Annotated in this window: 90 protein-coding genes, 3 tRNA genes and 4 pseudogenes; 59 read left to right on the top strand and 38 right to left on the bottom strand. The window is 71.5% G+C overall.

Annotation, left to right across the window (positions count from 1 at the left end):
• Positions 1-444 precede the first annotated feature (444 nt).
• From ABZ342_RS29160 to ABZ342_RS29135, 6 genes and pseudogenes are all read left to right on the top strand, one after another.
• The gene (locus tag ABZ342_RS29160) at positions 445-870 is read left to right on the top strand and encodes an SsgA family sporulation/cell division regulator (protein WP_033293569.1); all 426 of its coding nucleotides are present in this window, start codon (positions 445-447) and stop codon (positions 868-870) included.
• A 112-nt stretch (positions 871-982) separates the two neighbouring features.
• A tRNA-Gly gene (locus tag ABZ342_RS29155) sits at positions 983-1,055 on the top strand.
• Between the two features lie 24 nt (positions 1,056-1,079).
• Positions 1,080-1,150 (top strand) — tRNA-Cys (locus ABZ342_RS29150).
• A gap of 1 nt (position 1,151) precedes the next feature.
• Positions 1,152-1,223 (top strand) — tRNA-Val (locus tag ABZ342_RS29145).
• A 443-nt stretch (positions 1,224-1,666) separates the two neighbouring features.
• A pseudogene (locus tag ABZ342_RS29140) lies at positions 1,667-1,753 on the top strand (substrate-binding domain-containing protein); the annotation flags it as partial.
• A complete protein-coding gene (locus ABZ342_RS29135) occupies positions 1,746-2,543 on the top strand; it encodes an aldo/keto reductase (protein WP_360479414.1) in 798 nt (265 codons plus the stop codon). The pseudogene ABZ342_RS29140 and the gene ABZ342_RS29135, both read left to right, overlap by 8 nt.
• On the opposite strand, the gene ABZ342_RS29130 is transcribed toward ABZ342_RS29135, so the two are convergent.
• Entirely contained in the window at positions 2,474-3,295 is an 822-nt protein-coding gene (locus tag ABZ342_RS29130) for an LLM class flavin-dependent oxidoreductase (RefSeq protein WP_360479411.1), read from the bottom strand. The genes ABZ342_RS29135 and ABZ342_RS29130 overlap by 70 nt on opposite strands.
• Before the next feature lie 132 nt (positions 3,296-3,427).
• On the opposite strand from ABZ342_RS29130, the pseudogene ABZ342_RS29125 reads away from it, so the two are divergent.
• Positions 3,428-3,610: pseudogene (locus tag ABZ342_RS29125) on the top strand (hypothetical protein); the annotation flags it as partial.
• A gap of 49 nt (positions 3,611-3,659) precedes the next feature.
• Here the strand turns inward: ABZ342_RS29125 and ABZ342_RS29120 are convergent.
• A complete protein-coding gene (locus ABZ342_RS29120) occupies positions 3,660-4,103 on the bottom strand; it encodes a hypothetical protein (protein ID WP_360479408.1) in 444 nt (147 codons plus the stop codon).
• 197 nt (positions 4,104-4,300) lie between these two features.
• Entirely contained in the window at positions 4,301-5,416 is a 1,116-nt protein-coding gene (locus ABZ342_RS29115) for an FAD-dependent monooxygenase (protein WP_360479427.1), read from the bottom strand.
• Between the two features lie 80 nt (positions 5,417-5,496).
• Between ABZ342_RS29115 and ABZ342_RS29110 the strand changes: the two genes are divergently transcribed.
• From ABZ342_RS29110 to ABZ342_RS29100, 3 genes are all read left to right on the top strand, one after another.
• Complete coding sequence (locus ABZ342_RS29110) at positions 5,497-6,096, top strand: TetR/AcrR family transcriptional regulator (protein WP_360479405.1); 600 nt, start codon at positions 5,497-5,499, stop codon at positions 6,094-6,096.
• A gap of 138 nt (positions 6,097-6,234) precedes the next feature.
• Entirely contained in the window at positions 6,235-7,269 is a 1,035-nt protein-coding gene (locus ABZ342_RS29105; protein ID WP_360479402.1) for a serine hydrolase domain-containing protein, read from the top strand.
• Positions 7,266-8,036 carry an ABC transporter permease gene (locus ABZ342_RS29100; RefSeq protein WP_360479400.1) on the top strand — a complete coding sequence of 257 codons (771 nt, stop codon included), beginning with the start codon at positions 7,266-7,268 and terminating at the stop codon, positions 8,034-8,036. Before ABZ342_RS29105 ends, ABZ342_RS29100 begins: the two co-directional genes overlap by 4 nt.
• 354 nt (positions 8,037-8,390) lie before the next feature.
• Here ABZ342_RS29100 and ABZ342_RS29095 read toward each other — a convergent pair whose 3' ends face one another.
• Positions 8,391-8,585, bottom strand: a complete 195-nt coding sequence (locus ABZ342_RS29095; protein WP_360479398.1) for a hypothetical protein — start codon at positions 8,583-8,585, stop codon at positions 8,391-8,393.
• 608 nt (positions 8,586-9,193) lie between these two features.
• On the opposite strand from ABZ342_RS29095, the gene ABZ342_RS29090 reads away from it, so the two are divergent.
• On the top strand, positions 9,194-9,805 hold the full coding sequence (locus ABZ342_RS29090) for a hypothetical protein (protein ID WP_360479395.1): 612 nt from the start codon (positions 9,194-9,196) through the stop codon (positions 9,803-9,805).
• A 605-nt stretch (positions 9,806-10,410) separates the two neighbouring features.
• Positions 10,411-11,136 carry a protein phosphatase 2C domain-containing protein gene (locus tag ABZ342_RS29085; protein WP_360479392.1) on the top strand — a complete coding sequence of 242 codons (726 nt, stop codon included), beginning with the start codon at positions 10,411-10,413 and terminating at the stop codon, positions 11,134-11,136.
• A 30-nt stretch (positions 11,137-11,166) separates the two neighbouring features.
• Here the strand turns inward: ABZ342_RS29085 and ABZ342_RS29080 are convergent, their stop codons facing one another.
• A complete protein-coding gene (locus ABZ342_RS29080; RefSeq protein WP_360479424.1) occupies positions 11,167-11,943 on the bottom strand; it encodes a hypothetical protein in 777 nt (258 codons plus the stop codon).
• 278 nt (positions 11,944-12,221) lie between these two features.
• Between ABZ342_RS29080 and ABZ342_RS29075 the strand changes: the two genes are divergently transcribed.
• Genes ABZ342_RS29075 through ABZ342_RS29065 form a run of 3 tightly spaced genes read left to right on the top strand, consistent with a single transcriptional unit; the run spans position 12,222 to position 14,439 of the window.
• Complete coding sequence (locus ABZ342_RS29075; protein ID WP_360479389.1) at positions 12,222-13,136, top strand: undecaprenyl-diphosphate phosphatase; 915 nt, start codon at positions 12,222-12,224, stop codon at positions 13,134-13,136.
• A gap of 26 nt (positions 13,137-13,162) precedes the next feature.
• Positions 13,163-13,528 (top strand): BlaI/MecI/CopY family transcriptional regulator, encoded by a 366-nt coding sequence (locus tag ABZ342_RS29070; RefSeq protein ID WP_360479386.1) that lies wholly within the window; start codon positions 13,163-13,165, stop codon positions 13,526-13,528.
• A complete protein-coding gene (locus ABZ342_RS29065) occupies positions 13,525-14,439 on the top strand; it encodes a M56 family metallopeptidase (protein WP_360479383.1) in 915 nt (304 codons plus the stop codon). The genes ABZ342_RS29070 and ABZ342_RS29065 overlap by 4 nt, the downstream gene beginning before the upstream one ends.
• A gap of 6 nt (positions 14,440-14,445) precedes the next feature.
• On the opposite strand, the gene ABZ342_RS29060 is transcribed toward ABZ342_RS29065, so the two are convergent.
• Entirely contained in the window at positions 14,446-16,068 is a 1,623-nt protein-coding gene (locus ABZ342_RS29060) for an alkaline phosphatase family protein (protein ID WP_360479380.1), read from the bottom strand.
• 237 nt (positions 16,069-16,305) lie between these two features.
• On the opposite strand from ABZ342_RS29060, the gene ABZ342_RS29055 reads away from it, so the two are divergent.
• The 7 genes and pseudogenes from ABZ342_RS29055 to ABZ342_RS29025 form a co-directional block, all read left to right on the top strand.
• Positions 16,306-17,346 carry a glycosyltransferase gene (locus ABZ342_RS29055; RefSeq protein WP_360479377.1) on the top strand — a complete coding sequence of 347 codons (1,041 nt, stop codon included), beginning with the start codon at positions 16,306-16,308 and terminating at the stop codon, positions 17,344-17,346.
• Complete coding sequence (locus tag ABZ342_RS29050) at positions 17,343-18,134, top strand: polysaccharide deacetylase family protein (RefSeq protein WP_360479374.1); 792 nt, start codon at positions 17,343-17,345, stop codon at positions 18,132-18,134. Before ABZ342_RS29055 ends, ABZ342_RS29050 begins: the two co-directional genes overlap by 4 nt.
• A 252-nt stretch (positions 18,135-18,386) precedes the next feature.
• Positions 18,387-19,325, top strand: a complete 939-nt coding sequence (locus tag ABZ342_RS29045) for an ATP-binding cassette domain-containing protein (RefSeq protein WP_360479371.1) — start codon at positions 18,387-18,389, stop codon at positions 19,323-19,325.
• Entirely contained in the window at positions 19,322-20,161 is an 840-nt protein-coding gene (locus tag ABZ342_RS29040) for an ABC transporter permease (RefSeq protein WP_360479368.1), read from the top strand. The genes ABZ342_RS29045 and ABZ342_RS29040 overlap by 4 nt, the downstream gene beginning before the upstream one ends.
• Positions 20,162-20,198: 37 nt before the next feature.
• The gene (locus tag ABZ342_RS29035; protein WP_360479365.1) at positions 20,199-21,506 is read left to right on the top strand and encodes a histidine kinase; all 1,308 of its coding nucleotides are present in this window, start codon (positions 20,199-20,201) and stop codon (positions 21,504-21,506) included.
• Positions 21,503-22,180, top strand: coding sequence for a response regulator transcription factor (locus tag ABZ342_RS29030; protein ID WP_360479362.1), 678 nt, complete (start codon positions 21,503-21,505; stop codon positions 22,178-22,180). The genes ABZ342_RS29035 and ABZ342_RS29030 overlap by 4 nt, the downstream gene beginning before the upstream one ends.
• 160 nt (positions 22,181-22,340) lie before the next feature.
• Positions 22,341-22,445: pseudogene (locus ABZ342_RS29025) on the top strand (DNA-binding response regulator); the annotation flags it as partial.
• A gap of 36 nt (positions 22,446-22,481) precedes the next feature.
• Here the strand turns inward: ABZ342_RS29025 and ABZ342_RS29020 are convergent.
• The 3 genes from ABZ342_RS29020 to ABZ342_RS29010 form a co-directional block, all read right to left on the bottom strand.
• Positions 22,482-23,042 (bottom strand): lytic transglycosylase domain-containing protein, encoded by a 561-nt coding sequence (locus tag ABZ342_RS29020; protein WP_360479359.1) that lies wholly within the window; start codon positions 23,040-23,042, stop codon positions 22,482-22,484.
• A gap of 112 nt (positions 23,043-23,154) precedes the next feature.
• Entirely contained in the window at positions 23,155-23,424 is a 270-nt protein-coding gene (locus ABZ342_RS29015) for a hypothetical protein (protein ID WP_360479356.1), read from the bottom strand.
• The gene (locus ABZ342_RS29010) at positions 23,414-23,968 is read right to left on the bottom strand and encodes a Clp protease N-terminal domain-containing protein (RefSeq protein ID WP_360479353.1); all 555 of its coding nucleotides are present in this window, start codon (positions 23,966-23,968) and stop codon (positions 23,414-23,416) included. Before ABZ342_RS29010 ends, ABZ342_RS29015 begins: the two co-directional genes overlap by 11 nt.
• Before the next feature lie 138 nt (positions 23,969-24,106).
• Here ABZ342_RS29010 and ABZ342_RS29005 point away from each other — a divergent pair, with 138 nt between their 5' ends.
• The 7 genes from ABZ342_RS29005 to ABZ342_RS28975 all read left to right on the top strand — a co-directional run bounded on the left by ABZ342_RS29005 (position 24,107) and on the right by ABZ342_RS28975 (position 31,088).
• Complete coding sequence (locus ABZ342_RS29005; RefSeq protein WP_360479350.1) at positions 24,107-24,787, top strand: phosphatase PAP2 family protein; 681 nt, start codon at positions 24,107-24,109, stop codon at positions 24,785-24,787.
• Between the two features lie 93 nt (positions 24,788-24,880).
• Positions 24,881-25,501, top strand: coding sequence for a hypothetical protein (locus ABZ342_RS29000; protein WP_360479347.1), 621 nt, complete (start codon positions 24,881-24,883; stop codon positions 25,499-25,501).
• Positions 25,501-26,190, top strand: a complete 690-nt coding sequence (locus tag ABZ342_RS28995) for an ABC transporter ATP-binding protein (protein ID WP_360479344.1) — start codon at positions 25,501-25,503, stop codon at positions 26,188-26,190. Before ABZ342_RS29000 ends, ABZ342_RS28995 begins: the two co-directional genes overlap by 1 nt.
• Positions 26,187-26,867, top strand: coding sequence for an ATP-binding cassette domain-containing protein (locus tag ABZ342_RS28990; protein ID WP_360479341.1), 681 nt, complete (start codon positions 26,187-26,189; stop codon positions 26,865-26,867). The genes ABZ342_RS28995 and ABZ342_RS28990 overlap by 4 nt, the downstream gene beginning before the upstream one ends.
• Positions 26,864-29,488, top strand: a complete 2,625-nt coding sequence (locus tag ABZ342_RS28985; RefSeq protein ID WP_360479338.1) for an FtsX-like permease family protein — start codon at positions 26,864-26,866, stop codon at positions 29,486-29,488. The genes ABZ342_RS28990 and ABZ342_RS28985 overlap by 4 nt, the downstream gene beginning before the upstream one ends.
• Positions 29,489-29,547: 59 nt before the next feature.
• Complete coding sequence (locus ABZ342_RS28980; protein ID WP_360479335.1) at positions 29,548-29,724, top strand: hypothetical protein; 177 nt, start codon at positions 29,548-29,550, stop codon at positions 29,722-29,724.
• Between the two features lie 128 nt (positions 29,725-29,852).
• The gene (locus tag ABZ342_RS28975) at positions 29,853-31,088 is read left to right on the top strand and encodes a hypothetical protein (RefSeq protein WP_360479332.1); all 1,236 of its coding nucleotides are present in this window, start codon (positions 29,853-29,855) and stop codon (positions 31,086-31,088) included.
• Between the two features lie 52 nt (positions 31,089-31,140).
• Here the strand turns inward: ABZ342_RS28975 and ABZ342_RS28970 are convergent, their stop codons facing one another.
• Entirely contained in the window at positions 31,141-31,596 is a 456-nt protein-coding gene (locus ABZ342_RS28970; protein WP_360479329.1) for a DUF1707 domain-containing protein, read from the bottom strand.
• A gap of 160 nt (positions 31,597-31,756) precedes the next feature.
• On the opposite strand from ABZ342_RS28970, the gene ABZ342_RS28965 reads away from it, so the two are divergent.
• The 4 genes from ABZ342_RS28965 to ABZ342_RS28950 are packed head-to-tail and all read left to right on the top strand — an operon-like array spanning position 31,757 to position 36,541.
• On the top strand, positions 31,757-32,452 hold the full coding sequence (locus ABZ342_RS28965) for a response regulator transcription factor (protein WP_360479326.1): 696 nt from the start codon (positions 31,757-31,759) through the stop codon (positions 32,450-32,452).
• On the top strand, positions 32,449-33,834 hold the full coding sequence (locus ABZ342_RS28960) for a HAMP domain-containing sensor histidine kinase (RefSeq protein ID WP_360479323.1): 1,386 nt from the start codon (positions 32,449-32,451) through the stop codon (positions 33,832-33,834). Before ABZ342_RS28965 ends, ABZ342_RS28960 begins: the two co-directional genes overlap by 4 nt.
• A gap of 56 nt (positions 33,835-33,890) precedes the next feature.
• Complete coding sequence (locus ABZ342_RS28955) at positions 33,891-34,556, top strand: DUF998 domain-containing protein (RefSeq protein WP_360479319.1); 666 nt, start codon at positions 33,891-33,893, stop codon at positions 34,554-34,556.
• Positions 34,553-36,541 (top strand): glycosyltransferase family 4 protein, encoded by a 1,989-nt coding sequence (locus ABZ342_RS28950; protein ID WP_360479316.1) that lies wholly within the window; start codon positions 34,553-34,555, stop codon positions 36,539-36,541. The genes ABZ342_RS28955 and ABZ342_RS28950 overlap by 4 nt, the downstream gene beginning before the upstream one ends.
• A 174-nt stretch (positions 36,542-36,715) precedes the next feature.
• On the opposite strand, the gene ABZ342_RS28945 is transcribed toward ABZ342_RS28950, so the two are convergent.
• The 3 genes from ABZ342_RS28945 to ABZ342_RS28935 all read right to left on the bottom strand — a co-directional run bounded on the left by ABZ342_RS28945 (position 36,716) and on the right by ABZ342_RS28935 (position 38,859).
• Positions 36,716-37,546, bottom strand: coding sequence for an undecaprenyl-diphosphate phosphatase (locus ABZ342_RS28945; RefSeq protein ID WP_360479421.1), 831 nt, complete (start codon positions 37,544-37,546; stop codon positions 36,716-36,718).
• A gap of 104 nt (positions 37,547-37,650) precedes the next feature.
• Entirely contained in the window at positions 37,651-38,094 is a 444-nt protein-coding gene (locus ABZ342_RS28940; RefSeq protein WP_360479313.1) for a DUF1707 domain-containing protein, read from the bottom strand.
• An 81-nt stretch (positions 38,095-38,175) separates the two neighbouring features.
• The gene (locus tag ABZ342_RS28935) at positions 38,176-38,859 is read right to left on the bottom strand and encodes a response regulator transcription factor (protein ID WP_360479310.1); all 684 of its coding nucleotides are present in this window, start codon (positions 38,857-38,859) and stop codon (positions 38,176-38,178) included.
• 138 nt (positions 38,860-38,997) lie between these two features.
• On the opposite strand from ABZ342_RS28935, the gene ABZ342_RS28930 reads away from it, so the two are divergent.
• The gene (locus ABZ342_RS28930; protein WP_360479307.1) at positions 38,998-40,293 is read left to right on the top strand and encodes a HAMP domain-containing sensor histidine kinase; all 1,296 of its coding nucleotides are present in this window, start codon (positions 38,998-39,000) and stop codon (positions 40,291-40,293) included.
• Here ABZ342_RS28930 and ABZ342_RS28925 read toward each other — a convergent pair.
• From ABZ342_RS28925 to ABZ342_RS28915, 3 genes are all read right to left on the bottom strand, one after another.
• The gene (locus tag ABZ342_RS28925; RefSeq protein ID WP_360479418.1) at positions 40,244-41,314 is read right to left on the bottom strand and encodes a phosphodiester glycosidase family protein; all 1,071 of its coding nucleotides are present in this window, start codon (positions 41,312-41,314) and stop codon (positions 40,244-40,246) included. The two genes, ABZ342_RS28930 and ABZ342_RS28925, sit on opposite strands and share 50 nt — an antisense overlap.
• A 161-nt stretch (positions 41,315-41,475) precedes the next feature.
• Entirely contained in the window at positions 41,476-42,105 is a 630-nt protein-coding gene (locus tag ABZ342_RS28920) for a DedA family protein (protein WP_360479304.1), read from the bottom strand.
• 70 nt (positions 42,106-42,175) lie between these two features.
• Positions 42,176-42,391, bottom strand: coding sequence for a hypothetical protein (locus ABZ342_RS28915; RefSeq protein ID WP_360479301.1), 216 nt, complete (start codon positions 42,389-42,391; stop codon positions 42,176-42,178).
• Positions 42,392-43,008: 617 nt separating this feature from the next.
• On the opposite strand from ABZ342_RS28915, the gene efeU reads away from it, so the two are divergent.
• The gene (gene efeU, locus ABZ342_RS28910; RefSeq protein ID WP_360479298.1) at positions 43,009-43,839 is read left to right on the top strand and encodes an iron uptake transporter permease EfeU; all 831 of its coding nucleotides are present in this window, start codon (positions 43,009-43,011) and stop codon (positions 43,837-43,839) included.
• Positions 43,836-44,954, top strand: a complete 1,119-nt coding sequence (gene efeO, locus ABZ342_RS28905; protein WP_360479295.1) for an iron uptake system protein EfeO — start codon at positions 43,836-43,838, stop codon at positions 44,952-44,954. The genes efeU and efeO overlap by 4 nt, the downstream gene beginning before the upstream one ends.
• 102 nt (positions 44,955-45,056) lie before the next feature.
• Here the strand turns inward: efeO and ABZ342_RS28900 are convergent, their stop codons facing one another.
• From ABZ342_RS28900 to ABZ342_RS28890, 3 genes are all read right to left on the bottom strand, one after another.
• Positions 45,057-45,359, bottom strand: coding sequence for a hypothetical protein (locus ABZ342_RS28900; protein ID WP_360479292.1), 303 nt, complete (start codon positions 45,357-45,359; stop codon positions 45,057-45,059).
• 99 nt (positions 45,360-45,458) lie between these two features.
• Complete coding sequence (locus tag ABZ342_RS28895) at positions 45,459-45,746, bottom strand: hypothetical protein (RefSeq protein WP_360479289.1); 288 nt, start codon at positions 45,744-45,746, stop codon at positions 45,459-45,461.
• Positions 45,743-46,108 carry a hypothetical protein gene (locus tag ABZ342_RS28890; RefSeq protein WP_360479286.1) on the bottom strand — a complete coding sequence of 122 codons (366 nt, stop codon included), beginning with the start codon at positions 46,106-46,108 and terminating at the stop codon, positions 45,743-45,745. The genes ABZ342_RS28895 and ABZ342_RS28890 overlap by 4 nt, the downstream gene beginning before the upstream one ends.
• 228 nt (positions 46,109-46,336) lie before the next feature.
• On the opposite strand from ABZ342_RS28890, the gene ABZ342_RS28885 reads away from it, so the two are divergent.
• From ABZ342_RS28885 to ABZ342_RS28865, 5 genes are read left to right on the top strand one after another with little or no spacing between them, the layout of a single operon-like run.
• Positions 46,337-48,268: a thiamine pyrophosphate-binding protein gene (locus ABZ342_RS28885; protein WP_360479283.1), complete on the top strand. Its 1,932-nt coding sequence runs from the start codon at positions 46,337-46,339 to the stop codon at positions 48,266-48,268.
• Positions 48,269-48,282: 14 nt separating this feature from the next.
• Complete coding sequence (locus tag ABZ342_RS28880; RefSeq protein WP_155549565.1) at positions 48,283-48,987, top strand: flavodoxin family protein; 705 nt, start codon at positions 48,283-48,285, stop codon at positions 48,985-48,987.
• Positions 48,988-48,994: 7 nt separating this feature from the next.
• Entirely contained in the window at positions 48,995-50,182 is a 1,188-nt protein-coding gene (locus ABZ342_RS28875) for a cation:proton antiporter (protein WP_360479279.1), read from the top strand.
• Positions 50,183-50,223: 41 nt separating this feature from the next.
• A complete protein-coding gene (locus ABZ342_RS28870; protein ID WP_360479276.1) occupies positions 50,224-50,865 on the top strand; it encodes a sigma-70 family RNA polymerase sigma factor in 642 nt (213 codons plus the stop codon).
• Positions 50,862-51,092, top strand: a complete 231-nt coding sequence (locus tag ABZ342_RS28865) for a zf-HC2 domain-containing protein (protein ID WP_360479273.1) — start codon at positions 50,862-50,864, stop codon at positions 51,090-51,092. Before ABZ342_RS28870 ends, ABZ342_RS28865 begins: the two co-directional genes overlap by 4 nt.
• Positions 51,093-51,503: 411 nt before the next feature.
• Here ABZ342_RS28865 and ABZ342_RS28860 read toward each other — a convergent pair whose 3' ends face one another.
• Positions 51,504-52,880, bottom strand: coding sequence for an MFS transporter (locus ABZ342_RS28860; protein WP_360479270.1), 1,377 nt, complete (start codon positions 52,878-52,880; stop codon positions 51,504-51,506).
• Entirely contained in the window at positions 52,877-53,722 is an 846-nt protein-coding gene (locus ABZ342_RS28855; protein ID WP_360479267.1) for an alpha/beta fold hydrolase, read from the bottom strand. Before ABZ342_RS28855 ends, ABZ342_RS28860 begins: the two co-directional genes overlap by 4 nt.
• Positions 53,723-53,798: 76 nt before the next feature.
• Between ABZ342_RS28855 and ABZ342_RS28850 the strand changes: the two genes are divergently transcribed.
• Entirely contained in the window at positions 53,799-54,749 is a 951-nt protein-coding gene (locus tag ABZ342_RS28850) for a LysR family transcriptional regulator (protein WP_360479264.1), read from the top strand.
• A gap of 42 nt (positions 54,750-54,791) precedes the next feature.
• Here ABZ342_RS28850 and ABZ342_RS28845 read toward each other — a convergent pair whose 3' ends face one another.
• From ABZ342_RS28845 to ABZ342_RS28830, 4 genes and pseudogenes are all read right to left on the bottom strand, one after another.
• On the bottom strand, positions 54,792-55,670 hold the full coding sequence (locus tag ABZ342_RS28845; RefSeq protein ID WP_360479261.1) for a hypothetical protein: 879 nt from the start codon (positions 55,668-55,670) through the stop codon (positions 54,792-54,794).
• 207 nt (positions 55,671-55,877) lie between these two features.
• Positions 55,878-55,970, bottom strand: a pseudogene (locus ABZ342_RS28840) (DNA-binding response regulator); the annotation flags it as partial.
• 10 nt (positions 55,971-55,980) lie between these two features.
• Positions 55,981-56,661 (bottom strand): hypothetical protein, encoded by a 681-nt coding sequence (locus ABZ342_RS28835; protein WP_360479258.1) that lies wholly within the window; start codon positions 56,659-56,661, stop codon positions 55,981-55,983.
• Between the two features lie 424 nt (positions 56,662-57,085).
• Positions 57,086-59,533 (bottom strand): glycoside hydrolase family 3 N-terminal domain-containing protein, encoded by a 2,448-nt coding sequence (locus ABZ342_RS28830; RefSeq protein ID WP_360479255.1) that lies wholly within the window; start codon positions 59,531-59,533, stop codon positions 57,086-57,088.
• A 282-nt stretch (positions 59,534-59,815) separates the two neighbouring features.
• Between ABZ342_RS28830 and ABZ342_RS28825 the strand changes: the two genes are divergently transcribed.
• Entirely contained in the window at positions 59,816-60,388 is a 573-nt protein-coding gene (locus ABZ342_RS28825; RefSeq protein WP_360479252.1) for a hypothetical protein, read from the top strand.
• A 122-nt stretch (positions 60,389-60,510) separates the two neighbouring features.
• Here the strand turns inward: ABZ342_RS28825 and ABZ342_RS28820 are convergent, their stop codons facing one another.
• Together ABZ342_RS28820 and ABZ342_RS28815 are read right to left on the bottom strand one after the other, a co-directional pair.
• On the bottom strand, positions 60,511-61,494 hold the full coding sequence (locus ABZ342_RS28820; protein WP_360479249.1) for an amidohydrolase family protein: 984 nt from the start codon (positions 61,492-61,494) through the stop codon (positions 60,511-60,513).
• On the bottom strand, positions 61,491-62,042 hold the full coding sequence (locus ABZ342_RS28815) for an NAD(P)H-dependent oxidoreductase (protein WP_360479246.1): 552 nt from the start codon (positions 62,040-62,042) through the stop codon (positions 61,491-61,493). Before ABZ342_RS28815 ends, ABZ342_RS28820 begins: the two co-directional genes overlap by 4 nt.
• Positions 62,043-62,120: 78 nt before the next feature.
• Here ABZ342_RS28815 and ABZ342_RS28810 point away from each other — a divergent pair, with 78 nt between their 5' ends.
• Complete coding sequence (locus ABZ342_RS28810; protein ID WP_360479243.1) at positions 62,121-62,591, top strand: MarR family transcriptional regulator; 471 nt, start codon at positions 62,121-62,123, stop codon at positions 62,589-62,591.
• Between the two features lie 59 nt (positions 62,592-62,650).
• On the opposite strand, the gene ABZ342_RS28805 is transcribed toward ABZ342_RS28810, so the two are convergent.
• Together ABZ342_RS28805 and ABZ342_RS28800 are read right to left on the bottom strand one after the other, a co-directional pair.
• The gene (locus tag ABZ342_RS28805; protein ID WP_360479240.1) at positions 62,651-63,856 is read right to left on the bottom strand and encodes a cytochrome P450; all 1,206 of its coding nucleotides are present in this window, start codon (positions 63,854-63,856) and stop codon (positions 62,651-62,653) included.
• Positions 63,853-64,848: a 2-dehydropantoate 2-reductase N-terminal domain-containing protein gene (locus ABZ342_RS28800; RefSeq protein WP_360479237.1), complete on the bottom strand. Its 996-nt coding sequence runs from the start codon at positions 64,846-64,848 to the stop codon at positions 63,853-63,855. Before ABZ342_RS28800 ends, ABZ342_RS28805 begins: the two co-directional genes overlap by 4 nt.
• Before the next feature lie 90 nt (positions 64,849-64,938).
• On the opposite strand from ABZ342_RS28800, the gene ABZ342_RS28795 reads away from it, so the two are divergent.
• Positions 64,939-65,511: a TetR/AcrR family transcriptional regulator gene (locus tag ABZ342_RS28795; RefSeq protein WP_360479234.1), complete on the top strand. Its 573-nt coding sequence runs from the start codon at positions 64,939-64,941 to the stop codon at positions 65,509-65,511.
• A 13-nt stretch (positions 65,512-65,524) separates the two neighbouring features.
• Here the strand turns inward: ABZ342_RS28795 and ABZ342_RS28790 are convergent, their stop codons facing one another.
• Positions 65,525-66,379, bottom strand: coding sequence for a helix-turn-helix transcriptional regulator (locus ABZ342_RS28790; RefSeq protein ID WP_360479231.1), 855 nt, complete (start codon positions 66,377-66,379; stop codon positions 65,525-65,527).
• A gap of 93 nt (positions 66,380-66,472) precedes the next feature.
• Here ABZ342_RS28790 and ABZ342_RS28785 point away from each other — a divergent pair, with 93 nt between their 5' ends.
• From ABZ342_RS28785 to ABZ342_RS28765, 5 genes are all read left to right on the top strand, one after another.
• On the top strand, positions 66,473-67,429 hold the full coding sequence (locus ABZ342_RS28785) for an SDR family NAD(P)-dependent oxidoreductase (RefSeq protein ID WP_360479227.1): 957 nt from the start codon (positions 66,473-66,475) through the stop codon (positions 67,427-67,429).
• Between the two features lie 404 nt (positions 67,430-67,833).
• The gene (locus ABZ342_RS28780) at positions 67,834-68,019 is read left to right on the top strand and encodes a hypothetical protein (RefSeq protein ID WP_360479224.1); all 186 of its coding nucleotides are present in this window, start codon (positions 67,834-67,836) and stop codon (positions 68,017-68,019) included.
• Positions 68,016-68,177 carry an RGCVC family protein gene (locus tag ABZ342_RS28775; protein WP_360479221.1) on the top strand — a complete coding sequence of 54 codons (162 nt, stop codon included), beginning with the start codon at positions 68,016-68,018 and terminating at the stop codon, positions 68,175-68,177. Before ABZ342_RS28780 ends, ABZ342_RS28775 begins: the two co-directional genes overlap by 4 nt.
• Positions 68,174-68,332, top strand: coding sequence for a DUF6307 family protein (locus ABZ342_RS28770; RefSeq protein WP_360479218.1), 159 nt, complete (start codon positions 68,174-68,176; stop codon positions 68,330-68,332). Before ABZ342_RS28775 ends, ABZ342_RS28770 begins: the two co-directional genes overlap by 4 nt.
• Before the next feature lie 124 nt (positions 68,333-68,456).
• Positions 68,457-69,290, top strand: coding sequence for a hypothetical protein (locus ABZ342_RS28765; protein WP_360479215.1), 834 nt, complete (start codon positions 68,457-68,459; stop codon positions 69,288-69,290).
• 19 nt (positions 69,291-69,309) lie between these two features.
• On the opposite strand, the gene ABZ342_RS28760 is transcribed toward ABZ342_RS28765, so the two are convergent.
• The 3 genes from ABZ342_RS28760 to ABZ342_RS28750 all read right to left on the bottom strand — a co-directional run bounded on the left by ABZ342_RS28760 (position 69,310) and on the right by ABZ342_RS28750 (position 71,839).
• Positions 69,310-69,666: a hypothetical protein gene (locus ABZ342_RS28760; RefSeq protein ID WP_360479212.1), complete on the bottom strand. Its 357-nt coding sequence runs from the start codon at positions 69,664-69,666 to the stop codon at positions 69,310-69,312.
• Between the two features lie 2 nt (positions 69,667-69,668).
• Positions 69,669-70,904 (bottom strand): FAD-dependent monooxygenase, encoded by a 1,236-nt coding sequence (locus ABZ342_RS28755; protein ID WP_360479209.1) that lies wholly within the window; start codon positions 70,902-70,904, stop codon positions 69,669-69,671.
• A 101-nt stretch (positions 70,905-71,005) separates the two neighbouring features.
• A complete protein-coding gene (locus ABZ342_RS28750) occupies positions 71,006-71,839 on the bottom strand; it encodes a MarR family transcriptional regulator (protein WP_360479206.1) in 834 nt (277 codons plus the stop codon).
• Positions 71,840-72,018: 179 nt separating this feature from the next.
• Here ABZ342_RS28750 and ABZ342_RS28745 point away from each other — a divergent pair, with 179 nt between their 5' ends.
• The 4 genes from ABZ342_RS28745 to ABZ342_RS28730 are packed head-to-tail and all read left to right on the top strand — an operon-like array spanning position 72,019 to position 75,640.
• On the top strand, positions 72,019-73,203 hold the full coding sequence (locus ABZ342_RS28745) for a hypothetical protein (RefSeq protein WP_360479203.1): 1,185 nt from the start codon (positions 72,019-72,021) through the stop codon (positions 73,201-73,203).
• 10 nt (positions 73,204-73,213) lie between these two features.
• Complete coding sequence (locus ABZ342_RS28740; protein ID WP_360479200.1) at positions 73,214-73,951, top strand: ArsR family transcriptional regulator; 738 nt, start codon at positions 73,214-73,216, stop codon at positions 73,949-73,951.
• Positions 73,948-74,343, top strand: a complete 396-nt coding sequence (locus tag ABZ342_RS28735; RefSeq protein WP_360479197.1) for a VOC family protein — start codon at positions 73,948-73,950, stop codon at positions 74,341-74,343. The genes ABZ342_RS28740 and ABZ342_RS28735 overlap by 4 nt, the downstream gene beginning before the upstream one ends.
• Before the next feature lie 19 nt (positions 74,344-74,362).
• On the top strand, positions 74,363-75,640 hold the full coding sequence (locus ABZ342_RS28730) for an APC family permease (RefSeq protein WP_360479194.1): 1,278 nt from the start codon (positions 74,363-74,365) through the stop codon (positions 75,638-75,640).
• Positions 75,641-75,646: 6 nt separating this feature from the next.
• Here ABZ342_RS28730 and ABZ342_RS28725 read toward each other — a convergent pair whose 3' ends face one another.
• Positions 75,647-77,197: a Na+/H+ antiporter gene (locus ABZ342_RS28725; protein ID WP_360479191.1), complete on the bottom strand. Its 1,551-nt coding sequence runs from the start codon at positions 77,195-77,197 to the stop codon at positions 75,647-75,649.
• A gap of 265 nt (positions 77,198-77,462) precedes the next feature.
• Between ABZ342_RS28725 and ABZ342_RS28720 the strand changes: the two genes are divergently transcribed.
• A complete protein-coding gene (locus ABZ342_RS28720; protein WP_360479188.1) occupies positions 77,463-79,466 on the top strand; it encodes an APC family permease in 2,004 nt (667 codons plus the stop codon).
• A 58-nt stretch (positions 79,467-79,524) separates the two neighbouring features.
• On the opposite strand, the gene ABZ342_RS28715 is transcribed toward ABZ342_RS28720, so the two are convergent.
• A complete protein-coding gene (locus tag ABZ342_RS28715) occupies positions 79,525-80,037 on the bottom strand; it encodes a lytic polysaccharide monooxygenase auxiliary activity family 9 protein (protein ID WP_360479185.1) in 513 nt (170 codons plus the stop codon).
• Between the two features lie 263 nt (positions 80,038-80,300).
• Between ABZ342_RS28715 and lexA the strand changes: the two genes are divergently transcribed.
• Positions 80,301-80,954, top strand: a complete 654-nt coding sequence (gene lexA / locus ABZ342_RS28710) for a transcriptional repressor LexA (RefSeq protein WP_155549526.1) — start codon at positions 80,301-80,303, stop codon at positions 80,952-80,954.
• Between the two features lie 6 nt (positions 80,955-80,960).
• On the opposite strand, the gene ABZ342_RS28705 is transcribed toward lexA, so the two are convergent.
• Complete coding sequence (locus tag ABZ342_RS28705; RefSeq protein WP_360479182.1) at positions 80,961-82,163, bottom strand: cytochrome P450; 1,203 nt, start codon at positions 82,161-82,163, stop codon at positions 80,961-80,963.
• A 99-nt stretch (positions 82,164-82,262) separates the two neighbouring features.
• On the opposite strand from ABZ342_RS28705, the gene ABZ342_RS28700 reads away from it, so the two are divergent.
• Together ABZ342_RS28700 and ABZ342_RS28695 are read left to right on the top strand one after the other, a co-directional pair.
• A complete protein-coding gene (locus tag ABZ342_RS28700) occupies positions 82,263-83,711 on the top strand; it encodes an MFS transporter (RefSeq protein ID WP_360479179.1) in 1,449 nt (482 codons plus the stop codon).
• Between the two features lie 113 nt (positions 83,712-83,824).
• Positions 83,825-84,571 carry an SDR family oxidoreductase gene (locus ABZ342_RS28695; protein ID WP_360479176.1) on the top strand — a complete coding sequence of 249 codons (747 nt, stop codon included), beginning with the start codon at positions 83,825-83,827 and terminating at the stop codon, positions 84,569-84,571.
• Positions 84,572-84,591: 20 nt separating this feature from the next.
• On the opposite strand, the gene ABZ342_RS28690 is transcribed toward ABZ342_RS28695, so the two are convergent.
• Both ABZ342_RS28690 and ABZ342_RS28685 read right to left on the bottom strand, forming a co-directional pair.
• Positions 84,592-84,843, bottom strand: a complete 252-nt coding sequence (locus tag ABZ342_RS28690) for a DUF4287 domain-containing protein (RefSeq protein ID WP_360479173.1) — start codon at positions 84,841-84,843, stop codon at positions 84,592-84,594.
• 77 nt (positions 84,844-84,920) lie between these two features.
• The gene (locus ABZ342_RS28685; RefSeq protein ID WP_360479170.1) at positions 84,921-85,703 is read right to left on the bottom strand and encodes a class I SAM-dependent methyltransferase; all 783 of its coding nucleotides are present in this window, start codon (positions 85,701-85,703) and stop codon (positions 84,921-84,923) included.
• A gap of 77 nt (positions 85,704-85,780) precedes the next feature.
• Here ABZ342_RS28685 and ABZ342_RS28680 point away from each other — a divergent pair, with 77 nt between their 5' ends.
• Entirely contained in the window at positions 85,781-86,386 is a 606-nt protein-coding gene (locus tag ABZ342_RS28680; protein ID WP_360479167.1) for a TetR family transcriptional regulator, read from the top strand.
• The last annotated feature ends 157 nt before the right edge of the window (positions 86,387-86,543 follow it).

Genomic DNA, 86,543 nt, shown 5'->3' with positions numbered 1-86,543 from the left:
AACCAGTGACCTCTTCGGTGTGAACGAAGCGCTCTCCCCCTGAGCTAATCGCCCGCTCGCGGTGGTGGGAGAACTGTACCGCACGACTTCCGGGCGCCTGCAAATGGGTGGTCTCCGGCGACCACACTCCGCTTACCGGCGAGTACGGAACGAACAACCCCGAGCTAGCCGGGGTTGTGGCAGGTGGGGGCCGCCCGACGCCACGTTCGACATCCGTGCGACGGTGCTATCGCCCGGCGGCTAAACCGCGCAGTATGGAGGAGTGGGCCCACACGGGGCGCGCCGGTCGATCGCGCGCCGTGGGGTGATCACGGGCGCGAGCGGGAGTCAAAGGGCCCGTACGGGTGATATGCGGCTCACCTGCGACGGAATCGGCCTCCCGATGCGTCCCAGTGGTGACGCCCTCGGCCGGCCGGGCCGGGAAGGGAGACGAAGGGTAGGACGATGCGCAACGATCACGTGACGCTCCGCTCGACGGCGGTCTTCGACCTGCTGGCGCCGCGGACGCCCGCGGTTCCGGTCAAGGTGGAGCTGCGCTACGACACACGCGACCCGTATGCGGTCGTCGCCGCGTTCCGCACCGGCCGTGCCGGCTGGGTCGAATGGGTGTACGCACGCGACCTCCTCGCGGACGGCCTGCTGGCCGACGCGGGTGACGGGGACGTCCGCATCCGCCCCTCGGTCGAGGACCCCGAGTCCGTGCTGATCGAGCTGAACTCGCCGTCCGGGCACGCCATGTTCGAGGCGTCCGCCCAGGAGCTGGCCGACTTCCTCGACCGCACCTACGACGTGGTGCTCCCGGGCAACGAGCACCTGTGGGTCGACGTCGACGACGCGCTCACCCACCTGATCCCCCACGATCTGGCCTGATGACGAGCCCGCAACGGCGAAGTGACACCCCGGTGTCGGCGCCGTTTTCGGGGTCCGATATGGTTTTTCCACACCACGGCGACGGGGGTTCGAGCCCCTGGAGCTGCGGAGTGCGGATGTAGCGCAGCTGGTAGCGCATCACCTTGCCAAGGTGAGGGTCGCGGGTTCGAATCCCGTCATCCGCTCGGTAGGCTCTCGCAGCCTGGCACGGTGGAGTGGCCGAGAGGCGAGGCAACGGCCTGCAAAGCCGTGTACACGGGTTCGAATCCCGTCTCCACCTCGCGCGATTAGCTCAGCGGGAGAGCGCTTCCCTGACACGGAAGAGGTCACTGGTTCAATCCCAGTATCGCGCACTCGATCGCGGGAGAGCCCTGCTTGCGGAACACGCAAGCGGGGCTCTCTTCGTCGTGTCCTGTGGGGGCCGAGCCCCCACACCCCAGCCGGGGGGCACGCCCCCGGACCCCTCGTGTGGTCACCTCTCGGAGCAACCCCACTAGTGACCGGTTCCTCCAGCGCATCCAGGATCTGATTCACCATCGCCGGGGATCCCGTCTTCGGTCAGCCAGGTGGCGTGTGTGTGGCGTCCTTCGTGGAAGGTGAACGCCGGCAGGACCGGCGGGCGCCGCTCCCCGGCCCCGGCGTCGTCGAGTTCGACACCGTCCGCCAGAACCGAATTCGGAAGTTTGACCACCGCCACGGATGCCCCTCCGGTGTACACAACACAAACGGCTGCCGGTGGCTATCCATCAGCTCTTCGTAGAGCACCGCGATCCGTGGAGGTAACGCCACGAACCGCGTCCCGCCCACCGCGGCGTTCTGCGCGAACGACCTGCTGGCCCTCGGCCTGCTCCAAGCGTGCGACGCGCTGGGCATGCTTGTCCCGGGCGGATGAACCCGACGTAGATGCCGCGATCGCGACCGTCCACGCGGCTCTCGACCACGGCGTCACCCTGATCGACACGGCTCGTGCGTACACAACCGTCGACCGTCCCTCCCACAACGAATGGTTGATCAGCAAGGCCCTGGCGGCACAGCCTTCGTCGCGACCAAAGGCGGCCACTTCCGCAGTGGCCCGGCCGAATTCCCCGTCGACGGGTCGCCGATGGCGTTGCGCCACGACTGCGAGCAGAGCCTGCGATTCCTTGAACGAGACACGCTCGACCTGTTTCCTGCTGCGCCGCGCGGATCATCCGTCCACAGTGGTCGAAGACAGCGTCGGAGAGCTGGCGGCGCTGCGCCAGCAGGGCAAGGTGCGGTACGTCGGGCTGTGCAACGTGACGGTCGGACAGCTCGATCGGGCGCGCGCGATCACCACGATCGACGCGGTCCAGAACCGCTACGCGCCCCTGGCGCGGGACGACGAAACGCTGGCCTACTGCGCGACCGAAGGCATCTCCTACCTGGCGTACTCACCCCTCGGCGGCAAGCCGAGCAGGAACCGGCTCGCCGCCGAGCTGCCGACATTCCGACGCCAGAATTGGCCCGGCTGCGAGCGCTGGCCAAGGGCCGTGCCGGATTGGCTGACCAGTTCGACGACATATGGTCGTTCTACCTGGCTCATTTCGCACGTGCCGGGATCGAGAGGCATCGCCGGGTGTGGCGTCTACTGTCCGGCCAGCTCGGCAACGACCGGTGCGAGGGTACCGGCGGCGTCGGCGCCGAACACGAAGTAGGAGAACCCGATCTCCTCGCGTCGCCGTTGGATCTCCTCGGCAGCGGCTGAGGGATCACTCGGCAGGAACGCCAGCGATTCCGCGGCACGGACGGCCGCGGTGTCGGTGTCGGGGCCGGCCATGAATGCAGCGACCGAGTCGCCGACCACAGGTACGTGCAATGCCAGCTCCGCACCGCGACGGTTGTCGAAGCGTTGTACCCGTTGCATCGTCGCGGCCCGCGTCTCGGTCTGTGGCATCACGAAGGTCACCGTGTCGGCGAGTTCAGCTGCGAGCGCTTCTGATTTCGGGCCGCCCGCGACCATCACCACTGGGGTGTGCAGGTCCGGGCCGTCGAGGTCGCGCAGGGCCGCGACGATGTCACGTACTTGGCTCGACCGCTGACTGACCGGGGTGACCGGCAGACCCAGCTCACGGAGTTGGTCGGCGATCCCGGGGCGGCCGGTGCCGATGCCCATCTCGAAACGCCCGTCGGTGAGCACGGACAGCGAGTGCGCCTCCCATGCGGTGGTCCACGCAGGTCGAACCGGGGATGCGTACACCCAGGTGCCCACCCGCAGGTCGGTGATCGTTGCCGCCACCGCGAGCGCCGGACCTGGTGCCGGCTGCCACTGCGGCACATCGGGCATCAAGATCGTCGAATAACCACTGTCGGCCAGACCACGCAGCTGATCACGCCACGTCGGCATGTCCGCGGTGATCGGCGCAACGACTCCGAACCGCAACGGCCTGAGTGTCGAGTTCACCGTCATGGTGGAACCCCCTTCCCCTGTGACCCGGCCTTGTGCCGAGCTTCATCACTTCTACGAACGAGCCACTTGCATCCGACACAACACGACAAGCAATCTTGCGCGACGTCCACCCAGGGGCCGAGTCCCACTCCCGCCGACGCCGTTGCCGTGGTCCGCGCTCGTCGGTCAGGTGAGGAGCTGGAGGGGTGGCGTTCCTGCGCTCGGGGATGGAGCAGCGGCGCGGTCGGCCGCGCGGCGGTGCTCGGGGTGGAGTTGGCGTTCGACCTGCAGCTCGTGGCGCCGGATTTGCCGCCGTTCGACGTGCCGGCCGGGCATTCGGCGACCGATCGCCCGCGATCTCGCACGTCAGTGCGGCAGGCTCGGATCACGCGCCGGTCGTCGCCACGTTACCGCCGGCCAGATAGGCGGCGATCCGGATCCGCAGACCCCGCAACTGGACGAGGTCGACGACGAACGCCGAAACGGGCCGGTAGCCCGCGGCCCGCTGATCGGTCCGGCACGGCCCGGCGATGTAGACGAACTCGTCGTCCGCCTCGAACCTCGGCACCGACCAGACCACGGCGTCCCCAGCGTCGAGCACATCCCGGCGCCGGGATCGCGCGAGCCAGTAGACAGGCAGCTTCATGACCTCGCCCAGCGCCTTCGCCAGACCAGGCAAGTCGTCCTCGTGCAAGGCCAGGCCGCGGTCATCCCACACACGCGGCGCGTAGTGACGCCGTCGGTCGCGCCGGGTCACCACGTGGGTGAATGTCGCTTCATCGCCGGACGCGCAGACCGTCCATTGTGGTAATTCGGTCAAAGTCGGCATGGGTCGCTCCGTGGCTCAGCGGCCCCCAGATCCGACCAACCCTAATCGATCTTCGGATGCGCGACGACGACGTCATCGCGCCAGAGCACCACCGCCGTCGCGCTACCGACGGTTGGGGTCAACCCGACCACCCGGACCTGCCCGCCGAGGCGGAGCGCTGCCGAACTCCATCTCGAAGCCGTACACGCCCCCCGCGTTCACGAGGAAGTCCGGCGCCCCAATGTTGTCTGGAGCCTTGCGTTGCGTGCCGCGATGTCTTCTCGAGTCGCGGGCACGACCAGGTCCGCTCCGTCGGCGACACCTGCTTGCGCAGCGCGCACATACGGGCGCTGCCGGGCTTCGTAGCGTTCGAAGCCGGCCTCGAGGTCGTCTTCGTCGAGTTCCTCGGTGAGGAAAGAAGTACCGAGCAGGGCGAGCGAGGTGCCCCGGCCGGACAAGCCCGAGGCGGCGTGCGCGGCGTCGCCGACGAGGACCACGCGGCCGCGGTGCCAGCTCGGCATGTGAATTTGGCTCGAGGAGTCGAAGTACAGCTCCGGATCGGCCATGGCGGCCGCGATGAGCTCGGGAATCCGCCACTCGTCGTGCCCGGCGAACGCGTCGGCGAGGACCTTCCTCTGGGCGTCCAGATCGTGGTAGTCGTACTCGATCGGGTCCGAGCGGAAGAGGAACACCGCCAGCGCCCGGTCGCGATACCGCATGATGCTCGCCATGTGACCGGGAAAGTTGTAAGTCGGGTTCGGGCCGCCCGAACCGGCCTCTGCAGGCAGGTCCGCGATTGCGGCGTACACCCCGAGGTGCTTGACGAAACCGGACTCGGGTCCGAAGCTCAGCCGCCGCACCGCACTGTGCAGCCCGTCGGCCCCGATCACGAGGTCGAAGCGTCCGGTGTCGCCGGACGCGAAGCGCACGTCGACGCCGGCACCGTCATCGGCGAGCGCCGCCACGGAGTCGCGGAACCGGACGGTCGCATCAGCAGGCAATGCCTCGGCGAGCACGGTCGCCAGGTCTTCGCGTGCGATTTCGATGTCGTCGTCGGAGTCGCTCGTTTCCGCGAGCGGCAGTGCGGCGAGAACGGTGCCACCGGCGTCGACGAAGACGCTGTTCTCGGTCATCCGCAGCTGCCGGTCGCGAATCTTCGCCAGCAGGCCCATGTTTTCCGCAACGGCGATCGCGTCACCGCGGACGTCGATCGGCGAGCCGTTGACCCGGAAATGCGACGAACGCTCGACGAGCGTCACGCGATGACCTCGCGCCCCGAGATCGACCGCGGCCGAGAGCCCGGCGACCCCGGCTCCGGAGATGAGGATGTCCATGATGATCCCTCCGCCTAAAGCAACGATCCGTCGCTTTAGTGATAGTGTAGCTGACCAGGAGCAGCGGGAAGGTGACACGCATGACCGACACCCGACGACCCGGAGGACGAACCGCACGCGTACGCGCACAGGTCCTCCAGGCGACCGTCGAGCTGATCGCACGTGACGGCGTCATGGGGTTCCGATACGAAGAGGTGGCCGATCGCGCCGGCGTGAACAAGGCGAGCGTGTACCGCAACTGGCCCCAGCGAAGCGAGTTGGCCATCGAAGCGCTGAGCCACCGCGCCGACCAGCAGGTCCCGTTCGCCGACACGGGCGACCTGCGCGCCGACCTCATACAGTTCCTGGTGACCTTGGCGGCCGAACTGGACACACCCCTCGGCCGGGCCCTGGCGGTCGCGGCCCAGAGCCGCGAGCACGAGGCGGTGACTCGGACTGTGCACGGCGTGTACGAACGCCGTCTGGACCTGGTGCGGGTCCGGCTCGAACGAGCTGCGGAACGCGGCGAGCTACCGCCGGTCGACCCGCTCTTCTTCGCCCAGCTGATTTCCGGCCCGATGCACCCCTTTCCAGGCCGGACCGACGTCCCGTTCGGTCACGCCGAGGCGGAGCGCCTCACCGACGTTGTTCTCGCCGGGATCAGGGCCACAGGAGCCGACCGGCTCCGGGAGGTCCGGTAGGGATCATCCCGGATGTCCCGGGCCGGGTCCCGCCAAGACACTGGTTGCCACACCGACCCGAGGACGAATCACTTGAGACAGCCAGGAATCAGGTTCAGCGCGCTGGCTCTCGCCGGCATCACAGGTCTGTCGCTCACCATGACCGGGACCGCAGCCGCGGGCGGCGGTCCCGACCGGCACCGGATCGTCCGGGCGCTGGATCTGATGACCACGACGGGAGCCGCCGGCGCCCAGGTCAGGATCGCCGCCGACGGCCGGGAGTTCACCGCACGCAGCGGCGTCGCCCAGCTGGGGTCCCCGCAAGGTGTGCCCGTGAACGGGCGGTTCCGGATCGCCAGCGTCACCAAGACCTTCACCGCCACCGTCGTCCTCCAGCTCGCCGGCGAGCGACGGCTCACCCTCGACGACCCCGTGTCCCGGCACCTGCCCGGCCTGCTGCCCGACGGCGACCGGATCACCGTCCGCATGCTGCTGCAGCACAGCAGCGGCCTCCGCAACTACTCCGACGACCTCACCGGCGACCCGGCCGAGCTCCAGCGGCACTGGGACCCCCGCGACCTGGTGGCCATGGCCACCGCCCATCCCCTGAACTTCCCGCCCGGCACCGCGTCGAAGTACTCCAACACCGACTACATCGTCGCCGGGCTGCTGGTCGAACACCTCACCGGCCGGCACTGGGCGACCGCCGTCCGGGACCGGGTCCTCCGCCCGCTCGGCCTCCACGACACCACCCTGCCCGGCGACCGCACCACCATCCCCGGCCCGCACGCCCACGGCTACGCACCCCGCGACGGCGCACTCGTCGACGTCACCGCGATGAACCCGTCCGTCGGCTGGGCCGCCGGCGAAATCATCTCCACCACCGCCGACCTGGACACCTTCACCGAAGCCCTGTTCGGCGGCCGGCTGCTCGCACCCGCACAGCTCACCGACATGACCACGGTGTCCCCCGTCGGCGCCTACGGCTTGGGCCTGAGCACCAACGTGCTCCCCTGCGGCGTGCGGGTGTGGGGCCACACCGGCGACGTGCCCGGCTACGACACCCTGCTGGCCGCCACCCCTGATGGCCGCACCCGCCTGCAGCTGTCCTTGACCACCGCGACCCGGCAGGTACCGCTGCAGGGCTACCGCGAACTCGTCGACGAAGTCTTCTGCGGACAAGGAAACCCATGACCCTGCTCGCCGTCGAGCGCATCAAGTTGCGCTCCACGCGTTCGCCCTGGTGGTGTGCACTGGCCGCCACGGTCGTGAGCGTCGGCTTCGCGGCCCTCATCGCCGGCACCCGGGAAGACGCCGAGTTCACCGCCACCGTGGCCTCGACCCAGTACGGCTACGACCTCGGCGTGGCCGTGATCATGGTGCTGGCCGCGTTGTCGGTGACGACCGAATACCGCTTCGGCACGATGCGCACGACCTTCCAGGCGGTACCGCGGCGCACCCCGGCACTGCTCGCCAAGACCGCGGTGGTGGCCCTGCTCGCCCTGGCCATCGGTGAGGTCAGCGCGTTCGGCTCGTGGTTCGCGGCCACTTTGCTGCAACCCCGGGCCGATCTCGCACTGGACAGCGGCGCGGACTGGATCACCGTGAGCGGTGTCGGCGTTCTGTACGCACTGGTCGCCGTCATCGCGGTCGCGGTGGGCACCTTGCTCCGCCACGGCGCCGGGACGATCGCGTTGCTGCTGGTTTACGCGTTCGCCGCCGAAAAACTGGTCCGGATCGTCCCCGGTGTGGGTGAGAACATCCACCAGTGGCTGCCGCTCAACGTGGCCCGGAAGTTCCTCACCGGCACCGGAGGGTCGAATGCGCGCGCCCATGGAGCGGGGCCGGTGTCGTTGTCCACCGCGCCGCTGGATCAGGGCTGGGCGCTGGCCTACTTCGCCGCGGTCGCTTTCGGCCTGCTCGCCGTCGCGATCACCGTGGCGAAGAACCGCGACGCCTGATTCGCGGCCGTCGAGCCCGGAGCCGGCTTCCGGTGCTGACCGCTGGTGGCGGGTTCAGCTGGAGCGCCAACCCGCCCGACAAGCCCGGCGCGGCGGCGTTCTCGGCTCGGGTCGGAGCGCCGCGGGCCCATGTCCGCACCAGGAAGCCGCCGGGCTGCACATCGAACCCGGCTCGGGTTGATCAGGCTTACCGGCGCCGCGGGTTCGGCAGCGTCCTTATCGCGGCGGCGCCGGCGCGAGGTGTGGGATATCGATGGTCGACGACAGCGCTCGACGAGTCGGTCATCGCGCTGGCGTTTTGCGCGGCCCAGCGTTGGCCGGGTGGCACACAGGTGGGCGCTCCGATCTACTGCTCTATGAGGCTCGTGAATGGCGATGACGGCTGAAACGATGAGTGCAAGGCGCGAGCTTGTCGTAGAGATCGAGGTCAAGCCAATGACCGCGCAGGCAGGCGGTGGGTTTGCCGGTCGACGGCCGGAGCGGGATCAGCTCGCCGAACTCCCGGCGCGCGCCCGATCGGACCGCGCCGACGGCCTGATCGCCGATCATCGACGCAGGGACGAATGCCCGTGATGTCCGCGCCGTCGATGGCACCGCACCTGGTCTCTGGACTGTGCCGAGCGCACGGGTGAGTGGCAGCCGTTCACCTGACATGACGGAACGTGCGGCTTTGCCCTCGGGAGGTCGAAGCGTGCTGGTTCGTGGCGGTGGACGCTGGTCTCGCATGGCCAAGCGAGTCGTGAAGAGTGCCGCGGTCAGGTCAGTACCACCGTGGACGGCCTGTGCCACAACGATGACGCGGCACCACAGCTGCTGTTCGTGCTTTCGGAGGACGACAGTCCGGTCTGGTCCGCGGCGCCGCCCGATGCGTCTGGCAGGCCCGTTCGCCGTGCTGGTTTTGGACCTGCCAGGTCGGTACGGCGCCGGTGCGATCCGATGCATTGTCGAGACAGGCTGGTGAGACCAGAAGGAGCGGACGGGACCCGCGGGGACGCCTGGCGGGGCCGGAACCGCTCCTCGTCCCCGGCTAGGCCCCCGGCGGCTGCTGCCGGCCGGTGAATTGTGGTGACGACTGGAATCCACTGAGTCGAGGAGGAAAATCCGGGGGCCGCCCGTACATCGTCCACAGCGGACGCCGTCCCGAACCTGGGAGACCCATGACCGACCACGAGCAGCTGCCGAAACCGGGTTTCGTTCTCAACACGAAGCTGGTCAAGAGGTTCGTCGCCGACGAGCTGGACGAGGACGGCCAGGCCGAGCTGGCCGGCCAGGTGGCCCTCATCGCCATGTTCCACGCGGAGCTGCCCACCGCGCTCGCCGCGCAGATGACCCGGATCGTGCAGCACCTTGGCGGCGACGCCGAGCTGGTGCGGTGGCTGGACCGCTTCCCCGGCCGGCCGAAGATCGTGGCCAGGCTGTTCGCGCTGATCGACCTGCTGGACACGTTCAGCGCCGAGCCCTCGGTGGTAACCGCGCTGTCCGAACTGCGCGCCGACACCCGGTACCCGCCGGGACTGTCCGGCTACCTGTCCCCGGACACCGACGACGAGACGCTCGCCGGGCTGGCCTGGCACATCGAACAGCTGGCCGCGGACGACCGGATGGCCGACGCGGTGCGGCTGGCACAGAACTCGGCGGCGCTGGTGGAGCGGCTCGCCGCCAGGGCCAGGGAGCTGAACCCGGATCTGCCCGACCTGGCCGACCTGGCCGCCAAAGCGGGCAAGGCAGTCGACGAAGCTGCCAATGATGCGGCGCGCCTGGCAGAGTGAAGGTTCTCCGTCCTGGCATCGACCGCGGTTGAGGCGTCAACGGTGAATGCTGCTTTCAACCCGGGAAAGGCGGCCGTCGAAGTGACGGGACGGGTGCTCGACGCGACGGCACACCCGGACGGGGACCTGGAGGGAATGTTTCAATGCCGATGCCGTTTCGACCCAACACGAGTCCATTGAAGCGCCATATTTCGCATCAATTCAACCACCGGAAATTTGATTGACGGGCCGAGCCGAGACGGGACGCAATCGAGCGGTGCCACACCAAGCGGCGGGATGCTAGGACTGGCCCAACAGTCCGACGGTCACCGGCACAGTTCGTGCCGACCGCCAGCGCGTCACTGCACCGGGCCGGACCGCCCCACTCCAGCAGCGCCCGGTCCAGCAACACGATCTCGTCCGGGGCGAGCAAGTCGCCCGCCGTCACCGGTGTCACTTCAATCCCTCCCCTGCTCGTCCAGGCCGGCCGGGTCGCGGTGGAAGACCGTCCTTGCCGAGGAACGCCGCCCAGTTCCTTCACGCGTGACGGATTCTGCACGACGTCTCGCGTCAGGTCCCGGGGAACTCGGGCGCGCCTTCCACGCGCTCCTGGCATCCTTGTCAGCATGACCGACTTCGCGTTCCGTGCCGCTGCCGGCAGTGTCGTCGGCCGACGGTATTCCGACAATTTCGACGTCGTCCACCTGGGACAGGATCCTTTGCTCGCGGTCGTGGCCGACGGCATGGGCGACGGGGAAGGCAGTCGCACTGCCGGCCGCACCACCGTCGACGTCGTCATCGACCGGATTCGCACAGCCGGCAACACCCTCGACGCCGCGACACTCCGGGCCGCTGTCGCCGAAGCCCAGGTACAGGTCGGCGCAGCCGGCCGACGGATCGGCCAGCTGACCGGCTGCACCCTGACCGCTCTGGCAGCGTCCCCGGCCGGACTCTGGCTGGTGCAGATCGGCGACTCCCGCGGCTACCGCCTTCGAAACGGATTGCTGGAGCAACTGACCGTCGACCACACCATGGCCTGGCTCGGCGCCATCAACGGCTGGTACCCGTTCGACTCACCCGAAGCCCACTCCGCCCGCTACCAGCTGACCCGGTACGTCGGACACAACGCACACCCCGAACCGGACGTGCTCAACATCGCCCCGCGCCCCGGTGACGTCCTCCTGCTGTGCAGCGACGGCCTCACCGACCAGGTCCCCTACTCCCGGATCAGCGAAGTCCTCCAGTGGACGGCCACCCCGGACCGGCAGGTACGCCAGCTGCTCGCCGACACCGAAAAGGCAGGCGGCGACGACAACGCCACCGCCGTGATCGTCCACGTGGCCCCGGCATAAGCAAGGAGCTGATCCTGGGCCCGTGCGGGACTATGCCGGGTTCTCCGCGACGGCGAGGTAGTCCGTGTAGATCTGCGGCGAGCCCGAGAACGAAGCCAGCTGCTTCCACTCCTCGTACATCTGCTTGGTGTCGCGGTGGGCGGACGCGAACTCCGCGGCCTCGCCGGTGGCGATGTCGGGCTCGGGGTAGAACACGTCCAGCGCCTCCAGGCTCGCGATCTCCATCATCATCACGTACTGGTCGAGGCGGTTGCCCCGCTCGCCCTTGAGCACGTGGAAACGCCAGTCCGGGTAGTCGTCGATCCGGTGGTGGTTCTCGGCGATGAAACGGTCGAACATCTCCTCGGTCACCCCGGCGCGCAACGCCAAGTTGTGGATCCCGACGACCCGGGCGACGGGCTCCTCCCCCGGGCGGTCGCGGTAGCGGGGGCCGGGCGTCACCGTGCTCCGCGGATTGTCGGCCAGCAGCCGGTAGTCGGTGAACAACGTCGGCAGCTCAGCGAACGTGCCCAGGCGCCGCCATCGCGCCAGTACCGCCTCCGCCTCCGGGTGCCGCGCCCAGAACTCCCGGGCCAGCTCGGTCTGCTCGCCCCGGGCCGTGACGTAGCGGTCGCGTTGCTCGGCGCTCTCGATCTCGTACAACATCAGGTACTGCCCGGTCCGCTCCCCGCGCAACCCGCGCAGCAGAGTCCAGCGCCACCCCGGGTACAAGGGCAGGTGAACGCCTTCGCCACGCACGAAGGTCTCGAACTCCTCCGGCGTGACACCAGCCTCCGTGTCGATGGCGATGTACTGGAAAGTGAACACCGACGAGCGTCCCAATTGCGTCCAATCCTCGGGCCGGGATGGGGATCGCGCGTCCGACGAGCACGACTCCCCTGCACCACATCCTGCCCGCTCCCGAGCAACGAGGCTCGCCAGCTCTCCGAACTCCGCCCACGCGTTGTCCCACAACCGCGCGATCGCCGGATACCGAGCGCCCCAAGTCTCGCCGAACCGCACCCGCGCGGCGGCCTCCGAACAGGCAACTTCTACGACCATGTAGTATTTGGGCGACCAAGACGCGCTCACCCCCGGAAGGCACCGTGCTGGACTACTTCGAAGCGATCGTCGTCGGTGCTTTCCAAGGCGTGACCGAGCTGTTCCCGGTCTCCAGCCTCGGCCACTCCGTGCTGATCCCCGCCGTGGTGGGCGGCCAGTGGGCGCGGGACCTCGACGTGTCCTCCCCCGAGTCGCCCTACCTGGCGTTCATCGTCGGCCTGCACGTCGCGACCGCGGCCGCCCTGCTGCTGTTCTTCTGGCGGGACTGGGTGCGGATCATCGGCGGCTTCTTCAGCTCGATCCGGCACCGCCGGATCCAGACCCCGGCCGAGCGGCTCGCCTGGCTGATCATCCTCGCTACGATCCCCGTCGGCATCAGCGGCCTGCTCCTGGAGCATCTGTTCCGCACGACACTGGGCAAACCGGTGCCGGCGGCGGTGTTCCTGATCGTCAACGGCGTGCTGCTGTACCTGGCCGAGCGCCTGCGCCGGCGGGCGGCCACGGCCGAACCCGCAGTCGCCCCGGCGGACTCACCCGGCGCCGCGGTGGACGCGGACGTCAAGGCCGACGAACGGCTGTCCCGGATGTCCCTCGGCCGCGGCACCCTCATCGGCACCGCGCAGGTGCTCGCCCTGCTGCCCGGGATCAGCCGCTCCGGGGTCACGATGGCGGCCGGGCTGCTGCGCGGGCTGTCGCACGAGGACGCCGCCCGGTTCTCGTTCCTGCTGGCGACGCCGGTGATCCTGGCCGCCGGCGTGCTCAAGATCCCCGACCTGTTCGGGCCGCTGGGCACCGGGATCCACGGCCAGGTGCTCGCCGGGAGCGTGGCCTCGTTCGCCAGCGCCTACCTCGCGGTCCGATTCCTCACCCGCTACTTCCACACCCGGACGCTCAGCCGGTTCGCGCTCTACTGCGTGCTGGCGGGCGCCGGTGCGCTGGCCGTGCTCACCCTTCGCTGATTCGACAGCAGTGTAGATTCGGGAGTATGCGGAAGGAACCGGCGCGGCGCGCACCCGGAACGCTCGAGGCCGAGGTGCTGGGCGTACTGGGAAACGCGGCCGAGCCCCTCACCCCCGCCGACGTCCAGGCGCGGCTGGCGGACGACCTCGCGTACACGACCGTCGTGACGATCCTCAGCCGGCTGCACGACAAGGGCGTCGCGACCCGGGAGAAGCACGGACGCTCGTACCGCTACCACGCCGTCGACGACGAAGCCGGCCTCGCGGCGCGGAAGATGACCAAGGTTCTCGACGGCGAGCCTGACCGCGACAGCGTCCTCGCCCGGTTCGTCACCCAGTTGTCGGACTCGGACGAGGCCCTGCTGCGCAACCTCCTGCGCGGCAAGAAATGACCACCGACCTGCTGATCCCGCTGCTGCTGCCGCTCCTGGCGTTGCCCGCGGCGAGGCTGGTCGAGCCCTACCTGCCGCCGCGGACGGCGAGCTGGCTGCTCACCGGCGCTTGCGTGGTCCTGGCGGCGGGCAGCACCGCGGCGCTGGCGCTGCTCGCGTTTTCGGGCTTGTCCCTGCTGCCGGCGGTCGCCGACCTCGGCCGGTGGTCACCGCAGACCCTGCGGACCGAGAACGGCGTGGACGTCCCGGTGTCGATCGCCGCGGGCGCGGTTCTTGGCGTGCTCCTGGTCGTGCTGACGCGGGCCGTGCTCCGGTACGTGCGGTGGGCGCGGCGCCTCTCGCGTGAGCTGGACGTGCACGGCACCGGCGAACTCGTGCTGCTGCCCGGTGCCGACGCGGTGGCCTTCGCCGTACCAGGCCGAGGCGGGCGCGTCGCGGTCTCCACCGGCATGCTCGCCGCGCTCGACCCGCGGGAACGCACCGCCCTGCTGGCCCACGAGCGGGCCCACCTCGCCTTCCGGCACCACTTGTTCCTGATCGCCTTGACGCTGTCGGTGACCCTGAACCCGCTGCTGCGGCCGCTGAGCTCGTCGGCCAGGTTCGCCCTGGAACGCTGGGCCGACGAAGCCGCGGCCCAGCGGATCGGCGACCGCACCCTGGTCGCGCACGCGGTGGCCAAGGCGGCCCTCGCCGGCCGCCCGCACCACGGGTTCGCGCTCGCCGCGACCGGCGGCCCGGTCCCCCGTCGAGTGTCGGCGCTGTTGACACCACCGCCGCGGGCCGGCGGCCGGCTTCCGGTGGTGTTGCTGAGCGCGCTGGTCATCGGGCTCGCGGGCCTGTCCGCCGAGACCGCCCTCGACAGCGCGGCCGACCTGCACGACGGGATCGAGATCGCGCAGATCGGCCGCTAGCTCCGGTCAGCCGAGTCCCGGTAGCACCCGGGTGCCCTCCGCGCGGACGGCCTGCAACGCGCGGGGTTCCAAACCGAGCTGCCGGAGGATCGTGGGCGCGATCTGGGTCGTCGTCACCGGGGCGGAGATCGTCCGCCGATCGGTGCCGGGGCCGCTCACCACGAGCGGCACCGCGCGGTCGTCCGGGGCGACGCCACCGTGCTCGGCGATCTTCTTCGTGCCGCCGGTGTAGACGACGCCGTACTGCACGACACCGAACAGGTCGGGAACCCGGTCATCACCCGGGCGGACCCCGAAGTAGCGCGCGGCGTCCGCGCCCGCGTACACCTGCCGCAGGCCTGAGCTGCTGAACGCCTTGGGCGCACCGTTGCGGTCCGTGCCGGTTCCGTTCTGCGCCAACAGGTAGCGCTTCGCGAACTCCATGGCGGCCGCCGAGCGGTCGGCGAGCCAGAGCAGCATCGCGTCGTCGTCGGTCGACTGGACGACGAGCTCACCGGCGCCCGGGTGAGCGGCCTTCCACGCGGTGTTCAGGCCGTCGAGCAGCTTGCCGTCGTCGACGCGGGTCAGTGCGCCCGGGTCGGTCGGTGACTGGCCGTGCTTCGCCGACAGGATGATCGTCGTCGTGCGGTCGAGGTGCCGGCGGCGCACCTCGGCCACGAACGCGCCGATCTTCGCGTCGACGAAGTCCAGTGCCGATGTCAGGACCGGTCCGGGCGCTGTGCCGCCGGGCAGGTACCCGCCGGGCCGGCCGCCCGACATGGGCAGTTTCTGTGCCGTGGACACGGATTGGAAGTTGAGCCCGAACACCGCCGGCGTGCCGACGCGGTGAGTGCCGGAGTGGTCGTAGCCGTCGATCTCGTTGAGCACGGCCTGCGCCTTGTAGGCGTCGTACTGCTGGGTGGCGGCGTTGTCGGTGGTCCAGTCGCCGGTGCCCGACGGAGGCGTGCTGTTGATCTCCGGGGTGAACAGGTCCTGGATCCCGCTGCCCGAGGGTCCGTCGAGGATCTCGTAGGCCGGGTGCTTGTCCGACCAGGCGGTCCGCAGGCCCGCGCGACGGGCGACTTCGAAGACGGTGTTGACCTTGAGGTATTCGTGCGGCTGCACCGGGCGGCAGGTGCGCGGGTCGACCGGGAGGCCGGCCTGGTTCAGCAGGGCCTGCGGGGTGCCGGTCATACCCAGCACCGAATTCGGCAACCCGGTCAGCCCTTGGCCGGCGTCGAGCTTGCTCTGGTCGCGGTCGAGGTCCTCGGTGAGGTCCACCTGCGCGCCGGGTCGCACGCCGGTGCACCGGGTGGTGCCCGCGGGCAGCAGGCTGTGGTTGTACGTGGCGTCGTAGTAGATCCCGGTGACCGCGGGATCACCGCCGGTCAGCTGGCCGATGAGACCGGGGAACGAGTCGGACGGCACCGGCGTGCTCGCGCTGCTGTAGGCCGTCCCGCGCGCCAGCAGACCGGCCATCGCCGAGTCCGGGTGCCCGGCCGCGTACGCGACGAGGTCGGCCTGGTGCAGGCCGTCGACGGAGATCAGCAGGACGTGGCGCGCTTCGGCGGCCGTGGCGGTCGGCGCGGTGATGGGGAGCAGCGTCAGGGCGGCGAGCGCGGCCGTGGCGCGAATCCGTTTCCGGGTCAAAGGTTCCTCCTCGTGCGGGCCCCGGGCAGGGCGTCCCCGGCATCCCACGCCTCCGATCCGGCCGCCGGAGGAGCGCAGTGCGAACACCGAGTGAACAAACGGCTCTTGTCCGTCCACAATGGATTTATCAAGGCATGGCAAAGAACCGCCTGCCGCACCTTCCACCAGCAAGCCGTAAACCGCACTTTAATCTACTGGCGTGTAGAACTTCTACTGGATAGTCGTAGAAGGAGGATCATGACGCGCATCGTGATCGTCTCGGCGCGCGTGGGCGCCGGGCACGACGGAGCGGCCTACGCCCTGGCGGACCGGTTGACCGGCCATGACGTCGAGGTGATCGACTTCCTGGATCTCCTGCCCGGCTCGTTCGGCCGCCGCCTCTGCGGCTTCTACCACCGGCAGCTGGAGGTGGTGCCGCGCAGCTGGGAGTGGACCCTGGCCGCGCTCGGCACCGCTTGGGGAGCCGGGCTGGCCCGCCGGGCCGCCACCCTCGGCCGCGGCCGGATGGCCCAGGCCCTCGACGGCGCCGACCTCGCCGTCTCGACCTACCCGCTCGCCACCCAAGCGCTCGCCGCACTGCGCGGCACCCGCACCCTGGCGGCTCCCCTCGCGGTGTACCTCACCGATCCCGCCGTGCACCGGCTGTGCGTGCACCCGTCGGCCGATCTGCACCTGGCCCAGAACCGCTACGCCGCAAGCGAGGCCCGGGCGTTCGGCGCACCGGACGTGGCCGTGGCGGCCCCCTTGGTCGGCAGGCGGTTCCGCCCGCCGATGGCGGCGGAACGAAGCGAGGCGCGGCGAGCCTTCGGCCTGCCCGAGCGAGGTCGCCTGGCCCTGGTCGTCGCCGGATCGTGGGGCGTGGGCGACGTCCGCGAGACGACCGCCGACGTCGCCGCGTCCGGCGCCGCGGTCCCGGTCGTCGTCTGCGGCCGCAACGCCGCGCTGCGCGAGCAGCTCATCGCCGCGGGTCACCGGCACGTTTTCGGGTGGGTCGAGGACATGCCCCGGCTGCTGCACGCCGTCGACGTGGTGGTGCAGAACGCCGGCGGGCTGACCACGTCCGAGGCGCTGGCCAGCGGCCTCCCGGTGCTGACCTACCGCTGCCTGCCCGGCCACGGACGAGCCAACGCCGCGACGCTCGACCAGCTCGGCCTGGTTCCGTGGCTGCACTCCCGGAACGACCTCGCCGCCGCCCTTCTCTCGGCCCACCCGGACCACCGCCCCCAGCCGGCCACCGACGCGGTCCCGCTGCTGGAAAAGCTCCTGGAGGTCGCGTGAAAGCCGTCCTGGCGGCCGGCGCCTTCGCGCTCGCCGCGCACGCCGCGCCCGCGGCCGCGTTCCTGCCGGGCCCGCGCCGCGCCCTGATGCCTCGCCTGGCCGGCGCCACGGAGTCCGGTCACGTCGCGTTGACCTTCGACGACGGCCCGGACCCCGCCTCGACCCCGCAGTTCCTGCGCGTCCTGGCCGAGCACGACGTGCGCGCCACCTTCTTCGTCCTGGGGGCCGAGGTCCGGAAGTCGCCGGACGTCGTCCACCAGATCGTCGCCGGCGGCCACGAACTGGGCGTCCACGGCTGGGACCACCGGTGCCTGCTGCGACGGACGCCCCGCGCCACCCATCGCGACCTCCAGGCCACCCGTGATCTGCTGCACCGCCTCACCGGCACGCCGCCGCGCTGGTTCCGGCCGCCCTACGGCGTTTTCAGCACCGCGTCCCTGGTCTCCGCGCGGCGTCTCGGGCTCACGCCCCTGCTCTGGAGCACGTGGGGCTTCGACTGGACCGAGAGCTGCACGCCGGAGTCGATCCACCGCCGCGTGGCCGCGCACCTCGGCCGCGGCGGCACGATCCTCCTGCACGACAGCGACGTCACGACCGGCAACGGCGCGTGGCGCGCCACCCTCGGCGCCCTTCCCGCGATCATCGCCGACTGTCGCGGCCGTGGCTTCACGTTCGGACCACCGGTGGCGGCTACCTCGGGCATGTCGCCGTCCGCGCGTGGCGGCACCGCAGTACACCGCGTTCAGGGAATCCTTGGCCGGTCGGGGATATCTCGATCTTCGCACTGACCGGCGAGATCGTGCACTACGCCTCCCGGTGGACATCCCGCCACTGCCCCGGTTCGCGGTCCGGGAAGAGGACGGGGACATTTAGGTCTACGCGCGTGAGCCGGCGGGCGAGGCCGTCTCCGTGTCGTACCGCGGTACTACGGGTTCGCGGGATTGCCACCCGCGGTACCACGGCCGCCCCGGTTTCCCTCCCTACCGTTGCGGGCAGGACGAGCCGGGACACCCGGCCCGCGTACACAGGGGATGACCACGATGATCGAGGCACACCAGCTGACCAAGCGCTACGGGGAGAAGACCGCCGTCGACCGGCTCGACTTCACCGTCCGGCCGGGCGCCGTCACCGGCTTCCTCGGGCCGAACGGCGCGGGCAAGTCCACCACCATGCGGCTGATCGTCGGGCTGGACGCCCCCACCGGCGGCTCGGTCCGGGTCAACGGCCGCCACTACGCCCAGCACACCGCCCCGCTGCAGGAAGTCGGTGTCCTGCTCGAGGCGAAGTCCGTCCACCCGGGACGGTCGGCCTACCACCACCTGCTCGCCCAGGCCCAGACGCACGGCATCCCGCGACGTCGGGTGGACGAAGTCATCGAGCTGACCGGGCTGCAGTCCGTGGCGAAGAAACGCGTGGGGGGCTTCTCGCTCGGCATGGGCCAGCGCCTGGGGATCGCCGCGGCCCTGCTCGGCGACCCGGCGACCGTCATGCTCGACGAGCCGGTCAACGGGCTCGACCCCGAAGGCGTCCTGTGGATCCGGAACCTGCTCACCCAGCTCGCCGCCGACGGGCGCACCGTCTTCGTGTCCTCGCACCTGATGAGCGAGATGGCGCTGGTCGCCGAACACCTCATCGTCGTCGGCCGCGGCCGGCTGCTCGCCGACACCACGGTCGACGACCTCGTCCGGGAGGCGGGCGGCGACACCGTCCAGGTGGCCACCGCCGACCCGGCGCGGCTGCGCGAGATCCTCGCCGGGCCCGGTGTCGAGATCAGCGGCCACGCCGGTTCCGAGGAGCTGCAGGTCACCGGTCTGTCCGCCCGGGCGATCGGGCTCAAGGCGGCCGAGCACGGCATCGCGCTGTTCGAACTGACCGCGCGCTCGGTCTCCCTCGAAGAGGCGTTCATGGACCTGACCCGCGACGCCGTCGAGTACCACGGCGTCACCACCGGCACCGACGCGCTCGGGAGGGCGGCATGAGCACCATCACCACGAGCCCGGCGACGACAGCGGCGCCCGCCCGGCCGGTCTACCGGGTGACCACGCGCAACGTCCTGCGCTCGGAGTGGACGAAGCTGTGGTCGCTGCGCTCCACCTGGATCACCTTGGGGCTCGGTCTGGTGTTCCTGCTGGCGTTCGGCTTGATCTCGGCCGCCCGCTACCGCTCGAACATCACTTCCGGCCAGCCGCTCGACCCGGACTTCGCGGGCGCCACCGCGGTCGGTCTTTCCCTGTTCGGGACCAACTTCACCCAGCTGGCGCTCGGGGTTCTCGGTGTGCTGGTCGCCGCCGGCGAGTACTCGACCGGGATGGTCCGCTCGACGCTCGCGGCGGTTCCGCGCCGGCTGCCGGTGCTGTGGTCCAAGTCGGCGGTGTTCGGTCTCGTCGCGCTCCTGCTGGGCGTGGTCGGCGCGTTCGCCGCGTTCCTCTTCGGGAGCTCCATCGTCTCCGGCACCCCGGCGGCCATGACGCTGTCGCACCCGGACGTCGTCCGCAGTCTCCTGGGCGCAGGCCTCTACCTCGGGCTCGTCGGCGTGCTCGGCGTGGCGCTGGGCGCGCTCCTGCGTTCGGTCGCCGGCGGCATCTCGGTCCTCGTCGCCGCGCTCATGCTGATCCCGGGCCTCATCTCGCTGCTCCCGAAGACCTGGCAGGCCGACATCGGGCCCTACCTGCCCAGCAACGCGGGCCAGTCGATGTTCGCCCTGACCCACGACAGCACCAGCCTCTCCCCCACCGCCGGGCTGCTCGTGTTCCTGGGCTGGACAGCGCTGGCGCTGGGTGGCGCGGCCGTCCGCCTGGTCCGGTCCGACGCCTGAGTTCCCGGTACCGGCGATCGTCGTCCACGATGAACACGTGAACCCCGTGAGCGGCAGCGACCCGGCCGGCGACGGAGTGTGGCCCGCCCACTCCGCCGTCGGCCGGCTGACGCGGGCCGGCCAGTGGCTCCGGCAGGCGGACCGGCGCCGGCCCTGGGTGCTGGACGTCGCCGTCATCGCCGTGATGTTCCTGATGTTCTGCCTGCCCGACCTGGTCCCGCACGAGGACGATCCCGGTCCGGAACGGCTGCTGCAGACGTTCACCCAGCTGCCGGCGGCCGCCACCGTGGCACTGCAGGCCGGGCTCTTGCTCCCGCTCCTGCTGCGGCGGCGGGCTCCCACGGTGGCGCTGGCCCTGGTGGCGGCGGCGTTCGTGGTTCAGTGGTCACTCGGGGTCTTCCTGCGCGCCGACATCGCCCTGCTCGTCGCGTTGTACAGCGTGGTGCTGCACGGGCGGCTCCGGCGCCTGCCGTGGGCCTGCGCGGCCGTGGTCACGCTGGTGTTCCCGGTGGCGGTCAGGGTTTCCCGGACGTTCAGCGTGGTGTCCCTGTGGGAAGCGCTGTTCTTCCTGCTCAGCGCCGTGACCGCGGCGGTCGCGCTCGGGCTGACGGTGCGGATCCGCCGGGCCCAGCTCGCCGGCCTCCGCGATCGGGCGACCCGGCTGGAGGTCGAACGCGACCAGCGCAGCAAACTGGCCGCCGCCACCGAACGCGCCCGTGTCGCCCGCGAAATGCACGACATCATCGGCCACAACCTCTCGGTCATCATCACTCTCGCCGACGGCGGCGCGTATGCGGCGGACGGCAGCCCGGAACGGAGCAAGCAGGCCCTCCGGCTGGTCGGCGACGCCGGCCGCCAGGCCCTCGGCGAACTGCGGCGCATGGTGGGCGTGCTGCGTGACCGCACGGACGCCCCCGACCTCAACCCCCAGCCGGGCATCGCCGACCTCGAGCAGCTCTGCACCCGGTTCCGCACCGCCGGGCCGGACGTCGTGTACCGCTCCGCCGGCGAACTCGACACCCTCGACCACGGAGTCCAGCTGATGGCCTATCGCATCGTCCAGGAGGCGCTGACCAATACGCTCAAGCACGCCGGTCCACGCACCCGGATCGACGTCTCGGTCGCCGCCGCGGACGCGGAGCTGCGGGTCCGCGTCCACGACACCGGCCGGCCCGACGGCTCCGGCCGGCTCGAGCCACCCGCCGAGGAGGGACACGGCCTCGCCGGCATGCGCGAACGCGCCGCTCTCTACGGCGGTACCGTCGACGCGGGCCCCGCGCCGAGCGGCGGCTGGGCCGTGCAGGCCGTCCTGGACATCACCCCGCTCCCCGGCGGTACGGCGTGACCACCGTCCTCATCGTCGACGACCAGCCGCTGCAGCGCTTCGGCTTCCGGATGCTGCTGGAGGCCACCCCCGACACCGAGGTCGCCGGGGAGGCCGCCCACGGGACCGAAGCCGTGCGGCAGACGGCGGCCCTGCGGCCGGACGTCGTGCTCATGGACGTCCGGATGCCCGGGATGGACGGCATCGAGGCGACCCGCCGGATCGTCGCCGCCGGTGGCCGCTCCCGCGTCCTCGCCCTCACCACGTTCGACCTGGACGAGTACGCCTACGCCGCGCTGCGTGCCGGGGCCAGCGGCTTCCTGCTCAAGGACGCGCACCCGGAGGAACTGCTGGCCGGGATCCGCGCCGTCGCCGGCGGCGACGCAGTGATCGCTCCCGCGCTGACCCGGCGGCTGCTCGACACGTACGCCCACCGCCTGCCCGCCGGCGCGGGCGGCCCGCAGGAACAAACGGACGCCCGCTGGCGATCCCTGACGGAGCGCGAACAAGAGATCCTGATCGCGATCGGCCGCGGGTGGACCAACGGCGAGATCGCCGAGCGCCTCGTCCTGTCGGAGTCGACGGTCAAGACCCACGTGGGCCGGGTGCTCTCGAAGGTCGGCGCCCGTGACCGCATCCAGGCAGTGATCCTGGCCTACGACCTCGGCCTGACCCGTCCCAACTCGTCCGGCTGACCGTCGTCGTCGGCACTGATCTCGTCGGCTGGGCAAGAACAGGCGCGCAGCCGCGCCATTTCCGAGGGTTCCCTCAAGTGCCCGCTTTGCGACTGGGCGGCCGCGCAGGCGACGGCCACTGCGTCTGGCGCGTCAGTGACTGGCCGGCACAACCCAGTAAGCGAGATCCGCCGAACTCGACCCCGACGTCGTCGTGATGGACGTCCGCATGCCCGGGATCGCCGCGACCCGCGAGATCGTACGGACGCACCCCCGCTCCCGCTTGTGTGCGCCGAAGACGTCGGCGCGCACACCACCGGCCTCAGCCGTTCTTGACCGCGGCGCCCGCCTTCGCCCAGTTGGCCCGCAGATTCTCCAGGTAAGCACGTGCTTGCGTGCCCGGTGCGGTTCCCCTCGCGAACGCCTTCATGGTGCCGGGCCCGGCGTTGTAACCCAGCGCCAGCAGTTCGTCGGTCGTGTACTGGCCGACGTGCTTCGCGGGCAGCTGGGCGGCCAGATCGTGCAAGTACCAAGCCTCGGCTTCGATGGCCAGATCCGGGTCGTCGGGCAGCTCCTGCCAGTCCCGGCCGGCGAACGGCCGCCCGCGGCGGGTGTCGTCGAACGTGGCGCGGTGCATGTTCGCCACTCCGAACGCCGCGTCCGGCTTGAGCTGCTGCCACGACCGCTCGAGCTGCGGATCGTGGGGCTTGTAGTCCTCGTTGTAGAGGACGGCCAGCACGAGCTGCGGGTCGACACCCGCCTCATGCGAGCGTGCCACGACCTGCGGCACGAACTTGGCCGGATCGGGATTCACCCCGGTCGAACCGGTCGACTGGCTGGTGGTCGGCGAGGCCGACGGGACCGACGACGCGGGAGCGGTCACACCGGAGGGCGCTGCACACCCGCTCACCGCCGCGACGACGCACCCGAGCACGAACCCGCGACACACCCGCACAGCTTCCGCCTCCCGTAGGTCCCCAGCCCAGGATAGGAGATCACTTTTGCCTCCGGCGGTGCAGCACGACGCTCGCGACCAGGACGACCAGAGGCGCGAGCACCGACGTCGTGCACACGCCGATCAGCGGCAGCCCCGGGCGCGGGCGGCCGGTGGCCCCCGGCGGGAGGTCGGGCGGGCGGAAGCGCAGGCTCGTGGTCATGTGGTGCCAGACGAAGATCTCGCGGTAGATCGTGTACCAGCTGAACGCCCACACGAGCACGGCGACTCGTCGCCCCCATCGCAGCGGCCGGTCGTGATCAGCCGGCATGGCGAGCCCGCCTCAAGATGGCGACGCGCAGCGTTTCCGCCGGAACACCGGTGGTGTGCACGATCCGGGGCACCAATCCGCCGTCCGCGACGGCGAGGGCGGTCGTGTCGACGAGCATGCCACCCGCGCGCGTCGCCTCGGACACCGCCGCGTCCAAGCAACGCCGCGCGCGGCCGGTGACCGGCAGGTGCCCGCGAGGCGGACGGGTGCGACGCAGCTGGTACCACCGGTGCCGCGGGCGGGGGCGGACCTGGCGCAGCGCCTGCGGTCCGAAGGTGGCCTCGACGGTGCGGCGCACGACGTGCAGGTCGATTCCGAGCGTGGCCAGCGCATCGCTGTCGAGGGTGTCGAACACGCTCGCGCCGCCGGTCAGCAGCCTCCGGGTCTCTTCCCGCAGCACCGCGCCGGCCGGGTCCGGCGACTCGGCGACGGCGACGGCGAACAGCAGGTGCTCGCAGCCGATTCCGCGATGGCCGAGTTCGCGGGCCTGGTGCTGGGCACGGACGATGATCCGGCGGGCGTCGTCGGCCAACGGTCGATCCATGCTCAGCTCCTGTTCCGGCGGCCGTACTTGCGGTGCACCGTCTGCTTCGTGACCCGAGGTGTGGTGTGGTCGCAGGTTAACGCGCTTTAACGCACCGAAAACCTGCCGCTGGCCATCGCCGCCATAGTTTCGGGTCTCGTGGCTTCGAAGTCGTCGCCGGCGCACACAGCCGGCCTGAGTGTCCGGACGCCCGTCTGGGCGGCAGCCGTCGCGCTCGTGGCTTTCCTCGCTCTCCTTGCTTCGGCGAGTGACTTCCTGCCCTGGGCCACCGGTTTCGACCTCGACGTGCACGCCTGGTTCGTGGCCCACCGCACGGCCGGCTGGACCACCGCGGCCGCCGTGATCACCTCGACGGCATCCTCGGCGTACACCGCTCCCCTGGTGTTCCTGGTCGCCGCCGCGCTCACGCGGGGCTCGGTCCGGGCGCGGCTGACCCGGGCCGTGCTCGTTCTGCTGCTGATGTTGTCCGCCGTCCTGGGCCGCTTCGCGATCTCCGAACTGATCGCGCGGCCGCGCCCTCCCACGGCGGACTGGGCCGTCTACGCCGGCGGCTTGTCCTTCCCCTCGGGCCACACCTCCGACGCCGCCTTGGCCGCCGGGCTGATCGCCTGGCTCGTCGTGCGCCGGTTCGACCGCGCTCCGCGGTGGCCGGTCTGGCTGGTCGCGGCCGGCTACGCCCTGCTGATCGCCTGGACGCGGGTCTACCTCGGCGTGCACTGGCCGACCGACGTGCTCGGCAGCCTCGCGTTCGTCACGGCCTGGCTGTCCGCGGCGCTGGTCTTCCGGCGGCTCGACGAGCGAGTCGCGACGTCGTCGTAGCTCGCGTGACTTTGCCTTGCTCGAACCTCGCGCAAGCAGTTCCCTTCCGCGCCGGGTTCTAGCGTGCGGGAAACGGCAGCGCAGGGAGAATCCATGTCCACAGCCACCCCGGCCCGCATCGCTTCCACGGCGGTCTTGTTCTCGGTGCTCGCCGCCTGCAGCAGCGGCACTTCGGCGCCGGGACCGAGCTCGTCGGCCCAGCCCTCGGGCGGCGCGCCGGCGAGCAGCCCCGCGGAGACGGAAACCAATCCCGCCGGCGACATCCCCGACAACCAGGCCTACGTGCCCTTCACCCCGGCCGGTGGCGGCTTCACCGTCAAGATCCCGGAGGGCTGGGCCTCCTCGGCCGCGGGCTCGACGACGACCTTCACCGACAAGCTCAACCAGGTCCAGGTGACGTCGTCGCACACCGGCGGAGCACCGACCGCGGAGTCGGTCACCACGACTGACGTGCCGGCGGTGCAAGGGAAAACGCCGAACTTCGCGATGGGACAGGTGTCGACGATCGCCCGCACCGCCGGCCCGGTGGTGCTGCTGACCTACCAGGGCGACTCCGCGCCGAACGCCGTGACCGGGAAGGTCGTGCGCGACGCGTTCGAGCGCTACAGCTTCTTCCGGGCCGGGCTCCGGGTCGACCTGACGCTCTCCGGGCCCACCAACGCCGACAACGTCGATCCTTGGCGGACCGTCACCGACTCCCTGCGCTTTTCGTGATGTCCACCGGTGTCCTCGACTGGTCGACTCCCGCGCTGCGGGCACGTGACCTCTACCGCTTCTTCCGCACCGGCGACGACGAGACCCTCGCCCTGCGCGGCGTGTCGCTGACGGTCGCCCGCGGCGAGATCGTCGCGGTCGTCGGCCCGTCCGGCTCGGGGAAGTCGACGCTGCTCGCGTGCCTGGCCGGGTTGGACGAGCCGGCGGGCGGCAGCGTCGAAGTCGTCGGCGAACGGATCAGCCACCGGCCGGAAGCAGTCCGCGCGAAGATCCGCGCGCACCGGATCGGGGTGCTCCTGCAGTCCCGCAACCTCGTCCCGCACCTCGACGTGCGCGGCAACATCGACCTGGCGCGCCGGGCACTGCGGTACGGCAGATTTCGGCCGTCGATCACGGAACTGCTCGACCAGGTCGGTCTCGCACACCGCGCCAAGGCGACTCCCCCGCAGTTGTCCGGAGGAGAGCTCGCCCGGGCGGGCCTCGCCGTCGCGCTGGCCAACGAACCGGCCGTCCTGCTCGCCGACGAGCCGACCGGTGAGCTCGACGGCCACACCGAACAGGAGATCCTCGAGTTGCTCCGCACCCACGCCGATCAGGGCACCGGGCTGCTGATCGTGACCCACAGCACCGAAGTCGTCGCGATCGCCGACCGGGTGCTGACCATCGAGGACGGGGTGGTGGCCGCATGAGCGCCGGACCACTGGTCGTCTGCGACGACGTGGCTCGCACGTTCGGCACCGGCCCGTCCGCCGTCGTCGCCGTCCACGGGACCAGCTGCGGTGTCCACAGTGGAGACCGGATCGCCATCGCCGGGCCGTCCGGCTCCGGCAAGTCGACCCTGCTGCACCTGCTGGCCGGGCTGGAGATCCCGACCCGCGGCAGCGTCCGCTGGCCCGGTCTCGGCGACGACGAGAAGCGCGCCCGGGACATCGGGGTCGTGTTCCAGAGCCCGAGCCTGATCCCGGCACTGGACGTCGGCGAAAACGCCGAGCTGCCACTGGTCATCGCCGGGGTCGAGGAGCCCGCGCGCAGCGAACGCGTGGCCGAGGCCCTGGCCGTCGTCGGCGTCGAGGACCTCGCCGCCAAGCTGCCGGAGGAGATCTCCGGCGGCCAGGCCCAGCGGGTCGCCGTGGCGCGGGTCCTGGCCCAGCGACCGCGCCTGCTGCTCGCCGACGAGCCGACCGGACAGCTCGACCACGGCGCGGGGCAACGGCTGATGGACGCGCTGCTGGCCGCGACCGGCCACCTCGACGCCGCGCTCGTGGTGACCACGCACGACAACGCCGTCATCGAGCGCCTGGCGACCCGGTGGACGATGCACGAAGGCCGGCTGCACACCACCGCGACCCCGGCGGTGCCGTCATGATCCTCCTTTGGCTGGGCGGGTTGCTGCGACGGCGGTCGGGACGGCTCTTCGCGACGGCCGGCGGGATCGCGCTCGCCGTCGCGCTGGTCGCCGCGCTCGGTTCGTTCCTCGCCGCGTCGCAGGCCACGATGACCGCCCGCGCGCTGCGGTCGGTGGCCGTGGCCTGGCAGGTCGAGGTCCAGCCCGGCGGCGATCCCGACATCGTGCAGAACGCCCTGCAGGGCCTCCCCGGGACGGGCGCGGTCCGCACGGTCCACGTCACCCGCACCAGCGCCCTGCTCGCCACCACCGGCGGCACCACCCAGACCACCGGACCCGGGGTCGTCCTCGGCCTGCCGCCCGGCTACGCGGCGGCGTTCCCGGAGCAGATCCGGCAGCTCAGCGGCTCCCCGGACGGGGTCCTCATCGCGCAGCAGACGGCGTCGAACCTCCACGTCCACCCGGGCGACCGGGTGGTCGTCGGCGGCTCCGCCAAGCCGGTCACCATCGCCGGGGTCGTCGACCTGCCGCAGGCCGACACGCTCTTCCAGAAGGTCGGCGCACCACCGCAAACGCAACCCTCCGCCCCGCCGGACAACGTGCTCCTGCTCCCCGAGTCCGTCTTCGCCGACGTGATCACGGGGAACGTCGTCACCCAGTTCCACGTCGCCCGCGACGCGCCCGCCTCGCAGGATCCCGCGACCGCCTACGAAACCGAGATCGCCGCCGCGCACAACTTCGAAGCCCAGGTCTCCGGGGCCGCCCTGGTCGGCAACAACGTCGGTGCCGCCCTCGACGCCGCCCGCGGCGACGCCGCCTACGCGCAGCTGCTGTTCCTGTTCCTCGGTCTCCCCGGGGTCGTTCTCGCCGCCCTCCTCACCAGCGCGCTCGTCGAAGCCGGCAGCGACCGGCGACGGGCCGAACAAGCGCTGCTGCGGACCCGCGGGCACACCTCGAGAGCCGTGGCCGGGATCGCGGTCACCGAAGCCGCGTTCGTCGCGGCGCTGGGCGGTGGGGCCGGGCTGGTCATCGCCGCGGTGACCGGACGCCTGGCGTTCGGGCCCGCGCCGGAAGGCCGGAGCGCGACCGCGTGGTGGTACGGGATCGCGGTCGCCTCCGGGCTGGTGATCACGACCGTCACCGTGCTGGTGCCGGCCATCACCGGACTGCGTGGGCGCACGGTGACCCAGACGCGGCAGGTGATCGGCACGCGACGCTCCCCGTGGTGGTCCAAGGCCGGGCTCGACGTCCTGCTCCTCGTCGCCGCTCTCGTCGTGTTCTGGGCGTCGAGCGGCAACGGCTACTCCCTCGTGCTGGCACCGGAAGGCGTGCCGGCGATCTCGGTGTCCTACTGGGCGTTCCTCGGCCCGGCCTTGCTGTGGCTCGGGGCCGCGGCGGTGCTGTGGCGGCTCACCACGCTCGGGCTCAAGCACGGCCGAGTGCCCCTGCGCAGCATGCTGCGTCCGCTGTCCGGCCGATTGGCCCGGCCCGGCGCGGCCGCGCTCGCCCGGCAAAGCCGTCCGGTGGCCCGCGCGATCGTGCTGCTCGCTCTCGCGTTGTCGTTCGCGGCCTCGACGGCGGTGTTCGACAGCACCTACGAGCAGCAAGCCGAAGCCGACGCCCAGCTCACCAACGGCGCCGACGTCACCGTCACCGAACCGCCCGCCGCCGAGGTCACGCCCGCGGCGGGAACACAGCTGCAGAACGTGGCCGGCGTCCGGCACGTCGAACCGGTCCAGCACCGGTTCGCCTACGTCGGCGCCGACCTCCAGGATCTCTACGGCATCCGGCCGGACAGCATCCGGCAGGTCACCGCCCTGCGGGACGCCTACTTCCAAGGCGGCACCGCGGCCGAACTGATGGCCACGCTCGCCCACCGGCCCGACGCCATTCTCGTCAGCGCCGAGACCGTCAAGGACTTCCAGCTCAGCCCGGGCGACTTGATCAACCTCCGCGTCCAGGACTCCCGGACCAAGGCGCTGCGGACCGTGCCCTTCCACTACAGCGGCATCGTCAAGGAGTTCCCGACGGCGCCCAAGGACAGCTTCTTCGTCGCCAACGCCGCCTACCTCGCGCAGGCCACCGGGTCCGGCGCGGTCGGCGCGTTCCTCGTCGACACCGGGGGCAGCAACCAGCCCGACGTGGCCGGCAAGCTGCGAGCTCAGCTGGGCACGGCCGCGACCGTCACGGACATCACCGAGACGCGCGCGCACGTCGGCTCCAGCCTGACGTCGGTCAACCTGCACGGGCTCACCCGCCTGGAACTGACGTTCGCCGTGCTGATCGCCGCCGGCGCCGGGGGCATCGTGCTGGCGGTCGGGCTGGCCGAACGCCGGCGCAGCCTGGCGATCATGGCCGTGCTCGGAGCCCGGCGACGGCAGCTGCGCGGTCTGGTGCTCGGTGAAGGCCTCGTCGTGATCGCCGGCGGCCTGATCGGCGGCGGCCTCATCGCGTGGGGGCTTTCGCGCATGCTCGTGAAGGTCCTGACCGGGGTCTTCGACCCGCCGCCGGACACGATCGCGGTGCCGTGGACCTACCTGGCCGTCACGGTCGCGGCGGTCGCGGTCGCGCTGGTGGTCGCGGCGCTGGCCGGCGCCCGCGCGTCCACTCGCCCCGCTGTGGAGGAACTCCGCGAGCTGTGACTGTCTACTGAGGACGCAGTGAGCCGGCGTCCACTGGGAACCAGTGCAGAATCGGCAGCATGAACAACGGAGCGATCACCTTCGGGCCCGCCCTCGTCGCGGTGCTGGTCCTGCTCGCCGCCGCCGGGGCCGCCGTCGTCCGGTGGGGTGAGCTCGGTCAGGGCCGGGCCGTGGTGATCGCCGCGGTCCGGGCGGTCGCGCAGCAACTGGTCGCGGCCGGAAAACACACGAGGTGATTCACCCGACCGAGTCCCCCGGTTTTGCCAGATGCTCACGTCGCATTGGCCGGGCGTGAACAGGGTTCTCGTTACGGTCCGCCGAGTCCGACCGTTCTGCTTCCCGTGAAGCGACAGATTGCGAGCTCATGACTTCGACTCAGGTCCAGGGATCCCGGCGTACCCTGCTCAACAAAGTTCCGGAAGTCACCCTGTACTTCTGGCTCATCAAGGTGTTGTGCACGACCGTCGGCGAGACCGCCGCGGACTTCCTCAACGTCGACCTCGGCCTGGGGTTGTCCGGGGTTTCGGTGATCACCGGCGTGCTCCTGGCCGTCGCGCTGGTCTTCCAGTTCCGCGCCACCCGCTACGTCGCCGGGCTCTATTGGCTGACCGTGGCGATCGTGAGCGTGTTCGGCACGCTGGTCACCGACAACCTCACCGACAACGCCGGGTTCCCGCTCGAAGCCAGCACCATCCTGTTCGGCGTTCTCCTCGCCGTCACGTTCGTGGTCTGGTACGCGTCGGAGAAGACGCTGTCCATCCACTCGATCGTGACCCGCCGCCGGGAGATGTTCTACTGGCTGGCGATCCTGTTCACCTTCGCCCTCGGCACCGCGACCGGCGACCTCATGGCCGAGGTGCTCGGCCTGGGCTACCTCGTCACCGGCGCCATCGTCGTCGCGCTGATCGCCGTGACCGCCGCCGCCTGGCGGGCCGGGCTGCACCCGGTACTCGCTTTCTGGTTCATCTACGTCCTGACCCGGCCGCTCGGCGCGTCGCTGGGCGACTACCTCTCCCAGCCGTCGGACCAGGGCGGGCTCGGCCTGGGCGCGACCGTGACGAGCCTGATCTTCGTCGCGGCGATCGTCGCCACGGTTGTGTACCTGTCGGTGACGAAGTCGGACGTCACCTCCGGCGGAGCGGTCGCGCGGGCCGAGGAGCCGGCACGGGGCGGGCTGTGGCAGACAGTCGTGTTCCTCGCCGTGATCCTCGTCGCCGGCGGTGTGGGGTACACCCTCCGCACGGCGGCGCTGCAGGACGACACCTCGGTCCCGGCCGCGATGCCACCCGCTCCCGGCGAGCCCGCCCGACCGGCGCCGGCCCACACTTCGCCGCTCGGGGACGTGTCGACCTTCCGCGGCATCACGCAGGACACCTTGGACCTGCTCGACGCCGGGAACCAAGCTGCCGCGACCAGCCGCGTCGACGACCTCGAAATCCAGTGGGACAACGCGGAAGCCCGGTTGAAGCCCAAGAACCGGACCGAGTGGACGCGGGTCGACGGAAAGATCGACAAGGTCCTGCGCGAGCTCCGGGCGACCAGCCCGGACCCGGCCGGGGAAAGGGACGCCCTCGGGGCACTGCTTGCCGCACTCGGCTGATCGGTGCCCACCGCGTTCCGGGTGACCTCACCGGGTAGCACCCGGGACGCGGTCAGCCGCTGTGACCGTGCTCGATCGCGCCCATTTCGTGCCCGTCGAACCCATCCGCGCCGAAACCGTGGACCGCGCCCACGACGATCGCCGCGGCGATCAGGAGTCCGATGAGGACGGTGACGATGATCAGCAGCCGGCGACGGCCGGATGCGGGTTCGGCCGCCCGACCGCGCAGCACGGCGACGTCGGCGGCGAGCGCGGCGCGAGCGGCGGCCAGGATCTGGCGCCATCCCTCGGGGGCAGCGCCCTCCGATGCGGGCAGATCGGCGGTCACCGACGCCAGTTCGTGCCGGTAGCGGATCGTCTCCAGGCGGCCGAGGCGCTCTTCGACTTCGTCCATCGTCAGCCGGCCTTCGCCCGCCGCGGCGTAGAGGGCGGCCCGGACCTGCTCACGTTCCGCATCCGAGCAGCGGATCCCCTCGGGCACCGTGGTGCCCGGCGCGTTCTCGCTCATCATTTCCTCTTCCGGTCCGAAATCACTTCATCCGAGGCTAACCGCGGAAATCGGAACGGGACGCCCGCGAACGTTAATCTTCAATGAGAGTTCGGCGCCCGCGCGAAAGCCTCGACTAGAGTCACCGTGTGTCATCAGCAGCGGGACGAAGGGACGCCGGGTGCACTTGGTGATCGTCGACGACGAGACGGCCGTGCAGGACTCGCTGTCGCGCACCCTGCGGTTCGAGGGCTACACGGTCTCGATCGCGGGTGACGGCGCGGCCGGGCTCACCCTGATCCGCGACGAGAACCCCGACGGCGTACTGCTCGACGTCACCATGCCGGTGCTCGGCGGCCTCGAGGTCTGCCGGGTGCTGCGGGCCGAAGGCAACACCGTGCCGGTGCTGATGCTGACCGCGCGGACCGCCGTGAGCGACCGCGTGGCCGGTCTCGACGCGGGCGCCGACGACTACCTGGTGAAGCCGTTCGCGCTGCAGGAGCTGCTGGCGCGGGTCCGGGCGCTGCTGCGACGGACCGAGTACACCGTGCCGGCCGCGCCGCCCGCCCCCGCCGCGCTGCGCTTCGCGGACGTGGCGCTCGACCCGGCAACGCGGGAGGTGTTCCGCGGCGACCGCGCCCTGCACCTGACCCGCACCGAATTCGCGATGCTGGAGACGTTCCTGCGCCACCCCCGGATCGTGCTCACCCGGTCCGTGATGTTCGAGCACGTGTGGGGCTACGACTTCGGGGCCGCGTCCAACGGGCTCGACGTCTACGTCAGCTACCTGCGCCGCAAGCTGGAAGCCGATGGCCACCCGCGGCTGCTGCACACCGTGCGCGGCGTCGGGTATGTCCTGCGCGAGGAGCCGCTGTGAAACGGCCTCGCTGGAAGAAACTGTCCCTGCGGGCCCGGCTCGGCGTCCTCGTCGCCACCGCGGTCGCGCTCGCCGTCATGACGGTCTCGGCGATCTCCTGGGGCATCACCCGGGCCGACCTCTACGACCAGTTCGACGCCCGGCTGCAGTCCTACGCCCAGCTCGCCGCGAAAGCATCCTCGCCGGAAGAAGCACTCTCGACCCTGCGCTCCACCATCACGAAGCCCGGGCCCGACCGGACCAACAGCGGCCTGACCGTCCAGTTCCGCTCGGCCGCCGGCGCCGTCACCGGAACCGCGGGCGCGATCCCGGAGCTCCCGCCACCGCCGCCGGAAGCGCCGTTCTCGAACAGCCGGGCAGCCAACGTCCACCGCGGCGAAGGCGACCGATTCCGCATGTGGACGGTCTCGCGCTCCGACGGGGGGACGGTCCAGGTCGCCGAGGACTCCGAAGACGTCGAGGACAGCTTGGGCCGGCTGGGCTTCTGGCTGCTCGTGGTGTCCGCCGCCGGGGTGCTCGGCGCCACGGTGGTCGGCCGGGCGATCGCCCGCTCGGCGCTCCAGCCGGTCGACGACCTCTCCGCGGCCGCCGAGAACGTGGCTCGCACGCAGGAACTCTCGGCCGCGATCGACGTCACCGCGTCCGGGGAGATCGGGCGGCTGGCCACGTCGTTCAACGCGATGCTCTCCGCGCTGAGCCGCTCCCGCGACGAGCAGCAGCGGCTGGTCGAGGACGCCGGCCACGAGCTGCGGACACCGTTGACGAGCCTGCGCACCAACATCGAGCTGCTGATCCACGCCGACGCGAACCCGCAGCGGCAGCTTTCGGCCGAAGACCGGTCCCGGTTGCTGGCCGACCTCGACACCCAGGCCGTCGAGCTGACGGCCCTGATCGGCGAGCTGGTCGACCTGTCCACCGGGGAACGGCCGAGCGAGGCCGAGGAGCGCCTCGCGCTGGCCGACGTCGTCACCGCGGCCGTCGAACGCACCCGGTCGCGATGGCCGAACATCACCTTCGACGCCGAGCTGACCGATGCCGACGTGCTCGCGCGCCCGGCCGCCCTCGAGCGAGCGGTGTTGAACGTGCTCGACAACGCCGCGAAGTGGTCCCCCGCCGGCGGGCGGGTGCGGGTGACCATGTCGATCGAGGGTGAGACCGTCCGCGTCCGCGTCGACGACGAAGGCCCCGGTATCCCCGAGGCGGATCTGCCGCACGTGTTCGAGCGGTTCTACCGGGCCGACGCCGCCCGTGCGCTCCCGGGATCCGGGCTGGGGCTGGCCATCGTCGAACAGGTCGTCACCCAGCACGGCGGGCGGGCCTCGGCCTCGCGCGCCGACAGCGGCGCCCGGTTCGACCTCGTCTTCCCGCTGGCCGCTTCTTAAGGAAACTCAGCGCGATCTTCATCGAACTCTCATGGACGGGCGACAACGTCTGAGGGGTGACCCCACGGATCGCGCTTTCGCCCACGCCACTGGCGACGCTGACGCTGGTCATGGCCGCGGTCGCGCAGGCGATCATCGCCGGGCTGACCTTCGGGCTGGCCGGCAACGTCAGCCCCTGGCGTGACCCGGTCAGCGACTACGCCTGGCACCGCGGCGGCCGGCTGCTCTTCACCGTCGCCATCCTGCTGCTGCTCGCCTGCGCGGCCGCGCTCGCGGTCGCGGCACAGCTGGCCGCCCTGCCCCATGGCCCACTGGTGAGCACCCTCTTCCTGCTCTGGGCGGCCGGGCTTCTGGTGGTCCTGTTCTTCCGGAGCAGCCTCAGCGCCGCCGACCCCACCGTCTCGGGCGAGATCCACCGCGCCGGCGGGGCCGTGCTGTTCGCCAGCCTGCCGCTCGCGGCCTGGACGTTGAGCGCCCGGTTGCGCGCCGAGCCCCGCTGGCACCCCGCGGCACCGGCGCTCCGTCGTGGCGCGATCGCCGGCGTCGTGACCGCGGCCGCGTTCGGCGCGGCGCAGCTGGTCAGCTGGCTCCCGGCCGGGTTGCTCGAACGCGCCGCGCTGCTGGCCGAGTTCCTGATCGTCGCCACGATGGCGATCGCCCTGCGGCGCGCGGCCCGTGGTCCGCGGCACCCCTCGGTCGCGACGCCGGAGGCCGTTCGATGATCGCCCTCGCCATCGTCTGTGCCCTGGTCGCTGCCGTGTTGTTCGCGGTGGCCGCGATCCGGCAGCACGCCGAGGTCACCGACCTGGCCGCCGGGGGCACGCCCGGGCTGCGCACCCTCGCCCGGCTGCTGCGTTCTCCCGGCTGGTGGGCGGGGACCGGCCTGGCGACCGGGGGCAGCCTGCTCCACGTCGTCGCGCTGGCGCTGGCTCCGCTTCCGGTGGTCCAGCCGCTCGGCGTGTTCAGCCTGGTCTTGACCGTCGTGTTCGGACGGCGTGCCCGCGACCGCCGGGTGGTGACCGCCGTCGTGCTCGTGGTGGCGGGCGTGGCCGGGTTCGTGGCCCTCGCCGCCTCGGCTGCCCCCGCCGTGGCGATCAGCGCGGGGACGGCCGAAACCGTGGCTGTCACCGGGTTCGTGATCGCGGCGCTCGCGTGGTTCGCCCGGGCCGGGTGCGCCGCGCTGGCCGCCGTGTCGGCTGTCCTCTTCGGACTCGGCTCGTCGGTCGTGCACGCCGCCGCGTCCCAGCCCCTGACCACCGCGGTGCTGCTCGGCGGGCAGGCTCTGCTGCTGCTCGGCGCCGGCGGCGTGGTCCTGCACCGCGCGTACGCCGCCGGGCCCACCGCCGTCGTCGTCGGCACTACGACCGTGCTCGACCCCCTGACCGCTGTCGCCGTCGCCGCCTTGGCCTACGGCGAGGTCCCCCAGCCCGCGGCGGCGATCGCCGCGGTCGTCGCTCTCGCCGGTGTGCGCGTGCTCGCCGGCGCCGTCCCGCAAGCCCATCCGAAGATCGAGGAGAAACCCGTGCCCGAGCACCCGACCGGCCTTCGCGTCCTGATCGGCGCCGACACGTTCCCGCCCAACATCAACGGCGCGGCGTTCTTCGCCGAGCGCCTGGCCCGCGGGCTCGCCGCCCGCGGCCACGACGTCCACGTCGTCTGCCCGTCCGACGACGGCCCCGCCCGCGACGAGCAGCGCGACGGCTACACGATCCACCGCGTCCGTTCCCGCGCGATCCCGTTCCACCGCGACTACCGGTTCTGCACCCCCGGTGGCATCCGCGCCGCCGTCGGCGAGATCGTGGACCAGGTCCGCCCGGACGTCGTCCACGTCCAAGCGCACTTCGGCGTCGGGCGTGCGTTGCTCGAAGTGGCGGCCGACCGCGACGTTCCGGGCATGGCGACCAACCACTTCATGCCGGACAACCTCCTCGGCTACACCCCGTTCCCCCGCCGGGTGAAGGACGCGATCGCCCGCTGGGCCTGGAAGGACCTCGTGCGCGTCTACCGCGACGCGCGCATCATCACGACGCCGACACCCCGGGCAGCCGAAGTCCTCGCCGGAATCGGCCTCGACCGGCCGGCCCAGGTCGTGTCCTGCGGCATCGACCTCGCCCACTACGCCGCGCCGGCCCGCTCGGGCGACCGGCCGATGTCGGTCTTGTTCGTCGGGCGCCTCGACGCGGAGAAGAACATCGACCAGCTGCTGCGCGCGCTCGCTCCGCTGCCCCACGTCCGCGCGGACCTCGTCGGCGACGGCACGCGTCGCCAGGAACTCGAAACCCTCGCCGCGGACCTGGACATCGCCGACCGCGTGACCTTCCACGGCTTCGTTTCCGACGCCGAGCTCGTGCACCGCTACGCCGAGGCCGACGTGTTCTGCATGCCCGGCACGGCCGAGCTGCAGAGCCTCGCGACCATGGAGGCCATGGCCGCGGGCCTCCCGGTCATCGCCGCCGACGCGCTCGCCCTGCCCCACCTGGTCCACCACGGCGAAAACGGCTACTTGTTCGAGCCGGGCGCGATCACCACGATCTCCCGCTGGATCGCCGAGCTGGCCGCCGACTCCGAGGCACGCGCCCGGATGGGCGAAGCTTCCCGGGCCATCGTCGCCCGGCACGACATCGACGACGCGCTGGCGACTTTCGAGGCGCAGTACCGGATCCTGCTGGGTATTCCTGCGTCGTCCACCGTTGGTCAGGCGGCGTAGCCGATTCCCCCGGTCCCGGGTAAGCGCCCGGCCGACTCCGATCGGTCGGGCGCTTACCGTCCGCGGCAGCGGCGGTGGCGGAAATCGCGCACGTCATGGTTCCGCATTTTCTTGAGGTAGAGCCAAGCTCGCACGAAGCCGGACTGGGCACCACCGGCCCGGACCGGCCGTCGTTCACGCGTTCAGCACCCCGGTGCCCAGCAAGCCGAGCAGGGCGACACCGGCGATGACCCGGTACACGACGAAAGCCGTGAAGGTGTGGCCCGCGACGAACTTCAGCAGCCATGCGATCGCCCCGTACGCCACGACGAACGACACGACCGTCCCGACCAGCAGCGGCACCACGTCGAGGCCGCCACCCAAGGCGTCCTTCAGCTCGTACAGCCCGGCTCCGGTCAGCGCCGGGATCGACAGGAAGAACGACAGCCGCGTCGCCGCGACCCGGTCCAGGCCGCGCAGCAAGCCGGTCGAGATCGTCGCGCCGGAACGCGAGAAGCCCGGGAACAGCAGCGCCAGGATCTGCGACGAGCCCACCAGCATCGCGTCGGTCAGCGTGCTGTCGGCCTCGGCGCGCTTGCCGGAGCCGAAGCGGTCGGCGGCCCACATGATCGCGCTGCCGACGATCAGCGAAGCCGCCACCACCCACAGCGAAGCCAGCGGCCCCTTGACCAGCGACTGGAACAGCAGGCCGGCGGCCACGATCGGCAGCGGCGCGAGGATGACCCACCAGGCGAACTTGTAGTCGAACTCCTGCCTGGCCTCGGCGTTCACGATGCCCCGGCCCCAGGCCCCGACGATCCGCACGATGTCGCGGAAGAAGTAGACGAGCACCGCCGCGATGGCGCCGACCTGGATCACCGCGGTGAAGCCGACGACGGACTGGTCGTCGACGGGGATGCCGAGCAGTCCCTCGGTGATCTTCAGGTGCCCGGTGGACGACACGGGCAGGAATTCGGTCAGGCCCTCCACGATGCCGAGGAGCACGGACTGGCCGAGGTCGATCACACTCAAGAAAGGTTCCTTCACAGGGAGATGGCAGGCACCCGGAAGGGGTCGAGGGGGAACCCCGGGTGCCTGCCGAGATCGAGCTGGATCCCTCGTGGTCGTGCTCAGCCCCGGTCGGCTCCGTGGTGCTCGAAGCCGTCTTCTCCGAAGCCGTGGAACGCGGCGACGACCGCCGCGGCGAACAGCAGGGCCACCGCCAGCACCGCGAGCAGGACGACCAGCCGGCGCCGCCCGCTCACGACCTCCGCGCCGCGCCCGAACAGCGCGGCGAGGTCCGCCCCGAGCTGATTCCTGGCCGACGCCAGGACCGGTGACCAGCCCGCGGACGAGCGCGCCGAAGCCGCCTGCGGGGGCAGGTCCGCGGTGGCCTCGGCGAGCTCGTCCCGGTAGCGGGCCGCGGCGACCCGAGTCAGGCGTTCTTCTACTTCGTCGACCGTGAGCCTGCCTTCGCCCGCGGCTTCGGCCAGCTGCTGCCGGGTCCGCTCCCGTTCGGCGTCCGAGCACCGGATCCCGCTCGGCTCGGTCATCGTCTGCCCCGGATCGATCATGGTTCCCTGCTTTCCGCGTCAAGCTATCGGGTTTCGCGTTCACCACCGGCCAGGACCGGGTTAACGCCGGGCAAGAACGGCTCACGACGCCGGCACCTCGAGCCGATAGCCGTACCCGCGCACGGTGGTGATGGTGGGCGCGTTCCCGGCGGCCTCCGCGAGTTTCCGGCGCAGCGTCACGATGTGGACGTCCAGTGTCTTCGTCGAACCTCGCCAGTGGGTGTCCCACACGTCGGCCATGAGCGTGTCCCGGCTGATGGCCGCGCCGGGCTCCTGCGCCAAGCGCTGCAACAGATCGAACTCCTTCGGCCGCAACGCGAGCTCGTCCCCGGCCAGCATGACCCGGCGGGCGGCCACCTGGACGACCATGTCGCCCACCCGCAAGGGGAGCACGTTCGACGAAGTGCCGCGGCGGAGGTGCGCGTGCAACCGGGCCAGCAGTTCGCGCAGCCGGAGCGGTTTCGTCAGGTAGTCGTCCGCGCCGACTTCCAGCCCCACGACGACGTCCATCTCCTGCGTCCGTGCCGTGGTCATGATGATCAGCGCGGTGGGGGTGATGGTCCGCGCGCGGCGGCAGACCTCGATGCCGTCCAGGTCCGGCAATCCCAGGTCGAGGAGGATGACGTCGTACTCGTCGAGCTGCATCCGGCGCAGTGCCTCGCCACCCGTACGGGACCACATCACGTCGTAGTCGTGCATGCGGAGGGTGGATTCGAGCAGGCTTCCGATGGTTTCATCGTCTTCGACCAGGAGAACTGCCGCCATGGGGAAATGCTAGCGAATATCGGTTAAAGAACCATGAGAACCGGACGGTTAACCCCGATCGAGCACAACGCTAACCTCGCGCTAACCTTATTTTCCGCGCTTTGGCGAAAATCGCCTCGCCGCGGGCAGACTGTCGCCATGCGCAGACGCATCATTCTGCTCGCCGTCGCGGCCGCTCTGCTGGCCACCACCCTTTTCGGGGCACCGCTGGCGGTCGGCGTCGCCAGCTACTTCGCCCAGGACGAGCGCACGGAACTGGAGCGTGCCGCCGACGCGGCCGCGCTGTCGGTCGCCGACGACGTGCTCATGCACACCAGCCTGCCGCAGTTCCCGGGATCGGAAGACGGCACGACCGGGCTGTACACGTCCGGCGGCGTGCTGCTGACCGGAAACGGCCCGGCGACCGGCGATGCGATCGTCGACCAGGCTCGTGGCGGCGAAGTCGCGACCGGAGACGTCGGCTCGGACCTCGTCGTCGCGGTGCCGATCCTGCACGACTCACAGCTGCAGGGCATCGTGCGCGCGTCGACCCCGCAGACCGAGTGGTACCAGAAGGTCGCGGTCTCGTGGCTGGCGATGGCCGGACTGGCGATCGCGGCGCTCGCCTTCACCTGGCTGCTGGCCGCGCGGCTCGCCGCCCGCGTCGCCGGCCCCCTCGAACAGCTGTCCACCGCCGCCGCGCGGCTCGGCGGTGGCGACTTCACCGTACGGGCCCCCGTGAGCGGCATCGGCGAGATCGACCAGCTCGCCCAAGCGCTGGATCAGGCCGCGGTCCGGATCGGCGACGCCCTCGACCGCCAGCGCGCGCTGGCCGCGGACGCTTCGCACCAGCTGCGCACCCCGTTGGCCGGCCTGCGCCTGCAGCTCGAATCCGCCCTCGATCCCCCCGGGCAGGATCTGCCGGCCGCGGTGGAAGCCGCCCTCACCACCATGGACCGGCTGGAAACGACGATCGACGACCTGGTGAGCCTGGCCAACCAGCCACCGACGGACCGCGGGGTGATCCAGCCCGACGGCCTGCTGCGCGACGTCGTGGCCGGCTGGCTCGGCCTGCTCGCCGGCCAGGGCCGCCGCCTCCGGATCGACCGTCAGGCGACGGGACAGCCGAAAGCCGCCGAAGCCGCCGTCCGCCAGATCCTCGGGGTCCTGCTCGACAACGCCGTGATCCACGGCCGGGGGACGGTGACCATCCGGACCCGGGACACCGGCGACGCCTTCGCGATCGACGTCGCCGACGAAGGCCACGACGTCACCGACGCGCCGCACGTGTTCACGCGCGGCCACAGTGGCGCGGGCGGTTCGGGCATCGGCCTCGCCTTGGCCCGGGACCTGGCCGAGGCCGAAGGAGGACGCCTGCAGTTGGCGAGCCCCGCGCCCACGACGTTCACCTTGCTGCTGCCGACGGCCCCCGCAACGCACCGCTCCGGGCCGTGACCGCGAAGAAGTCCCGCTGGTCGGCCGACAGGTAGCGGTCCGCCGCGGTGGGCATGTCCGGCGTCAGCGTCGTCGGGGCCGAGCCGGCGAGGTCCGGCCGGAACAGGCTGGCTGAGACCATTCCGCCGTGGATGTCCAGCTCCATGCCGCGCACCGCGCCGGCTGTCGACAGCGCGTTCGCGAGCGCGGTCAGGGTCAGCTGGTCGCCCGCGACGTAGAGCAGCTTGCCCTGCGCGTCGACGCCGAGCCCGGAGCGCCAGGTGAACTGGAACTGGTTCTTCGCGCTGCCCCACTGCCCGGCCGGGTTGCCGGACAGCCCGGGCACGGGCCGGCCGCCGTCGACGATCAGCTCCAGGTTCTGGCGCACCGCCGCGGTGTCCGGGGTCAGCTGGGCGTCCCGGCCCCACAACGCGACGTTCGCGACGCCGGACTTGTCGATGACCAGCGACGCCATTCCGTTCTTGAGCGGAATCCCGGTCTGACCGTCGGCGTAGAAGCCGCCTGGGGTGTCGCGGAACTTGAAGCCGGAGTTGAAGGTGGCCAGCAACGACGAACGCAGGGCGTCGGGAACCTGGGCGCCCTCGGGCCAGTGGCCGCCGGGTTCCTTGGTCCCGGCGATCAGGTGCAGGCCGGTCCACTTCCGTTCGAACGCCACCACCGCCGCCACCACGCTGGTGTGGTCGGGATCCGGACGGAGGAACGTCGTGTAGTCGGCAGGCTGACCACCGGCCATCCGGGCGCCGGCGAGCCAGGCCCCCTCACCCGCCAGCACACCGGGCAGGGTGGGCAGCGGGGCCGGAGCGTTCGTCGTGTCCCCGGCCCGGGTGCCCGGGACCACCGGCACGGCGTTCGCGTCGGGCGCGCTGTTCCGCGGCGGATGCCTGGTGTAGTACCAATTCTCCAGTGCGTTGACGACCGGCCCGGCCCCCATCTGCCGGGCCCAGTCCGCGGTACGCGCGGTGAACGTGGCCGCACCGGGCGCGGTGAGCGCCTGGACGTAGGTGACGGCCGGGTAGATCATCAGCACCAGAAAGACGCAAAGCACGCGCCGCAAACGCCTTCGGCGACGCTTGACCGGCCGCGGCGGAGAAGGCGGCTTTCCGGCGGGAGTGGCTGCATCGACCATATTTCACGGTAACGAGACCGTGGTTCGGGTCAGTCCAGCGAATTGCTAGCGAACAGCTAAGCGCGATCGCGGGATTCGCCGCGCTTGCGGCCGCGGAGCAGTTCCAGCGCGAGGGGAATGAGCGAGACGATGACGACGAGCGCGATGATCGGCAAGAGGTACTGGTCGATTCCGGGAATGCTGGAACCCAGCAGGTACCCCGCGATCGTGACACCGACCGACCACAGGAGACCGCCCACGACCTGCCAGAGCGTGAACGTCCGCGCGGGCACCTCGAGGATCCCCGCGAGCGGGTTCAGCACGGTCCGCACGACCGGGACGAACCGCGCGAGGACGATGGCTTTGGCGTGGCCGTAGCGGCTGAAGAGCTCTTCGGCCCGGGTCATTCCGCGGTGCAGGTGCTCGTTCCGCGACTTGGCGAGCAGCGCGCGGCCGCCACGACGACCGAGGAAGAATCCGGTCTGGGCGCCCAGGAGCGCCCCGGCGACCGACGCGATCAGCACGGCGGGCAGCGAAAGGTGGACCGTGGCGGTGGCACTGGTGGTGCAGAACAGGCCGGCGGTGAAGAGCAGGGAGTCGCCGGGCAGGAAGAACCCGATCAGCAAGCCGGTCTCCGCGAACAGGACGAGGAAGACGCCCGCCGTGCCCAGGCTGGACAGCCACGCCGTAGCGCTCAAGGGGTTCATCGGTCACCTCTCTTCGACAACTATGTAGTAGTTCTACACCGATGTCGTTTTTGACCGCCACCCGCCCCGCTCACGACGTTGTGGCATTGCCGCACCAACGCAGCCACTCGCGATCCCACAACCGGGCCCGGCGCCGGTCCACCTCGCGGCGGAGCAGCAGGTGGACACCACCGACCACGACGAGCACCAGGGATTCCCAGACGACTCCGCCGAGGATCGCCGTCGCGACCACTTCGGCGCCGCCGAGCGGCGGAGCCACCTGCCTGCCCGCTCGGTCGACCCACACCTGGACGTGCTGCGGCGGCGCCGGCCCGCGCCCACCCGGACGAGACCCTGCCGGACTCGACCGTCCGGCGCGGTCCAGGTGGCGGTGATCGTCGCCGTTTCCCCACCGGCGGACTCCGAGCCGGGCGGCGCCGGAATGTCCGGCCGCAGGGTCGCGACCACCAGGGTCCGCGACCGGGCATTCGCCGCCGCCTCGGCCGTCAGCCGTTCGTAGTCGGCGACGCCGTGCGCGGAGATGACCGCAACGGAGGCGACGACGAGCACGCCCAGCGCGAGGACGAGCAGCGCTTCGAACCGCTCGGACGCCCGCGCGGATCCGAGGAAGACCGGCTTGAGCAGCCGCATGCGCCGCGATACCCCACTCGATCTCCTCATGGCCCCAGGGTGCGCCGGCCGATCGGGCCGTCGCAGCGGCATTAACCGCACGCTTGCCCGGCGCTGGAAGATGCTTGCCCGGCCGGACACCTTCGACGCCGCGACCAGGCACGTCCCACCGGGAGCCCGTTTTGTCTGTTCCTAAAGTTTCACTAACTCTCCCCTCTCGCCTGGATTTGGAGGTGAGCCTTACCTAATGCTGACGGGGTTCACCTCGTCACCGGACCGCCAGGGAGTCGCGCGTTGTTGTTCTCCAGCCTGCTGATCGGATTGCGGGAGGGGCTCGAGGCCGCGCTCGTCGTGAGCATCCTCGTGGCCTTCCTCGTCAAGACCGACCGGCGATCGGCGCTGCGCTGGGTGTGGCCCGGCGTGGCCGCGGCCGTGCTGCTCTCGGTCGCCGTGGGCGCGATCCTCACCTACACCACCGCGCACCTGACCTTCGCGCACCAGGAACTGGTCGGCGGGACACTGTCCATTGTGGCCGTGGCGTTCGTCACCGCGATGATCTTCTGGATGCGTACCGCCGCCCGGCACATCTCCGCGGAGCTTCACGGGAAGATGGAGACCGCGCTGAAGCTCGGCCCACTGGCCATCGTCCTGGTGTCGTTCCTTTCGGTCGGCCGCGAAGGGCTCGAGACGTCGGTCTTCTTCTACGCGTCGGTGCAAACCGCCCAGGGCGAAACCGCCCTGCCCCTGCTCGGTTTCGCCATCGGCATCCTGATCGCGGTCGCGCTGACCTGGCTGCTCTACCGCGGCGCGTTGCGCTTCGACCTGGGCAAGTTCTTCAAGATCACCGGGGTGCTCCTGGTGTTCGTCGCCGCCGGCGTCCTCGGCTACGGCCTGCACGACCTGCAGGAGGGCGGCTTCCTGCCCGGACTGTCCACTTTGGCCTTCGACGCGTCCGGCGTGCTGCCCGAAACCTCGTGGTACGGCACGGTGCTCAAGGGCATCTTCAACTACTCACAGCAGACGACCCTGCTGCAGGGAATCGCCTGGGTGGCCTACGTCGCGATCGTGCTGCCACTGTTCCTGCGTCCCGCGCGGGCCAAGTCCACCACCGGAGTGAACCGATGATCAAGCGGACCGGAATCGCGCTGACCGCGCTCGCTCTCGTCGCGGCGTGCGACGCCCAGCCACCGGCCGCCGCTCCCGGCGGCCCGATCACGGTGACCGCCACGGACACCGCGTGCCGGGTGTCGGCGACCACCGCACCGGCGGGGAACATCACGTTCCAGATCGCGAACCAAGGCAGCAAGGTCACCGAGTTCTACCTCTACGGCGAGGGCGACCGGATCATGGGCGAGGTCGAGAACATCGCACCCGGCCTGAACCGGCGGCTGATCGTGGAAGTCGCCGGCGACGGCACGTACCAGACCGCGTGCAAGCCGGGCATGGCCGGCACCGGCATCCGCGGGACGTTCACCGTGACCGGCGGCGCGGCCAAGGGCACCGACGCGAACGCCGAACTGGCCGACGTCGCCCGCGGCTACGCCCGCTACGTCGCCAGCCAGACCACCGCGTTCGCCGACGAGACGAAGAAGTTCGCCGCGACGATCAAGGCCGGCGACGTCGCCGGCGCCAAGGCCCAGTACGCCCGGACGCGCATCTACTACGAGCGGATCGAGCCGGTCGCGGCCAAGTTCGGCGACCTCGACCCGGCCATCGACGTCCGCGAGGCCGACCGGGAAGCCGGCCGGAAGTTCACCGGGTTCCACCGGCTGGAGAAGGACCTGTGGGTGACCGGACTGCAGCCGGACTCGGGGGCGATCGCCGACCAGCTCGTGACCGACGTCACGACACTCGGCCAGAAGGCGGCGGCGCTGCAGCTGAGCGCGCTCGACCTGGCCAACGGCGCCAAAAGCCTGCTCGACGAGGTCGCGACCGGAAAGATCACCGGCGAGGAGGAAGCCTTCTCCCACACCGACCTCACCGACTTCCAGGCCAATGTGGATGGTTCGAAGGCGGCCATCCAGTCCCTGCGCCCGGTACTGACCCAGCGCGACCGCGCACTGGTGACCGCGATCGACAGCCGGTTCGCCGACGTCCAGAAGCTTCTCGACGCCCAGCGCACCGGGGACACGTTCAAGCTCTACACCGACTTGTCGAAGGATCAGATCAAGGAGTTCGCCGCCGCGGTCGACGCGTTGTCCGAGCCGCTGAGCAAGGTCGCGGAGGTCGTGGCCCAGTAGTGCTGTGGCGCCAACGACTGCCAGAGGAATCACGCAACCCTGTTCAAAGGTGTCCAAACCGACGTTCCCGGCTGAGTTCGACCGGGAAACCTCGCCGTCGCGTCAACCGAGCATCTGCATGCCGCCGAAGATCACCACGAGAAGCACGCCCATTCCTACGCCCACGAGCAGCGCACCGCCGACGGCGGGGCGGATCCGGACGCCCGCGTAGGCCAGGCCGAGGCACAACATCACCCACGCGCCGACAGAAGCGATGTTCATCATCATGGTGCTGTTGCTGATCTCGAAAGCGCCCTTCGCGCCGGCCGCGACGATGAGGGCGGAGACGACCGAGATTCCCGCTTTCGCCGATCGGTTACCAACGTGGCCGCCGATCGACGGTTGGCGCGGGTGACTGCTGGCCATGGTGACCTCCTCGTCGGGATCACCTCAGTCTCACACGGTTCCCGCGTGATGATCCTTACCGCACGGTTACGTGCGGCCGAGAAGAGAGCCAGGCCCGCCTCACTCCGGTTTCGGGCGCCGCCGGGCGATTTCGCGGAGCCGGTTCTGCCTCTCCACCGCCAAAGCGTGCTGTTGCCGCAGGCGTTGTTCCTCAACCTCGGCCTCGTGTTCCTCACTGGTCAGAGGCGGCTCAGGCACCGTAGGCGGCGGCTGAGGCAAATCGGGGCCAGGATCCGCCGCGTGCCGGGACTGCGGCCCGCCACCAGCACCCACCCGCGTCAGCGCCCCCATCAGCACGCCGAGACCGGCACCCCCGAGCACGAGGTAGATGATCTGGTCGGTCGTCATCGCGGATCCGTCTCCGTGGCGGCGGTCAGCCGGACGCTCACGCTCATCCTCGCGGCGAACACCAGCAGGCCGACCGCGCCGAGCAGGCAGCACAGCACCGCCAAGCCCGGCACGCGGTCGTTGATCTCGTGCTTGAGCAGCGCCACGATCACCGCGCTCAGGAACCCGATCGCGCTGGTCGCCGTGCCCTTGGCCAGGGCGAGCACCCGGTCGCGTTCCCACACGACGTGATCCAGTGCCGTACTCCGCGGCCACTGGGGCAGCCCGACCTTCTTGAACGCCCACGCCGAGACCGGCGCCACCACCACGGCCGTCCCCGCGAACGTGAAGCTCGCGGCGGCACCCACCGGCCAGAAGCTCATCGGACCACCTCCCGCCGTCAACGCGTGCCCTTATATCGCTCGCGAAGGCCGAAGCGTTGCCGACGGGCGCACCACAAGGTGCGTGTCCTCTTCGGACGTGGGCTTGGGCATCGAGAGCTTCGGACATCGCCGAACTCCTCGTGTAACGCCTGGCCCCCGTCGAGGCACTGAGTCTGCCGTCACCACTCTTTCGACCGCACAGTGTCCCCCGAGTCTGGAAGGCGTCACATGACCGAGAACGGCTGGCACCGGGTCGACCCGGCGGACGTGCCGGATGACGGCCGGGTTCGCAGCGTCACGATCGACGGACGCAGCGTCGCGCTGTCCCGGTGCGGCGCACGGCTGGGTGCGCTCGAGAACCGCTGCCCGCACCAGGGCGGCCCGCTCGGCGAAGGCTCCATCGAGAAAGGCCTGCTGCGCTGCCCGTGGCACGGCTACGACTACGACCCGATCTCCGGGCTGCCCCCGGAGGGATTTTCCGACGGCGTCGCGACCTACCCGGTCGAGCAGCGCGAGGACGGCGTGTTCGTCCGGCTGCCGGCCCCGCCGACGGCCGTGCGCACGGTCGCGGACGTGCTGGTCGAGACGCTCGTCGCCTGGGGCGTGACCCACGTGTTCGGCATGGTCGGGCACTCCAACCTGGGGTTCGCCGAGGCGCTGCGCCGCGCGGAGGACCGCGGCGAGCTGACCTACATCGGCATCCGGCACGAGGGCGCCGCGGCCTTCGCCGCGAGCGCGTACGGCAAGCTGACCGGCCGGCCGGCCGCGTGCTTCGCGATCGCCGGCCCCGGCTCGACGAACCTGCTCACCGGGCTCTACGACGCGAAGCTGGACGGCGCGCCGGCACTCGCGATCTCCGGGCAGGTGCCGTCCGAGGTGCTCGGCCGCGGCGCGTTCCAGGACGTCGACCTGTCCGCGGTGTTCCGGGACGTCGCCGTGTCGACCACGACCGTCCACAGTGGCAGCGACCACGCCGAGCTCGCGGCGCTCGCGGTCAAGCACGCCCTCGACCACCGCGGGGTCGCCCACCTCGTGCTGCCCGACGAAGTCCAGGTCCAGCCGAGCGACGCGCCCGCGTCCACTCCGGACGGACGAACGGCCGACCGCCGGATCCGGCCGGAGGGTTCCGCCGTCGAAGCCGCCGCCGCGGTGGTCCGGGACGCGCGCCGGCCGGTCGTGATCGCCGGTCACGGCGCGCGGGGCGCCGAAACCGAGGTCCGGCTGCTCGCCGAGACGCTCACGGCACCCGTTCTCACGACGTTCAAGGCGAAAGGCCTGGTCCCGGACACCCACCCGCTCGGCGCCGGGGTGCTCGGCCGCAGCGGCACGCCGGTCGCGAGCTGGCTGATGAACGAGGCCGACCTGCTGATCGTCGTCGGCGCGTCGTTCTCGAACCACACCGGGATCGCCGCCTACAAGCCGATCCTGCAGATCGACGACGAGCCCGCCGCGATCGGCCGGTTCGACGCGGTGACGACGTCCCTGCTCGGCGACGCCCGGCTCACGGTCGCCGCGCTGACCGCCGCGCTCGGCGAGACGAAAGCCGAGGACCAGCGCCGAGATGTCGCGGCACGGTGGGAGATCTGGCGAGCCGAAAAGGCCCGCCGGGTACGGGACGACCGGGGTCGCGGGGTGGCCGCCGCGGCGGTGTTCGACGCGCTGTCCCGGCACCTGCCCGCCGACGCCGTGGTGACCGTCGACGTCGGCAACCACGCCTACTCGCTCGGCCGCTACCTCGAGTCGCGGGGCCAGCCGGTGCTGATGTCGGGCTACCTCGGCTCGATCGGGTTCGGCTACCCGGCGGCGCTCGGCGCGTGGGCGGCCGCACCCGGCCGGCCGATCGTCGCGGTCACCGGCGACGGCGGGTTCGGGCAGTACGCCACCGAGCTCACCACCGCCGTCAAGTACGGCATCCCGGTCAAGCACGTGCTGCTGAACAACAACGCCCTCGGCAAGATCAGCAAGGAGCAGCTCGCCGGGGACTACCCGGTCTGGCAGACCTCGCTGCGCAACCCCGACTGGGCCGCCTACGCCGGCTTGTGCGGTGCCACCGGCATCCGCGTCACTTCCCGGGACCAGCTCGACGACGCCATGAGAACGCTCTTCGCCACCGACGGACCCGTCCTGCTCTGCGTCGAGCAGGACGCCGAACTCCTCTGACCGGAAGGAAAACCATGCCGACCTACGGCGACCTGCGCGCACTGTTCGTCAACTGCACGCTCAAGCGCTCCCCCGAGCGCAGCAACACCGAAGGGCTGATCGACGTCAGCCGCGGCATCATGGAGAAGAACGGCGTCACCGTCGAGGTGCTGCGGGCGATCGACCACGACATCGCGATCGGCGTCTGGCCCGACATGACCGAGCACGGCTGGGAAACCGACGCCTGGCCGGGCATCTACGAAAAGGTCATGGCCGCCGACATCCTCGTCATCGCGGGCCCGATCTGGCTGGGCGACAACAGCTCCGTCACCAAGCAGGTCATCGAGCGGCTCTACGCCTGCTCGCACCTGCTCAACGACGCCGGGCAATACGCCTATTACGGCCGGGTCGGCGGCTGCCTGATCACCGGCAACGAAGACGGCGTCAAGCACTGCGCCATGAACGTCCTCTACAGCCTCCAGCACCTCGGCTACACCGTCCCGCCGCAGGCGGACGCGGGCTGGATCGGCGAGGCCGGCCCCGGACCGTCCTACCTGGACCCCGGCTCCGGCGGACCGGAGAACGACTTCACCAACCGCAACACCACGTTCATGACCTGGAACCTGCTCCACCTGGCCCGCATGCTCAAGGACGCGGGCGGCATCCCGGCGCACGGCAACCAGCGCAGCGAATGGGACGCCGGCTGCCGCTTCGACTTCGCCAACCCCGAATACCGCTGAGCTCGCGATGCCCGGCGTCGAGTTCGTGAACCTGTTCGCGGTGGCCGCGATCGCGCTCGTCGCGCCCCTGGTGACGGCGCTCGTCCCGAAACTGCGTGTCCCGGCGGTCGTGCTGGAGATCGTGCTCGGGATCGTCGCCGGGCCGTCCGTGCTGGGGTGGGTCGAAGCCGACGTGCCGGTGCAGATCGCCGCCCTGCTCGGCTTGGCGTTCCTGCTGTTCCTCGCCGGGCTGGAGATCGACGTGCACCGGCTGCGCGGGCGGGCATTGCGGCTGGCGCTGCTCGGCTACGGCGTCACGCTCGCGCTCGGCCTGGCCGCCGGAGCCGGGTTCGGCGCGGCGGGCTGGGTGAAGAGCCCGCTCCTGATCGCCGTGGCACTCTCGGCGACGTCACTCGGCCTGGTCGTGCCGGTGCTCAAGGACGCCGGGCAGGCCGAAACCGCGCTCGGGCAGGCGGTCATCGCCGCCTGCTCGGTCGCCGACTTCGCCGCCGTCGTGCTGTTGTCGCTGCTGTTCTCGGCGTCCGGGGGCAGCACCGGCGGGCGGCTGGTGCTGCTGGTGGCGTTCGCGCTGCTGGTCGCGGCGACGGCGGTCGTGGTGTCGCTGGCCGGGAGGTCGCGCCGGCTCGGCGCGACCCTGACCAGGCTGCAGGACACCACCGCCGAGATCCGGGTCCGCGCGGCGGTGGTGCTGCTGGTCGCGTTCGTCGCGCTCGCGGAGGCGTTCGGGCTGGAGAGCATCCTCGGCGCGTTCCTCGCCGGCGCCGTGGTCGGGCTGCTCGACCGGGACGCCGCGTCGCACCCGCGGTTCCGGGTCAAGCTGGACGCCATCGGCTACGGCTTCCTCATCCCGGTGTTCTTCGTCGCCAGTGGGCTGCGGCTCGACCTCGGTGGGTTGCTGGCCGACCCGGCGGCGCCGGTGCGAATTCCCCTCTTCCTGGCGGCCCTGCTGATCGCCCGCGGCGTCCCGGCGCTGCTGTACACCCGGGAGTTCGGCCGGCGCCCGGCGGCCGCGGCGGCGCTGCTGCAGGCGACGTCGTTGCCGTTCCTGGTCACCGTTTCCCAGATCGGCGTGCTGACCGGGTCGATGTCCCCGGCGACCGCGGCGGGGCTCGTGTGCGCGGGCCTGCTGTCGGTGCTCGTCTTCCCCGCGGGCGCGCTTTCGCTGCTGCGCGGCCGGAAGGCGGCCGTAAGGTGACGGTCATCCTTTTGGCTGCCTGCCGCGGTTATATTCGCCTGGTGACCAAGCTGCCGCCGGAGGACGAGCTGATCGCCGCCGTCCGCCGGGGCGACGACGCGACGTTCGCCGCGGTGCTCGACGCGTGGTCGGCGCCGATGCTCCGGCTGGCCCGCTCGTTCGTGTCCACCCGCGCCTCCGCCGAGGAAGTCGTCCAGGAGACCTGGCTCGCCGTGCTCAAGGGCGTCGATGCCTTCGAGGGCAGGTCGGCGTTCAAGACCTGGGTCTTCCGGATCCTGGTCAACACCGCCAAGAAACGCGGCGTGGCCGAGCGCCGGAGCGTGCCGTGGACCAGCATCCTGCCCCCGGACGAGGACCACGGCCCGACCGTCGACCCGGCCCGGTTCCAGGGCACCGGCGGCGGCTACCCCGGCCACTGGCGCGAGGCCCCGGCCGCGTGGGCGTCGCCGGAGGACACCGCGCTCGTCCTCGAGATCCGCGAGGTGATCACCACCGTTCTCGACGAGCTCCCCGCGCGGCAGCGCGCGGTGCTGAGCCTGCGCGACGTCGGGGACTACACCGCCGAAGAGGTCTGTGCGATGCTGCGGATCTCGGCGGCCAACCAGCGCGTCCTGCTGCACCGGGCCCGCGCCGCCGTCCGGGAGCGGCTGGCGGTGTACTTGGCGACGGGGGCGAGGACGTGAACTGCGACGAATTCGTCGAACTGGTCACCGCGTTCCTCGACGACGCCCTCGACCCCGGCACCGAAGCACGCTTCATCGAACACCTCGCGCTTTGCGAAGGCTGCGAACGCTACCTCGACCAGTTCCGCACGACCATCGGCGAACTCGGGCGGCTGCCACCGGAAACCCTCTCGCCCGAGACCCGTGACGCCGTCCTCACCGCCTTCCGCGACTGGCACCGCGGGTGAGGCGGTGTGGACAGCGACAGGATGCCGCCGGTGCGGATTCCGTGGCCATCTATGAACTTCAGCGCGGCCGACGGCGACCACGCGAGCAGGTCGACCCGCCCGGCCGGATGCGTTTGTCGTGCATCAACTTCGCGTAGCCGGGTGGGACCAGGTGCTGGTGGGTGCCGATGCGCTGGGCGCGGCCCGTGCAAGTTTTCCTTTCCGGCGAAGGGAGTCAGCGGGAGGCGGGCGTCCCTGCCGACAGGTAGCGGCGGCGGTCGGTGACCAGGATTGCGCTCGCCGAGATCCTGCTCGGCGGGCTGGGCCTGCGACTGACCGCGTGACCCGATCGGCACTCCCGGTCGGCCCTGCGGATCTCCGATGTGACGGGCCCTTCGAAGTCGAGCCGGTGCCCCACCACGTGGGTGGTGCTCAGCAGTTCTCCGACCGTGAGAGCAAGCTTGGCCGCGACACACCTCCGGTGGTTCCCGTGGCGGGCTTCCGCAAGCGTGCCGTGGCCGCGGCCGCGAGCAGGAACACGACGGCCTCGTAACCCATTGCCGCGTCCAGTTCCCCAGCAGCGTAGGCGATCCCCGCCAGGGCGACGCCGAGTGTGCCGCCGAGTTGTTGCGCGGTGGGCAGCAACCCCGACACGGAACTGGCCACGGGCACCGGAACCCGTTTCAGGACAAGGGAAAACGCCGATGCCGTGAAGACGCCGAACGCGAAGCCGCCGCCCCCTAGCACCGCCCACAGGAGCGGCGCCGGCCCGGCCAGCACCGGAATGAGCAGCAGCGACACCGCGGCCAGGCCGGCTGATGCGGCGGCGAGCGCCGCGGCGCCGAACCTGCGTGCCGCGGCTTCGGCGACCGCGCTGCCCAGCAGGGCGCCGATCGCGTACGGTGCGACGGTCAACGCCGTCACCAGCGGGCCGCGGTGCAGCGCGCCCTGCAGGTGCAAGGAAAGCAGCAGGCTGAACGACGGGATGCCGGCGTTGAAGAGGAACACCGCACCGATGCCCCATCGGGTCGTCGACGCGGTCAGCGCTTCCGGCCGCACCAAAGGGAAGCGCACTCGGCGTTGTGCCACGGCGAAGGCGGCGAGCAGGCCCAGCCCCAGGGCCAGGCTCGCCCACGTCCAGGCCGGCCAGCCCGCGTCCTGGCCGAGGGTCAGCGGCAGCACCAGCAGGATCAGCCCGGTCAGTGACAACGCGGCGCCGACCGGATCCACCCGGCTCGCGTCCGCCGGGCCGCGCCCGCCGGGCAGGATCCGGACCAGGGCCAGCGACACGACGCCCACCGGCACCGGCAGGGCCAGTGCCAGCCGCCAGCCCAGCCCGAACGGGTCGAAGTGCAGCAGGACGCCGCAGCACAGCGGGCCGGCCAGCGACGCCACGGCCATCGTCGCCCCGTAGCGGCCCAAGACCCCGGCCCGCCGGTCCGCGGGCACCGCGGTCTGGATCAGCGACAGGATCTGCGGCGCCACCAGGCCCGCACCGATGCCTTGCACGAGCCGGGCGACCACGAGGGACCCGGCGTCCGGCGCGGCGGCCGCGGCCAGCGACGCCAGCGTGAACACGGCCGTGCCGATGACGAACACCCGCCGGTAGCCGAACCGGTCGCCGAGCCGGGCCGCGGTGATCAGCGCGCACGCGTAGGTCAACGTGTAGCCGACCAGCGCGAGCTGGCCCGCGCCCGAGCCGGCGGCGAGGTCGTGCCGGATGCGCGGGACGGCGAGCTGCATCACGGTGACGCTCATCAGCTGGACGAACGTCCCCGACAGCAGCACGGCTTGCGCGGCGGGCCTCATGCCTGCTTCGCGATCCGGCCGAGGAGCTCGGCAAGCTCGCCGGGGCGGGTCAGGAACGGCGAGTGCCCGCCGGGCAGGGAGTGCACCGCGAACGGGCGCTCCGGGGTCAGGCGGTCGGCTTCGGCGATCATCAGGTCCTGGGTGGCCGGCGGCAGCGCCAGGTCGTCGGTCAGCCGGATGTAGCTGCGCGGCACCCGGCCCCACCGCCCGGCGGTCAGCGGGTACGCCCCGGCGAGCGACGCCATCGGTTCGTCGGGGTGCAGCGTCAGGCGCCAGCCCGGCCGGTCCGCGGGCCAGTCGGTCAGGAACGCCCGCCGGATCGCCTCGACCTCGGCGGGGTCGGGCGAGAGCGGGTTGATCCGGAAGGCGCCGAGGACGTCGGGATCGCCGGTCCGGGGTGCGTGGGCGGCACCGGCGTTGACCGGGTCCGTCACGTATTCGCCGAACCGCGGCCGCCCGGCGGGCACGAACGCCGACAGGTAGACGACGTGGTCGACCAGGTCGGGATGCCGCTCGACCACGGCCGAGACCGGACCGCCGCCCGCGCTGTGCGCGACGAGGACCACGCTGGTGAACCGGCGGCGCACCTCGGCGAGGTCGGCGATCAGGGCGTCGACGAGCACCTCGGTGGTCAGCCCGGCGAGCGCGGAGGGCTCGGTCGCCAGCCCGGGCTGGCCGGGCCGGAGGTACCCGGACGGCAGCGGCGCGGTCACGCCGTGCCCGGGGAGGTCGACGGCGACGCCGGTGATGCCTTGCGCGGCCAGTGCGCGCTGGGTGGCGGCCCAGTGCAGTGAGGAGTGCCAGGCACCGTGAACGAGCACGCAAGCGGTGGTTCCAGTCATGAGGTCCACCCCACCGCGCGACGAGTGCGCTATCCACTTTCATAGCTGAATCCCCCTTGCGCGATATCCTGAAAATATGGAGTCCCGTCACCTCCGCTACGCGCTCGCGCTGGCCGAGCACCAGCACTTCGGCCGTGCGGCCGCGTCCCTCGGCATCGCCCAGCCGCCGCTGTCCACCCAGATCGCGGCCGTCGAACGCGAGGTCGGCGAGCGGCTGTTCGACCGCACGCCCCGCGGGGTGTTCCCGACCGCGGCCGGCACGGCGTTCCTGGCCCGGGCCCGGCGGGCGCTGGGCGAGATGACGGCCGCCGCGGTCGAAGCCGGCCGCGCGGCCCGTGGCGAGACGGGACAGCTGCGCATGGGCTTCATCGGCTCGGCCCTGCTCGAGCCGCTGCCCGGCGTACTGGGCCGGTTCCGCAAGGCCCGGCCGGACGTCCGGCTCGACCTGCGGGAAGTGAACAGCCCGGACGGGACGGCCGCGCTGGTCGCGGGCGAACTCGACGTCGCGGTCGGCCGCGGCACCCCGCGCGGCGCGCGGGTGGACGGCCTGGTGACCGTCCCCATCGGCGCCGACCACCTGGTCGCCGTCGTCGGCACCGCCCACCCCTTCGCCGGCCGCGCGGAGATCCGGCTCGAGCAGCTCGCGGCCGAGCGCCTGATCATGTCGGCGCCGACGCAGGAACCCGCCGTGGCCGCGCGCCTGCACGACCTGTTCGGCGCCGGCGCGGCCGCGCTGGACGCCGCCACGGTGTCCCGGGACATCCACACGATCATCGGCCTGGCGGCGTGCGACGTCGGTGTCGGCCTCGGCCCGGCCCGGATGCGGCTGGTCACCCGCAAGGACGTCTGGTTCTGCGACATCGCCCCGCACGTCCGTCTCCCGGACCTGCAGCTGTCCTTCCGCGCGGCCGACGACTCCCCGGTGCTCGCGGCGTTCCTGGACATCGTCCGCGCCAACTGCGCCGAAGTCGGCTCCCGCCTCGACGACGTGCTCGCCCGCCGCGAAGCCCGGTCGGTCAAGCAGTAGTCACCTGGCGCGGACACTCCCCCGGCTCGGGCAGCGCGCGGGTCAGCAGACCCGGAACTGCGCGGTCAGCCCGTGCAGGGCGAGCGGCCGGCCGTCGGGCCCCGGTTCGAAGCTGATCAGGGTGTAGGTGCCGGGCCGAAGCGCCACCAGGGACATGACGTCGGAGCCGTTGTCCTGGCCGATGGTGGTGACCTGGCCCGGCGCCAGCTCGCCGTTGAACAGGTCGGCGGCGGTGGCGCCTTCGGGAAGGCGGAACAGGATCGCCTCGTGGCGCTGCGCGCCGGACTGGTGGAAGCGCAGCACCACCTTGCCGCCGGGCGCGCGCACGACCGGGGTGTCGGGCCGGTAGTAGTAGTCGCCGACCTCGATGCCGAGGGTGGCCGCGTCCGGCGGCACGGGCGGGGCCAGCGGTTCGAGCTTGTTGACCTTCAGGTGGCCGTCGGGGTCGGGCCACCAGTTCCAGCGTTCGTGGGCGAGCTTGTGGCCGTAGGCGAGGTAGGTGCCTTCGGTGCTGACGCTGCCGTCCGGGTAGGCGGTCACGTCGAGGGTGCGCATCCGATCGATGCGCAGGCCGCCGAGCACCCTGGGCACGGCCGCGTAGCTGTCCTGGTGCATGAACGTGGTGATGAAGTGGACGGTGAACAACGTCGCCGCCGGGTTGGCGGCGAGGTCGTCCGGCTTGGCGGGGTCACCGGCGTTGACGCAGGCGACGAAGTTGCGGATGCCGGCGCGCACCCGCGCGGCGGTGGCCTGGTCCGCCGGGCGGCCCGCCCCGGCCGGCGCCGCGGCACTCGCGGGGTCCACCGTCCAGGGGCCCGGTGCCGGAGCCGTGCACGTCGTCGTCGCGCCGGCCGCGACGGGCGTCGCCACCACGGTGGAGAGCCCCAGTGCCGTGGCCGCGAACAGGTGGGACAAACGCATGGCCGTGCTCCTTCCCCTCGGATACCGCCAGGTTAGGAACAGCGGACCCGTTGTCGCTTCGGGGATCCCCCTGAACCGGCCCCTTCCGGGTAGCGCGGTCCCGGCTTCGCAGGTGCGTCAGGACTTCTCCAGCTCGTGACCTGTTCCTACCGTCACCAGCCTGGTTTCGTAGGCGATGACGACGAGCTGGGCCCGGTCTCGCGCGGCCGGCTCGGTGTCCTTGACGACGAAGCCGGCCGCGCCGGCGCGCAACGCGTCGTAAACGTATTCGTCGGATTCGAAGGTGGTGAGGATCAGCACCGAGTGGCCGTCATCGGTTACCCCACAGGACGTAGTCCACCACCACTTCGCCCGACGAGCGCGAATCGGAGAACGTGAACACCGCGAGGTTCCCGCTCGTCGTCAGAGCGCAGACCGATCGCCCGGACGCGGTACCGCTGCGCGGCACCCGGCTGAGCCTCAGTTCCGAGGGACATCCGTCCGGCCGGGTGTCCGTCCGGCCGGAAAGCGCGAGCGCGGTGTCGGAAACCGCACTGATACCGGTGCTGTCGACGACTATGTCGGCACCCTCACCCGCGAAACCGGTCTTGCCCGTGTCGAAGTCGTATCCGGTCGAGGTTCCCAATGACACACGATCGGCGGCCAGTTCCGTGAGCCCGGGCGACGGCGGCGATCCCGTCGACCGTGTGGGCGCGGTCGAACCCGGTGTCTCCGAGGAAGAGGGTGAGGTGGCCTGCGGAACCGAGCTCGAGAGTGGCGGCGTCGCGGTCGGCTGCGGTGGCGAGTCGTGCCCGCCCCACAAGGCGACCCCTCCGGCCACGGCCAAGCACAGAACACCGAGGGCGGCGGTCACCTTGATCCCGGCCGGGGTCAGCGGGCCGTGCACGTTGAGCGGCGGGAGCCGGAGGGCACCACTCGTGCCGGCGGCGAGGAGCAGCGCGACGGCGATCACGAACACGGCCAGAGCCGACGGGTCGGACCACCCGCTCATCCAGCGGGCTCCCCGCTCTTCGCGCTCCCGGCGTCGGCACGAGCACGCGCGGGGCCCTGGCCGAGCCCTGAGTTCCTGACGCAGCTCAGGGCCAGTACGACCAGGACCATCGCCGCCCAGCCCGGCCATCTGGCCGCCGTCGACAAGAGCAAGTAGAGGTGCACACCGGCCGTGCCGGCGAAGACGAAGGCGAGAAGCAGCCACCCGAACCGACTCGGTGTGACCCGTGTTGCACGCTGTGACATGGGGCGTCTCCTCAATCAGGAGCTAGGTCGTCCCCCGGCGCGCCGGAGTTACAACCGGCGCGAAACTGGGCCGCTACCAGCGGAAACGAGGTCACCCGACGCTCTCGGCCATTCGGGACGCCGGCCTGAGCGGGCATTGCGGGGCGACGCGCCGGCGTCGCCCCGCAAGCGACCGCTCGCTACTGGATCAGGAACGGCGCCGACACGTCCACCGTGTACGGCGTCGTGCCGTTCTTGTCCAGCTGCAGCACATAACTGCCCGGCACCACGGCCGGCGGGCCGGACGCGTTGATGTCCGCTGCGCTTTCGGCCAATGCGGACGCCGGGAAGGACACGCGCACGACCTGGGACCGGCCCGGTTCGAGCGTCACCCGCGCGAAGCCGACCAGCCGTTGTGGCGGGACGACCACCGGGCTCACCGGCTGGGCCACGTACACCGGCACGATGTCGGTGCCGGCGCGGGTTCCGGTGTTGGTGACGGTGAACGTCGCGGTGGCCGTGCCGCCGCGCGCGACCTTCGGCGTCACCGCCAGGTTCGTGTGGGTGAACGTCGTGTACGACAGGCCGTAGCCGAACGGGAATTGCGGGTTGTACGCGTTGCCCGGGCCGGACGCGGTGCTGGGCAGCTGGTCGAAGAACTTCGGCTGGTCCCCCAGCGGGGACGGGGCCGTGCCGGCGAAGTCGGCGCCGACGGCCGGCGCGTCGGACGGCCAGCTGATCGGCAGCTTGCCCGCAGGGTTCGTCTTGCCGAACAGCACATCCGCCACCGCCGTGCCGGTTTCCGTGCTGCCCTGGTAGGCCATCAGCACCGCGTTCGCCTTCTCGGCCGGACCCAGCCCGACCGGACGGCCCGCGACGACCACGACGATCACCGGCTTACCGGTCGCCTGCAGGGCCGAGATGAGGGCCTGCTGGTCGGGAGCCAGGGCCGGCGCCGGGTTGTCGCCCAGCCCTTCCGCGTAGGCCTTCTCCCCCACCACAGCCACGTAGGCACTGGTGCCGGCCGCCGCCGCGACGGCGCTGGCCTGGTCCGGCGCGTAGACCGCACCCGGGTTCGCGGCCCGGATGCCGCCGAGCACGGTGGTGCCCGGCGGAATCTGGTTCTCGGGGCCCATGCAGCACACGTGCCCGGCACCGGCCACGCCCTGCCAGCTCACGCTCCAGCCGCCGAGCTGGTTGGTCATCGAGTCCGCGCTCGGGCCGGTCACCACGACCTTCGCGCCCGCCGGCAACGGCAGCGCGTTGTTCTCGTTGCGCAGCAAGGTGATCGACTCCCGCGCGGCCTTCAGCGTCTGATCGCGGCCCGCGGTGACGGCCGCGTTGGCGGCGTTCGCGTCGACGCACGGTTTCGCCGGGTCCGCCACGCACGGCTGGTCGAACAGGCCGAGCTGGAACTTCAGCGTGAGGATGCGCCGCACGGCCTGGTCGATCCGCGCGCGCGAGATCTTGCCCGTGTCGACGGCCTGCAGGATCGCGGCCTGCCAGCCGGCCGGGTCGGAGACCTGCATGCTCATGTCGACGCCCGCGTTCACGGCGGCGGCGATGGCACCCGGGAGATCCGCCGCGATGTGGTAGGCGGTCTGCAACGCGGTGACGTCCTGGTAGTCGCTGATCACGACACCCTGGAAGTGCATCTGGTCGCGCAGGACGTCGGTCAGCAGGTAGTGCGACGAGGTGGCGGGAACCCCGTTGATCGAACCGGAGTTGACCATCACCGTGCCGGCGCCCGCGTCGATCCCCGCCGCGTACGGCGGCAGGATCGTCGTCTGGAGGTAGTTCATCGGGAGCAGCGCCTCGGCCCGGTCGTGGCCGTTGACCGACTGCGAGTAGCCGGCGAAGTGCTTGACCGTCGCGCTGACGTTCAGCGCACCGCGCTTGCCGGGTGTCTGCATGCCCTTGATGTTCGCGGCGCCCATCGCGGCCGCCAGGGCCGGCTGCTCGGCCCACGTCTCGTAGGTGCGGCCCCACCGGTTGTCGCGCGCGATGTCCTGGACCGGGGCGAAGTTCCAGGTCCAACCGGTGGCGCGCAGAGCGTCCGCGGTCGCCTTGCCCCCCGCCTGGGCGAGCGCGGGGTCCCAGGTGGCGCCCATGCCGATGGACTGCGGGAACAGCGGTGCCTGCCACGGGTGGCCGAAGCCGTGCACCGCGTCGACGCCGAACACCACCGGCAGGTGCAGGCGCGAGTTCTTGATCGCGAACTGCTGGATGATGTTGTACTCGGTGGCCCAGTCGTAGCCGGTGTTGCCCACGCCGCCCTTGCCCGTGGTGTCGACCGGATTCTCGGTGCCACCCGCGAGAATCGAACCGACGTTGGCCTCGACCAGTATTTTTCGCATGCATTCGGGATTGGGCAGATTGAATCCGTTGTTCCCGCACGTCGCGCTGTTCGCATCGGTCAGCGTGGTGACCAGCTGCTGGTCCATCTGGCCGACCTTCTCGGGCAGCGTCATCGCGCGAAGCAGCGTCTCCACCCGCGCCGGCACCGGGCGATGGGTGTCCAGCCAGGGCGCGGCGCCCAGGTCGATGGCGGCGCTGCTACTGGCGGTGAACGCGGGAACCGCGAGCAGGACCGTCGCTGCGAGCACCGTGACGGTGGCGCGGGTACTGGGTCTGTGGTTGCGGAACACCTGACCTCCTTCAGCCGTGGTCGGCACGGACCGGCCGGATGGATGCGAGCGCACGGTAGGCGCCTTCCGCCCAGGCTGTAAAGCGCCGAACGGCGGCCGGGCGTCCGTGGTTCACGCCTTGAAGTAAGCGGTATCCCGGTCGAGGGACGCGGGTGGCCTGACCGTGGCTCGCCAACGAATATCAGCTCCGTTCGGGTGAACCGAAGACCTGAGCGTCAACTGCCGAGGGCGACGCGGCGTGTGGTCGCGGCAAGCACACGACTGCAGACACGAGGAGCCCCGATGCTCAAAAGACGGTTCGTGTTACTGACCGCGATATGCGCCGTCAGCATTCTCGGCACCGTGTCACCCGCCACGGCCGCCGGCAGATCCACCTCTGACACCGGCACCTCGCCGTCTGTCGCACGACTCCAAGTCGCGCAGCCGGGCTCGGCACCCACCAAGTCCGCAACCCGGTCCGTCGCAACCCCGGTCACCGCTGCTACAACGGCTGCTTCGCCGGTGTGCTCGGGAACCGAAGGCTGGGGCAAGATCCGCTACCAGGTATGCGTCCGATACAACTGCGACAGCGCCGACTGCTTCTCCCGCGGTTATCTCGGTCTGATCAACACGGCGACCAGTTCACGCACCGTCAACTGGATCCTGTACACCTCTGTCGCACCGGATGGCACGGAGCCCGTACTCGACGGCCGCGGTACCGTCACCCTGGCCGCAGGCAAGCAACAGACGATCTTCTCCCCCACGACATGGCCGTCACCTTGCAACATCCGGACCACGGAATGGCTCACCGTCCAATATGACAGCGCCGGCTGGAGCCCCGCGATCAACGTCTCGACGTTGATGCCCTGCGTGTGACCGCCCGGTGGGCGCATCGCCGGGAACGGCGTTGCGCCCACCGGGTAGTTCCTCCGCACACCGCCCGTGTTGTCGTCTCCCGGTGGTCAGCGAACGTTGTCGGCCATCGCCACGCTTCACGCTTACCGGCGCCGGATGCCCGCGATCAGGTTTTCCCAGTTCTCATAGGCGATCCTCGCCCGGTCGGCGTCGCTGATCGGTGCGGTCGCCACGAATCTCCGGGCGGAACCGCCGTACTCGCGGTTGAACGGGTGGTCCGAGGCGTACATGATCCGGTCCGCGCCCACCGTCTCCAGGCTCCACCGCAGGTACCGGTGGCTGGCGATGCCGCCCGAGGTGATGAAGACGTTGGTGCGGAAGTACTCCGCGATCGGGCGCTCCAGCCCGGCCACCGCGTCCAGGGCCGCCACGCGGTCAAGGTAGAACAGCACGACCTCGCCCCAGTGCCCCAGGATCAGCCGCAGCCCCGGAAACCGGTCGAAGACCCCGGCGACGATCAGCCGGAGCGCGGTCAGCCCGGCGTCGTAGTGCCAGCCGAACGTCCCGGTGGCCAGCAGCTCGTCCACCGGGCCGCCGAACCGCCGGTAGTAGGCCTCGGTGACCGCCGGGACCGGCACGCTCGGGTGCAGGTACACCGGGGCACGCAGGTCCTCGGCGGCCTCGAAGATGTCCCAGAAGCGGAACTCGTCGAGGGCCTGGCCACGGGAGTTCGCGTTCACCAGCGCCCCGTCGAACCCGAGGTCCGTGACGGCCCGCCGCAGCTCGTCGGCCGCCGCCGAGGGCGTGGACGTCGCCAGGGCCGCGAACCCCCGGAACCGCCCGGGAAACCGGCCGACGGCGTCGGCGAGGACGTCGTTGGTGGGACGTTGCAGCGCGACGGCTTCGGCGGGGTCGAGGTCCTGCAAGCCGGGCGTCGTGAGCGACAGCACGGCGGTGTCGATCCCGGCGTCGTCCATCGCGGCGACGCGGCCTTCGCCGAGGTCGAGCAACGCGGCACTGGCGACGGCCCGGCTCATCATCGGCGCGGCGAGCGCCGGGTCGTGCCGCCGCCACGCCGCGACCACGTCGGCCGTGGCGAAGTGCTCCTCGAGCCCGTAGAGCCTCACCGGATGGTCTTGAGCGCGCCGGCCCAGGATTCGAGCTGGTCGAACAGCACCGAGGCGGCGGCGTCGTGCATCGGGGACGGGGCGAACTCGGCGAAGTTCTCGAAGTCGGTGAAGAGCGAGAACGACAGCTGCTGGCGCACGTGGGCCAGTTGCAGCTCACTGGAGATCGCCCGCAGGTGCTCGATGGCGCGGGCACCGCCGAGCGCGCCGTAGGAGACGAAGGCGGCGGCCTTGTTGTTCCACTCGGCGTAGAGGTAGTCGATGGCGTTCTTCAGGACGCCCGAGGTGGAGTGGTTGTACTCGGGGGTGACGAAGACGAACCCGTCGAACGCCGCGATCGTGGCGGACCAGGCCTTGGTGTGGTCGTTGGCGTAGACGCCCCGGCTGGCGGACACGGCCTCGTCCAGGTGCGGCAGCGGGTGGTCGAGCAGGTCGATGAGCTCGTAGTCGACGTCCGGCCGTTCCTTGGCCTTGGCCAGCACCCACCTCGCCACGGCTTCGCCCTTCCGGCCGGGACGGGTGCTGCCGAGGATGATCGCGATCTTCACAGGAAGTCCTCTCACTTGAATGTTCAAGTGAGACGCTAGCACGCTGACATGAATTTTCAAGTCAGCTAGACTGCGGTGATGACGGAACCCGGGCAGCGCTGGCTCACGAGCGACGAGTTGTCGGCGTGGCGCGCCTTCATGCGGCTCACCCAGCGGCTGCCGGCGTCCCTGGAGGCGCAGCTGCAGCGCGACGCGCGGCTGAGCTTCCTCGAGTACTACGTGCTCGCGCACCTGTCGGAGCAGCCGGACCGCCGGGCGCGGATGAGCGACCTGGCGGCCTTGGCGAACACGGAGCTGTCGCGGCTGTCCCACCTGATCGGCCGCCTGGAGAAGCGCGGCTTCGCCTGCCGGGAACCGGATCCGGGCAACGGCCGGTACACGCGAGCGATCCTGACGGACGCGGGCTTCGCGCACCTGGAGTCGGTCGCGCCCGGGCACGTCGAGCGGGTGCGGGAGCTGTTCGCCGACGCCCTGACCCCGGCGGAGCTGCGTACGCTGCGCCGGATCGCGGACAAGGTGCTGGCCCGCGTCGACGACCGAGCCGAATAGCGCCGGAGACTCGCCGGTCCGCCGGCGAGTCTCCGGCGTGGTGGCCGGCGGTTCGTCCGCTACCAGGTCACCGGGAGCCGGTAGAGGCCGTAGATGTGCGCGTCGTCCTTGAACGGCAGCTCGTCGACGTCCACCGCCAGTTCGAGAGTGGGGACGCGGCGGAACAGCGTGTCGAAGACGATCCGCAGTTCCATCCGGGCCAGGTTCTGGCCCAGGCACTGGTGCGGCCCGAAGCCGAACGCGACGTGGTGGCGCGCGCCGCGCTCGATGTCGAGCTCGTCCGGGTTCTCGAACGCCCGGGGGTCCCGGTTGGCCGAATACCCGAGCGCCAGCACTCCTTCGCCGGAGCGGATCAGCCGGCCGCCGACCTCGATGTCCCCGACGCACAGCCGGACGGTCGCCACGTCGATGATCGTGAAGTACCGCAGCATCTCCTCGACCGCGTCGAGCGTCTTGCCCGAGTCGGCCTTGATCATCGCGAGCTGGTCCGGGTTGCGCAGAAATGCCAGGGTCGACAGCGAGATCATGTTCGCCGTCGTCTCGTGGCCGGCCACGAGCAGCAGGAGACCCATGCCGGCCAACGCTTTCCGCCGGTAGGTGCCGTCCGCGCGCAGCTTGACGATCTGCCGCCCGAGCAGGTCGTCCGGCGGGTTCCGCTCCTTCTCCGCGACGAGGTCGGCCAGGTAGCCCTGGAGGACTCCCATGGCCGCCCACGCCTCCTCGGGTGACGTCGACTGCTTGAACACCTTCACCGTCTGTTCCTGGAAGAACTCGTGGTCGGCGTAAGGCACACCCAGCATCTCGCAGATCACCAGTGACGGGACCGGCAGCGACAGCGACTCCACCAGGTCACCGGGCCGCGGCCCGGCCAGCAGCGCGTCGATCCGCTCGTCGACGATCTCCTGGATCCGCGGCCGCAGCGCCGCCAACCGGCGCACGGTGAACTCGCCGAGCACGGCCTTGCGCGCCGGCCCGTGCTCGGGCGCGTCCATCGCGATCAGCATGCGCTCCTCGTCCGGCCGCCGGGTCGCGGCCTCGCCCTCGACCAGCGCCGGGAAGTCCGGATGCTGCCGGTCGGCGCTGAACCGCCGGTCGTTCAACACGGTTCGCACGTCTTCGTGACGGCTGATCACCCAGGCCCACCCGCCGTCGGGCAGGCGAACCCGTGAGACCGGCTCTTGTTCGCGGATCTCTTCGTACGCCGGCGGCGGCACGAACGGGCACGTACGGGCCAGGGGGAACTCGTGCTTCCCGGTGGTGGTCATGACTGTCCTTCCGCGACGTCACGGACGGGCGACAGAGGCCGGCCGGCACGGGCGAAGAGCGGTTCCGCCGCTTCCAGTCGTGGTGCCGAGATGCCCAGCCGCCGTGCTTCGGCCAGGACGTCCCGGCAGACCGCCCGCGGCTCCTCGGCGTCGGGGTCGTCGTGCGCCGTGAGACCCATGCGCGCGGGCGGGACATGAGTGGTCAGCCAGGCGAGCGCGGGGGCCGTCAGCCAGGTGGGCGCCCGGAACGGCAGCAGACCGCCCCGGTGCCGTCGCAGGTCGACGCCGCGCGCCCGGAGGAGCGGCAGCAGCTCGCGGCCGGCCAGCAGCGCCTCGCGCAGGTCGCCGCGTGCCCCGGCCAGTTCGGACAGGGAACCCCGCCGCAGGCCCTGCGAGAACATGCCGGCGTCCGAGACGAAATGGACCCACAGCCAGCCGCGGAAGTCGGGCCGCTCCTTGATCCGGAGCCCGGCTTCGCGAAACGCCTGACGCACGGCCTGTTCCCGATCGGTCGGGGGCCGGCCGAGGGTGCCGAAGACGACCGACGGCAAGAGTCCCCCGTGGAGCACGCCGTCCGCGCCGAAACCGCCACCGGCCTGGGGAAAGCCCCAGGCGATCCGGTCCGGCGGGAGCGCGCCGACCGCGGCGAGCGGCTCGGTCCAGAGGTTGCCGAAGACCAGCACCGTGGCCCGGCCGACCCGCGGGGCCAGGAAGGCCGTCGCCTCCGGGAGGCGGTGGTGCGGCACGCTGAGCACGATCAGGTCGAAGTCGTGGTCCGGCTCCAGCGCCTCCCGGTAGCGCACCGGCCACTTCTCGGCGACGCGTCGCCCCCACACCCGGCGCCGCAGGTCGAACAGGTCGAGGTCCACCGCCTCCCCGTACGTCGCGGCGCGGCCCGGCCGGACGTAGAACTCGACGTCGTGCCCGGCCCGTTGCAGGGTCCAGCCGTAGATGGTGGCGATCACGCCTCGGCCGAACATCAGGATCTTCACATGGCACCTCGTGGGGTACGATTGATCTGGAGATCATCTCCACTTTCCAAAATATGGAGGTCATCTCCATTTGTCAACGCGAGGGAGCGCATGACCGCCGACAAGCCGCTGCGGGCCGACGCCCAGCGCAAGCGTGCAGCCCTGCTCGCCACCGCCCGGGAGGTCTTCGACGCCGGGGGCTTCTTCGACCTGCGCTTCGATGACTTCGCCCGCCTGGCCGGGGTGGGCACCGGCACGCTGTACCGCCACTTCCCCACCCGGGAGGCACTGGCCGAGGCCGTCTATCACGGGGAAGTCGCCACACTGTGCGACCGCGCCCGCCGGCTACAGGCCACGCTGCCCGCGGCGGAGGCCCTGGCGACCTTCCTCCGCGGCATGGTCGACCACATTGCTGCCCACGAAGGCCTCGCCCGGACGCTGGCCACGCTGTGGGCCGATCGCGCGGGTGCCCTCGCCGAGGGCAGCCGGGCGCTGGAGGAGGCGGTCACCGACCTGGTGGCCGCCGCCGTACGGGACGGCACCGTTCGCGACGACGTGGACGCCGGCGCCGTCATGATGGCGCTGCACGGCATCGGCGCGGCCCACGACCGCCCCGGGTGGCGGACCGAGGCCGACGACGTCATCACCCTCGTGCTGGACGGACTGCGCCGGCCCGTCGACTAGCGAGCATGCGTTCTCAAGGCCGGAGCGACTGGGTACCGAGGACGGCGGCGAGAGCCAGGCGGTCGGCGTCCTCGGTGCCGGGCTCGGCGGTGTACACGCTGATGCGCAGGTCGTCCAAGGCGACGAGCAGCGTGTCGCAGTCGAGGGTGATCGGGCCGACCGCCGGGTGGTCGATGACCTTGCGCCGGGACGGGTCGGCCACCGACGGCGGGGCTTCGGCATCCCACAGTTCGGCGAACCGCGGGCTGCCGGCGGCCAGGTCCGCGAGCAGGCGCCGCAGCGCGCGGTCGGCGGGGTAGCGCGACGCGGTCAGGCGCAGGTCGGCGACGAGCCGGGCTTCGTGCTCGGCCTGTTCCCGCGGGCTGTGCACGATCCGCGAGGGCAGCCGGGCGACGTTGCGCCACACGGCGTTGCGTTCCAGCCCGCGCCAGGTGGTCGTGTCGCCCATGAGCGCGTCGTACGGCGCGTTGGCCAGCACGAGCGTCCAGGTGGCGTCGTAGACCACCACCGGCGTGTGCGACAGCCGGTCGAGCAGCCGCTGCACGCTCGGGGTGACCCGCGACGGCACGACGTCCGGGCCCGGCGCGGCGTGCCCGGCCAGCCGGTAGAGCAGGTCACGTTCGGTGTCGGCCAGGCGCAGCGCGCGGGCCAGCGACTCCACGACCTGCGTCGACGGCGCGGTCGCGCGTCCCTGCTCGAGGCGGGTCAGGTAGTCGGCCGAGATGCCGGCGAGCGCGGCCAGTTCTTCCCGGCGCAACCCGCTGGCCCGCCGCCGCCGGCCCGCCGGGACACCGACGGCCTCGGGGACCACCCGGTCGCGCCAGCGGCGCACCGTCCGGCCGAACTCCCACGCTTCCACGCAGTCCATTCTGGACGAGCGGGCACCGGTTGTCCTGGCCCTGGCAGTCCTACGAAAACCGGACGACTGGCTGCGCCCCGGCCGTGCTCGCAGGCTGGCGCCATGACCGAACCCGGAACCGTCCTCATCACCGGCCCCACGCGCAACCTGGGCCGCCACGCCGTGCTGGCCATGGCCGGCCGCCCGGACGGGCAGCGCCCCGACCTGCTGCTCGTCGGCCGCGCCGGGCGCGACCTGACCGCGGTCACCGACGAGGCTCGTGCCCTCGGGGCGCACGCCGTCGAAATCGGCTGCGACCTGGCAAGCCTGGCCGACGTCCGAGCCGCCGCGGCGACCGCCCGCGGCCTGCTCGCCGACGGCGCTGTCCGTCCGCTGCGCGCGCTGGTCGCCAACGCGGGCACCATGTCGGCCGACACCCGGCAGGCCTCGGCCGACGGCTACGAGCTCACCTTCGCCGTCAACCACCTCGCCCACGCGCGGCTCATCGGCGACCTGATCGGCTCGTTCACCGCCCCGGCGCGGGTCGTGCTGGTCGGCTCGAACACCTACCACGCCAACTTCTGGCGCAAGCTGCTGCGCGTGGCCGAGGCCGAGTGGGCCGACCCCGTCGAGCTCGCCCGCCCGGCCGGCGGCGAGGAGAACCCGGGCATGGCGGCCTCCGGCGTCGCCTACTCCAACGCCAAGCTCGCAGTTCTTTACTACGCCCACGAACTGCAGCGTCAGGCCGGCCCGGGGATCAGCGTGTCGGTGTTCGAGCCAGGCTGGATGCCCGGCACCGCGCTGGGCCGCGGCGCCCCCGCGGCGTTCCAGGCGATGAGCCGCGCCCTCGGCCGGATTCCCGGCGTCTCGACACCGCAGCGCTCGGGGCCCCTGCTGGCCGCGATGGCGGTCGATGACGAGTGGGCGCACTTGCGTGACGGCGCGTTCGTGGTGAAGACCAAGCTGACCGAGGTCCAGCCGGTCGCCCACGACCGCGGCCGCGAGCGCCGCCTGTGGGAGGCGACGGCCGAACTGGTGCAGCACGCGGGCGCGTCGCGCACCCCGGACGCCGAGGTCTGACGGGACGAGCCCGGCACGGGGTGTCCGGTATGGACAGCCCGCGGGTGCGGCGCCAGGGGCTCGCTGATCTGCTGGGTGCCGGTGTCGTGTACCGTCAGTGGTGTCCGAGAGCATTTCGTGCGCGAGTGGTCAAACCTGCGCCGTCCTCGGCCCCAATCCGGTCGATATCCGCAGCCGGGGACGGGAGCACCGACATGCCGTCGGGCTCGACCTCCACCCACTCCACACCACCGGACGCGCGACCGCGCCTGCGGCTGAAGCCCTCGCCGCCTGCCTCGGGCCCCGCCGACGACAGTGCGCACTCGCTCGCCTTACGCGGCACCGCCGGCCGCTCACCGCTGTCCGCCTGAAGCACGCCACTTCCGGTGGCGTCCCCGAAAGGATCCCCCATCACTGCTTCCACAATGGACAGTTCACTGTTCAGCCACCCCGCCGCCGAGGAACCCCGCCCCGGCGCACTCACCGCGCCCCAGGACGACCGGTACGGCAAGCTGTTCCGCCAGCCGGTCTTCACCCCGCCCGCCGGACTCGTTCCGCGCCGGCGCGGCGCGGCCGACCCAGGGGCACCCGACCCGTCCGGCCGCCGGTGACGGCGGCTCTCGGGACGGCGTGCGCCGCGTGCCCGCACGCCGCGGACTCCCACGATGTGATCGCACGCCGTTTCTGCACGGCCACCGTGGCGGGTGGGTTCCACCGCGGATGCGTCTGCGTCGGCGGGCACGACGAACCAGTGAAGGACAGCACATGACCACGGACACGGCCTTCGTCTCCCGGTACGACCTGCGCGTCAAGCTGGTGCAGGATGTGTTGAAGGAGAACACGAAGCTCTCCGACGACAGCTGCCAGGAACTCGCGGTGCGCCTGCTGCACACCATCGACAACACACCGGAACGCGTGCGGTAACCGTCGCGAACAGCGCTCACCGGTCGAGCACCTCGGCTCTCGTGAGCGCGCTGCGGCGCCCGACCGGTACCTGCGGCTGGTGGTCAGCTGCCCGGCCCCGGGAGCGGGCTGACAGACTCAGACCGTGATCCTCGGATACGTCCTCGCCGTACTCGCCGCCATCGCCTCGGGTGGTGGCTCCATCCTGGAGTCCGCCGGGGTGCGGCGGGCCGGTGCCTTCGGTGGCTCGCCGCAGGATCTGGTCGCGCTGCGCCGGCAGCCGTTGTACTTCCTCGGGGTCGGGGTGGACCTGCTCGGGTTCGTCTTCGCCGCCGCCGCGCTGCACCGGCTGCCGCTGTTCCTGGTCCAGTCGGTGCTCGCGTTCAGCGTCGGGGTGACCGCGACCATCTCCGCGATCCTCGGCGTCCGGCTGGCCGGGGCCGGGTGGGCCGCGCTGGGCGTCGGCGCCACCGGGCTCGTCCTGCTCGGGCTGTCCGCCGATCCGGGTCCGGCGCAGCCGCTGTCCTACGGCTGGAAGCTGCTGCTGGTGGGCGTGGCGGTCGCGATCGCGGCGATCGCGTTCACCGTCCAGCGCAGTACCGGCCGCTGGTCGCCGATCGTGCTCGGGTTCTGCGCCGGGCTGGGGTTCAGCGCCGTCGGGGTCTCGGCACGGACCCTCGACGCCTCCGGGCCGGTTTGGCGCCTGGCCCTGGAGCCGGCGATCTGGGCGATGATCGCCAACGGGCTCGCCGCGGCGATCGTGTTCGCGATGGCCCTGCAACGCGGCCGGGCGACCGCGGTCACCGCCATCATGTTCACCACCAACACGGCGGTGTCGTCGCTCATCGGGGTGGTGGTGCTGGACGACCGCGTCCGCGCCGGCTTCACCACCGCGGCCGTCGCGGGGTTCGTCCTGGCGGTCGCCGGGGCGATCGGCACCGCGCACTACGCGGCCGCCCACCGGGCGCCCGCCACCTGAGGTTCCGGGTCGGCCGCGGTCAGCGGATCGGGTAGCCGGTCGCGGCGACACCATCGGCGACGGCGGCCAGGGTGGTGGCGGAGTCGAGCGCCGTCACGACCTTCGCGGTCAGCGGTTGCCCGGAGTGGACGTGCCGTACCGCGTCGAGGTCGATCGGCATCTCGTAATAGTCCTGCGCCCACTCCCGGAACGCCTCGGGCGTGCCGTCGGTCAGCAGGCCGAACAGCCAGTCGGCCCCGTCGTCGCCGTGGTCGGGGAACGTGATGACTCCGTGCCTCCAGACGGCGTCGCCGTGCTCACGCCACAGGCACACCGTGGCGTACGGCGTGCCGTACTCGTCGGAGAACGCCGGTTCCTCGACGCATTCCCGGAACACACCTACGGCTTGGCCGGGGAAGTGCTCGGCGCCCCGGAGTCCGGCACCCCCGCGTAGCCGGGCAGCTCGACGCCGTTGATCGCGCGCCCGATCAGCTCGGTGAACCATTCGCCGGTGAAATCGGGACCCGGCTCGGCGTCCGGGCCGGGGATTTCGCGGCTGCGAGCGTTCAACCGGCCGATCTCCTGGTTGGCCTCGACGAACGAGCGCATCCGTGCCTCGTAGCGGGCGAACCCGGCGTCGGGGTCCCACCCGGCGGCGGCCAGCTCGCCGGCCAGCACGTAGGCGCCGACCAGGGCCAGCCCGGTGCCCTGCCCGGACATCGGCGACGAGCTGAACGCCGCGTCGCCGAGCAGCCCCACCCGTCCGCTCGACCAGCGGTCCATCACCACCTGCGCGACCTGGTCGAGGTAGAAGTCCGGGGTGTCGTCCAGGTGCGCGAGGATCTCCGGGGTCAACCAGCCCAGGCCCGCCGTCCGCGCCCGCAGCAGAGCCTTCTGGGCCGCGACGTCACGGGGGTCGACGTCGAAGTCGGCCGAGGCGAAGTAGAACATCGCCATCGCCCGGGTGGCGTCCTGGATGGGGCGCAGGAGGGCCGAGCGCCCGGACTCCTGGTCCTGGTACTCGAGCAGCCAGCGGTCCAGCCCGAACTCGTTGGGCACGCTGTAGAAGGCCAGCACCTGCCCGAGGTGGCGTAGGAACCGCTCATGCGGCCCGAAGACCATCGCCCGCAGCTGCGAGTGCAGCCCGTCGGCCCCGATCACCAGGTCGAAGCGCCGCCGGTCGCCGCCCGCGAAGGCCACGTCGACCCCGTCCGCGTCCTGGGTCAGTTCGGCGATCCGGTCGCCGAAGACGTACTCGACGCCGTCGCGGGTGTCGTCGTAGAGCACCCGGGACAGGTCCCCGCGCAGGATCTCGATGTCCGCGATGAACCCGTCGCCGCCGTCGTCGTCGGCGCGGAAGGTCTCCACCACCCGCCCGTCCGCCTCCACGGTGTGCGCGCCGGCGGTGTCGGTGCAGGCCGCGCGCACCGCCGCGGCCAGCCCCATGCGCTCGATGACCTCTTTCGCCACCCCGCGCGCGTCCACCGCCTGCCCGCCGGGACGCAGCTCGGGGGCCCGCTCCACCACGGTCACCTCGGCTCCCCGCCGGCGCAGCCAGTGGGCCAGCGCGGGCCCCGCGATGCTCGCCCCCGCCACCAGCACCCGGGGACCACCCACCCGCGTGTCGACGTTCATCACTGCCTCCCTGTGTTCCCTCCCCCGCCGGAACGTTCCCGGCACGGGCCCACCACTGTCGCGCGCGGCCAAGATAACGCCTCCGGGGCCCGGCCCACGGGCTACATCGGGAAGACCGCTCGGAACGCGGCCGAGATCGGCTCGAGGTCGGCGACGAGCCGGTCGAGGTCCCCCGGGCTCAGCACGGTGTACGGCGCCTCCGCGAGCCGGTCGGTCAGCGCTTCCACCCGGTCCTTCGTGGCCCGGCCGTCGGCGGTGAGCCAGCCGTCGGCCCCGACGAGACCGCGGGCGCGCATGCCGTCGATGACCGCGTTCAGCTGCGCCTCCGGGAGGTGCCAGACCCGGCCGAAGTCCTTTGCGGGCATGCCGGCCGACAACGCGTGCAGCACGTGGGCTTCCGTCCCGCCGACACCCTCGGTCAGCAAGGCGGCGGTGTGGCCGTCGCCGCGGTGCTCGCGCAGCAGCGTGGCCGCGTGCCACAACCGGGCCACCGGCTCCTGCGGCACCGGGAGCGCGCGCAGGGCGGCGAAGAGGGCGCGGCCCTCCACCGGGGCGCTGAGCGCCGCCTTCACCAGGACGTCGCCGGCGCGGGCGACCCGCGGGTCGTCGGCGAGTTCGCCGAGGACCCGCCGCATGCCCGCGACGCAGCCCCGCTCGCGGGCGGCCAGCGCCGCCTCGGGGGTGGTCAGGTCCCACACCCGCGGGAGGTGGCGGGCCACCTCGCCCGGCGCGAAGTTGTAGAAGATCGCGTGGACCACCTCGGCCGGCACCGTTCGGCCGAGCGGCGCGGCCCGTCCGGCGAAGTAGGCGTCCCACGGGTTGCGCAGGCCCAGCGCCATCAGGGCCTCGTCCGACTCGTCGGCGAAGTAGGGCACCAGGCCGATGGGCTCGACCAGGTCGTACATGCGGCGGGCGACGGGCTCCGGGTGCGACATCTCATCCCCTGTGGGTTCCGGCGGCGCCCCTTCGTGGTGGCCGCTCACTCAGCCGACGAACGACTCGCGCCCGATTCGACACCCGGTTTCGCCCGAGTTCACCTTCACCCGAACGGCCCAGTCGCCGTCCGCCCGACCTCGCCGGTCGAGCGGACGGGCCGACCAGGCACTATCTGCGCATGCCGACATCAGCACCTCGGGTACGGGTCCAGCGGACCGAACGCTGGTTCCTCCGCCGCGGGACCCCGACGATGATCGCCGGGTACGGCTTCGCCGAGCACATCCTGCCCCGGATGCTGCCCGCGCTCGCCTTCGTCATGCTCGCCAGCCTCGCCTGGCTCGTCCCGCTCAAGACCGCCGGCTCGGGCCGGTGGGTGCTGCTCGGCATCGTCGTCGCCGTGACCGTCGCCGCCTGGGTGACGATCTCGCTGTTCGTCCGGCGCCTCCCCCGCTTCTCCCGCGCCGCGACCATCGCGATCCTCGCCGCCTACGCCGCGATGCCGGTCGCCGTGCCGCTGCTGCAGCTCGCCTTCGACGGCGCCATCACCCTTCCCGGCGCCCGCGCGCTGGGCGTCCTGGCGTTCCTCGTGTTCTTCGCCGCCGCCTTCGCGGCCACGTACCTCGCCACCACCTACGGCTTCGGCACCCTGCTGCGCCAAGCCATCCGGCAGGCGATCACCGACCTCCGCAACAGCGTGCAGGTCCTCGGCCGCGCGCTGCCCGTCCTGCTGTTCGTCACCCTGTTCCTGTTCTTCACCGGCGAGCTGTGGCAGCTGATGAACCAGCTCGCCTGGTGGCGCCTCGCCTTGGTCGTCGCGCTGTTCGGCGCGGTCACCGTCCTCGCCGCGGCCGCCCGCCTCCGCGAGGAGATCGGCCGGGTCGAACAGGACTTCAGCGCGCCCATGCTGACCGCCGCCTGCGCCGGCACCCCGCTGGCCGCCGTCCCCCTCGACGGCCCCGTGCGCGCGGTCAGCCTCAACGGCCGCCAGAAGCGCAACCTGCTGCTGATGCTCGCCACCCGCCAGCTCGTCCAAGCCGCGGTGATCGGCCTCGCGCTGTTCGCCTTCTTCGTCCTCCTCGGCGTGATCATCGTGACGCCCGCCGCGGCCGAGCAGTGGATCGGCGCGAAGCCGGCGATCTCGCCGCTGCTGCCCGGCGTCCCGGTCGCCCTGCTGCGCAACGCCACGCTGCTCGCCGGCTTCGGCAGCATGTACTTCGCGGTCACCTCGATGAGCGACACCGAGCACCGCAAGCAGTTCTTCGCCCCCCTCATCGACGAGATCGAGCGCACCCTCGCGGTCCGCGCCGTCTACCTCACGCTCCACCCCGACCGGGGCCTATTGCATCAACCTGGATTGATGTAATCTCCGGTCCATGCGTCCCGACGCGATGTCCGGCCCACCGCCGTTCGTGCGGCTGGCCGGTGATCCGCTGCGCTGGCGGATGATGCTCGAGCTCGCGCGCGGCGACCGGCGCGTGCGGGAACTGGTGGACGCCCTCGGCCAGCCGCAGAACCTCGTCTCCTACCACCTGCGCCGGCTGCGCACCGCGGAGCTGGTCACCGCGCGGCGCAGCAGTTTCGACGGCCGCGACACCTACTACCACCTCGACCTGCGGCGCTGCGCCGACGCGCTCGCCGGCACCGGCGCCGCGCTGCACCCGGCGCTCGGCCTCGTCCGCCCGGACCACGCCCCGATCCCGTCGCGGGTGCTGTTCCTGTGCACCGGCAACAGCGGCCGGTCGCCGATGGCGGCGGCGTTGCTCCGGCACCGCACCGGCGCCGAGGTGGCCAGCGCGGGCAGCCGGCCGAAACCACTGAACCCGCACGCGGTGCGCGCGATGGCCGACTACGGCATCAAGCTCGACCACGAACCCACGCACCTGGATGCCGTGCGGCAACGGCGGTTCCAGTGGGTCATCAGCCTGTGCGACCGGGTGCGCGAAGTCCTGCCGCCCTTTCCCGGCGAGCCGCGGCTCGTCCACTGGAGCCTGCCCGACCCCGCGCGTGACCCCGAGGGCTATCCCGCGTTCCGGCGCGTCGCCGCGGAGCTGGACACCCGGATCGGGTTCCTCGCGGCGACCACCCTTCCCGAAGAGGTGAACGAAGCATGACCACAGAACTGGTGAGCGTCCGTTACCTGGTCGACGACGTCGAGGCCGCCGTCGACTTCTACACCACCCAGCTCGGGTTCACCGTCAACACGAGCTTCGCCCCCGCCTTCGCCGACGTGCTCCGCGGGAACCTGCGCCTGCTGCTCAGCGGCCCGGCCAGCTCGGCCGGGCGCGCGATGCCCGACGGCACGCGGCCCGGCCCGGGCGGCTGGAACCGCCTCCACTTCGTCGTCGACGACATCGACGCCGAAGTCGGGCGGCTGCGCGAAGCCGGCGTGCGGTTCCGCAGCGACATCGTCACCGGCCCCGGCGGGCGCCAGATCGTGTTCGACGACCCCGCCGGCAACCCGGTCGAACTGTTCCAGCCCGCGGCCGCACCTGCGCGGCCGTGACCACGACCGAAGGCGAGCGATGACCCCCTCCCCCGCACCTCAGGCCCAGCTGGACCGCCGGCTGGGCACCGCGGACGCGGTGGTGATCGGCCTCGGCTCGATGATCGGCGCGGGCATCTTCGCCGCGTTCGGGCCGGCCGCGAAAGCCGCGGGCACGGGTCTGCTCATCGGGCTGGCGCTCGCGGCGGTCATCGCCTACTGCAACGCCGTCGCCTCCGCGCAGCTCGCCGCCCAGTACCCGTTGTCCGGCGGCACCTACGTCTACGGGCGTGAACGCCTCGGCCCGTGGTGGGGGTTCACCGCCGGCTGGGGGTTCGTGATCGGCAAGACCGCCTCCTGCGCCGCGATGGCCCTCACCTTCGCCACCTACGCCGTGCCGGGGCCGGTCTGGCTGCAGCGGCTCGTGGCCGTCGCGGGCGTGCTCGGCCTCGCCGCGCTGAACTACCGCGGGATCACCAAGACCGTGGTGCTGACGCGGATCCTGGTCGGCACCAGCCTCACCGCGCTGGCCGTGGTCGTCGTGGCGATCGCCACCGGCGGCGGGGCCACGACCACGAACCTCGGCGGCTGGGGCGCGCTGACCTCGGGCGGGATCTACGGGACAGCTCAAGCCGCCGGGCTGCTGTTCTTCGCCTTCGCCGGCTACGCGCGCGTCGCCACCATGGGCGAAGAGGTCCGCGATCCCCGGCGGACCATTCCCCGGGCGATCCCGATCGCGCTGTTCCTGACGGTCGGGATCTACCTGGTCGTCGCCTGCGCGGCCCTGCTGGCGGCCGGCCCCCGGGGACTCGCGAACGCCGCGGCGCCGTTGATCGCGGCGGTCGACGCGGCCGGCGCCGGAGCCGTCGCCTCGGTCGTCCGCATCGGGGGTGCGCTCGCCGCGCTCGGCGCCCTGCTCGCGCTGATCGCCGGGATCGGCCGCACCACCCTCGCCATGGCCCGGGAACGCGACCTGCCGACGTGGCTGGCGGCGGTCCACCCGCGCTACCGCGTTCCCCACCACGCCGAAATGGCCCTCGCGGTTGTGGTGTCCGTACTGGTCCTCACCACCGACCTCCGCGGTGTCATCGGGTTCTCTTCCTTCGGCGTGCTCGTCTACTACGCGATCGCCAACACCGCGGCCTTCACCCAAGACCGCGCGAACCGCCGTTGGCCTCGCTGGCTCAACGTCTTCGGCCTGCTCGGCTGCGTGACCCTCGTCGCGACGCTGCCGTGGATCTCCGTGCTCACCGGCCTGGCCGTGTCCGCGGCCGGCCTGCTCGGCCGCACGCTGATCCTGCGCGGCCGGCCCCGGTGAGCCCGCTCAGTCCTCCAGCCCGGCGTGCTCGAGGTCGAGCACCCGCTGGATCCGCCGGCGGGTCCCGTCGGTGATCTCGCCCGCCTCGAACAGGCGCGCCAGCTCGGCCGCCTCGACGTCGATGAGTTCCCGGCGCAGGGCCCGGTAGTCGATCCCGCGCATCGGGTCCCCCGTCTCGTCCTCGTCTTGGACGCGGTCCAGCCGGGTCTGCCAGCTCGTCCGCAGCCGGTCCACGGCGAACTCCGGCGCGGACTCGGTTTCGGCCAGGTGGTCCAGGTGGCTCAGCCCGGCCTCGGCGAGCTTGCGGCGGGCCGCGCCGTACTCCGTCCGCAGGTCGGCCGGGTCGAGCGCGATGCCCGCCCGCCGCACCAGCGGCGCCAGCGTGAACCCCTGCACCACGAGCGTCAGCACGATCACCGCCGTGGTCAGCAGCAGCACCAGGTCACGCGCGGGCAGCGCGGAACCGTCCAAAGTGGACACCGGCAGTGACAGCGCCGCCGCCAACGGCACCACCCCGCGGGCGCCCGCCCACGAGATGACGGCGGGCACCTGCCAGGACAGCCGGCCGTCCACGCGCCGCTGGCGCAGGGCGGAGAGCACGAACACCAGCAGCAGCCGCGCCACGACCAGCGTCGCCGCGATCGCCAGGGCCTGCAGCAGCCACCAGGCGCCACCGCCGGCGACCCGGCGCACCAGCGCGGGCAGCTGCAGCCCGATCAGGCCGAACACGACGCTCTCCAGCAGGAACACCACGGTCTGGTTCACCGCACCGACCTGCAGCCGGATCCGGGCCGTCGTCAGCCGTTCGGCCTGGGTCCCGAGGAGCACGCTCGCCACGACCACCGCCGTCACTCCCGACCCGCCGATCGACTCGGCGACGACGTACCCCGCGTACGGCGTGACCAGCGAGATCACCGTCTCCAGCACCGGGTCTTCGGTGCGCCGCCGGATCAGGAACGCCCCGATCGCCGTCACCACGCCGATCGCCACCCCGCCGCCGGCGAGCACCGCGAACTCGCCCACGGTCCGTCCCCACGACGCCGCTCCCCCGGCGACGGCCAGGAACAACGCCACCCGGAACAGCAGCAGGCTGGTCGCGTCGTTGAACAGGCTCTCCGCCTGGATCAGTGCCTGCACCCGCGGCGGCAGCGCCAGCCGGCGCGCGAGGGCGGTCACCGCGACGGGGTCCGTGCTCGCCAGCACCGCGCCCAGCACGAACGCCATCCCGACCGGCAGCGGCGTCACCAGGACGGCCGTCCCGATCACCGCGGCGGCCGACAGCAGCACCAGGCCGACCGACAACACCGCGACCGGCCGCCCGACGGCGCGCAGATCGCGCCACGGCAGTTCCTCCCCCGCGGCGAACAGCAGCGGCGGGAGCACGATCAGGCTGATCACTTCCGGGGTCACCTGCACGGCGGGGACCCCGGGCAGCAGGCCCACGACGACGCCGACGACGACCAGCAGGGAAGGCGCCGGAATCCGCAGCCGCCGCGCGAAGGTGGCCACCACCGTGGCGACGACCACCAGGAAAAGTACGGTTTCGACCCCGCGCATGCCGGTCCTCCACATCCCGATCCGGATGCCGACCAGACTTCCCGGCGCGCCGCGCTCAGGCTACTCGACCCGCCTGCTCGTCCGGGCCCGTCCGCCTCTCCCCTGCGCGGCCGCCGGCCGTGACCCCCGCGTCGCCGGGGACCAGCGTCGTTGACGGGACTCTGACGTTCTGCCCGGGGAAGGTTTACGCATTCCCTACGCCGGCACCCGGATCTTGACGTTTTCCCTACGCCGGAGCCCCGCGGCAGCAGGCACGCTGCCGTACGTGCCGGCATCCACCTCATGGCTCAAACGGCTGGTACTCGGACGGCCGTTCCGCAGCGACACCCTCGGCGACACGCTGTTGCCGAAATGGCTCGCGCTGCCGATCTTCGCGAGCGACCCGCTCTCCTCGGTCGCCTACGCCACCCAGGAGATCCTGCTCATCCTGTCGATCGGCGGCCTCGCCTACCTCACCCTGGCCCCCTGGGTCGGGCTCGCGGTCGCCGTCCTGCTCACGGTCGTGGTGATCTCCTACCGCCAGGTCGTCCGCGCTTATCCCAGCGGCGGCGGCTCGTACGAAGTCGCGTCCCGCAACCTGGGCCGGCACGCGGGACTCGTCGTCGCGGGCGCGCTGATGGTCGACTACATCATGACCGTGGCCGTGTCGGTCGCCTCCGGCGTGGACAACATCATCTCCGCCGTCCCGCAGCTCAACGACCAGCGGATCCTGCTCGACCTCGGGTTCATCGTGGTGCTCATGGCGATGAACCTGCGCGGCATCCGCGAATCCGGCCGGACGTTCGCCGCCCCCACCTACCTGTTCATCGCCACCGTCGTGCTGATGCTCGTGGTCGGCTTCGCCCGCGCGGCCACCGGGCACACCCCGGTCGCCGAAAGCGCGGGCTACGCCATCCGGCCCGAGCAGGCCGGCCTGACCGGGCTCGCGCTCGTGTTCCTGCTGCTGCGGTCCTTCTCCTCCGGGTGCACCGCGCTCACCGGCGTCGAAGCCATCTCCAACGGGGTCCCCGCGTTCCGCAAGCCGAAGGCCCTCAACGCCGCCCGCACCATGACCGCCATGGGCGTCATCGCCGTCGTCATGTTCGGCGGCATCACCGCGCTCTCCCTGATCGCCCGGGTCCACATCGCCGAGAACACCTGCGACCTGGCCGGCTTCCGCGGCGACTGCACCTCCGACCCGCAGCGGACCGTGATCAGCCAGATCGGCGCGGCCGTGTTCGGCGGCGACCACGCGGTGCTGTTCTACGTGCTGCAGGCCAGCACGGCCCTCATCCTGATCCTCGCGGCGAACACCGCGTTCAACGGCTTCCCGCTGCTGGCCTCGATCCTCGCCCAGGACCGCTACCTGCCCCGCCAGCTGCACACCCGCGGCGACCGGCTGGCGTTCTCTAACGGCATCATCGCCCTCTCGGTGGTCGCCGGGATCCTGGTCTTCGCCTTCGACGGGTCCACCACCCGGCTCATCCAGCTCTACATCCTCGGCGTGTTCACCTCCTTCACCCTGTGCCAGGCCGGCATGGTCCGGCACTGGAACCGCGTGCTCGCCGACACCGCCGGCCCGCGCGAACGGCGGGCGGCCCGGCGCTCACGGCTGATCAACGCCCTCGGCGCGATCCTGACCGCGATCGTCCTCGTCGTCGTGCTGGTCACCAAGTTCACCCATGGTGCCTACCTGGTCGTCATCGCCATCCCGGTGCTCTACATCCTCATGCGGGCGATCCACCGGCACTACACCCACGTCCGCGAAGAGCTGCTGCCCGACGAGGAGAGCGAGCTGCTGCCCAGCCGCGTCCACGCGATCGTCCTGGTGTCCACATTGCACAAACCCAGCCAGCGCGCGATCGCGTTCGCCCGTGCGACCCGGCCGGACACGCTGACCGCGATCACGGTCGACGTCGACGACGCCGACACCCGCGCACTCCGGCGGCAGTGGGAGGGACGCGCGATGAAGGTCCCGCTCAAGGTGATCGAATCGCCGTACCGCGAGATCACCCGGCCGGTGGTGCAGTACGTCAAGAACCTCCGGCGCGCCAGCCCCCGCGACGTCGTCTGCGTCTACATCCCCGAATACGTCGTCGGCCGCTGGTGGGAGAACATCCTGCACAACCAGAGCTCACTGCGGCTGAAGGGCCGGCTGCTGTTCGAGCCCGGCGTCATGGTGACCAGCGTGCCCTGGCAGCTGCACTCGACCGCCCGCCGCGACCTCCACCGCGTCCGCCCCCTGCCCGGCGACCTCCGCCGCGGCGTCACGACGCAACGCCGGTCCTGAAGTCCGCTGTTCCCCGGCCGGGCCGCCCGGGAGCCGCGCGCTCCCGGGCGGCGGGGGCTCAGCCCACCTGCAGGTCTGTGCAGGAGTAGAACGCGTTCGTCGTGTCGGCGATGTTCCACACCGCCAGGACCGTCTGGCGTCCCGGGTGGCCACTCAGGTTCACCTGGTGCGAAAGGGTTTCCGGCGGCTGCTCGTTGTTGCCGCTGATGTCCGCGACCTTGTCGCCACCGATCCAGTACTCGAAGTTCGTCGTGCGGTGGCGGGCCGTGAAGGTCCAGGTGAACGTCGCCGTCGTGCCGACCGGCGAGGCCCGCCAGCCCTTGCCGTTGTCGTTGAGCTCCGCGTACTTCTCGTTGCCGCCGTCGCAGGACTTCAGGCCCTTCGGGCCCTCGACGCTCTGGGGTTCGTACTTGATGTCGCCGCACGGCACCGTGCCCTGCGCGCACTGCGCCTGGCGGCTCGCCGGGGAGTTGACGTAGCCGTGCGCGCTCGCGATGCCGGCGGGGCTCACCACCACCAGGACCGGGGCCAGGAGGGCTCCCGCCGCGGCCGCGACCAGTTTGCGGTTCATACCAGCTCCTTCGGGGACAGGCTCACTTCCCGCCGCCGGGTACGGCGAAACCGCGGCAGGGAGAGCCCGCCGCGCCGGGAAGTCGTTCGAGCGAAGGAGAATTGTGGTCTAGACCATAAGACGAAACGGACAGTGAGTCAACAGTTCGCGAAGTCCCGACTCCTGTTGGTTAGACGCCAACCGTCACCCGGTGTTCCGGTCAGCGGGACCCGCCGGGCCGACCAGGGCGCGCCCCGCCGGGCGCCTGCCTCTAGGATTCGCCGGTGACCACCTACGACGACACGTTCGAGCACCTCGACGCCTCGGCCCTGCCGGAGCGGCAGCAGAAGATCCTGGTCGCGATCCGCGACTCGGTGGTCCGCCACGGCTACTCCCCCAGCACCCGCGAGATCGGCGAGGCCGTCGGCCTGCAGTCGACGTCGTCGGTGTCGAAGCACCTGGCGAGCCTGGAGGACAAGGGTTTTCTGCGCCGCGGCACAGGCGTGTCGCGCCCGATGGACGTGCGCGCGTTCCTGCAGGGCGGCGAAGCGCGGGAGGACGCCGACTCGGTCCCGGTGCCGGTCGTCGGCGACATCGCCGCCGGCACGCCGATCTCGGCCGTGGAGCACGTCGACGACGTCCTGAAGCTGCCGCGCGACCTCACCGGGCGGGGCACGGTCTTCGGCCTGCGCGTGCGCGGTGACTCCATGATCGACGCCGCGATCTGCGACGGCGACATCGTCGTGGTCAAGCAGCAGACCGAGGCCCACTCGGGCCAGATCGTCGCGGCGATGATCGACGAAGAGGCGACGGTCAAGGTCTACCGGCGCCGCGACGGCCACGTCTACCTCGAGCCCCGCAACCCCGCCTACGACGTCATCGACGGCGACCGGGCGGCGATCCTGGGCGTGGTCGTGTCGGTGCTGCGGAGCGTCTGACCCGCTTCACCAGGTGACCGGCAGCTCGTACACGCCGTACACGGACCCGTCGTGCTTGAACGGGACCCGCTCGAGGTCGGTGGCCAGCGCCAGCGTCGGGATCCGCCGGTACAGCGTGCTGTAGACGACCTGCAGCTCGAGCCGGGCCAGCGGCTGCCCGAGGCACTGGTGGACGCCGAAGCCGAACGCGACCTGCCGGTGCGCGTCGCGGGTGAGGTCGAGCCGGTCGCCGTCCGGGAAGACCGCCGGGTCGCGGTTGGCGATATCGCTCGCCATGATCAGGCCCTCGCCCGCGCGGATCGTCTCCCCGGCGATTTCGATGTCCTCCAGCGCGACGCGCCGGCGCCCGTTGTGGGTGATGTTCAAGTAGCGCAACAGCTCTTCGACCGCCGACGCGACGAGCGCCGGATCGTCGCCCTCGCGCAGCAGCGCCAACTGGTCCGGGTGCTCCAGCAGGACCAGCGTGCCGAGCGCGATCATGTTCGCCGTCGTCTCGTGGCCGGCGACGAGCAGCAGGAAGCCCATTTGCGCCGCTTCGACCCGGGTCAGCTCGCCCGCCGCGACCCGGGCGGCGAGCCCGGAAAGCAGGTCGCCGGCCGGATTGTCGAGCTTCGCCCCCACCAGCCGGTCGAGGTAGCCGATCATCGCCTGCAGCCCGGCCGTCCGCTCCTCGGGTTTCGCGTCGCGGCGGACGATGACCTTGCTGTTCTCCTGGAAGAAGCCGTGATCGGCGTACGGGACGCCGAGCAGCTCGCAGATCACCAGTGACGGCACCGGCAGCGCGAACGCCTCGACGAGGTCCACCGGCTTCGGACCGGCCAGCAGCTCGTCGATCAGGTCGTCGACGATCCGCTGCACGGCCGGGCGCATCGCGGCGACCCGGCGGATCGTGAACGGCGCCGTCACCATCTTGCGCAGCCGCGCGTGCTCCGGGTTGTCCATGAGGATGAAGCCGAATCCGGTGCCGTTCTTCGGCAACGGCGCGGGGCTCGGGTACCCGGGCCGGGTGATGTCGGCGCTGACCCGGGGATCCGCCAGCAGCGCCCGCTGGTCGGCGTAGCGGGTCACCAGCCACGGTGTGCTGCCGTCCCACAGCCGGACCCGGGCGAGCGGGGTCTCCTCCTGCAGCGCGCGGGCGGCGGGCGGCGGGTCGAACGGGCAGTCCGCGGCCCGGGGCATCGGGAACTCGGGAATCTCGGTGGCCGTCATCGTTCCTCCACGGTGGCCGTCGGTTCGTCGGTAGTCAACCGAAGACTGCTACGCTGAGTCAAGCAACTGATTTAATTCAGATCTCCGGAGGACCGCCCCGTGCTCGACCCAGCCACGCCCGCGAGAGAGACGTCGCCCCGCGCGAACCTCGTCGTCGCGGTCCTCGCCCTCGCGGGCATCACCGTCTCGCTGATGCAGACGCTGGTCATCCCGTTGATCCCCGCCCTGCCCGGGCTGCTGCACGCCTCCGCGGCCGACGCCACCTGGGCCATCACGGCGACCCTGCTCGCGGGCGCGGTGGCGACGCCGACCATGGGCCGCCTCGGCGACATGTACGGCAAGCGGCGGATGCTGCTCGTCAGCCTCGGTGCCCTGGTCGCCGGCTCGGCGATCGGCGCGCTTTCCGACACCCTCGTGCCGATGGTCGCGGGCCGGACGCTGCAGGGCCTGGCCGCCGGCGTCATCCCGCTCGGGATCAGCATCATGCGCGACGAGCTGCCCGCCGAACGGCTCGGCTCCGCGACGGCGCTGATGAGCGCGTCCCTCGGCGTCGGCGGTGCGCTGGGCCTGCCCGCGGCAGCACTCCTCGCCGAAAACGCCGACTGGCACGTGCTCTTCTGGACCGCGGCCGGCCTCGGCCTGGTGGTCACCGCGCTGGTCGTCGCGCTCGTGCCGGAGTCGCCGGTGCGCACCGGCGGCCGGTTCGACGTCCTCGGCGCGGCCGGGCTCTCGGTCGCCCTGGTGTGCCTGCTGCTGGCGATCTCGAAGGGCGCCGACTGGGGCTGGGGCAGCGCGGCCACGCTGGGCCTGCTCGCCGCCGCCGTCGTCGTCCTGGCGCTGTGGGGACGCTGGGAGCTGCGCACGCCGCGGCCCCTGGTGGACCTGAGGACGAGCGCGCGGCGCCAGGTGCTGCTGACGAACATCGCGTCGGCGGTCTTCGGCTTCGCGATGTTCGCGATGTCGCTGGTGCTGCCCCAGCTGCTGCAGCTGCCGGCCGCCACCGGGTACGGCCTCGGGAAGTCGATGCTGGCGGTGGGCCTGGTGATGGCGCCGTCGGGGCTGGTCATGATGGCGCTGGCACCGGTGTCCGCGCGCATCACGGCCACGCGCGGCCCGAAGACGACGCTGATGCTCGGCGCGGTCGTCGTCGCGGCCGGGTACGCCCTCGGCATCGTCCTGATGAGCGCGACCTGGCACCTCGTGCTGATTTCGAGCGTCATCGGCGCCGGCATCGGGCTCGCCTACGGCGCGATGCCGTCGCTCGTGATGGGCGCCGTGCCGGTGTCGGAGACCGCCGCCGCGAACAGCCTCAACACGCTGATGCGGTCGATCGGGACGTCGGTCTCGAGTGCCACCGCCGGGCTGATCCTCGCCCGGCTGACCATCCACTTCGGACCGGTGGACCTGCCTTCGCAGAACGGGTTCCGGCTCGTGCTGGGGATGGGCTCGGCCGCGGCGCTCATCGCGCTGGCCGTCGCCGCGTTCCTGCCGCGGCACCCGGCGCCGGCGCCCGCGACTCCGGAACCGGCGGCCGCGGTGGGCCGCTGACCGACGGCACCCGCGGCGGTTCGCGAACGGTGCGCGTGCGGTCAGCGCGGCGCGCGAACCTCTGGGTCGTCGCCGGGCCACCACGGCCCGGCACCGACCCGGAGGAGCCGGACATGACGAAGAACGCCTTGGTGACCGGAGCTTCGCGAGGGATCGGCCGCGCGATCGCCCGGCGGCTGGCCGCCGACGGCGCCGTGGTCGCCGTGCACCACGGCGGCAACGAGGTCGCGGCCAAGGAGACCGTCGCGCTGATCGAAGAAGCCGGCGGGCGCGCGTTCACCGTGTACGCCCGGTTCGGCGAAGCCGGCGCCGTCGACCGGCTGGCCGACGCGGTCAGCGAGGTGTTCGACGGTCTGGACATCCTGGTCAACAACGCGGGCATCGGCTCGCACAGCACCATCGGCCAGGTGACCGAAGACGAGCTGGACCGGATCCTGGCCGTCAACGTCAAGACGCCCATGCTGCTGGTCCAGCGCCTGCTGCCGCTGCTGAACGACGGCGGCCGGGTGGTCACCGTCGGCTCGATGGCCTCGCGGATCGCGGTGCAGAGCCAGATCGCCTACACCGTCAGCAAAGCCGCGGTCGAGGCGCTCGCGCCGACGCTGGCCAACGAGCTGGGCCGCCGCGGGATCACCGTCAACACGGTGGCGCCCGGCCCGATCCGGACGGACCTGACCGCGCCTGTGCTGGCCATCCCCGAGGCGGCGGCCGGCCTCACCGCGATGACGGCGCTGGGCCGGATCGGCGAGCCGGAGGACGTCGCCGACGTCGTCGGATTCCTGGCCGGGCCGGACGGGCGCTGGATCACCGGCCGCACGCTCGACGTCTCCGGCGGCACGTACCTCGGCCCGATCGCCTGAGCCGCCGTGGCCGTCCGGGGTCAGACCCGGGCGGCCACGCCGTCGAGGTGGAGCACACCATCGGTGTGGTGCGCGGCGACGAACTCGGGGCCCTTGGTGACGAGCCGCGCGATCGCCGTCGCGTGGCCGTGGCCGAGGCCGTGCTCGGTCTTCAGCCACGTGATGATCTCGCCGTGCTTGGTGAGGTTCTTCTCCGCCGCGAGGTCGAGGAAGGCGCGCGGGGTGAGGCCGGTCTGCTTCTCGGCGTTGTCGAGGTAGGCCTGGAAAGACATGGGGACTCCCGGGATCCGGCCGAAGGTTCTTCGGTCTGACTGACTGGTCCCCAAGGTCTCACCGACAACTTTTTTTGTCAAGACTTCTCGGCGACCACCGCCAGCGTCGTGTACGGCAGCGTGAAGCCCCCGCCGAGCGCGTCGATCGCCGCGCCCACGCCGTCGAGCACGTCGGCGAGCGCGTCGGGCCCGAGCCGGGTGAGTCCACCGGTCGTCGGCAGGAGATCCAGCCATTCGTCGCGCGTGTAGGCGCGTTCCCAGGTGAACCGCGACCGCTCGGGTTCGCCGAAGCGGCCCGACTCCCGGATGCCGTCGGCGAACTTGGCGAACATGACTTCGTAGAGTTCGGCGGCACTCCTCGGCTCCTTCCCGAAGGGCGAGTCCGGCAGCACCCGGCGAATGCCTTCGGCGAGGGCGTCCGCCACCGCGGCCGGCGGCTGGAACGCGTGCGCGAACAGGGCGAGCAGCCCACCGGGGCGCAGGATGCCCGCCGCCTTGGCCGCGCCGGCGACGGGATCGACCCAGTGCCAGGCCTGCCCGGCGACGACCGCGTCGAAGGTCCGGCCCGCGCTGTCCCAGTCTTCGAACTTCGCCACTTCGACGTCGATGCCGCTGTCACGCGCGAAGGCGGCCATCCGCGGATCGGGGTCGACGCCGAGGACCCGGCGGCCCGCGGCCCGGAGCTGCCGCGCCACGATCCCGGTGCCGCAGCCGACGTCGAGGAAGTCGGGACCAGGACTCGCGGCGACGACACGATCGACGAGTTCCACGGGATACTCCGGCCGGGCCCGGTCGTAGCGTTCGGCGTCGATCCCGAAGGATTCGGCGAAGGCACGGGCTTCATGAGGCTGAGTGGGCATGCGCCCACCTTAATGGGCACTCGCCCACTAGAACAACCGCGTGGGCGTTCGCGGCGGGCATAACGGAGAATGGGCCCATGCCGACCGGGGTCCACCTGCGCGACGTGCGCCAGCAGCTGTTCCAGGCGGCCGAGCGCGTCCTGCTCCGCGACGGCCCGAACGCCCTGACGAGCCGTGCGGTGACAGCGGAAGCCGACGTCGCGAAGGGCGTACTGCACCGCCACTTCACCGACTTCGACGCATTCCTGGCCGAGCTGGTCCAGAACCGCATCGCCCGCCTGAAAGACCAGGCGGCGCTGCTGGAAGCATCAGCGGGAACCCGCACAGTGGCAACGAACCTGCTGGACGCTCTGACGGAGCTGTTCGACCCGGTCTCGGTGGCCCTGACGAGCTTGGTGTTCTTCCGAGCCGAACTCCGCACCCGCCTACGCCGCCCATCCGACGGCGACGGCCTGCCGTTCCTGACGGAGGCAAGAGAAATGCTCTCAACCTACCTGGCAGCAGAGCGCGCCCAAGGCCGCATCGCGGCGGACGCAAAGGTGGATTCCCTGGCCCTGTCGTTGATCGGAGCAAGCCACCTGCTCTTCGCAGGCCGCCAGCGCCACACCTTGCCAGACCCGGCAGAGCTGCAAAAACTGATCGACACAGTGACAGCAGACGCACAACAACGCCGCCTGCTGTAGAAGTCCCCTGCGGACAAACCCGAGATCACCACGCAAGGTGACCACACGAGGGGGGTCCGGGGGCGTGCCCCCGGCGCGTAGACGGCCTGCCGCTCCGCGTTGCGCAGGTCCTCGGACGGACGCGGTTTGACCCCGCTGACCGTCTTGAGCCGGTCGG

The organism is Amycolatopsis sp. NPDC005961, from assembly GCF_040629235.1.
GTDB classification, from domain to species: Bacteria; Actinomycetota; Actinomycetes; order Mycobacteriales; family Pseudonocardiaceae; genus Amycolatopsis; species Amycolatopsis camponoti.
Note: the sequence above shows the minus strand (reverse complement) of the source record. Positions and strands in the feature narration are given on the sequence as shown.

Bases quoted from the DNA above. Each gene is read 5' to 3' on its own strand.
- ABZ342_RS29160 (WP_033293569.1), top strand. From the start codon at position 445: ATGCGCAACGATCACGTGACGCTCCGCTCGACGGCGGTCTTCGACCTG.
- ABZ342_RS29130 (WP_360479411.1), bottom strand. From the start codon at position 3,295: ATGACGGTGAACTCGACACTCAGGCCGTTGCGGTTCGGAGTCGTTGCG.
- ABZ342_RS29120 (WP_360479408.1), bottom strand. From the start codon at position 4,103: ATGCCGACTTTGACCGAATTACCACAATGGACGGTCTGCGCGTCCGGC.
- ABZ342_RS29115 (WP_360479427.1), bottom strand. From the start codon at position 5,416: ATGGACATCCTCATCTCCGGAGCCGGGGTCGCCGGGCTCTCGGCCGCG.
- ABZ342_RS29110 (WP_360479405.1), top strand. From the start codon at position 5,497: ATGACCGACACCCGACGACCCGGAGGACGAACCGCACGCGTACGCGCA.
- ABZ342_RS29105 (WP_360479402.1), top strand. From the start codon at position 6,235: ATGACCGGGACCGCAGCCGCGGGCGGCGGTCCCGACCGGCACCGGATC.
- ABZ342_RS29100 (WP_360479400.1), top strand. From the start codon at position 7,266: ATGACCCTGCTCGCCGTCGAGCGCATCAAGTTGCGCTCCACGCGTTCG.
- ABZ342_RS29095 (WP_360479398.1), bottom strand. From the start codon at position 8,585: ATGATCGGCGATCAGGCCGTCGGCGCGGTCCGATCGGGCGCGCGCCGG.
- ABZ342_RS29090 (WP_360479395.1), top strand. From the start codon at position 9,194: ATGACCGACCACGAGCAGCTGCCGAAACCGGGTTTCGTTCTCAACACG.
- ABZ342_RS29085 (WP_360479392.1), top strand. From the start codon at position 10,411: ATGACCGACTTCGCGTTCCGTGCCGCTGCCGGCAGTGTCGTCGGCCGA.
- ABZ342_RS29070 (WP_360479386.1), top strand. From the start codon at position 13,163: ATGCGGAAGGAACCGGCGCGGCGCGCACCCGGAACGCTCGAGGCCGAG.
- ABZ342_RS29065 (WP_360479383.1), top strand. From the start codon at position 13,525: ATGACCACCGACCTGCTGATCCCGCTGCTGCTGCCGCTCCTGGCGTTG.
- ABZ342_RS29055 (WP_360479377.1), top strand. From the start codon at position 16,306: ATGACGCGCATCGTGATCGTCTCGGCGCGCGTGGGCGCCGGGCACGAC.
- ABZ342_RS29045 (WP_360479371.1), top strand. From the start codon at position 18,387: ATGATCGAGGCACACCAGCTGACCAAGCGCTACGGGGAGAAGACCGCC.
- ABZ342_RS29040 (WP_360479368.1), top strand. From the start codon at position 19,322: ATGAGCACCATCACCACGAGCCCGGCGACGACAGCGGCGCCCGCCCGG.
- ABZ342_RS29015 (WP_360479356.1), bottom strand. From the start codon at position 23,424: ATGCCGGCTGATCACGACCGGCCGCTGCGATGGGGGCGACGAGTCGCC.
- ABZ342_RS29010 (WP_360479353.1), bottom strand. From the start codon at position 23,968: ATGGATCGACCGTTGGCCGACGACGCCCGCCGGATCATCGTCCGTGCC.
- ABZ342_RS29000 (WP_360479347.1), top strand. From the start codon at position 24,881: ATGTCCACAGCCACCCCGGCCCGCATCGCTTCCACGGCGGTCTTGTTC.
- ABZ342_RS28995 (WP_360479344.1), top strand. From the start codon at position 25,501: ATGTCCACCGGTGTCCTCGACTGGTCGACTCCCGCGCTGCGGGCACGT.
- ABZ342_RS28990 (WP_360479341.1), top strand. From the start codon at position 26,187: ATGAGCGCCGGACCACTGGTCGTCTGCGACGACGTGGCTCGCACGTTC.
- ABZ342_RS28985 (WP_360479338.1), top strand. From the start codon at position 26,864: ATGATCCTCCTTTGGCTGGGCGGGTTGCTGCGACGGCGGTCGGGACGG.
- ABZ342_RS28980 (WP_360479335.1), top strand. From the start codon at position 29,548: ATGAACAACGGAGCGATCACCTTCGGGCCCGCCCTCGTCGCGGTGCTG.
- ABZ342_RS28975 (WP_360479332.1), top strand. From the start codon at position 29,853: ATGACTTCGACTCAGGTCCAGGGATCCCGGCGTACCCTGCTCAACAAA.
- ABZ342_RS28970 (WP_360479329.1), bottom strand. From the start codon at position 31,596: ATGAGCGAGAACGCGCCGGGCACCACGGTGCCCGAGGGGATCCGCTGC.
- ABZ342_RS28950 (WP_360479316.1), top strand. From the start codon at position 34,553: ATGATCGCCCTCGCCATCGTCTGTGCCCTGGTCGCTGCCGTGTTGTTC.
- ABZ342_RS28940 (WP_360479313.1), bottom strand. From the start codon at position 38,094: ATGATCGATCCGGGGCAGACGATGACCGAGCCGAGCGGGATCCGGTGC.
- ABZ342_RS28935 (WP_360479310.1), bottom strand. From the start codon at position 38,859: ATGGCGGCAGTTCTCCTGGTCGAAGACGATGAAACCATCGGAAGCCTG.
- ABZ342_RS28930 (WP_360479307.1), top strand. From the start codon at position 38,998: ATGCGCAGACGCATCATTCTGCTCGCCGTCGCGGCCGCTCTGCTGGCC.
- ABZ342_RS28925 (WP_360479418.1), bottom strand. From the start codon at position 41,314: ATGATCTACCCGGCCGTCACCTACGTCCAGGCGCTCACCGCGCCCGGT.
- ABZ342_RS28920 (WP_360479304.1), bottom strand. From the start codon at position 42,105: ATGAACCCCTTGAGCGCTACGGCGTGGCTGTCCAGCCTGGGCACGGCG.
- efeO (WP_360479295.1), top strand. From the start codon at position 43,836: ATGATCAAGCGGACCGGAATCGCGCTGACCGCGCTCGCTCTCGTCGCG.
- ABZ342_RS28900 (WP_360479292.1), bottom strand. From the start codon at position 45,359: ATGGCCAGCAGTCACCCGCGCCAACCGTCGATCGGCGGCCACGTTGGT.
- ABZ342_RS28895 (WP_360479289.1), bottom strand. From the start codon at position 45,746: ATGACGACCGACCAGATCATCTACCTCGTGCTCGGGGGTGCCGGTCTC.
- ABZ342_RS28890 (WP_360479286.1), bottom strand. From the start codon at position 46,108: ATGAGCTTCTGGCCGGTGGGTGCCGCCGCGAGCTTCACGTTCGCGGGG.
- ABZ342_RS28885 (WP_360479283.1), top strand. From the start codon at position 46,337: ATGACCGAGAACGGCTGGCACCGGGTCGACCCGGCGGACGTGCCGGAT.
- ABZ342_RS28880 (WP_155549565.1), top strand. From the start codon at position 48,283: ATGCCGACCTACGGCGACCTGCGCGCACTGTTCGTCAACTGCACGCTC.
- ABZ342_RS28875 (WP_360479279.1), top strand. From the start codon at position 48,995: ATGCCCGGCGTCGAGTTCGTGAACCTGTTCGCGGTGGCCGCGATCGCG.
- ABZ342_RS28860 (WP_360479270.1), bottom strand. From the start codon at position 52,880: ATGAGGCCCGCCGCGCAAGCCGTGCTGCTGTCGGGGACGTTCGTCCAG.
- ABZ342_RS28855 (WP_360479267.1), bottom strand. From the start codon at position 53,722: ATGACTGGAACCACCGCTTGCGTGCTCGTTCACGGTGCCTGGCACTCC.
- ABZ342_RS28850 (WP_360479264.1), top strand. From the start codon at position 53,799: ATGGAGTCCCGTCACCTCCGCTACGCGCTCGCGCTGGCCGAGCACCAG.
- ABZ342_RS28845 (WP_360479261.1), bottom strand. From the start codon at position 55,670: ATGCGTTTGTCCCACCTGTTCGCGGCCACGGCACTGGGGCTCTCCACC.
- ABZ342_RS28835 (WP_360479258.1), bottom strand. From the start codon at position 56,661: ATGAGCGGGTGGTCCGACCCGTCGGCTCTGGCCGTGTTCGTGATCGCC.
- ABZ342_RS28825 (WP_360479252.1), top strand. From the start codon at position 59,816: ATGCTCAAAAGACGGTTCGTGTTACTGACCGCGATATGCGCCGTCAGC.
- ABZ342_RS28810 (WP_360479243.1), top strand. From the start codon at position 62,121: ATGACGGAACCCGGGCAGCGCTGGCTCACGAGCGACGAGTTGTCGGCG.
- ABZ342_RS28805 (WP_360479240.1), bottom strand. From the start codon at position 63,856: ATGACCACCACCGGGAAGCACGAGTTCCCCCTGGCCCGTACGTGCCCG.
- ABZ342_RS28795 (WP_360479234.1), top strand. From the start codon at position 64,939: ATGACCGCCGACAAGCCGCTGCGGGCCGACGCCCAGCGCAAGCGTGCA.
- ABZ342_RS28790 (WP_360479231.1), bottom strand. From the start codon at position 66,379: ATGGACTGCGTGGAAGCGTGGGAGTTCGGCCGGACGGTGCGCCGCTGG.
- ABZ342_RS28785 (WP_360479227.1), top strand. From the start codon at position 66,473: ATGACCGAACCCGGAACCGTCCTCATCACCGGCCCCACGCGCAACCTG.
- ABZ342_RS28780 (WP_360479224.1), top strand. From the start codon at position 67,834: ATGGACAGTTCACTGTTCAGCCACCCCGCCGCCGAGGAACCCCGCCCC.
- ABZ342_RS28770 (WP_360479218.1), top strand. From the start codon at position 68,174: ATGACCACGGACACGGCCTTCGTCTCCCGGTACGACCTGCGCGTCAAG.
- ABZ342_RS28755 (WP_360479209.1), bottom strand. From the start codon at position 70,904: ATGAACGTCGACACGCGGGTGGGTGGTCCCCGGGTGCTGGTGGCGGGG.
- ABZ342_RS28750 (WP_360479206.1), bottom strand. From the start codon at position 71,839: ATGTCGCACCCGGAGCCCGTCGCCCGCCGCATGTACGACCTGGTCGAG.
- ABZ342_RS28745 (WP_360479203.1), top strand. From the start codon at position 72,019: ATGCCGACATCAGCACCTCGGGTACGGGTCCAGCGGACCGAACGCTGG.
- ABZ342_RS28740 (WP_360479200.1), top strand. From the start codon at position 73,214: ATGCGTCCCGACGCGATGTCCGGCCCACCGCCGTTCGTGCGGCTGGCC.
- ABZ342_RS28735 (WP_360479197.1), top strand. From the start codon at position 73,948: ATGACCACAGAACTGGTGAGCGTCCGTTACCTGGTCGACGACGTCGAG.
- ABZ342_RS28730 (WP_360479194.1), top strand. From the start codon at position 74,363: ATGACCCCCTCCCCCGCACCTCAGGCCCAGCTGGACCGCCGGCTGGGC.
- ABZ342_RS28725 (WP_360479191.1), bottom strand. From the start codon at position 77,197: ATGCGCGGGGTCGAAACCGTACTTTTCCTGGTGGTCGTCGCCACGGTG.
- ABZ342_RS28715 (WP_360479185.1), bottom strand. From the start codon at position 80,037: ATGAACCGCAAACTGGTCGCGGCCGCGGCGGGAGCCCTCCTGGCCCCG.
- ABZ342_RS28705 (WP_360479182.1), bottom strand. From the start codon at position 82,163: ATGACGGCCACCGAGATTCCCGAGTTCCCGATGCCCCGGGCCGCGGAC.
- ABZ342_RS28695 (WP_360479176.1), top strand. From the start codon at position 83,825: ATGACGAAGAACGCCTTGGTGACCGGAGCTTCGCGAGGGATCGGCCGC.
- ABZ342_RS28690 (WP_360479173.1), bottom strand. From the start codon at position 84,843: ATGTCTTTCCAGGCCTACCTCGACAACGCCGAGAAGCAGACCGGCCTC.
- ABZ342_RS28685 (WP_360479170.1), bottom strand. From the start codon at position 85,703: ATGCCCACTCAGCCTCATGAAGCCCGTGCCTTCGCCGAATCCTTCGGG.
- ABZ342_RS28680 (WP_360479167.1), top strand. From the start codon at position 85,781: ATGCCGACCGGGGTCCACCTGCGCGACGTGCGCCAGCAGCTGTTCCAG.